This is a genomic window from Sinorhizobium sp. P24N7, assembly GCF_042436655.1.
Taxonomy (GTDB): domain Bacteria; phylum Pseudomonadota; class Alphaproteobacteria; order Rhizobiales; family Rhizobiaceae; genus Sinorhizobium; species Sinorhizobium meliloti_A.
Genome location: NZ_JBHMIW010000020.1, coordinates 1 through 112,617, shown reverse-complemented (window position 1 = coordinate 112,617; position 112,617 = coordinate 1). Strand labels below are relative to the sequence as shown.

At 62.7% G+C, this 112,617-nt stretch carries 105 protein-coding genes (1 of these 105 only partly in view); 54 read left to right on the top strand and 51 right to left on the bottom strand.

The features are described from left to right. The 3 genes from ACFHWW_RS28890 to ACFHWW_RS28880 form a co-directional block, all read right to left on the bottom strand. Positions 1-142: the 5' portion of a hypothetical protein gene (locus ACFHWW_RS28890; RefSeq protein WP_010969047.1), read on the bottom strand. The gene continues 128 nt to the left of window position 1, outside the view; 142 of the gene's 270 nt are visible here — the first part of the coding sequence; it begins with the start codon at positions 140-142; the stop codon falls past the left edge of the window. Between the two features lie 157 nt (positions 143-299). Then, complete coding sequence (locus ACFHWW_RS28885) at positions 300-740, bottom strand: TIGR02301 family protein (RefSeq protein ID WP_379942552.1); 441 nt, start codon at positions 738-740, stop codon at positions 300-302. Continuing rightward, positions 737-1,201 carry an NUDIX hydrolase gene (locus ACFHWW_RS28880; protein WP_379942550.1) on the bottom strand — a complete coding sequence of 155 codons (465 nt, stop codon included), beginning with the start codon at positions 1,199-1,201 and terminating at the stop codon, positions 737-739. The genes ACFHWW_RS28885 and ACFHWW_RS28880 overlap by 4 nt, the downstream gene beginning before the upstream one ends. Between ACFHWW_RS28880 and ACFHWW_RS28875 the strand changes: the two genes are divergently transcribed. Next, complete coding sequence (locus ACFHWW_RS28875) at positions 1,200-2,030, top strand: SOS response-associated peptidase (protein WP_018094629.1); 831 nt, start codon at positions 1,200-1,202, stop codon at positions 2,028-2,030. The two genes, ACFHWW_RS28880 and ACFHWW_RS28875, sit on opposite strands and share 2 nt — an antisense overlap. Before the next feature lie 188 nt (positions 2,031-2,218). Here ACFHWW_RS28875 and ACFHWW_RS28870 read toward each other — a convergent pair whose 3' ends face one another. Beyond that, positions 2,219-2,368 carry a hypothetical protein gene (locus ACFHWW_RS28870; protein WP_080662060.1) on the bottom strand — a complete coding sequence of 50 codons (150 nt, stop codon included), beginning with the start codon at positions 2,366-2,368 and terminating at the stop codon, positions 2,219-2,221. Positions 2,369-2,782: 414 nt separating this feature from the next. On the opposite strand from ACFHWW_RS28870, the gene cysS reads away from it, so the two are divergent. The 7 genes from cysS (at position 2,783) to rarD (ending at position 9,470) form a co-directional block, all read left to right on the top strand. Then, positions 2,783-4,183, top strand: a complete 1,401-nt coding sequence (gene cysS / locus ACFHWW_RS28865) for a cysteine--tRNA ligase (RefSeq protein WP_379942547.1) — start codon at positions 2,783-2,785, stop codon at positions 4,181-4,183. A 49-nt stretch (positions 4,184-4,232) separates the two neighbouring features. Further along, complete coding sequence (locus tag ACFHWW_RS28860; RefSeq protein WP_100672268.1) at positions 4,233-4,715, top strand: GFA family protein; 483 nt, start codon at positions 4,233-4,235, stop codon at positions 4,713-4,715. Then, positions 4,712-5,191, top strand: coding sequence for a GFA family protein (locus ACFHWW_RS28855; protein WP_379942545.1), 480 nt, complete (start codon positions 4,712-4,714; stop codon positions 5,189-5,191). Before ACFHWW_RS28860 ends, ACFHWW_RS28855 begins: the two co-directional genes overlap by 4 nt. After that, complete coding sequence (locus ACFHWW_RS28850; protein WP_379942543.1) at positions 5,188-5,688, top strand: GFA family protein; 501 nt, start codon at positions 5,188-5,190, stop codon at positions 5,686-5,688. Before ACFHWW_RS28855 ends, ACFHWW_RS28850 begins: the two co-directional genes overlap by 4 nt. After that, entirely contained in the window at positions 5,685-6,647 is a 963-nt protein-coding gene (gene pip, locus ACFHWW_RS28845; protein WP_379942541.1) for a prolyl aminopeptidase, read from the top strand. Before ACFHWW_RS28850 ends, pip begins: the two co-directional genes overlap by 4 nt. A 54-nt stretch (positions 6,648-6,701) precedes the next feature. Beyond that, complete coding sequence (cimA, locus tag ACFHWW_RS28840) at positions 6,702-8,318, top strand: citramalate synthase (protein WP_275599997.1); 1,617 nt, start codon at positions 6,702-6,704, stop codon at positions 8,316-8,318. 210 nt (positions 8,319-8,528) lie between these two features. After that, complete coding sequence (gene rarD, locus ACFHWW_RS28835) at positions 8,529-9,470, top strand: EamA family transporter RarD (protein ID WP_275596531.1); 942 nt, start codon at positions 8,529-8,531, stop codon at positions 9,468-9,470. A 128-nt stretch (positions 9,471-9,598) separates the two neighbouring features. Here the strand turns inward: rarD and ACFHWW_RS28830 are convergent, their stop codons facing one another. Beyond that, a complete protein-coding gene (locus ACFHWW_RS28830; protein ID WP_127709433.1) occupies positions 9,599-10,216 on the bottom strand; it encodes a TIGR00730 family Rossman fold protein in 618 nt (205 codons plus the stop codon). Between the two features lie 242 nt (positions 10,217-10,458). Here ACFHWW_RS28830 and ACFHWW_RS28825 point away from each other — a divergent pair, with 242 nt between their 5' ends. The 4 genes from ACFHWW_RS28825 to pssA all read left to right on the top strand — a co-directional run bounded on the left by ACFHWW_RS28825 (position 10,459) and on the right by pssA (position 16,024). Beyond that, positions 10,459-12,168, top strand: a complete 1,710-nt coding sequence (locus ACFHWW_RS28825; RefSeq protein ID WP_379942538.1) for a LysM peptidoglycan-binding domain-containing protein — start codon at positions 10,459-10,461, stop codon at positions 12,166-12,168. A 283-nt stretch (positions 12,169-12,451) separates the two neighbouring features. Continuing rightward, positions 12,452-14,335, top strand: coding sequence for an ABCB family ABC transporter ATP-binding protein/permease (locus tag ACFHWW_RS28820; protein WP_379942536.1), 1,884 nt, complete (start codon positions 12,452-12,454; stop codon positions 14,333-14,335). 105 nt (positions 14,336-14,440) lie between these two features. Next, positions 14,441-15,139, top strand: a complete 699-nt coding sequence (locus tag ACFHWW_RS28815; RefSeq protein ID WP_018094641.1) for a phosphatidylserine decarboxylase — start codon at positions 14,441-14,443, stop codon at positions 15,137-15,139. A gap of 9 nt (positions 15,140-15,148) precedes the next feature. Next, positions 15,149-16,024: a CDP-diacylglycerol--serine O-phosphatidyltransferase gene (gene pssA / locus ACFHWW_RS28810; RefSeq protein ID WP_379942534.1), complete on the top strand. Its 876-nt coding sequence runs from the start codon at positions 15,149-15,151 to the stop codon at positions 16,022-16,024. Between the two features lie 108 nt (positions 16,025-16,132). On the opposite strand, the gene ACFHWW_RS28805 is transcribed toward pssA, so the two are convergent. The 5 genes from ACFHWW_RS28805 to alr all read right to left on the bottom strand — a co-directional run bounded on the left by ACFHWW_RS28805 (position 16,133) and on the right by alr (position 21,862). Next, positions 16,133-16,873 (bottom strand): SDR family NAD(P)-dependent oxidoreductase, encoded by a 741-nt coding sequence (locus ACFHWW_RS28805; RefSeq protein ID WP_100672095.1) that lies wholly within the window; start codon positions 16,871-16,873, stop codon positions 16,133-16,135. Positions 16,874-16,884: 11 nt separating this feature from the next. After that, positions 16,885-18,375 carry an amidophosphoribosyltransferase gene (gene purF, locus ACFHWW_RS28800; RefSeq protein WP_275596526.1) on the bottom strand — a complete coding sequence of 497 codons (1,491 nt, stop codon included), beginning with the start codon at positions 18,373-18,375 and terminating at the stop codon, positions 16,885-16,887. 146 nt (positions 18,376-18,521) lie between these two features. Next, positions 18,522-19,121 carry a CvpA family protein gene (locus ACFHWW_RS28795; RefSeq protein WP_100672096.1) on the bottom strand — a complete coding sequence of 200 codons (600 nt, stop codon included), beginning with the start codon at positions 19,119-19,121 and terminating at the stop codon, positions 18,522-18,524. A 75-nt stretch (positions 19,122-19,196) separates the two neighbouring features. Continuing rightward, complete coding sequence (gene radA / locus ACFHWW_RS28790; RefSeq protein WP_100672097.1) at positions 19,197-20,600, bottom strand: DNA repair protein RadA; 1,404 nt, start codon at positions 20,598-20,600, stop codon at positions 19,197-19,199. Between the two features lie 122 nt (positions 20,601-20,722). Next, a complete protein-coding gene (gene alr / locus ACFHWW_RS28785; protein ID WP_379942530.1) occupies positions 20,723-21,862 on the bottom strand; it encodes an alanine racemase in 1,140 nt (379 codons plus the stop codon). 132 nt (positions 21,863-21,994) lie between these two features. On the opposite strand from alr, the gene ACFHWW_RS28780 reads away from it, so the two are divergent. From ACFHWW_RS28780 to ACFHWW_RS28770, 3 genes are all read left to right on the top strand, one after another. Next, on the top strand, positions 21,995-22,852 hold the full coding sequence (locus ACFHWW_RS28780) for an AraC family ligand binding domain-containing protein (protein WP_379942528.1): 858 nt from the start codon (positions 21,995-21,997) through the stop codon (positions 22,850-22,852). A gap of 181 nt (positions 22,853-23,033) precedes the next feature. After that, entirely contained in the window at positions 23,034-23,687 is a 654-nt protein-coding gene (locus ACFHWW_RS28775; protein WP_379942579.1) for an AzlC family ABC transporter permease, read from the top strand. Next, positions 23,684-23,986, top strand: a complete 303-nt coding sequence (locus tag ACFHWW_RS28770) for an AzlD family protein (protein ID WP_379942526.1) — start codon at positions 23,684-23,686, stop codon at positions 23,984-23,986. The genes ACFHWW_RS28775 and ACFHWW_RS28770 overlap by 4 nt, the downstream gene beginning before the upstream one ends. A 92-nt stretch (positions 23,987-24,078) precedes the next feature. On the opposite strand, the gene ACFHWW_RS28765 is transcribed toward ACFHWW_RS28770, so the two are convergent. Then, positions 24,079-25,578, bottom strand: a complete 1,500-nt coding sequence (locus ACFHWW_RS28765) for a replicative DNA helicase (RefSeq protein ID WP_003531702.1) — start codon at positions 25,576-25,578, stop codon at positions 24,079-24,081. A 322-nt stretch (positions 25,579-25,900) separates the two neighbouring features. Between ACFHWW_RS28765 and ACFHWW_RS28760 the strand changes: the two genes are divergently transcribed. The 3 genes from ACFHWW_RS28760 to ACFHWW_RS28750 are packed head-to-tail and all read left to right on the top strand — an operon-like array spanning position 25,901 to position 29,030. Beyond that, the gene (locus ACFHWW_RS28760; protein WP_100672101.1) at positions 25,901-26,353 is read left to right on the top strand and encodes a MarR family winged helix-turn-helix transcriptional regulator; all 453 of its coding nucleotides are present in this window, start codon (positions 25,901-25,903) and stop codon (positions 26,351-26,353) included. After that, positions 26,350-27,945: an MFS transporter gene (locus ACFHWW_RS28755; RefSeq protein WP_379942524.1), complete on the top strand. Its 1,596-nt coding sequence runs from the start codon at positions 26,350-26,352 to the stop codon at positions 27,943-27,945. The genes ACFHWW_RS28760 and ACFHWW_RS28755 overlap by 4 nt, the downstream gene beginning before the upstream one ends. A 17-nt stretch (positions 27,946-27,962) precedes the next feature. After that, positions 27,963-29,030: an HlyD family secretion protein gene (locus tag ACFHWW_RS28750; RefSeq protein WP_379942522.1), complete on the top strand. Its 1,068-nt coding sequence runs from the start codon at positions 27,963-27,965 to the stop codon at positions 29,028-29,030. Between the two features lie 91 nt (positions 29,031-29,121). On the opposite strand, the gene rplI is transcribed toward ACFHWW_RS28750, so the two are convergent. The 4 genes from rplI to rpsF form a co-directional block, all read right to left on the bottom strand. Further along, the gene (gene rplI, locus ACFHWW_RS28745) at positions 29,122-29,697 is read right to left on the bottom strand and encodes a 50S ribosomal protein L9 (RefSeq protein ID WP_018094655.1); all 576 of its coding nucleotides are present in this window, start codon (positions 29,695-29,697) and stop codon (positions 29,122-29,124) included. A 34-nt stretch (positions 29,698-29,731) separates the two neighbouring features. Next, entirely contained in the window at positions 29,732-30,685 is a 954-nt protein-coding gene (locus ACFHWW_RS28740; RefSeq protein WP_100672104.1) for a DUF2232 domain-containing protein, read from the bottom strand. Between the two features lie 193 nt (positions 30,686-30,878). Further along, positions 30,879-31,127 (bottom strand): 30S ribosomal protein S18, encoded by a 249-nt coding sequence (gene rpsR, locus ACFHWW_RS28735; protein ID WP_003531693.1) that lies wholly within the window; start codon positions 31,125-31,127, stop codon positions 30,879-30,881. A gap of 24 nt (positions 31,128-31,151) precedes the next feature. Beyond that, positions 31,152-31,601 (bottom strand): 30S ribosomal protein S6, encoded by a 450-nt coding sequence (gene rpsF, locus ACFHWW_RS28730; protein ID WP_018094657.1) that lies wholly within the window; start codon positions 31,599-31,601, stop codon positions 31,152-31,154. Between the two features lie 343 nt (positions 31,602-31,944). Here rpsF and ACFHWW_RS28725 point away from each other — a divergent pair, with 343 nt between their 5' ends. After that, positions 31,945-32,277 carry a four-helix bundle copper-binding protein gene (locus tag ACFHWW_RS28725; RefSeq protein WP_100672105.1) on the top strand — a complete coding sequence of 111 codons (333 nt, stop codon included), beginning with the start codon at positions 31,945-31,947 and terminating at the stop codon, positions 32,275-32,277. Positions 32,278-32,303: 26 nt separating this feature from the next. Here the strand turns inward: ACFHWW_RS28725 and ACFHWW_RS28720 are convergent, their stop codons facing one another. Continuing rightward, complete coding sequence (locus ACFHWW_RS28720) at positions 32,304-33,347, bottom strand: aldo/keto reductase (protein WP_379942518.1); 1,044 nt, start codon at positions 33,345-33,347, stop codon at positions 32,304-32,306. A 336-nt stretch (positions 33,348-33,683) separates the two neighbouring features. On the opposite strand from ACFHWW_RS28720, the gene fabD reads away from it, so the two are divergent. The 7 genes from fabD (at position 33,684) to gmk (ending at position 40,856) form a co-directional block, all read left to right on the top strand. Beyond that, complete coding sequence (gene fabD / locus ACFHWW_RS28715) at positions 33,684-34,628, top strand: ACP S-malonyltransferase (protein WP_379942516.1); 945 nt, start codon at positions 33,684-33,686, stop codon at positions 34,626-34,628. A 24-nt stretch (positions 34,629-34,652) separates the two neighbouring features. Further along, positions 34,653-35,390: a 3-oxoacyl-[acyl-carrier-protein] reductase gene (fabG, locus tag ACFHWW_RS28710; protein ID WP_018094661.1), complete on the top strand. Its 738-nt coding sequence runs from the start codon at positions 34,653-34,655 to the stop codon at positions 35,388-35,390. Positions 35,391-35,726: 336 nt separating this feature from the next. After that, positions 35,727-35,963, top strand: coding sequence for an acyl carrier protein (locus tag ACFHWW_RS28705; protein ID WP_003531676.1), 237 nt, complete (start codon positions 35,727-35,729; stop codon positions 35,961-35,963). A gap of 305 nt (positions 35,964-36,268) precedes the next feature. Beyond that, positions 36,269-37,534 carry a beta-ketoacyl-ACP synthase II gene (gene fabF / locus ACFHWW_RS28700; protein ID WP_100672108.1) on the top strand — a complete coding sequence of 422 codons (1,266 nt, stop codon included), beginning with the start codon at positions 36,269-36,271 and terminating at the stop codon, positions 37,532-37,534. 324 nt (positions 37,535-37,858) lie between these two features. Continuing rightward, the gene (mltG, locus tag ACFHWW_RS28695; protein ID WP_100672109.1) at positions 37,859-39,058 is read left to right on the top strand and encodes an endolytic transglycosylase MltG; all 1,200 of its coding nucleotides are present in this window, start codon (positions 37,859-37,861) and stop codon (positions 39,056-39,058) included. A 247-nt stretch (positions 39,059-39,305) separates the two neighbouring features. Beyond that, positions 39,306-40,193 carry a YicC/YloC family endoribonuclease gene (locus ACFHWW_RS28690; RefSeq protein WP_324763168.1) on the top strand — a complete coding sequence of 296 codons (888 nt, stop codon included), beginning with the start codon at positions 39,306-39,308 and terminating at the stop codon, positions 40,191-40,193. Between the two features lie 3 nt (positions 40,194-40,196). Further along, on the top strand, positions 40,197-40,856 hold the full coding sequence (gene gmk, locus ACFHWW_RS28685; RefSeq protein WP_379942511.1) for a guanylate kinase: 660 nt from the start codon (positions 40,197-40,199) through the stop codon (positions 40,854-40,856). 112 nt (positions 40,857-40,968) lie between these two features. Here gmk and rsmA read toward each other — a convergent pair whose 3' ends face one another. From rsmA to lptF, 6 genes are all read right to left on the bottom strand, one after another. Beyond that, a complete protein-coding gene (rsmA, locus tag ACFHWW_RS28680; protein ID WP_379942509.1) occupies positions 40,969-41,793 on the bottom strand; it encodes a 16S rRNA (adenine(1518)-N(6)/adenine(1519)-N(6))-dimethyltransferase RsmA in 825 nt (274 codons plus the stop codon). After that, positions 41,793-42,821, bottom strand: a complete 1,029-nt coding sequence (gene pdxA, locus ACFHWW_RS28675) for a 4-hydroxythreonine-4-phosphate dehydrogenase PdxA (RefSeq protein WP_379942507.1) — start codon at positions 42,819-42,821, stop codon at positions 41,793-41,795. The genes rsmA and pdxA overlap by 1 nt, the downstream gene beginning before the upstream one ends. Before the next feature lie 9 nt (positions 42,822-42,830). Then, on the bottom strand, positions 42,831-43,781 hold the full coding sequence (locus ACFHWW_RS28670) for a peptidylprolyl isomerase (RefSeq protein ID WP_018094668.1): 951 nt from the start codon (positions 43,779-43,781) through the stop codon (positions 42,831-42,833). Between the two features lie 348 nt (positions 43,782-44,129). Then, complete coding sequence (locus ACFHWW_RS28665) at positions 44,130-46,475, bottom strand: LPS-assembly protein LptD (RefSeq protein ID WP_379942505.1); 2,346 nt, start codon at positions 46,473-46,475, stop codon at positions 44,130-44,132. Continuing rightward, the gene (lptG, locus tag ACFHWW_RS28660; RefSeq protein ID WP_018094670.1) at positions 46,475-47,557 is read right to left on the bottom strand and encodes an LPS export ABC transporter permease LptG; all 1,083 of its coding nucleotides are present in this window, start codon (positions 47,555-47,557) and stop codon (positions 46,475-46,477) included. Before lptG ends, ACFHWW_RS28665 begins: the two co-directional genes overlap by 1 nt. Next, positions 47,554-48,726, bottom strand: coding sequence for an LPS export ABC transporter permease LptF (lptF, locus tag ACFHWW_RS28655; RefSeq protein WP_100672115.1), 1,173 nt, complete (start codon positions 48,724-48,726; stop codon positions 47,554-47,556). The genes lptG and lptF overlap by 4 nt, the downstream gene beginning before the upstream one ends. Before the next feature lie 313 nt (positions 48,727-49,039). Between lptF and ACFHWW_RS28650 the strand changes: the two genes are divergently transcribed. Further along, complete coding sequence (locus ACFHWW_RS28650) at positions 49,040-50,533, top strand: leucyl aminopeptidase (RefSeq protein ID WP_379942502.1); 1,494 nt, start codon at positions 49,040-49,042, stop codon at positions 50,531-50,533. 19 nt (positions 50,534-50,552) lie between these two features. After that, a complete protein-coding gene (locus tag ACFHWW_RS28645) occupies positions 50,553-51,002 on the top strand; it encodes a DNA polymerase III subunit chi (protein ID WP_100672117.1) in 450 nt (149 codons plus the stop codon). A 176-nt stretch (positions 51,003-51,178) separates the two neighbouring features. Here the strand turns inward: ACFHWW_RS28645 and ACFHWW_RS28640 are convergent, their stop codons facing one another. Then, on the bottom strand, positions 51,179-52,105 hold the full coding sequence (locus ACFHWW_RS28640) for a Gfo/Idh/MocA family protein (RefSeq protein WP_379942500.1): 927 nt from the start codon (positions 52,103-52,105) through the stop codon (positions 51,179-51,181). A gap of 182 nt (positions 52,106-52,287) precedes the next feature. Between ACFHWW_RS28640 and ACFHWW_RS28635 the strand changes: the two genes are divergently transcribed. Further along, positions 52,288-53,127: a GNAT family N-acetyltransferase gene (locus ACFHWW_RS28635; protein WP_018094676.1), complete on the top strand. Its 840-nt coding sequence runs from the start codon at positions 52,288-52,290 to the stop codon at positions 53,125-53,127. 88 nt (positions 53,128-53,215) lie between these two features. Here ACFHWW_RS28635 and ACFHWW_RS28630 read toward each other — a convergent pair whose 3' ends face one another. Then, positions 53,216-55,105 carry an ABC-F family ATP-binding cassette domain-containing protein gene (locus ACFHWW_RS28630; protein WP_379942498.1) on the bottom strand — a complete coding sequence of 630 codons (1,890 nt, stop codon included), beginning with the start codon at positions 55,103-55,105 and terminating at the stop codon, positions 53,216-53,218. Positions 55,106-55,415: 310 nt separating this feature from the next. Between ACFHWW_RS28630 and ACFHWW_RS28625 the strand changes: the two genes are divergently transcribed. Both ACFHWW_RS28625 and ACFHWW_RS28620 read left to right on the top strand, forming a co-directional pair. After that, the gene (locus tag ACFHWW_RS28625; protein WP_003531620.1) at positions 55,416-55,697 is read left to right on the top strand and encodes a hypothetical protein; all 282 of its coding nucleotides are present in this window, start codon (positions 55,416-55,418) and stop codon (positions 55,695-55,697) included. Positions 55,698-55,930: 233 nt separating this feature from the next. Beyond that, positions 55,931-58,582, top strand: a complete 2,652-nt coding sequence (locus ACFHWW_RS28620) for an AMP-binding protein (protein ID WP_379942496.1) — start codon at positions 55,931-55,933, stop codon at positions 58,580-58,582. On the opposite strand, the gene ACFHWW_RS28615 is transcribed toward ACFHWW_RS28620, so the two are convergent. After that, complete coding sequence (locus ACFHWW_RS28615) at positions 58,523-59,035, bottom strand: DinB family protein (protein WP_338278861.1); 513 nt, start codon at positions 59,033-59,035, stop codon at positions 58,523-58,525. The genes ACFHWW_RS28620 and ACFHWW_RS28615 overlap by 60 nt on opposite strands. A gap of 152 nt (positions 59,036-59,187) precedes the next feature. Between ACFHWW_RS28615 and ACFHWW_RS28610 the strand changes: the two genes are divergently transcribed. After that, positions 59,188-59,877: a glutathione S-transferase family protein gene (locus ACFHWW_RS28610; protein WP_338278863.1), complete on the top strand. Its 690-nt coding sequence runs from the start codon at positions 59,188-59,190 to the stop codon at positions 59,875-59,877. Between the two features lie 102 nt (positions 59,878-59,979). Further along, positions 59,980-60,402: a nucleoside-diphosphate kinase gene (ndk, locus tag ACFHWW_RS28605; RefSeq protein ID WP_003531616.1), complete on the top strand. Its 423-nt coding sequence runs from the start codon at positions 59,980-59,982 to the stop codon at positions 60,400-60,402. Positions 60,403-60,454: 52 nt separating this feature from the next. On the opposite strand, the gene ACFHWW_RS28600 is transcribed toward ndk, so the two are convergent. Together ACFHWW_RS28600 and ACFHWW_RS28595 are read right to left on the bottom strand one after the other, a co-directional pair. Further along, positions 60,455-60,958 carry a hypothetical protein gene (locus ACFHWW_RS28600; protein WP_379942493.1) on the bottom strand — a complete coding sequence of 168 codons (504 nt, stop codon included), beginning with the start codon at positions 60,956-60,958 and terminating at the stop codon, positions 60,455-60,457. Continuing rightward, the gene (locus tag ACFHWW_RS28595; RefSeq protein ID WP_275596506.1) at positions 60,955-61,515 is read right to left on the bottom strand and encodes a CGNR zinc finger domain-containing protein; all 561 of its coding nucleotides are present in this window, start codon (positions 61,513-61,515) and stop codon (positions 60,955-60,957) included. Before ACFHWW_RS28595 ends, ACFHWW_RS28600 begins: the two co-directional genes overlap by 4 nt. Before the next feature lie 68 nt (positions 61,516-61,583). On the opposite strand from ACFHWW_RS28595, the gene ACFHWW_RS28590 reads away from it, so the two are divergent. Continuing rightward, positions 61,584-62,480: a branched-chain amino acid ABC transporter permease gene (locus ACFHWW_RS28590; protein ID WP_379942490.1), complete on the top strand. Its 897-nt coding sequence runs from the start codon at positions 61,584-61,586 to the stop codon at positions 62,478-62,480. A gap of 19 nt (positions 62,481-62,499) precedes the next feature. Here ACFHWW_RS28590 and ACFHWW_RS28585 read toward each other — a convergent pair whose 3' ends face one another. From ACFHWW_RS28585 to ACFHWW_RS28565, 5 genes are all read right to left on the bottom strand, one after another. Further along, positions 62,500-62,967 carry a molybdenum cofactor biosynthesis protein MoaE gene (locus ACFHWW_RS28585; protein ID WP_324763183.1) on the bottom strand — a complete coding sequence of 156 codons (468 nt, stop codon included), beginning with the start codon at positions 62,965-62,967 and terminating at the stop codon, positions 62,500-62,502. A 4-nt stretch (positions 62,968-62,971) separates the two neighbouring features. Further along, complete coding sequence (gene moaD, locus ACFHWW_RS28580) at positions 62,972-63,232, bottom strand: molybdopterin converting factor subunit 1 (RefSeq protein ID WP_379942488.1); 261 nt, start codon at positions 63,230-63,232, stop codon at positions 62,972-62,974. Continuing rightward, positions 63,229-63,816 carry a CDP-diacylglycerol--glycerol-3-phosphate 3-phosphatidyltransferase gene (pgsA, locus tag ACFHWW_RS28575; protein WP_003531610.1) on the bottom strand — a complete coding sequence of 196 codons (588 nt, stop codon included), beginning with the start codon at positions 63,814-63,816 and terminating at the stop codon, positions 63,229-63,231. Before pgsA ends, moaD begins: the two co-directional genes overlap by 4 nt. Before the next feature lie 234 nt (positions 63,817-64,050). Next, complete coding sequence (gene uvrC / locus ACFHWW_RS28570; RefSeq protein ID WP_100672128.1) at positions 64,051-66,075, bottom strand: excinuclease ABC subunit UvrC; 2,025 nt, start codon at positions 66,073-66,075, stop codon at positions 64,051-64,053. Then, entirely contained in the window at positions 66,072-66,836 is a 765-nt protein-coding gene (locus ACFHWW_RS28565; protein ID WP_379942485.1) for an SDR family oxidoreductase, read from the bottom strand. The genes uvrC and ACFHWW_RS28565 overlap by 4 nt, the downstream gene beginning before the upstream one ends. Before the next feature lie 362 nt (positions 66,837-67,198). On the opposite strand from ACFHWW_RS28565, the gene ACFHWW_RS28560 reads away from it, so the two are divergent. After that, on the top strand, positions 67,199-67,837 hold the full coding sequence (locus ACFHWW_RS28560; RefSeq protein ID WP_018094689.1) for an outer membrane protein: 639 nt from the start codon (positions 67,199-67,201) through the stop codon (positions 67,835-67,837). A gap of 164 nt (positions 67,838-68,001) precedes the next feature. On the opposite strand, the gene ACFHWW_RS28555 is transcribed toward ACFHWW_RS28560, so the two are convergent. Genes ACFHWW_RS28555 through ACFHWW_RS28540 form a run of 4 tightly spaced genes read right to left on the bottom strand, consistent with a single transcriptional unit; the run spans position 68,002 to position 70,785 of the window. After that, positions 68,002-68,592, bottom strand: coding sequence for a glutathione S-transferase (locus tag ACFHWW_RS28555; protein ID WP_379942483.1), 591 nt, complete (start codon positions 68,590-68,592; stop codon positions 68,002-68,004). A 14-nt stretch (positions 68,593-68,606) separates the two neighbouring features. Beyond that, complete coding sequence (locus ACFHWW_RS28550) at positions 68,607-69,365, bottom strand: ribonuclease T2 family protein (RefSeq protein ID WP_409349353.1); 759 nt, start codon at positions 69,363-69,365, stop codon at positions 68,607-68,609. Between the two features lie 55 nt (positions 69,366-69,420). Continuing rightward, on the bottom strand, positions 69,421-69,864 hold the full coding sequence (locus ACFHWW_RS28545) for a hypothetical protein (protein ID WP_324763188.1): 444 nt from the start codon (positions 69,862-69,864) through the stop codon (positions 69,421-69,423). Between the two features lie 51 nt (positions 69,865-69,915). After that, positions 69,916-70,785: a 23S rRNA (adenine(2030)-N(6))-methyltransferase RlmJ gene (locus ACFHWW_RS28540; RefSeq protein WP_379942479.1), complete on the bottom strand. Its 870-nt coding sequence runs from the start codon at positions 70,783-70,785 to the stop codon at positions 69,916-69,918. A gap of 68 nt (positions 70,786-70,853) precedes the next feature. On the opposite strand from ACFHWW_RS28540, the gene ACFHWW_RS28535 reads away from it, so the two are divergent. The 4 genes from ACFHWW_RS28535 (at position 70,854) to ACFHWW_RS28520 (ending at position 77,840) form a co-directional block, all read left to right on the top strand. Further along, positions 70,854-72,986 carry a molybdopterin-dependent oxidoreductase gene (locus tag ACFHWW_RS28535; RefSeq protein WP_379942477.1) on the top strand — a complete coding sequence of 711 codons (2,133 nt, stop codon included), beginning with the start codon at positions 70,854-70,856 and terminating at the stop codon, positions 72,984-72,986. A 167-nt stretch (positions 72,987-73,153) separates the two neighbouring features. Continuing rightward, positions 73,154-73,750 carry an NUDIX domain-containing protein gene (locus ACFHWW_RS28530; protein ID WP_018094695.1) on the top strand — a complete coding sequence of 199 codons (597 nt, stop codon included), beginning with the start codon at positions 73,154-73,156 and terminating at the stop codon, positions 73,748-73,750. Between the two features lie 104 nt (positions 73,751-73,854). Then, the gene (gene mprF / locus ACFHWW_RS28525; protein WP_379942475.1) at positions 73,855-76,461 is read left to right on the top strand and encodes a bifunctional lysylphosphatidylglycerol flippase/synthetase MprF; all 2,607 of its coding nucleotides are present in this window, start codon (positions 73,855-73,857) and stop codon (positions 76,459-76,461) included. Continuing rightward, on the top strand, positions 76,458-77,840 hold the full coding sequence (locus ACFHWW_RS28520) for a virulence factor (RefSeq protein ID WP_379942473.1): 1,383 nt from the start codon (positions 76,458-76,460) through the stop codon (positions 77,838-77,840). The genes mprF and ACFHWW_RS28520 overlap by 4 nt, the downstream gene beginning before the upstream one ends. A gap of 10 nt (positions 77,841-77,850) precedes the next feature. Here the strand turns inward: ACFHWW_RS28520 and purN are convergent, their stop codons facing one another. After that, complete coding sequence (gene purN / locus ACFHWW_RS28515) at positions 77,851-78,513, bottom strand: phosphoribosylglycinamide formyltransferase (RefSeq protein WP_275596496.1); 663 nt, start codon at positions 78,511-78,513, stop codon at positions 77,851-77,853. Continuing rightward, the gene (purM, locus tag ACFHWW_RS28510) at positions 78,510-79,580 is read right to left on the bottom strand and encodes a phosphoribosylformylglycinamidine cyclo-ligase (protein WP_379942471.1); all 1,071 of its coding nucleotides are present in this window, start codon (positions 79,578-79,580) and stop codon (positions 78,510-78,512) included. The genes purN and purM overlap by 4 nt, the downstream gene beginning before the upstream one ends. 245 nt (positions 79,581-79,825) lie before the next feature. On the opposite strand from purM, the gene ACFHWW_RS28505 reads away from it, so the two are divergent. The 4 genes from ACFHWW_RS28505 to ppx all read left to right on the top strand — a co-directional run bounded on the left by ACFHWW_RS28505 (position 79,826) and on the right by ppx (position 85,513). Next, the gene (locus ACFHWW_RS28505; RefSeq protein ID WP_033047220.1) at positions 79,826-80,941 is read left to right on the top strand and encodes an AI-2E family transporter; all 1,116 of its coding nucleotides are present in this window, start codon (positions 79,826-79,828) and stop codon (positions 80,939-80,941) included. A 73-nt stretch (positions 80,942-81,014) separates the two neighbouring features. Beyond that, positions 81,015-81,704, top strand: coding sequence for a DnaA regulatory inactivator HdaA (gene hdaA, locus ACFHWW_RS28500; protein ID WP_379942469.1), 690 nt, complete (start codon positions 81,015-81,017; stop codon positions 81,702-81,704). Between the two features lie 63 nt (positions 81,705-81,767). Beyond that, positions 81,768-83,978, top strand: a complete 2,211-nt coding sequence (locus ACFHWW_RS28495) for an RNA degradosome polyphosphate kinase (RefSeq protein ID WP_018094702.1) — start codon at positions 81,768-81,770, stop codon at positions 83,976-83,978. 11 nt (positions 83,979-83,989) lie between these two features. Then, positions 83,990-85,513, top strand: coding sequence for an exopolyphosphatase (ppx, locus tag ACFHWW_RS28490; RefSeq protein ID WP_100672139.1), 1,524 nt, complete (start codon positions 83,990-83,992; stop codon positions 85,511-85,513). A 67-nt stretch (positions 85,514-85,580) separates the two neighbouring features. Here the strand turns inward: ppx and ACFHWW_RS28485 are convergent, their stop codons facing one another. The 5 genes from ACFHWW_RS28485 to ACFHWW_RS28465 form a co-directional block, all read right to left on the bottom strand. After that, positions 85,581-86,939, bottom strand: coding sequence for an esterase-like activity of phytase family protein (locus tag ACFHWW_RS28485; protein ID WP_379942466.1), 1,359 nt, complete (start codon positions 86,937-86,939; stop codon positions 85,581-85,583). 70 nt (positions 86,940-87,009) lie between these two features. Continuing rightward, entirely contained in the window at positions 87,010-88,101 is a 1,092-nt protein-coding gene (cya2, locus tag ACFHWW_RS28480; RefSeq protein WP_379942464.1) for an adenylate cyclase Cya2, read from the bottom strand. A gap of 246 nt (positions 88,102-88,347) precedes the next feature. Then, positions 88,348-89,499 carry a ribonuclease D gene (rnd, locus tag ACFHWW_RS28475; RefSeq protein ID WP_018094706.1) on the bottom strand — a complete coding sequence of 384 codons (1,152 nt, stop codon included), beginning with the start codon at positions 89,497-89,499 and terminating at the stop codon, positions 88,348-88,350. An 81-nt stretch (positions 89,500-89,580) separates the two neighbouring features. Next, complete coding sequence (locus ACFHWW_RS28470; RefSeq protein ID WP_379942462.1) at positions 89,581-91,038, bottom strand: multicopper oxidase family protein; 1,458 nt, start codon at positions 91,036-91,038, stop codon at positions 89,581-89,583. A 133-nt stretch (positions 91,039-91,171) separates the two neighbouring features. Continuing rightward, entirely contained in the window at positions 91,172-92,407 is a 1,236-nt protein-coding gene (locus tag ACFHWW_RS28465) for an MFS transporter (protein WP_379942460.1), read from the bottom strand. Positions 92,408-92,709: 302 nt separating this feature from the next. On the opposite strand from ACFHWW_RS28465, the gene aspS reads away from it, so the two are divergent. Then, positions 92,710-94,497, top strand: coding sequence for an aspartate--tRNA ligase (gene aspS / locus ACFHWW_RS28460; protein WP_379942458.1), 1,788 nt, complete (start codon positions 92,710-92,712; stop codon positions 94,495-94,497). Between the two features lie 174 nt (positions 94,498-94,671). Then, positions 94,672-95,052, top strand: coding sequence for a rhodanese-like domain-containing protein (locus ACFHWW_RS28455; RefSeq protein WP_379942456.1), 381 nt, complete (start codon positions 94,672-94,674; stop codon positions 95,050-95,052). 125 nt (positions 95,053-95,177) lie between these two features. Here the strand turns inward: ACFHWW_RS28455 and groL are convergent, their stop codons facing one another. The 3 genes from groL to ACFHWW_RS28440 all read right to left on the bottom strand — a co-directional run bounded on the left by groL (position 95,178) and on the right by ACFHWW_RS28440 (position 98,521). Beyond that, positions 95,178-96,806 carry a chaperonin GroEL gene (gene groL, locus ACFHWW_RS28450; RefSeq protein WP_100672146.1) on the bottom strand — a complete coding sequence of 543 codons (1,629 nt, stop codon included), beginning with the start codon at positions 96,804-96,806 and terminating at the stop codon, positions 95,178-95,180. Between the two features lie 133 nt (positions 96,807-96,939). Next, complete coding sequence (locus ACFHWW_RS28445; protein ID WP_100672147.1) at positions 96,940-97,158, bottom strand: hypothetical protein; 219 nt, start codon at positions 97,156-97,158, stop codon at positions 96,940-96,942. A 172-nt stretch (positions 97,159-97,330) separates the two neighbouring features. Continuing rightward, positions 97,331-98,521: a hypothetical protein gene (locus ACFHWW_RS28440; RefSeq protein ID WP_100672148.1), complete on the bottom strand. Its 1,191-nt coding sequence runs from the start codon at positions 98,519-98,521 to the stop codon at positions 97,331-97,333. Between the two features lie 183 nt (positions 98,522-98,704). Between ACFHWW_RS28440 and parC the strand changes: the two genes are divergently transcribed. Further along, a complete protein-coding gene (gene parC / locus ACFHWW_RS28435; protein ID WP_100672149.1) occupies positions 98,705-100,981 on the top strand; it encodes a DNA topoisomerase IV subunit A in 2,277 nt (758 codons plus the stop codon). A 159-nt stretch (positions 100,982-101,140) separates the two neighbouring features. Then, complete coding sequence (locus ACFHWW_RS28430; protein WP_100672150.1) at positions 101,141-101,479, top strand: helix-turn-helix transcriptional regulator; 339 nt, start codon at positions 101,141-101,143, stop codon at positions 101,477-101,479. A gap of 83 nt (positions 101,480-101,562) precedes the next feature. Here ACFHWW_RS28430 and ACFHWW_RS28425 read toward each other — a convergent pair whose 3' ends face one another. From ACFHWW_RS28425 to hemB, 4 genes are all read right to left on the bottom strand, one after another. Further along, positions 101,563-102,468 carry a DMT family transporter gene (locus ACFHWW_RS28425; RefSeq protein WP_100672151.1) on the bottom strand — a complete coding sequence of 302 codons (906 nt, stop codon included), beginning with the start codon at positions 102,466-102,468 and terminating at the stop codon, positions 101,563-101,565. A gap of 3 nt (positions 102,469-102,471) precedes the next feature. Next, on the bottom strand, positions 102,472-103,251 hold the full coding sequence (locus tag ACFHWW_RS28420; RefSeq protein WP_100672152.1) for an arginyltransferase: 780 nt from the start codon (positions 103,249-103,251) through the stop codon (positions 102,472-102,474). A 95-nt stretch (positions 103,252-103,346) separates the two neighbouring features. Further along, complete coding sequence (locus ACFHWW_RS28415; RefSeq protein WP_003529322.1) at positions 103,347-103,811, bottom strand: RDD family protein; 465 nt, start codon at positions 103,809-103,811, stop codon at positions 103,347-103,349. An 83-nt stretch (positions 103,812-103,894) separates the two neighbouring features. Beyond that, a complete protein-coding gene (gene hemB, locus ACFHWW_RS28410) occupies positions 103,895-104,908 on the bottom strand; it encodes a porphobilinogen synthase (protein WP_379942452.1) in 1,014 nt (337 codons plus the stop codon). Positions 104,909-105,088: 180 nt separating this feature from the next. Between hemB and ACFHWW_RS28405 the strand changes: the two genes are divergently transcribed. The 7 genes from ACFHWW_RS28405 to ACFHWW_RS28375 all read left to right on the top strand — a co-directional run bounded on the left by ACFHWW_RS28405 (position 105,089) and on the right by ACFHWW_RS28375 (position 111,712). Then, the gene (locus ACFHWW_RS28405; protein ID WP_100672273.1) at positions 105,089-105,526 is read left to right on the top strand and encodes a DUF6163 family protein; all 438 of its coding nucleotides are present in this window, start codon (positions 105,089-105,091) and stop codon (positions 105,524-105,526) included. A gap of 130 nt (positions 105,527-105,656) precedes the next feature. After that, positions 105,657-106,169 (top strand): transcriptional regulator LdtR, encoded by a 513-nt coding sequence (gene ldtR, locus ACFHWW_RS28400; protein WP_018094721.1) that lies wholly within the window; start codon positions 105,657-105,659, stop codon positions 106,167-106,169. Between the two features lie 422 nt (positions 106,170-106,591). Continuing rightward, positions 106,592-107,923: a murein L,D-transpeptidase gene (locus tag ACFHWW_RS28395; protein ID WP_100672155.1), complete on the top strand. Its 1,332-nt coding sequence runs from the start codon at positions 106,592-106,594 to the stop codon at positions 107,921-107,923. 184 nt (positions 107,924-108,107) lie between these two features. Beyond that, positions 108,108-109,403 carry a serine hydroxymethyltransferase gene (gene glyA / locus ACFHWW_RS28390; RefSeq protein WP_018094723.1) on the top strand — a complete coding sequence of 432 codons (1,296 nt, stop codon included), beginning with the start codon at positions 108,108-108,110 and terminating at the stop codon, positions 109,401-109,403. Positions 109,404-109,415: 12 nt separating this feature from the next. Next, entirely contained in the window at positions 109,416-109,889 is a 474-nt protein-coding gene (gene nrdR / locus ACFHWW_RS28385; protein WP_003529310.1) for a transcriptional regulator NrdR, read from the top strand. 17 nt (positions 109,890-109,906) lie between these two features. Further along, the gene (gene ribD / locus ACFHWW_RS28380; RefSeq protein ID WP_379942448.1) at positions 109,907-111,091 is read left to right on the top strand and encodes a bifunctional diaminohydroxyphosphoribosylaminopyrimidine deaminase/5-amino-6-(5-phosphoribosylamino)uracil reductase RibD; all 1,185 of its coding nucleotides are present in this window, start codon (positions 109,907-109,909) and stop codon (positions 111,089-111,091) included. Beyond that, a complete protein-coding gene (locus ACFHWW_RS28375) occupies positions 111,092-111,712 on the top strand; it encodes a riboflavin synthase (RefSeq protein WP_275596482.1) in 621 nt (206 codons plus the stop codon). It abuts the gene before it with no gap. An 85-nt stretch (positions 111,713-111,797) separates the two neighbouring features. Here the strand turns inward: ACFHWW_RS28375 and ACFHWW_RS28370 are convergent, their stop codons facing one another. Then, positions 111,798-112,148, bottom strand: coding sequence for a hypothetical protein (locus tag ACFHWW_RS28370; protein ID WP_018094726.1), 351 nt, complete (start codon positions 112,146-112,148; stop codon positions 111,798-111,800). Between the last annotated feature and the right edge of the window lie 469 nt (positions 112,149-112,617).

Genomic DNA, 112,617 nt, shown 5'->3' with positions numbered 1-112,617 from the left:
CATCGGCGATGATTTCGGGCTCGATGCCGTCGGCCATGCCATCCGCCCAAGCCTCGTTCTGGTGCTCGAGCGCCGCCTGCATCTTCTCGTGGACGATCATGTCGTCGATGTCTGTCAGGCTTGGTTCCATCATTCGTTCCATGCGGCTTCCATTACGTGCACTGGCTAACCTAACGCCTATCCGCTGAACCGCAACTGAACGGGCAGACAGGCCGGCTACTTCTTATCACTCTCTTAACAAACTTAGCAGCCTTTTCCCGAAACGACACGGGGTCAGGGAAAAAGAGGTTAATATCTTCCTAATTTCCAAAGCGGGCGACGATTTCCGAAACGAGTGTTGCACCTTCGGCACGGTAGCGTTCTTCCGCGAGCGTCGCGGGCTCCGTACACCTGGTATAGACCGAGGCGAAGGTCCGATAGCCCCGGTTGAAAGCGGCGGTTATGCGCTCGCGCCGTTTCGGCTCTCCGGCCGCCTCCTTGTCGATCAGTTCCTGCGTGGAGCGGCGCCAGCCGTCCTCGGGCTGGTCGAGACAGAGATTGCGCAGATAATGCACCGAGCCGAGAATTTCGGCGAGGCGGATCAACCGCCGGTCGTAAGGGGTCGGCTTTTCCTCCTGCGCCGGGGAGGGAGCGGCCGCCTGCGGGGCAGGCTGCTTTTCCTGAGCCGCCACGCCCGCGGCGGTCGCAAGGAGAATGCCTGTCAGCAGCAACAGTCTGAACGGGAGCCGTCTATCGGTCATGCGCCCCTCAAATCCGAACTGACGCCGGTCGCCGACTGAGGAATACGCCTTGGCCCGCCGGCAGCCAGCTTTTCCACGCAGTCGCGCACGCTTTCCGGAATGGGCAAGGTCAAAATTTCCTCCGGTGTGAACCAGCCAACGCCGGCGGCATCATCGCAGGCGATCGCGACCAAATCAGGATCGGCTTGGACGGTGAAGACCGAGAGCAGGAAGTGACGCTCCTGCGGGCCTATACCGGGCAGGTCATAGATTTCGAAGAGGACGGGATCGCGGGCGCTGATGCCCGTTTCCTCGGCGAGTTCGCGCAATGCCGTCTGCGCAGGCGTCTCCCCGGGCTCCGCCCTGCCGCCGGGAAACGCGTACATGTCGGCTGACGGCGGATTGGCCCGCCGGACAAGAAGATAGCGGCCGTTCCGTTCGAGAATGGCGGAGGAGGCGCGCTCGGGTTGCTTCGTTATCATGGAATCGAAAATCACCTTGGTCGTTGACCCATACTACGTGAAGTGCCACATCGATGTCATGTGCGGACGTTTTGCGCTTACGGCCACGCCGGAGGAATTGCTGGAACTGTTTGGCCTGCTTGAAGCGGAGGGCTTTCCTGCGCGCTTCAACATCGCGCCGACGCAGCCGATAGTCGTTATCGTGGCCTCCGATCGGCCGGAACCGGGCAGCAACCTGCCGGAACGCAAGGCTGTGCTCGTCCGTTGGGGTTTCACGCCAGGCTGGGTCAAGGACCCGCGCAAGTTTCCTCTGCTCATCAACGCTCGGGCCGAAACCGCGATCGGCAAGGCCGCCTTCCGCGCCGCAATGCGCCATCGCCGCGTGCTGGTGCCGGCGTCCGGTTTTTACGAATGGCGCCGCCCGGTCAAGGGCAGCCGGGAGGCCTCGCAAGCTTTTTGGGTCCGGCCGAAAAAGGGCGGGATCGTGGCCTTTGCCGGGCTCATGGAGACGTGGTCTTCCGCCGACGGTTCGGAGGTCGACACCGCGGCGATCCTCACGACCGATGCGAACGGCGCCGTCAGTCACATCCATGACCGCATGCCGGTCGTGATCCAGCCGGAAGACTTTTCCCGTTGGCTCGATTGCAAGAGCCAGGAACCTCGCGAGGTGGCCGACCTCATGGTGCCGGCGGCGGAGGATTATTTCGAAGCAATCCCCGTTTCGGACAAGGTCAACAAGGTCGCCAACACCGGCCCCGAGCTTCAGGACGAGGTCACGCCCATAGCGCCGATCCCGAAGAGGGGGCGCTCTGACGATCGGGATGATGGCGGGCAGATGTCGCTGTTTTGAGCCAAGGACCGCGCCTCATCCGGCCTGCCGGCCACCTTCTCCCCGCAAGCGGGGCGAAGGGGACGCGCGGCGCCGCTCTGCCCTTAGCCGCTCAAGAGTGAGCGGTGAGGCCAAGGCTTGTCCCTTCTCTCCGTCAAAACGGGGAGAAGGTCGCGGCAGCGGGATGAGGGGCTGCCCCCAGATCGGAACTAAGCCGAACGCTTCGCGATCTTCTTGTCAGCCGGTTTAGCCCTGACTTGCAGCGCGGCTGCGAGGACGGCCTTCAGGCCGAGTGGGCGGTATTTCGTCAGCAGATCGGATGGCGGCGGGTTGCGTTCGGCAATTTTGGCGGCCTTCATTGCATGTCTTCCTTGGTGTTTTCCCTATCGGGAGCATTAGCCTTCGTGAATTTTCAACGAAAACCATGTCCCTGTTGTTCCTCGGGAAACAGGACCTGATGCCGTGCCGGGCTGCATTGGCGAATCTCCTTCCCCTCTGACGATTTCCAGATAAGCTAAATCGTGACAAATCCATGGCTGTCATGGTTGCAGAATGCCGACTTTCGCTTGCACGTGGCTCGCCTCTTGACCGGCGCCGGGTGACGCGCGATAAGGGTCGCCATGAAAACGGTTATCTGCATTATTTGCCGGAAGATTATTCGCTAGCGAACCGCTGGCCTGGCCGTTTTCGTCTCCAAAAATCCAAGATGACAAACGCGCGGGGCCACCCGGCGATTATATTGCGACGGCTGCATGCAGACTTGGAGATCTGGGATGGGCGGAATGCCGATTTTGAAACTGTACAACACGCTGACGCGGGAAAAAGCCGAATTCCGGCCGATCGATCCTCAGAACGTCCGCATGTATGTCTGCGGCCCGACGGTCTACGACTATGCCCATATCGGCAATGCACGGCCGATCATCGTATTCGACGTCCTGTTCCGGCTGCTTCGTCACGTCTATGGCGCGGATCACGTCATTTATGCTCGCAACATCACCGATGTGGACGACAAGATCAACGCGCGGGCATTGCGCGACTATCCCGGGCTGCCGCTGAACGAGGCGATCCGGCATGTGACCGAGAAGACCGAGACGCAGTTCCTCGAAGATGCGGCGGTGCTCGGCTGCCTCGAGCCCACCGTGCAACCGCGCGCGACCGAAAACATCGCCGGGATGATCGAAATTATCGAAAAGCTGATCGCCAAGGGCCATGCCTACGAGGCCGAGGGAGAGGTGCTCTTCGATACACGGTCGATGGACGATTACGGCCAGCTTTCCAAGCGCAATCTCGACGAGCAGCAGGCCGGTGCCCGTGTCGCCGTCGAGGCGCACAAGAAAAACCCGGGCGATTTCGTGCTCTGGAAGCTTTCCGCCGAGCACGAGCCGGGCTGGGACAGCCCCTGGGGCCGCGGGCGGCCGGGCTGGCACATCGAATGCTCGGCGATGAGCGGGCGCTATCTCGGCGACGTGTTCGACATCCACGGCGGCGGCATCGACCTGATCTTCCCGCATCACGAAAACGAGCTCGCCCAGTCCCGTTGTGCCCACGGCACCGAGATGATGGCGAATGTCTGGATGCACAACGGCTTCCTGCAGGTCGAGGGCCGCAAGATGTCGAAGTCCGAGGGCAATTTCATCACTATCTACGAGCTTCTTCACACGGAAAAATTCGGCGGCCGCAAATGGCCCGGCGAGGTCCTTCGGCTGGCGATGCTGATGACCCATTACCGCGAACCGATCGACTTCTCGATCAAGCGGCTGGAGGAGGCCGAGCATCTGCTGTCGAAATGGCCGGTCTACGGCGACGCTGCAGGCGAGGCGGACCCGGCCGTCGTCACCGCCCTCGCCGACGACCTCAACACCGTGGCGGCCATTCAGGCGCTGCATGCATTGGCGCAAAAGGCTTCCGCCGATTCGAGCCATCTCGGGGCCTTCGCCGCGAGCGCGGCGCTTCTCGGGGTGGTGCCGAAGGAGGTCGAACTCGACGAGGCGGTCGTTCACGAGATCGATGGCCGTGTACGTGAGCGTCTGGAGCTTCTGAAGGCCAAGAACTACGCGCAGGCCGACGGCATCCGCGCCGATCTCCTGGCGAGAGGCATCCAGCTCAAGGACGGCAAGGATCCCGAGACCGGCGAAAGAGTGACCACCTGGGAGGTGAAGCGGTCTCAGGTCTAGTTTCAGGATGATGGCGCTGCCGGCACGCCGGAGGAAAGAGGAGGGCGAGATGGCTGACGAGATCCATATGGGCGGATGCCAGTGTGGCGCGGTCCGCTTCCGCGTCGAGGGAAAACTCGGCGATGCTTCCGTCTGCCATTGCCGCATGTGCCAGAAGGCGAGCGGCAATTTCTACCTGCCGCTCGTTTCCGTACGCGGCGCGAAGCTCGTATGGACCCGCGGCGAGCGCAAGCGCTTCCGGTCCTCGAATGTGGTTTGGCGCGGCTTTTGCGGCGACTGCGGAACACCGCTGACCTACGAGGCCCCGGACGGCATGGCGCTCGCGATCGCTGCATTCGACAGGCCGGAAGGCATCGTGCCGACCATCCAATGGGGCGTCGAAGGAAAACTGCCCTATGTCGATCATGTATCCGAGCTGCCCGGCGAAGAGACCATGGCCGACGCCGAGGCTGTCTCCTTTCTTGCCGACCTCGTTTCCTATCAGCACCCCGACCACGACACCGAAACCTGGCCACCGGAGGAAAAAGGATGAGCAATACCGTCAGGACTGGAGGCTGCCAGTGCGGGGCCGTTCGCTTCCGCATCCACGGAGAGCTCGGGCGCCCCTCGATCTGCCATTGCCGCATGTGCCAGAAACAGTTCGGCTCTTTCTTCTCCGCCTTGGTGACGGCGCCGAAGGACGGGGTCGAGTGGACCCGTGACGAGCCGAGCTATTTCCAGTCATCGGTCAATATCGATCGCGGCTTCTGCCCGAAATGCGGTACGCCGATGACCTATCGGCATCCCGGCGGCCTCGAAATCGCCATAGGCGCCTTCGACGACCGCTCCGATCTCGCGCCGAAAATTCAGGTCAATTACCAGTCCCGGCTTCCCTGGGTCGAATCGATCTTCGAGCAGCCGGTTCACCACGATCCCGACTATTATGGGCGTCAGGAGCAGATCATCTCGTTTCAGCATCCGGACCATGAGACGGAGCAGTGGCCTCCGGGCGGAGTCTGGGCACGATGATCGGACGCATCTTCACCGGCGGCTGCCAGTGCGGCGCGGTGCGCTACCGCGCCGAGGGCACGCTGGATGATCCGCATATCTGTCATTGCCGCATGTGCCAGAAGGCGGCGGGCAACTACTTTCTGCCGCTTGCCAATATCGCGCGCGAAGATTTCCGCATCGTGCGCGGCCAGCCCGCCTGGTACCGTTCGTCAGATCTCGTGCGCCGCGGCTTTTGCCGCGATTGCGGGACGCCGCTCTTCTATGACATGCCGGATGCGAGCTTTCTAAACATCGCGCTCGGTTCGCTCGACGATCCGGATGACGTCCAGCCGGTCTACCAGTCCGGCGTCGAGTCGCGGATGTTCTGGTTTTCGCATCTGCCGCAGCTTCCCGAAACAGAGACCGACGACGGCAGCGAAGCGGCCGCCGAGCGCCATCTCATAGTCCTGGAATCCAACCGCCAGCACCCCGATTACGACACGGTGCACTGGCCGCCCGAGGAAGATCTATCGTGAGTTCTCCATTGCGTACCCTCTATCCCGAAATCGAACCCTATGCATCCGGGCACCTCGATGTGGGCGACGGCCATTCGATCTATTGGGAACGGGCGGGCACGCCCGGCGCCAAGCCGGCGGTCTTCCTCCACGGCGGCCCGGGCGGTACGATTTCGCCGAACCACCGCCGGCTCTTCGATCCGTCGCTCTACGATGTGATGCTGTTCGACCAGCGCGGCTGCGGCAGGTCGACGCCGCATGCAGAGATCGAGGCCAACACGACCTGGCACCTCGTGGCCGATATCGAACGGCTGCGGGAATTTTGCGGGGTTGGCAAGTGGCTCGTCTTTGGCGGCTCCTGGGGCTCGACGCTGGCCTTGGCCTATGCCGAGACCTATCCTGAGCGGGTAAGCGAGCTCGTCGTCAGGGGCATTTACACCCTGACCAAGGCCGAGCTCGACTGGTACTATCAGTTCGGCGTCTCGGAAATGTTCCCCGACAAGTGGGAACGCTTCATCGCACCGATCCCGCCGGAAGAACGCCACGAGATGATGCGAGCCTATCACCGCCGCCTGACAAGCGAGGACCGCGCGACGCGGCTTGCCGCGGCCAAGGCGTGGAGTATCTGGGAGGGGGAGACGATCACGCTTCTGCCGGAGCCGGACACCAGCACGCCCTTCGAGGAGGACGAATACGCTCACGCGTTCGCCCGCATCGAAAACCATTTCTTCGTCAATGCCGGCTGGCTGGAAGACGGGCAATTGCTGCGCGATGCCCATAAGCTCCACGGAATTCCGGGCGTGATCGTGCATGGCCGCTACGACATGCCATGCCCGGCAAAATATGCCTGGCAGTTGCATAAGGCCTGGCCGCATGCCGAATTCCACCTCATCGAGGGGGCGGGACATGCCTATTCGGAGCCGGGCATTCTCGACCGGCTCATCCGGGCGACCGATAAATTTGCCGACAAGGCCGAATAGAGCGGGTGCGAAGAACCCGCAATCGATCAGTGATTTGTACGTTGGAACCGAGACATGACCAGGGAACGCATCTATCTCTTCGACACGACGCTTCGGGACGGGCAGCAGACGCCGGGCATCGACTTTTCCGTCGAGGATAAGATCGCGATTGCAGCGCTGCTCGATCAATTCGGCATGGACTATGTCGAGGGCGGATATCCCGGCGCCAATCCCACGGACACGGAGTTCTTCAAGTGCCGGCGCACCGACAAGGCCTCCTTCGTCGCCTTCGGCATGACCAAGCGCGCCGGCGTCTCCGCTTCCAACGACCCGGGACTGAGCGCGCTGCTGAGCGCCAAGAGCGATGCGATCTGTCTTGTCGCCAAGAGCTGGGATTATCATGTCGAGGTGGCGCTCGGCTGCACGAACGAGGAAAATCTCGACAATATCCGCGCATCCGTGAAGGCGGTCGTCGAGTCCGGGCGCGAGGCGATGGTCGATTGCGAGCATTTCTTCGACGGCTACAAGGCGAATCCCGCCTATGCGCTCGCCTGCACGAAAACGGCTTTCGAGGCGGGCGCGCGCTGGGTCGTGCTTTGCGACACCAATGGCGGCACGCAGCCGGGCGAGATCCGCGAGATCGTCTCAGCCGTGATTGCGGCGGGAGTGCCCGGTGCAAATCTCGGCATCCATGCGCATAATGATACGGGGCAGGCGGTGGCCAACTCGCTGGCTGCGGTCGAAGCCGGCGTTCGCCAGATCCAGGGCACGCTCAACGGCATCGGGGAACGCTGCGGCAACGCCAATCTCGTGACTTTGATTGCGACGCTTGCCCTGAAGGAAACCTATTCGAACCGTTTCGAGACGGGAATCGACGCCGAGAGGCTCCAGGAGCTGACCAAGCTCGCCCATGCCTTCGACGAATTGCTCAACCGCTCTCCCGATCACCAGGCTCCTTATGTCGGCGCTTCGGCTTTTGCCACCAAGGCCGGCATTCACGCCTCCGCCTTGCTCAAGGACCCGAGAACCTACGAGCATGTCGCACCGGAAAGCGTCGGCAACCTGCGCAAGGTCATGGTCTCCGATCAAGGAGGCAAGGCCAATTTCATCAATGCCCTCAAGCGGCGCGGCATCACGGTCTCCAAGGACGATCCGCGGCTCGACAAGCTGATCTCGATCGTCAAGGAACGCGAGGCGACGGGCTATGCCTATGAAGGTGCGGATGCGAGCTTCACGCTGCTCGCGAGCCGTATTCTCGGCACCGTGCCCGACTTCTTCCGGGTGGAGAGCTTCCGCGTGATGGTCGAGCGCCGCTTCGACGCGAACGGCAAGCTGAAGACGGTATCGGAGGCCGTGGTCAGGGTGATCGTCGACGGCGAAACGATGATGTCGGTCGCCGAGGGGCACGGCCCGGTCAACGCGCTCGACCTCGCGCTTCGCAAGGATCTCGGCAAGTACCAGTCCGAGATCGCCGATCTGGAGCTTGCCGATTACAAGGTGCGCATCCTCAACGGCGGCACCGAGGCCGTCACCCGCGTTCTGATCGAATCGACGGATCGCTCAGGGGCGCGCTGGTGGACGGTCGGCGTGTCCGACAACATCATCGACGCCTCATTTCAGGCATTGATGGACAGTATCGTCTACAAGCTGCTCAAAAACCGCGATCAGGTCGGATCGATCGCGGCCGAGTAGTTTGGATCACGATGATCGGGTTGCGCGGGATGTCCGGTTCCGTCGCATCAACGCCGTTCATCCATCGGTTCACGGAAATGAATTGGTGCATCACCGTCCATTGGAGTAGGACGCAGGAGGACTGACGGCAATTGCTCCCGAGAGGGTTGGCCGTCGATTGCGACCGGAGCGCTTCCCGCTCGGCTCCGGTGGAATTTCAGGATCAAAATCATGGCCGAGCCGAACGCGAATTTGCCCGCAGAGAATGTCGATTCCCCGAAGGGTTTCGCCTTCGCGCTGGCAGCCTACCTGTTGTGGGGTTTCCTGCCTTTTTTCATGAAGGCGGTGTCGCATATCCCTGCGGCGGAAGTGGTGGCGCATCGTATCGTCTGGTCGGTACCGCTCGCAGGCCTCGTGCTCGTGTGGCTCGGCCGCACGCAGGACGTGAAGGTAGCGCTGCGCTCTCCACGCGTGCTGATGATGGCCACGATCACGGCGGCTCTCATCACGGTCAACTGGGGCATCTATGTCTGGGCGATCGGGGCGGGCCGGGCCATCGAGACGGCGCTCGGCTACTATATCAACCCTCTGTTCTCCATCTTCCTCGGTGCGCTGCTGCTGAAGGAAAGGCCAAATCCGGCGCAGATGGTGGCGATCGGCCTCGCCGCGCTCGCGGTGGGCGTGCTTGCCTTCGACGCGGGCGGTCTTCCCTGGGTTTCGATCGGGCTGTGCTTTTCCTGGGGTTTCTATGCGTTCTTCCGGAAGACGCTGCCGGTCGGGCCGAACCAGGGCTTCTTCCTCGAAGTCTTGCTGCTCAGCATCCCGGCTGCAGGCTACGTCATCTGGCTCGAGGCGACGGGGCAGGGCCACTTCCTCGGCGACGCCAACATGACGGATGTCCTGCTGCTCCTCGCCTGCGGGATCGTCACCGCCGTGCCGCTGATGATCTATGCCAATGGCGCGAAGCTGCTCCGGCTTTCGACGATCGGGATCATGCAATACATCGCTCCGACGATGATCTTCCTTATCGCGGTCTTCGTTTTCCACGAACCCTTTGGAACGGCCAAACTCGTCGCCTTCGCCCTGATCTGGGCCGCGCTCTTCATCTATTCGGGAGCGATGCTTGCGGAGAGCAGGGCGCGGCGCGCGGCTCAACCGACGCCGGCCGAATAATCGGCAGAGTCAGATCACGATGACTTCAGGTCGGATCGACCTAAAGCCATGAACGTGATCGATTCTAAGAACTTAGAGCGGGGATGCGGGCGGAAACCCGCCCACACTTTTCCTCATCCCGATCTGGATCAGAGCCTGGCGATGATCTCGGCTTCGCCTTCGCGCCCGTTGGCGCGGACCGAGGCAAGGATGCCGGGGATGATGTCTTCCGCACGGTCGATCACCAGCGGCTGCACGAGATGCGCGGTGTGAACGAATCCCTGGCCGCGCATGTGGTCGATCAGCTGCAGCATCGGATCCCAGAAGCCGTTGACATTGCCGAAGACCATCGGCTTCCTGTGGCGGCCGAGCTGCGCCCAGGTCATGATTTCGACGATCTCCTCGAGCGTGCCGATCCCGCCCGGAAGGGCGACGAAGGCGTCGGCGCGCTCGAACATCTTGTGCTTGCGCTCATGCATGTCGGCGGTAACGATCAATTCGTTCAGCTGGCCTAGCGAGTGACGCGTCGCTTCCTTGTCCATCAGGAATTCGGGAATGATGCCGGTCACGTGTCCGCCGGACGAAAGCACGCCGCTCGCCACGGCGCCCATGATCCCGCGCGTGCCGCCGCCATAGACGAGGCGCAGGCCATGATCGGCGATCGATTTGCCGAGGGTGCGGCCGGCCTGCATGTGGGCTTCGTCACGCCCGGGCTGAGAACCGCAATAAACGCAAACGGATAGAATCGGCGTGGTTTCCTCGTTCATGGTCCCACCAGAAATTGCAGTGCAGCACGGGTCAAGGAAAATGGACGAAAAATCTCCGGCTGTCGAGCGCCGGAATCATAGTGAGCGCTTGTATAGAACTATAAGAAACGTTAGCAATTTCAGTAATACATTGAAGAATTCGGACAGTGTGCTGCGGTTGCGCTATAATGCACCTGGCGTCGCAGCGCCGGCCGATGGGGCATGCGGGGAGCATCAAGGCGCTCCGCCCTGTGGAGAGTGGCATGATTAAGAATAAGGCCAGCTGGGTGGCGCTTGGCGTCCTGGCAATCGCGACCGCATTGATGATCTTTGTGGTTCAGCCGAATCTGCGTGACAGCGACAAGGGGGCGGTGGCCCAATCGGGCGCAGGCGAGCAGCCCGGCCAAACGGCGGCGGCGACGAAGACCGATCCGTCCGCCCCGCAAGGCAACGCAGCACAACGAGCGACAGCGGCCTCCGGCAGCAATGCGGCCGCCTCCGACCCGGTGGCGAACTGGACGGTTCCGGGGTTTGACGTCCTGCGCGTCGAACCGGACGGCTCGACGGTCGTCGCGGGCAGAGCCCAGCCCGGCACGAAGCTCGAGATCCTGAGCGGCGACACGGTCGTCGGTACCGCCAATGTCGGCGCGGGCGGCGATTTTGCCGCCGTCTTCGACAAGCCGCTCTCGGCAGGCGACCACCAGCTGACGCTCAGAAGCGTCGGCTCAGGCGGACACAGCAAGACGTCGGAGGAGGTTGCGACTGTTTCGGTACCGAAGGATTCGAGCGGGCAGCTGCTGGCGATGGTATCCAAGGCGGGCAAGGCGAGCCGGCTGATCACGACGCCGGAAGCCGAGCCGAAGCCGATGCAGGCAGCCGCCGATCCGGGCACGGTACCGGCTGGCGAGCCCGGCGGCGCTTCCGTTTCTCCCGCCGCACCGGCAACCATTCCCGGGCTGCAGGTGACTGCGGTCGAGATCGAAGGCGGCATGATGTATGTCGCAGGCAACGCCAAGCCCGGTGCCCTTGTCCGCATTTACGCGGACGACGAGCTGCTGGGTGAGGTGAAAGCCGATGACAAGGGACATTTCGTCGTCGACGGTTCGATCGAGCTCTCGGTCGGCAGCCATATCATCCGCGCCGATATGATGAACGAAGATGCGAGCAAGGTGGCGATGCGCGCCTCCGTTCCCTTCGACAGGCCGGCGGGCGCGCAGGTTGCCGCCATCGCCGGTTCGACGCTTGCAGCACCCACGACGGGTCTCGACCGTTTGAAGGCGGAAGCGGGCAAGGCGCTTACCCTTTTGAAAGCGCTTTTTGCCGACGGGAAGCAGCCCTCCGTGGAGCAGCTCGCCGCGGCCCGCTCGGCAACCGAATTCGCCCTCCAGTCGCTGGCCGAATTCAAGCCGGCCGACGGCTCCGATGCCGATCTGGCGGCAGCCGCCGCTGAAGCGTCCAAGGCGGCGACAACGGCGCTGGACGCGCTCAAGGCTGCGCCGCAGGACCCGTCAAGCGTCGCAGCGGCGGTGGAGAAGGTCGATGGTGCTCTTGGGAACGCATTGACGCGCCAGAATGTCGGCACCTCGGTGGCATCCGCCGAACCCTTGGCGGCGCAGGCGAGCGATGCCTCGAAGCAGCCGGAGCCTTCGGCAGCGGGCGAGGCAAATGCAACCGTGGTCGACCAGACGGCGGCGCCGGCTTCGGATGCGGCGAAGGAACAGCCGGCCACCATCGAGCAGGCACCTCTCAAGGAAAGTAAGACGTCGGTGATCATCCGCCGCGGCGATACGCTGTGGCAGATCTCGCGCCGCGTCTACGGTGCCGGTCTGCGCTACACCACCATCTATCTCGCCAACCGCGAACAGATCGAAAATCCGGATCTGATCCGACCGGGCCAGGTTTTCGGGGTTCCGGACGAGATGCTGTCGGAGGAAGAATCGCGGGAAATCCACCGCAAGCATATGCGACACTAGATCACGATGCTTTCAGGTCGGTTCGACCTCAAAGCACTAACGTGATCGTTCCCAAGAGCGGGATGCGGGCGGAAAACCGCACATAGTTTTCCTCATCCCGCTCTAAGTTTGTCTTTTGCCGGCACTTCCATTGCGTTGGCGGGGAGGTGGACCTATCTGTCAGGAAAAGCGGCGTCCTCCAAAAAGGCGCCGCTTTTCATTGAAGCTGGTGCGGGATGAAGGCGCGCGACGTAGCGGTTCGCCCGCGTGTCTTCCTCAATCAAATCATGAAGCGGACTGAGACGTGCCCCAGAAGAAGACGGTTTCCGCCGACAGCGCCAATCCCATCGAAACCATAGCGAATCTGTGGCCATACATGTGGCCGGCGGACCGGATCGATCTGAAGCTGAGGGTCGTCTGGGCGACGGTGATCCTGGTGATCGCCAAGATGGTGCTCATCCTCGTCCCCTATTTCTTCAAATGGGCGACCGATGCGCTCAACAACAAGCCCGACGCACTCGGCTTCCTGCCGCAGTTCCTGACCGGCGCCGTCATGCTGGTACTCGCCTATAATCTCGCGCGTTTGCTGCAGGCGGGCCTGAACCAGCTGCGCGACGCGCTTTTCGCCAGTGTCGGCCAGCATGCCGTCAGGCAGCTTGCCTACAAGACCTTCGTTCACATGCACCAGCTCTCGCTGCGCTTCCATCTCGAGCGGCGCACGGGCGGGCTTTCGCGCATCATCGAACGCGGCACCAAGGGCATCGAGACGATCGTCCGCTTCACGATCCTCAACAGCGTGCCGACACTCATCGAGTTCCTGCTGACGGCGGTGATCTTCTGGTGGGGCTACGGCTTCACCTATCTCCTGGTGACCGCTGTCACGGTATGGCTCTACATCTGGTTCACCGTGCGTGCGAGCGACTGGCGCATCGCCATTCGACGCTCGATGAACGACAGCGACACCGATGCGAACACCAAGGCGATCGATTCGCTCCTGAATTTCGAGACCGTGAAATATTTCGGCAACGAGGAGATGGAGGCGAAGCGGTTCGACAAGTCTATGGAGCGTTACGAGCGGGCCGCGACGCAGGTCTGGACGTCGCTCGGCTGGCTGAACTTCGGCCAGGCGCTGATTTTCGGTGCCGGCACGGCGGTGATGATGACGATATCGGCGCTCGCCGTGCAGCGCGGCGAACAGACCATCGGCGACTTCGTCTTCATCAACGCGATGCTGATCCAGCTCGCGATCCCGCTGAACTTCATCGGTTTCGTCTATCGCGAAATCCGCCAGGGCCTGACCGATATCGAGCACATGTTCGATCTGCTCGACGTTCGGGCGGAGGTCGTCGACCGGCCGAACGCGAAGGAGCTCGAGATCGAAAGAGGCGCAATTTCCTTCAGGAACGTCCAATTCGCCTATGATCCGGCACGGCCGATCCTGAAAGGGATCACCTTCGATGTGCCCGCCGGAAAGACGGTCGCAGTCGTCGGCCCCTCAGGAGCCGGCAAGTCGACATTGTCGCGGCTGCTCTACCGCTTTTACGATGTCCAGGAAGGCTCGATCACCATCGACGGTCAGGACGTGCGTGACGTCACCCAGAAGAGCCTGCGCTCCGTGATCGGCATGGTGCCGCAGGACACTGTTCTTTTCAACGATACGATCGCCTACAATATCCGTTACGGCCGGGTGACGGCGAGCGATGCGGAGGTCGAGGCAGCCGCCGAGGCGGCGCAGATCGCCGATTTCATCCGTGACCTGCCGGAAGGCTTCCGCGCCATGGTGGGCGAGCGCGGCCTGAAACTTTCGGGCGGCGAAAAGCAGCGCGTCGCGATCGCGCGAACCATCCTGAAGGCGCCGCCGATTCTGATCCTCGACGAGGCGACGTCGGCTCTGGACACGAAGACGGAACAGGAAATCCAGGCTGCGCTCGATATCGTGTCGCGCAATCGCACCACGCTCGTCATCGCCCATCGCCTGTCGACGGTCATCAACGCCGACGAGATCATCGTCCTGAAGGACGGCGTCATTGCCGAACGCGGCACCCATGGCGAACTGATCGACCGCTGCGGTCTTTATGCTTCCATGTGGAGCCGCCAGCGCGAGGCAACGCAGGCCGAAGAACAGTTGAAACGCGTGCGTGAGAGCGACGATCTCGGCATCGTCGACCGGGGAATGCCGGCGCTCTGACCGCAATGAGGTTACCGCGAGTCCTCTATCTCCCGGCCTCGACATTGCCGGGCTGTCTGATTCGCGCTAGTTCACGTCGCAAAGCAAATATGGAGAGTAGAGTTCATGAGTTTGATCGACACAGTGCGCAACACGCTCGTACCGGTCCACAGGGAAGGCTACCGCTTCATTGCGATTTTCTTTGTCGTGTCGCTGGCGCTCGGCTTCCTCTGGGAGCCGCTGATGTGGATCGGCTTCGTTCTGACCGCCTGGTGCGCCTATTTCTTCCGCGATCCGGAGCGCATGACGCCGATCGACGACGATCTCGTCATCAGCCCGGCGGACGGCACCGTATCGTCGGTCGCCACCGTGACGCCGCCTGAGGAACTGGGCCTCGGATCGGAGCCGATGCTGCGCATTTCGGTCTTCATGAACGTGTTCAATTGCCACGTGAACCGCGCGCCGATGAGCGGCACGGTACGACGGATCGCCTACCGTGCCGGCAAGTTCGTGAATGCCGAGCTGGACAAGGCAAGTCAGGAAAACGAGCGCAACGGCCTCGTCATCGAAACGAAACACGGCCAGATCGGCGTGGTCCAGATCGCCGGTCTCGTGGCCCGCCGCATCCTCTGCTGGACGCGGGAGAGCGCGTCGCTGGAGGCGGGCGAGCGTTTCGGCCTCATCCGCTTCGGCTCGCGGCTCGACGTGTTCCTGCCTGCCGGTGCGGAACCGCGCGTGACGGTCGGTCAGACGGCCACCGGCGGCGAGACGGTGCTCGCCGAATTCGGATCGGCGAAGGGCCCGGTCATCAGCCGGCGCGCGTGAGGACAGGTCATGGAAGAACCCCGCCACGAACAATCCGCAGGAAGCCCGGAACAGCCCGCCGCTGAGCACGTGGACGCCACCGGCACCCACGACAAGGCCCGCGGGCCCCGGTTGCGGGAGATTCCGCTACGGCTGATGGTCCCGAACATGATCACGGTCCTGGCGATCTGCGCCGGCCTCTCGGGCGTCCGGCTGGCATTCGAGAATCGGTTCGAGCTCGCGGTTGCGATGGTTCTCCTTGCCGCTTTCCTCGATGGCATCGACGGGCGCATCGCGCGTCTTCTAAAGGCGACCTCGAGTTTCGGGGTCCAGATGGACTCGCTTGCCGACATCATCAATTTCGGGGTCGCGCCCGCGCTCGTCCTCTACGTGTTTCTCCTCGATCAGGCGCGTTCCCTCGGCTGGATTGCGGCGCTGATCTACGCCATTGCCGTCGGTCTGAGGCTGGCGCGCTTCAACGTGATGGCGGAGCGCCAGGTCAAGGCATCCTGGCAGTCGGAATATTTCGTCGGTGTTCCGGCGCCGGCCGGTGCGATGCTGGTTTTGCTGCCCGTCTATCTTGGCCTGCTCGGTCTTGCGCCGGAAAGGACGTTTGCGCTGATCGCGTCGGTCTATACGGTCCTTATCGCCTTCCTTATGGTCAGCCGTCTTCCTGTCTGGTCCGGCAAGTCGGAGAACCGCGTCCGCCGGGATCTGGTCCTCCCCGTCATCCTGGTCGTCGTCTTCTACGTGGCGACGCTGATGACCTATACCTGGGAGACGATGGTGGTGACTGCGATGGCCTATCTGGTGAGCCTGCCCTTCGGTGCCCGATCCTGGCAGCGCAAATACGGCGACTGGCCGGGTGGCCACGGGAACGACGGTTTGCCGGGGGACAGCGAATAGCTGATAGGTTTCCGCGCGCGGATGCCCGCCGAGGGCGGAGCATCAGTCGCCAATCACCTTCGCCCCGCTTGCGGGCCGGCAGGCCGGATGCGGGGAAGCGCCGCCGGCCTATTCCGGCATGCGGTAGTCGACGATCTTCTTTTCCCGAACGATAAAGAGCTTTCCCGTCTCGGTCTGCTCGGGGCCGAGCAGCGGCAACAGCGCCTGAGCTACCTCGGAGGGATGCGGAAGGGTCTCGGGATCTTCGCCGGGCACGGCCTGCGCCCGCATGGCGGTGCGCGTGGCGCCCGGATCGACGCTGAGGATGCGCAGCGGCAGGCGCTGCGTCTCGTAGGCCCAGGTGCGTGCCAGCGCCTCGACCGCAGCCTTGGAGGCGGAGTAGGGCCCCCAGAATGGCTTGCACTTGTGCGCCGCGCTCGAGGAGAGGATGAGGGCGCGGCCGGCATCCGAACGGACGAGCAACGGTTCGAGCGAACGGATCAGGCGCCAGGTCGCGGTGACATTGATCGCCATCACCTTTTCGAAGACCTTGGCTTCCACATGGCCGATCGGCGAGATCGTGCCGAGGACGCCCGCATTGGCGACCATGATGTCGAGCTTGCCCCAGCGCTCGTTTATGGCACCGCCGAGCTTGTCGATGGCGGCCATGTCCGACAGATCGAAGGGGACGAGCGTTGCCGAACCGCCGAAAGCCTTGATCGCGTCGTCCAGTTCTTCGAGGCCGCCGAGGGTGCGGGCGCAGGCGACGACGTGGGCGCCGGCCCTGGCGAGTTCAAGAGCAGTGAAATAGCCGATCCCGCGCGATGCGCCGGTGACGACGGCGATCCGGTCTTTCAGATTGGGCGTCATGTTGTTGTTCGTTATCCGTTGCTTGCGAGAACCGAGAGTTTGCGAACGTTGCTCGCTGCCCCCTGGTCGAGAAGGCGGGTCGGGTAGTCTCCGGTGAAATAGTGATCGGTGAACTGCGGCGCCTGTGGGTTGCGCGTCTCGCCGCCGACGGCACGATAAAGCCCGTCGATAGAGAGGAATTCGAGCGAATCGGCGCCGATGAAGCGACACATCGAGGCGAGGTCGGCATGCTGGTTGGCGAGCAGTTTGTCACGGTCCGGCGTATCGATGCCGTAGAAATCCGGGTGGAAGATCATCGGGCTCGCGACGCGCACATGCACCTCGCGCGCGCCTGCGTCACGCATCATCTGGACGATCTTGACCGAAGTGGTGCCACGGACGATGGAATCGTCGACGAGCACGACGCGCTTGCCGGCGATCATCGCCCGGTTCGCAGAATGCTTGAGCTTGACGCCGAAGGCACGGATCTGCTGCGTCGGCTCGATAAAGGTCCGCCCGACATAGTGATTGCGGATGATGCCGAGTTCGAAGGGGATACCGCTTTCCTGCGCGTAGCCGATTGCAGCCGGAGTACCGCCATCCGGAACGGGCACCACGACATCCGCCTCGACGGGGGCTTCGATGGCGAGGTTCTTGCCCATGTTCTTGCGGGCGACATAGACGTTGCGGCCGCCGACGACGGAATCCGGCCGGGCGAAATAGACGTATTCGAAAAGGCAAAGGCGTTCCGGCAGCGGATTCTGCGGCTTGCGGGCATCGATGGTGATCGACCCGTCCGGCTGAATCTCGCAGATGACGATTTCGCCGTTCTCGATATCGCGAACGAACTTGGCGCCGATGATATCCAGCGCGCAGGTCTCCGAGCAGAAGATCGGCTTGCCGTCGAGTTCGCCCATGACGAGCGGGCGAATGCCGTTCGGGTCGCGGGCGGCGATGAGCTTGGTGCGCGTCAGAGCCAGCATCGAATAGCCGCCTTCGACCTGGGCGATCGCGTCGGCGAAACGGTCGCTGGAGGAGACGTGTTTCGACCGCGCGATCAGGTGCAGCACCACTTCGGTGTCGGATGTCGACTGACAGATGGCACCGTCTGCAATGATCTGGCGCCGGAGCGTTAGGCCGTTCGTAAAGTTGCCGTTGTGCGCGATTGCGATTCCGCCTTCCTGCAGCTCGGCAAACAGCGGCTGGACGTTGCGCAGGACCGTCTCACCGGTGGTGGAGTAGCGTACATGGCCGATCGACATCGAACCGGGCAGCTTCGCGAGCGTGGTGGGATCGGTATAGTGGTCGCCGACGAGACCCATCCGGCGCTCCGAATAGAACTGCCGCCCGTCGAAGGTGACGATGCCGGCGGCTTCCTGCCCGCGATGCTGGAGCGCATGCAGGCCGAGCGCCGTCAGCGCGGCGGCGTCCGGATGCCCGAGAATGCCGAAAACGCCGCACTCCTCATGAAGGGTGTCGCCGTCGAGTTCGTCATGAATTTCGCTGGATCTGAGATCGGTCATCGCAATTCGCCTTTGCTACGTGCCGGTGCGCATATCGTGATCGGGCCGCCAGTCTTCAAGCGATCTTACCCGAAAACACTGACAAGCGTCATTCCAAATGGATAAAGCCCGCACAGCGGGCTTTGTCGCAAACTTTCCTGTCGATCTCAGCCGTTCGTCGCCGGCGCTTCCTCGCCGGGCGCCTGTTCCGTCTGAGCCGGCGGCGTCTCGCTTTCGCCTTCGCCGGTCGTATCCTTTCCGCGCAAGCGGTCGAGAATGGTGGCGTCGGCCTCTTCCGGCAGCAGCGCTACCAACTGATTGCCGAGATTGTCGAGCAGCGGCTTCGACTTCGCGTGGGTCACCCAGACAGGCTGCTGCTGCGGCGCCACCAACCAGTTGAAGAACAGCATGGCGACGACGACGAGCAGAATGCCGCGAGCGGCTCCGAACAGGAAGCCGAGCGTGCGGTCGAGCGCGCCGATGCGGCTGTCGATGATGAAGTCGGCCACCCGCATCGTGATGAAGGAGATGATGATCAGTGCGATCAGGAAGATTACGGCCGCCGAGCCGATCATCGCGACCGTTCCGCTGGTCGTGTACTGGCTGGCGTAGGGCAGAAGATGCGGATAGAGGAAATAGGCCGCGGCGGCTGCGCCGACCCAGCTCGCCACCGACAGAACCTCGCGCGAGAAGCCGCGAACCATCGCGAGGATGGCCGAAAACAGCGCGACGCCGAGAACGATACCGTCGAGAATTGTGATGGGCATGTTGTCCTTACTCCGACTTCACCGCCAATCGCCAGGCGGCACATCCTGTTGATGCTCCAGGGCGCGGCTATTCCGTCAGTCCTCGTCATTCGTCTGCTGCAGGGCACGCCGCGATCCCGCGATACGCGCCACCAGATCCGGCAGGCTTTCCATCTCGCTCCAGCGGCCGTTGCCGTTCTTCGGCAACTCGGTCGATGCAGATGGCAGGACGGCCTGGGAGAAACCGAGCTTCTCGGCTTCCTTGAGACGTTGGGCGGTATGCGCAACCGGCCGGACTGCACCCGACAAGCTGACTTCGCCGAAATAGACGCAATCGGCCGGCAGGGCAAGCCCGGCAAGCGACGAAACCAGTGCGGAAGCCACAGCGAGATCGGCCGCCGGTTCGGAAATGCGATAGCCGCCCGCGACATTGAGGTAGACGTCGTGCTGGCCGAGGCGAATGGCGCAATGGGCTTCCAGCACGGCGAGGATCATCGAAAGACGGGCCGAATCCCAGCCGACCACCGCGCGGCGCGGCGTTCCGAGCGATGTCGGCGCGACCAGCGCCTGTACCTCGACAAGCACGGGCCGCGTGCCCTCCATGCCGGCGAAGACCGCGGCACCCGGCGATTTCGCGTTGCGTTCGCCGAGAAACAGCTCCGACGGGTTGGCGACCTCGCGCAGGCCCTTGTCCGACATTTCGAAAACGCCGATCTCGTCGGTCGGTCCGAAGCGGTTCTTCACCGTCCTGAGGATGCGGTAATGATGGCCGCGGTCGCCCTCGAAATAAAGGACGGCATCCACCATGTGCTCGACGACGCGCGGGCCGGCGATCTGGCCCTCCTTCGTCACGTGGCCGACCAGCACGACCGCCGTGCCCGTCTGCTTGGCGAAGCGGATCATCGCCTGCACGCCGGTGCGGACCTGCGTCACCGTGCCCGGTGCGGAGTCGACGATGTCGCTCCAAAGCGTCTGGATCGAATCGATGATGACGAGGTCCGGGCGCTTGCCCTCGGAAAGCGTCGCGAGGATATCTTCGACATTCGTCTCGGCCGCAAGAAGCACGTCGCTGTCGGCGGCGCCAAGCCGCTGAGCACGCAGGCGGACCTGGGCGATCGCTTCTTCGCCCGAGACATAGATCACCCGATGCTTCCGGCGGGCAAGTGCCGCGGCCGCCTGCATCAGTACGGTCGACTTGCCGATGCCCGGATCTCCGCCGACGAGCAGTGCGGATCCGCGAACGAAGCCGCCGCCGGTCACGCGATCGAGTTCCGAAATGCCGGTGTGGATGCGCGGCGCGTCTTCGATCTCTCCGGACAGCGTGGTAAGTGCGACGGGACGCCCCTTCTTCGGCGTGCGCATGGGACCGCCGCCGATCCCCCCCGTCGGGTCATCCTCGATGATCGTGTTCCACTCGCCGCAACCGTCGCACTTGCCCACCCAACGGGAATGGACAGTGCCGCAATTCTGGCAGACGAACTGGGTGCGGGCTTTCGCCATGGATGTCGGCTTTCGGATGTTTGCGGGCGATGGCGGAATTGCCGCCGCCCGAGAATCACTCTTGGCGGTCACATAATGCCGCGAAATCCCGATTGAAAGGACGATATTCCTTTGCGCCTTGTTCAAGCGCCTCCGACATAGGTCCGATGATACCGGCGGCCGAGACTCGTCAGCAGCTCGTAGCCGATGGTGCCGCCGGCGCGCGCGACGTCATCGATGGCGACATTGCGCCCGAAGACCTCGATGTAATCGCCGGCACGCACGGCCGTTTCCGGCAGGTCCGTGACGTCGAACAGGCTCAGATCCATAGTCACCCGCCCGACATGCGGCACCTTCATACCATGCAGGAAACCGAAGGCGCCCGAGGGCATCGCCTGTCTGAGGGTGACGCCGCCGCCCGAAACCGAACGGTGGTAGCCGTCGGCATAACCGATCGCGACCGTCGCAATGCGGCTGTCGCGGCCGAAGCGGACCGAGGCGCCGTAGCTTGCCGTTTCGCCGGATGGAACCGTCCTGACCTGCACGATGCGCGCTTCGGCGGTGACGACCGCTTTCATCGGATTCACGGCGCCATCTACCGCTTCGCCGCCATAGACCGCGATACCGGGCCGGGTGAGATCGAAGTGGTAGTCCGCGCCGAGGAACACGCCGCCGGAATTTGCGAGGCTTGCCGGCACGCCCTCGAAGGCGGCCGTAACCTCGCGGAAACGCTGAAGCTGATAGCGGTTCATCGGGTGTCCAGGATCGTCTGCGCAGGCGAGATGGCTCATGACGAGGACCGGCGAGAAACTCGCAGGCCGCGCAGGGTCGTGGGCGAGGGTAATGGCCTCCTCTGGCGACAGGCCGAGCCGGTTCATGCCCGTGTCGACGTGGAGAACGCAGGGGTGGTCGCCCCGTTCGGAAAGCGCTGCCATGAAGACCGCCAGCTGCTCCTCCGAGTTGATGATCGGCACGAGATCGTTCTCGAAGAAGAGTTCCTCGTTGCCGGGCCACATTCCCGCGAGAATGTAGATTCGTCCATCCGGAACAAGCGGGCGAAGCTCGGCCCCTTCTTCGACACTGGCCACGAAGAAATCGCGCGCGCCGGCGGCATAGAGAGCCGGTGCGGCATGCACGACGCCGAGGCCGTAGGCATCGGCCTTCAGAACGGCGGCGGTGCGGGCTTTTCCGGACCGCTCGTTCATCGCCCGCCAATTGTCGGCAAGCGCGGTGAGGTCGACGGTGAGCCTGCTGGAGGCGGAAAGAAACTCGGGGCTTTGCATACTGGAACTCTGCGTGGGCGATACCCGCAGCAATACATCCAAGTGCTCCGTGCCGCAAACCGCCGACGCAATGCTCCGGTCGAAAGCACTTTTATGCAAGACGAGCCTTTCCTCGCCCGATAAGATCGGCCGATGGAAACGATCTCACAGGAAAAGGCCATCGAGGCCATGCCGCTCGAGGGAGCCGAGCGGACTCGTTTCTGGCGCGACCCCCGCTTCAAGGGCATGGAGTGCCTCAGCGCGACCTTCATCACACACGAATTTGCCCCCCACGCGCACGACACCTTCAGCATAGGTGCGATCGAAGCGGGTTCCCAGATCAGCACGATCAAGGGGGAACGATCGCAGACGGGCCCGGGAGATCTCTATCTCATCAATCCGGATGAAATTCACGACGGGCATCCGGGTCATGAAGGCTACCGCTACCGGATGATCTATCCATCCACAGACCTGCTGGTGGAGATTCTCGAGGATGTGACCGGCCGCTCCTTCAGGGGAACGCCGTCCTTCTCGCGGCTGCTTCTCACCGATAGAGAGCTTGCGATCGGGTTTCATCGTGCGCACCGCGCATTGGAAGGCAAGGTCGGTACGCTAGAAGCGGACGAAAGCATGTTCGGGTTCCTGGCGAGGCTCTTCGAGCGCCACGGCAACGCTATCATCGTCCCTCTGCAGACGCGCGAGAGTTCAGCCGTGCACCGGGCACGCGACTATCTTGTTGAAAACTACACGCACGATATCGGGCTGGAGGAGCTTGCGAAGCTGGCGGGGCTCAGCCGCGCCCATCTGATCCGCGCCTTCCGAAAGGAATTTCACATCACCCCGCATGCTTTTCTCACCGACAAGCGGGTGCGGGAAGCCAAGGCCCTTCTGCGCAAGGGCTGGTCTGCGGCGGACACCGCCTATCACTGCGGCTTTGCCGATCAGGCGCATTTCAGCCGCCATTTCAAGGCTCGAACCGGCGTCACGCCGGGCACCTATCGCTCAGGCTGATCACTTTCGTTCAAGACGGGTGTCTTCTGCCGGGCTACCTGCTGGCGCTCTTCCAGGAAAAGCGCGTAACGGTTTTCCTCCGGGAGTGCGCAATTTCAGAAGATTGGTGTTGCAGGTACGGGAGATCCCTGGCGTGAAAAAGGTGCGGGCAGTCGAGGAATTCTGGGGAGGTTTCAGGGCGATGGCACCGCTTATCGTGGCGGTGATGCCGATCGGGCTCGTCTTCGGGGCCGTCGCCGCAACCAAGGGCCTGTCGACCCTCGAAGTCGTGATGATGAGCGCGCTGGTCTTCGCCGGCGGTTCACAATTCGTCGCGCTCGACATCTGGACTCATCCGGCCTCCTGGGCGGCCCTCGGATTTTCGGCTCTGCTCGTCAATATCCGCCATCTTCTGATGAGCGCATCGATCGGGACGAAGATGCCGGCCTTCTCGGGGCCGGCGAGATATGCCGCGATGCTTCTCCTTGCCGACGAGATATGGGCCATGGCCGAGGTCCGAGCCGGTGAGTCGCGCCTCACGCCCGCCTGGTATGCGGGCCTCGCGGTCCCGTTCTACCTGGTCTGGGTGCTTGCCGGCCTTGCCGGCTCGCTCGCCGGCGCGTTCCTCGGAGACCCGAAAGCGCTCGGTCTCGATTTTGCGTTTCCCGCGGTCTTCATCGTCCTGGTCATGGGTTTCTGGAAGGGACGAGAGACCGGCGCGGTTCTCGCTGCGAGCGGTGCGGCCGCGGTCCTCGCGCAGCAACTCCTCCCCGGAGTCTGGTACATCGCAGCCGGCGCGGGGGCGGGCGTCATCGCGGCGCTCTTCACCGGGGAACGTCAGGAGGCCCGCGCATGACGCTCGATCCGCACACGCTTCTTGCGATCCTCGCGATGGCCGTTGCGACGGTGCTGACCCGGATCGGCGGTCTTGTCCTCATCCGTTTCGTCACGATAGGTCCTAAGCAGAAGCGGGCGCTGGAGGCGATTCCGCCGGCCGTATTGATGGCCGTCATCGCGCCGACGGCGCTGGTCACCGGGCCGGCCGAAACGCTCGCAACCCTCGCGACAGCGCTTGTCGCCACGAGGCTTCCGCTGCTGGCCGCGGTGGCGGCCGGGGTGATCGTCGTGGCGGTTGTGAGGGTGTTCGTAGCGTAGAGAGCCCGTTTTCCGTCCGGAAGTGCGTTGGACCAGAGACTTAGAGCAATTCAGTGTTTCGATGAAACATTGTAATGCTCTCAGTCCGCCCCTCAGTGCTCGTACTGCGTAAACGACGGATCGGCGAGATCCGAGAAGCGCGTGAATTCCGACTGGAAGGCGAGCTTTACGGTGCCGGTCGGTCCGTGGCGCTGCTTGGCGATGATCACGTCGGCCGTGCCCTTCACCTTCTCCATCTGCATCTTCCACTCTTCGTATTTCGGATCGAACTCGTCGCGCGGTTCCATGTTCTTCACGTAATATTCCTCGCGGAACACGAAGAGAACCACGTCGGCGTCCTGTTCGATCGAGCCCGATTCACGCAGGTCGGAGAGCTGCGGCCGCTTGTCCTCGCGGCTTTCCACCGCGCGCGAAAGCTGCGACAACGCGATGATCGGCACGTTGAGTTCCTTGCCGAGCGCCTTGAGGCCGGTGGTTATCTCGGTGATTTCCTGTACGCGATTTTCGCCCGACTTCTTCGAACCGGTCATGAGCTGGATGTAGTCGACCACGAGTACGTCCAGGCCGCGCTGCCGCTTCAATCGGCGCGCACGCGCGGCAAGCTGGGCGATCGAGATACCGCCGGTCTGGTCGATATAAAGCGGCACTTTCTGCATCATCTGCGAGCAGGCGACGAGCTTTTCGAAATCCGCTTCCGAAATGTCACCGCGGCGGATCTTCGAGGAGGAGACTTCGGTCTGCTCGGAGATGATACGGGTAGCGAGCTGTTCGGACGACATTTCGAGCGAATAGAAGCCGACCACGCCGCCGTTCTTGGCCTTGAAGGAGCCGTCGGGCTGTACCTCCGGTTCGTAGGCGGCGGCGATGTTGTATGCGATGTTCGTCGCGAGGGAGGTCTTGCCCATGCCCGGACGGCCGGCGAGGATGATCAGGTCCGAACGCTGCAGTCCGCCCATCTTCCCGTCGAGGGAATGGATGCCGGTGGAAATGCCGGAGAGGTGACCGTCCCGCTCGAACGCCTGTCCGGCCATGTCGATTGCGAGCGCGACCGCGTCGTTGAACGATTGGAAGCCGCCGTCGTAGCGCCCGGTCTCGGCGAGTTCGAACAGGCGCCGTTCGGCATCCTCGATCTGGCTCTGCGGCGGCATGTCGAGCGGTGCGTCATAGGCGATGTTCACCATGTCTTCACCGATGGTGATCAGCGACCGGCGGAGCGCCAGGTCGTAGATCGCGCGACCGTAGTCCTCCGCATTGATGATGGACACGGCTTCGGCGGCGAGGCGCGCGAGATATTGCGCAACCGTCAGGTCGCCGACCTTCTCGTCGGCCTTGAGAAAGGTCTTGACCGTCACCGGGTTGGCAGTCTTGCCCATGCGGATGATTTCGCCGGCGATCTCGAAGATCCTGCGATGCAACGGCTCATACAGGTGTACGGGTTTGAGGAAGTCCGACACCCGGTAGAAGGCGTCGTTATTGACGAGAATGGCGCCGAGCAGGGCCTGTTCCGCTTCCAGATTGTTCGGCGCCTCGCGATAATGCTGTTCTGCCTGATCCTTGGCCAAAGGGGCGAGCTTTCGCGCTGCGTCGTTCATCGTTTTCCGTTTCCGCTTATGATCCCGTGAGGCACCCGGTTTGCTGACTGTTGCCCGTCGCGTCTAGTGCAGGCACGCAACAGTGGCGTGCCATACAACCCCGCCTGTCGCCTTTGCCCGTTGTTCGACTGATCCACAGGGAGGCAAGGGAGAAGTTGTAAAAAAATACATTCTCACGCGACACTGGTTGACGCAGCGGCCATGGGTAAAAACTACCTGATTCGCGTCCCCGCGTCCTCGATGGGCATCTTGAAAAATGCCCATGGCCGGATTAAATAGTGTCCAGATAGTTAGCATGCTAGTAATATGGAAACGATACTAAATGCCGAATCCAAGCGACAATCGTGAACTGTTCGACGCACTTGCGACCGTAAATCGCAAACTGCGGTCGGTGTTCGACGCGCGGGTGAAGGAGCGCGGCCTGACGCTGCCGCGTGCGCGGATGCTGTTCGCGCTCGCCAGGAAAGAAGGTCTCAATCAGCGCGAGTTGGCCGAAGAGCTCGATATCGAGACGCCGACGATCGTTCGCCTTCTCGACGGCATGGAAAAGCAGGGATTTATCGAGCGTCGGGTCGAGCTTTCCGATCGGCGTGCGAAGCAGATCCATATGACGGACATCGGCCGCTCCGTGGCGGATGAGATTCAGAAGCTCGCGAGCGACATCCGCGAGGAGGTCCTGGGCGGGCTGCAGCCACAGGAAATCGCCGTCGCGCTGAAGGTCGTTTGCAAGATCGCGACGAACATCCAATCGATCGGGCGGAGTGGCGACCGATGAATGCCGTTGCCGCTCCCGACTCGATGCGCATCGGTAGATCGGCTCTCTATATCGCCGGCTCCGCTCTCCTCTTTCTGACGCAGGGCCTCGGCCTGAATCTCGCCTCGGCCAATCTTGCGCAGGTCCAGGGGTCGCTTTCGGCCACGTCGGTGGAGGCTGCCTGGCTTGCGGCTGCCTACATGGCGCCCAATGTCAGCCTTTCGGCGGCTCTCGTGAAGATCCGCGCCCAATACGGTCTTCGCCGCTTCGCTGAGATCGGCATAGTCGGCTTCGTCATCGCTTCACTGATGAACGTCTTCGTCTCGGACCTTCATTCGGCGGTCGTCGTCCGCTTCATCAGCGGCATTGCGGCCGCGCCGATGTCGAGCCTCGGCTTTCTCTATATGCTGGAAGCCTTTCCACCGGCGCGCAAGCTGACGGTGGGCCTCGCACTCGCACTGACATGCACGACCTTGGCCGCTCCGATCACGCGGCTGATTTCGCCGCGACTCATCGAGATCGGACAATGGCACGGGCTGTACACGCTCGAGATGGCGCTCGCGCTGATCGCGCTGCCGGTCATCTATCTGCTGCCGCTGACGCCGGTGCCTCATGCCAAAGTCATCCAGCGTACCGACATCCTCAGCTACCTGCTGCTCGCCGTCGGCTTCGGCTGCGTTGCCGTCGTCCTCGTGATGGGGAGGCTCTATTGGTGGTTCGAGGCACCCTGGCTCGGCATACTGCTCGCCTTGTCGGTCGTTACCCTCACGGCCGTCGTCCTGATCGAGCTCAATCGCGAGCAGCCCTTGATCGACATACGCTGGTTGGCCTCGCGCGAGATCGTGCATTTTGCTGCCGTACTGTTGATCTTCCGCCTCGTCGCCTCCGAACAGTCGGCGATCGCCACCAACTTCTACCAATTGCTCGGCCTGCAGTATGACCAGCTCGCGACACTTTACTGGATCATTCTGGCCGCATCGCTCGGGGGCGGTCTGCTCTGTGCGGCGCTGATGAAGCCGGGGCACGCGGACGTCATCCACGTGTTCGCCCTCGGCATGCTCGCTGGCGGCGCCTATATGGACAGCCATGCGACGAGCCTTACGCGTCCGGAACAAATGTATGTGAGCCAGGCGCTGGTCGCCGCCGGCACGGCCCTTTTCCTGCCGCCGGCCATGGCCCGCGGTTTCACGGCGGCACTCGCGAAAGGCCCGAGCTACATCCTGAGCTTCATCGTCGTCTTTCTGTTCACGCAGAGCATCGGCGGCCTGATGGGCTCGGCCGCCTTCGGAACCTTCGTGACACTGCGGGAGAAGTTCCACGCCAACATTCTGGCCGAGCAGATCGTTCTGACCAATCCTCTGGTCGCGCAGCGCATCGGGCAGTTATCGGGCGCCTACGCCAAGGCAATCGGCGACAGGGCGTTGCTGAACGGGGAGGGCGTTGCCCTGCTCGGGCAGACGATCACCCGCGAGGCCAACATCCTCGCCTACAACGATGCCTTCCTGCTGGCGGCGATCATAGCGCTTTTCGCGCTCGCGGTGCTGCTCATCCAAATCGCTGTCAAACGGCTTGCCGGGCGCGATCCCGACACCGTGCCGGCGGCCATATCTTGAACAATGAAGTCGTTACCATGTTGAAAAACTTCCGCTCTCCTACAACGCTCATCGTATTTCTTGCCGGCCTCGCCGGTCTTTCGCTCGTCCTCTACGCCTGGCGTCTGCCGCCTTTCGCGAGCTCCGTCGAAACCACGGAGAACGCCTATGTCCGCGGCTATGTCACGACCATCAGCCCGCAACTTTCCGGCTACGTCGCGGAGGTGCCGGTGCGCGACTACGAGGAGGTGAGGGCTGGTCAGCTCCTCGTCAGGATCGATGACCGGATTTACGTCCAGAAGCTTGCGCAGGCAAAGGCGACGCTTGCGACACAACGGTCGGCACTGGCGAACTCGTTCGAACAGGAGCTATCGGCAAAGGCCGGAATCGCCGCGAGCGAGGCCCAGCTCGACGGGGCCAAAGCGGCTCTGGCAACGGCGAGAGCAACCTGGGACCGCATTCGTCCGCTCGCCGATAAAGGTGTCGCGACGCGGAGCGACGCCGACCAGGCCCGGGCTGCGTTCGAGCAGGCGGACGCGGGCGTCAAACAGGCGATCGCAACTCTCGAGGTTTCGCGCCAGTCGCTTGCGACGACGCTCGGCGCCCGCGCCGGCCTCGAGGGTGCGGTAGCCGGCGCCGAGGCGGCCGTGGAACTCGCCGAGATCGACCTCGACAACACCAGGATCGTTGCGCCGCGTGCCGGCAGGCTCGGCGAGATCGGTGCCCGTGTCGGGCAATATGTCACCGCCGGCACACAGCTGCTCTCGGTCGTGCCGCACGACGTCTGGATCGTCGCCAACTTCAAGGAGACGCAGCTTGACGGGATGCGGGTTGGTCAGCCCGTCACCATTTCGGTAGACGCCCTGAACCGGCAGGTGCTGAGAGGCCACATCGAGCGCTTCTCTCCCGCTGCCGGATCGGAATTCAGCATCATACGGCCCGATAACGCCACCGGCAATTTTACCAAGGTGGCGCAACGTCTCGGCGTGCGCATCGCCGTCGATCCCGAACAGCCAATGGCCGACCGCCTTGCTCCCGGGCTTTCGGTGGTGGTGAGGGTCGACAAGGCGGCCGAACCTCAGGCGGCAATCGCGTCCGCCGGGTAGGGCAATTCCAGGTTCCGCAAGGAATCGCCCGCAAACAAAAAGCCCGGATCCGATCGGATCCGGGCTTCTTTCCTTGAGGTCCGCTCGGGACTTATTCTTCTTCGGACTCGATCTCGGCTTCCGGGTTGAAGAAATCTTCCGGCTTCAGGGCGTCTTCGTCCACGCCGTAGATGGCATCGGCCGAGGTCAGGCTTTCGCCCTTGGCCTGGCGCTCGGCTTCTTCGGCCGAACGGGCGACGTTGATTTCGATCGCCACGTCGACTTCCCCGTGCAGGTGCAGCGTGACCTTGTGCAGGCCGATAGCCTTGATCGGCTGGTTGAGGTCGACCTGGTTCCGGTTGATGTTGAAGCCTTCGGCAGCCAGCGTCTCGACGATGTCGCGGGCGGCAACCGAGCCGTAAAGCTGGCCGGTCTCGCCAGCGGAACGGACGATGATGAAGGACTTGCCGTCAAGCGAATCGGCAACCTTCTGGGCTTCCGACTTACGCTCGAGGTTACGGGCTTCGAGCGTCGAGCGCTCGGATTCGAAACGGGCCTTGTTGGCGGCATTGGCGCGGAGCGCCTTGCCGAGCGGCAGCAGGTAGTTGCGCGCGAAGCCGTCGCGAACCTTCACGGTTTCGCCCATCTGGCCGAGCTTGGCGATGCGTTCGAGGAGAATGACTTCCATTTTGATTTCCTTTCAGTTTTGTTCGTTTCGTTGGTCAGTTTTTTCCCGTGGGCGTGAGTGCGATGGCGCGGCGCGTATCGATCAAGCCGGAAAGGAGGAAGAAGAAAGCCGGAATCGTAAAGACGAACACCGACAGGTATGCGATCCACAGCACGGGAAGCCGCCAGGACTTGCCGCGCGTGCGAAAATGAAAAGAGGCGAAGCCCGACAGCAGGAAGCCGGCGCCGAAGGTACCGCAGACGAGCGCGCCGATCACAGCCGGCGCCCCTCCGAAGAAGGTGAGGGCCAGGCCGCCGAGAAAAACGAAGATGGCGTTGCGGTGCATCCTGAGCGAAGAGGGAACGTCCTCCCGCGGCCGAAGCGCCTTGCCGGACAGCTGCACGATGCGGGTCGCGAGATAGTAGGCGGCGAACAGCATCAATACCCAGATGGCACCCTGCACGAGCGGCAGCGCCAGCGTGAATATCGACTTGAGCTGAGCGATCGCCGCGGCATCCGGATTGTAGAGCGGTTCCTGCGCCTTTATCGCCTCGACCACCATATCGACCATGATGTCGGAGACGCTCGCGTCGTATCCGACGATATAGCCGACGATGATCATGCCGACCGTCACCAGTCCGGCAAGATGCACGAGGATGTCGGAGAGCGGATACCAGGCGAGTGAACCCTCGGGACCGCCGAGTTCGGAAGCCGGGCGCGCAAGATTGGAGAGGTGGCTGAGCCAGCCGGCCGGGACGAGCGTCACGACGACGATCAGCAGTGCGAAATAGGGTGACACGAGTGCCACTGCTGCCCCGCCCGCGACCACGATGGCAGCGATGGCGGCGGCGTTTCCCCAACCGAGACCCGCAATCAGGATCGGCAGCGCGGAGGCGGCGTAGAGAACGATCGCAAGAGACGACTGCGTATTCGCGCCCATCGACAAGAGGGCGGCGGTAATGCCGGCGAGAACGCCGGTCAGCAGCGATGTCCTGTTCCAGTTCTTCACGTTCGCTGTCCTGCTTGAGATGCAGTTAGGGGCGGCCGTCCGGCCATTGCCCCAACATGGGATTTGCGCGCCGTTCCGGCGCGTTTCCGATCCGCGCCCACCGCGGAAGGGAGGGATCGAGGCACACTTGAAAGCGCGCCTCGATCGGAGCTGGTTTCCGTTGAGTCAACCGATCAACGGAGCGCCGGCCGCCTTACGATACGATGTAGGGCAGCAGGCCGAGGAAGCGGGCGCGCTTGATCGCCTGGGCGAGTTCGCGCTGCTTCTTCTGGGAAACGGCCGTGATGCGCGACGGCACGATCTTGCCGCGCTCGGAAATGTAGCGCTGCAGGAGACGGACGTCCTTGTAGTCGATCCGAGGAGCGTTTGCGCCCGAGAAGGGGCAGGTCTTGCGGCGACGGTGGAACGGACGGCGTACCGGAGCGGAAGAAACTTCAGCCATTGTCTTATCTCCTAAAGCTTCTTGTTAAGCGCGGTCTTCGCGCGGGCGGCGCGGACGGTCATCGCGGTCGCCACGGTCCGGACGCGGACCACGGTCGCCAAACCCGCCACGGTCCGGGCGGTCGCCGTCGCGGCGCGGACGATCGTCGCGGTCGCGCTTCTGCATCATCGCGGACGGGCCTTCCTCGTGCTTGCTGACGGCGATCGTCATGTAGCGCAGGATGTCTTCGTTGATGCGCATCTGACGCTCGACTTCGTGCACGGCCGGTGCCGGGGCATCGATGTCCATGAGGACGTAGTGAGCCTTGCGGTTCTTCTTGATGCGGTAGGTGAGGGACTTCAGGCCCCAGTTCTCGACCCGACCGACCTTGCCGCCGTTCGATTCGATGACACCCTTGTACTGCTCGACCAGAGCGTCGACCTGCTGCGGCGTGATGTCCTGCCGAGCGAGGAATACGTGTTCATAAAGAGCCATTGTGGCTTGCCTTTCTTGCGTTAATCAGCCCGGACCTCGGCGGCTAAGCCTCAACGACTGTTCTTAAAGGCCACTAAGAGCCGGCAAGAAAGTGTTGTATCGAGACGGTCGAGAGCGGAGACACGGGAGGCCGGAATGCCTTACATTCCTCGCGGTTTCCGAATGGAAACCGGCCCTCCGTTCAGCCACCAGCCAGAAGACCGGGCGTTTCGAACAGCGCGCTTATACGGGTTTTCACCCGAAATGCAAGCGCTCTCGTCGGATTGGCCCCCCGGCTGCACTCATCCGGAACAAAAGCGCCCTTGCGCTGTTGAGTGGGCTCCCACCCATCCGGGAGAAGAAAATGGCCCCCTTCGATCCGAAGATGCAGGAATGCATCGAGAATTGTCTTGCCTGCTATCGCGTCTGCCTTTCGACGGCGATGACGCATTGCCTGGAGACCGGCGGCGAGCATACCGAGCCGCCGCACTTCCGGTTGATGATGGCCTGCGCGGAAATTTGCAGGGACGCGGCGCATTTCATGCTGCTGGGTACGCCGCACCACAAGCACCTGTGCGGCGAATGTGCCGAGATCTGTGCGGAGTGCGCGGACGACTGCGAGCGCATCGGCGACATGGGCGATTGCGTCGACGCCTGCAGGCGCTGTGCCGAGAGCTGCCGCCAGATGGCGGCATGAAGCCGCCGCTCCGGCGGGAGAGTGTTTCAGATCGGCGCCGGATAGAGCCGGTGCAGCCGCCGGATGCCGTTCATCACGTCCTGGGAGAGAGTGACGTCGGCGGCGCCGAGGTCATTCTTCAGTTGCTCCATGGACGTGGCGCCGATGATGGCCGAGGCCATGAAGGGGCGCGTGAGACAGAAGGCGATCGCCATTTGAGCGGGGTCAAGACCGTGTTCGCGGGCGAGTGCGGCATAGGCGGCGACGGCGGGCTCCTGATGCGGCGTGTAGCGGCCGCCGAGGTCGCCGTTGATCGACAGGCGCGATCCGGCCGGCCTGGCCCCGTCCAGATATTTTCCGCTCAACAGCCCGGCCGCCAGCGGCGAATAGGCGAGCAGGCCGATATCTTCGTGGTGCGACACTTCCGCCAGGTCGAGATCGTAGCTGCGGTAGAGCAGACTGTACTCGTTCTGGATCGTTGCGACGCGCGGGAAGCCGTATCTGTTGGCGAGGTCGATCATCTTCATCGCGCCCCAGGCCGTATCGTTCGAAAGACCGACCGCGCGGATCTTGCCCGCTTTGACGAGTTCGCCGAGCTTGTCCAGAATGGCCTTGAGATCAGCCGCAACCTCCTCCCTGTTCTGGTGGGAAGGATCATAGGACCAGGCGTTTCGGAAGTGGTAATGTCCGCGGTTGGGCCAGTGCAATTGATAAAGGTCGATATAGTCGGTTCTGAGCCGCGCGAGGCTCGCATCGACCGCTTCGCCGATCCCTTGCGGGGTGACCGGGCCGCCATTGCGGATGTAGGCACGGCCGGAGCCGGCGACCTTGGTTGCAACCACCACGTCGTCACGGCGGCCGCGCGCAGCCAGCCAATCGCCGATAATGCGCTCGGTGTTGCCGTAGGTCTCCGCTGAAAGCGGCGTGGTCGGATAGAGTTCGGCCGTATCGATGAAGTTGACGCCATGATCGAAGGCATAGTCGAGCTGTTCATGGGCCTCGGCCGGCGTGTTCTGCGAGCCCCACGTCATCGTTCCGAGACAGATGGACGAAACCTTGATGCCGGTGCGGCCGAGTTTGTTGTAGCGCATGACGTTCCTTGTGGGGCGGGTTAGCGCCCATGGGAGGAAGGCGCTCCGCCTTGGAAATGACGGTTGGCCGCAGCCCGGGAAGTTCCGGAACGGCGCGGCGGCAAAGCGGGGCAAACTTAAGCCTTGATTGGCGAAGATCAAGGGCAAAAGACCGTAACCAACCGGCGAAGCGCGGCTTCCGCGCTTGACTTGCGGTTCAGGAATGTGAATGGAGAGGAAAATGCGGGGCGGCGCCAAAGGTCCGGGCGGTTCATCTGCACCCGCCCGCGCAATTGAAACGGTCACGGTTACTGGCTTGCTCCGAACCAGCCGCGACCCATGGAAGGGGCACTCTTGATGAGCACCGCATTCACGTTCCCCGGTCAGGGCAGCCAGGCCGTCGGCATGGGCAAGGATCTGGCCGAGGCCTTTCCGGAGGCTGCCGCCGTCTTCGCCGAGGTCGACGAGGCGCTCGGCGAAAAGCTTTCCGACATCATGTGGAACGGGCCTGAGGACACGCTGACGCTGACGTCGAATGCGCAACCGGCGCTGATGGCGGTGTCCATGGCGGTCATACGCGTGCTCGAGGCCAAGGGCGTCGATCTCAAGCGCAAGGTTTCCGTCGTTGCGGGCCACTCGCTCGGGGAGTATTCGGCGCTCTGTGCCGCCGGTACCTTCTCGCTCGCCGACACGGCGCGTCTTCTGCGCATTCGCGGCGATGCCATGCAGGCGGCCGTGCCCGTCGGCAAGGGCGCGATGGCGGCGATCATCGGTCTGGAGCATGACGATGTCGAAGCGATCTGCCGCGACGCCGCATCGCTCGGCTCGTGCCAGATCGCCAACGACAACGGCGGCGGCCAGCTGGTGATCTCGGGCGAGAAGCCGGCTGTGGAGAAGGCCGCGGCTCTCGCATCGCAAAGGGGTGCCAAGCGCGCGCTGATGCTGCCCGTGTCCGCCCCCTTCCATTCCGCGTTGATGACGCCGGCCGCAGAAGCCATGCGCAAGGCGCTCGCAACGGTCGAGAAGCGCGATCCCGTGGTGCCGGTCGTCGCGAACGTGCTTGCCGCGCCGGTTAGCGATGCGGGCGATATCGCACGCCTGCTTGTCGAGCAGGTGACCGGGCAGGTGCGCTGGCGCGAGACGGTCGAGTGGTTTGCGGCCCATGACGTGACGACGCTTTACGAGATCGGCTCGGGCAAGGTCCTGACGGGACTTGCCCGGAGGATCGACAAGACCGTCACCGGCATCGCCGTCAATTCGCCCGCCGATATCGATGCGGCGCTTGCCGTCCTCTTGGCCTGAGCGCCCCACTATAAGGAGAAATCCATGTTCGATCTTTCAGGCCGCAAGGCTCTCGTTACCGGCGCTTCCGGTGGTATCGGCGAGGAAATCGCCCGCATGCTGCATGCTCAGGGCGCCGTCGTCGGACTGCATGGTACCCGCGTCGAGAAGCTCGAAGCTCTTGCCAACACCCTCGGCGAACGGGTTCAGATATTCCCGGCAAATCTCTCCGACCGCGCGGAAGTCAAGGCGCTCGGTGAAAAGGCGGAAGCCGATCTCGGCGGCGTCGACATCCTCGTCAACAATGCCGGCATTACCAAGGACGGGCTCTTCGTCCGCATGAGCGACGAAGACTGGGACAACGTCATCGAAGTCAATCTCACGGCCGTCTTCCGGCTGACGCGGGAGCTCACGCATCCGATGATGCGCCGTCGCTTCGGCCGCATCGTGAACATAACTTCGGTGGTCGGCGTCACCGGCAATCCGGGGCAGGCGAATTACTGTGCCTCGAAGGCCGGCATGATCGGCTTCTCCAAGTCGCTTGCACAGGAAATCGCCACCCGCAACGTCACGGTCAACTGCGTCGCGCCGGGCTTCATCGAAAGCGCGATGACCGGCAAGCTGAACGACAAGCAAAAGGAAGGGATCATGTCTGCGATCCCGATGCGGCGGATGGGAAGCGGAGCCGAGGTCGCCTCCGCCGTCGCCTATCTCGCTTCGAACGAAGCGGGATACGTCACCGGTCAGACGATCCACGTCAACGGCGGCATGGCGATGATCTGACGAGGCGATGGAGTGTGCGGTACCTTGGTCTTCGGCCTGTGCCGCGAGCTCCGATCAGCCTCTTCGTTTGTTTGTGCCAAATGCCTGAAAATCAATGTTGACCAAGGGAATATCGGGCATTTTCGCACTTTGCGGCAGGCATAAACCGTGTTAATCGGGCCATGACTGCGCGCAGTCGACCGTTCCGGCCAGGTGTCCGGCAGCTCTTGTTGCCCTAGGTTTCCGCGGTTTCGGTTGGATGGATTGCCCGTTGGACCAACTTGGTCTATCAGGCGTGATAGAGTGCCGGTGCCGGTAACAGCGCCGTAGAGAAACATAAGGTCGAGGAACTCCGACATGAGCGATATCGCAGAACGCGTGAAGAAAATTGTTATTGATCATCTTGGCGTCGACGCCGAAAAGGTCAGCGAAGGCGCAAGCTTTATCGATGACCTCGGCGCGGACTCGCTCGACACCGTCGAACTGGTCATGGCATTCGAAGAAGAATTCGGTGTCGAAATCCCGGACGACGCTGCAGATTCGATCCTCACCGTCGGCGACGCCGTCAAGTTCATCGAGAAAGCCCAGGCCTGACCTTCTGGCTTGAGTTATTGGCGGGCCGCACTCGCGGCCCGTTCAGCCCTGGGGCAGTGGGCTGGCCTGCATTCACTGCGGGTTGCGATCGGTAAAGCGTCCCGCCTTTCCCTCTGGTCGTCACTACTGCATGTCTCCTGATTGGAGTCCGTCCAGGGACCAGAACATGCAAGGAACCATAAGGTCAAAGCGACCTTTGCGCGTCTTCACGACGCTGTAACGAGATTTGCAATGCATGCGCGGGTCGCGATCGTCGCGTGGTCCGGTCCGGCGGTTGAATTGAACAGTCAGGGTGGGTCACGGGTATGAGACGTGTCGTTATCACCGGTACCGGCATGGTATCTCCTCTGGGTTGCGGAACCGAAGTCAGCTGGGCGCGTCTTCTGGCCGGCGACAATGCAGCCCGCAAGGTCACCGAGTTCGAGGTCGAGGACCTTCCCGCCAAGATTGCCTGCCGCATTCCCTTCGGCGATGGCAGCAACGGTACGTTCAATGCCGACGACTGGATGGAGCCCAAGGAACAGCGCAAGGTCGATCCTTTCATCGTCTATGCGATGGCCGCTGCCGATATGGCGCTGGCGGATGCCGGCTGGAAACCCGAAAGCGACGAAGACCAGATTTCGACCGGCGTCCTGATCGGCTCCGGCATCGGCGGGCTGGAAGGTATCGTCGATGCGGGTTACACCCTGCGCGACAAGGGTCCGCGGCGTATTTCCCCGTTCTTCATTCCCGGCCGGCTGATCAATCTCGCAGCCGGTCAGGTTTCCATCCGCCACAAGCTGCGCGGTCCCAACCATTCCGTCGTGACGGCCTGCTCGACCGGCGCGCATGCGATCGGCGACGCCAGCCGGCTGATCGCGCTCGGGGATGCGGACGTGATGGTTGCCGGTGGTACGGAATCTCCGATTTGTCGGATATCGCTCGCAGGCTTCGCCGCCTGCAAGGCGCTCTCGACCCAGCACAACGACAATCCTGAAAAGGCCTCGCGGCCCTATGACGCCGATCGTGACGGCTTCGTCATGGGCGAGGGTGCGGGCGTCGTCGTTCTGGAAGAACTGGAGCACGCAAAGGCGCGCGGTGCCAAGATCTACGCCGAAGTGATCGGATACGGCCTGTCCGGCGACGCCTTCCACATCACCGCTCCGTCCGAAGACGGCGAAGGCGCTTACCGCTGCATGCAGATGGCGTTGAAGCGCGCGGGCGTCACGGCTGCTGACATCGACTATATCAATGCCCACGGAACATCGACGATGGCCGACACGATCGAGCTCGGCGCGGTCGAGCGGCTGGTCGGAGACAGCGCTTCGAGGATCTCCATGTCCTCGACGAAATCGGCCATCGGGCATCTGCTCGGAGCGGCCGGCGCGGTCGAGGCCATCTTCTCGGCGCTCGCAATTCGCGACAATATCGCCCCGCCGACGCTCAATCTCGACAACCCATCCGTCGAGACGAAGATCGATCTGGTGCCGCATGTCGCGCGCAAGCGCGAGATCAATGTGGCCCTGTCGAACTCGTTCGGTTTCGGCGGCACCAACGCGTCGCTGATTCTGCGCCGTTACACCGGCCATTGATCCCTCGAGCGGGCGTCTTGCGAAACGGGTTGCCAAGGTAAGCGGAATTCGGGCAGATCTTCCGATCTGCATCGACCCGCGATCCCGCTTTTTGCCGCAATGCTCGCTACAAGCTGTCGCTGGAGTGGCGACGACTCGGGGCCGCCGCCAAGGGCTATGTTCGCGCAAGCCACATCTGGTAATTGTAGGATATTCATCGCAGGGCAGGCCGCTCTTTCACCGGAGCCGCAGAGGCTGCCGTAACATTCACTGGTCGCCGGTCTAATCCGAAATTCGCACCGGCGGCGGTTTGAAAAGGTTGCGAATTTCGGAATCGGGATAATCGTGAGCGACTCAAACGATAACAGCGCGGTGCAATTCGGCCGCAATGAAACCGGGAGCAACGGGCCGATCATTCCGAAGTCGGCCAACGAAGCGCTGCGTCCCGAAAGAGTTCCCCATCCGCCGAAGCGTTCACGCAAGGCGCGCAGCCAAGTCGTCATCTTTCTCAACTTCGTCATGACTGTGGTCGTCTTCGTGGCACTCGCGGCCGCCGGGGCCGTCTATTATGCCATGCACGAATACGAGAAGCCGGGTCCCTTGGAGGCGAACAAGAACTTCATCGTTCGCAGCGGCGCGGGCATCAGCGAGATTGCCAGCAACCTGGAGCGCAACGAGATCATTACCGACAGCCGCGTATTCCGGTTCGTTTCGGAAGCCTATCTGAGCAATGACACGCTCAAGGCCGGCGAGTATGAAATCAAGGCGCATGCATCGATGCAGGAGATCATGGAGCTTCTGAAATCCGGCAAGTCGATCCTCTACTCCGTCTCGCTGCCCGAGGGTTTGACCGTGAAGCAGATGTTCCACAGGCTTGCCGACGATCCGGTTCTTGTCGGCGATCTGCCGGCGGAGCTGCCGCCCGAAGGCTCCCTGAAGCCGGACACCTACAAGTTCACCCGCGGAACCGACCGTAACGAGATCATCAAGCAGATGACCGCTGCCCAGGAGGCGCTGGTGCAGCAGATCTGGGAGAAGCGGGATCCGGATCTTCCCGTGTCGACCATAGAGGAATTCGTAACTCTTGCGTCGATCGTGGAGAAGGAGACCGGCCGCGCGGACGAGCGACCGCGGGTCGCGTCCGTGTTCATCAATCGCCTGGAAAAGGGCATGAGGCTGCAGTCGGATCCGACCATCATCTACGGCATCTTCGGGGGCGAAGGCAAACCCGCCGACCGGGCGATCCTGAGGTCCGACCTCGACAAGCAGACGCCGTACAACACCTATCTCATCAAAGGTCTGCCGCCGACGCCGATCGCAAATCCGGGCCGGGCGGCGCTCGAAGCCGTCGCCAATCCGTCGCGCACGCCCGAACTCTACTTCGTCGCCGACGGCACCGGTGGACACGTCTTTGCGGAGACGCTCGACGAGCACAATGCCAATGTGCGGCGCTGGCGCAAGATCGAGGCGGAGAGGGCAGCGGAGGCAGCGAAGGCCATCGAGGCGGCACAGGATGCCGTCACGCAGACCGGGACCCAGCAATAATACAGGTCGCCAAAACCGCGCAGCGGTTTGGGATAACGACAATGCACGAAAGCAAAACCTGAAGCGCGCCGCATGAATTAAATGCGGCGCGCTTCAGCCTCATGTGGACGGGCTCGCCGCCGCGCGGATATTCCTTGCGGAGTTCGGCGCTGTCGCCATAGTGCTTCCCTCAACGACAATGTCGTGCCTCCCTCGGAGGTACAGAAATCGTTGTCACTTTAACGAATCACTGCCAACGGAGGAAACGATGCCGCTCCAATCGATGACCGGCTTTGCCAGGAAAGAGGGGAGCACCGGACGGTATCGCTGGGCCTGGGAACTCCGTTCGGTCAACGGCAAAGGTCTCGACATGCGGCTTCGCCTGCCGCCGGGACTGGAACGTATCGAGCCCGACTGCCGGCGTCTCGCCTCGCAGTACTTCTCGCGAGGGAACCTGCAGGTCGGCCTTTCACTGAGCGGTACGGAAGTTTCGGCGGAGGCAGTTCTCAACGAGGAAGCGCTCGCCGCCGTCCTGAAGCTTCGCGAACGATTGGGCGATGTCATCGATCCGGCGCCGCTCAAACTCGATACGCTGCTTTCCATTCGCGGCATCGTCGATTTCCGCGAGCCGGAGGAGAGCGAGAACGAGCGCGCGGAACGCGACGCGGAGATACTCGCCGGCCTGGAAGGCGCGCTCGCCGATCTGCGGACGATGCGGGAAGACGAGGGCAAGGCGCTCGGGCAGGTGCTGCTCGGCCAGGTGGAGCGCATCGAGAAGCTGACCGCGGTAGTCGAAAACGATCCGTCCCGCAGCCCGCAGGCGATCGCCGACAGGCTGGCGCAGCAGGTTTCGGTAATCATGGCTAACGCGTCCGGCATCGACCGCGAAAGGCTGCATGCGGAGGTCGCGCTGCTTGCGACGAAGGCCGATCTTCGGGAGGAACTCGATCGGCTGGGTTCCCATATCGGCGCTGCCCGCGACCTCCTGACAAAGGGCGGGCCGGTCGGACGCAAGCTCGATTTCCTTGCACAGGAATTTAACCGAGAATCGAATACCATCTGTTCGAAATCGAATGCCGCTGCCGTATCTGCCGCCGGTATCGAATTGAAGGTCGTGATCGACCAGTTCCGCGAACAGGTTCAGAATCTGGAGTAGGATATGAAACCGGCGACCGTTTCGCCCATCAAGATCGCTCGCCGCGGGCTGATGCTCGTGATTTCATCGCCCTCAGGTGCGGGGAAGTCTACGATCGCGCGCAATCTGCTCGAAGCCGATCCGGACTTGAGCATTTCAGTGAGCGTGACGACGCGTTCGCGGCGGCCGAGCGAGATCGAGGGGCGGCATTATTTTTTCAAGTCGATCCGAGAGTTCGAGGCACTAAGGGCAACGGACTCGCTGCTCGAATGGGCCGAAGTGCACGGCAATTACTACGGCACGCCGCGTGACGCCGTCGAGAGGGCGATGGGCGAAGGGCGGGACATGCTCTTCGACATCGACTGGCAGGGCGCCCAGCAGCTGCAGGAAAAAATGGCGGGCGACGTGGTATCGATCTTCATCCTGCCGCCGTCCATGGCGGAGCTGCAGTCGCGGCTCCATCGGCGCGCCGAGGATAGTGAAGAGGTCATCGCGACGCGGTTGGCCAATTCGCGCGCCGAAATCGAGCACTGGCGCGAATACGACTACATCGTGGTCAACGACGATCTCGACCGGGCCTTCTCCTCCGTCAGGGCGATCGTCGAAGCCGAGCGCCTTCGCCGCGACCGGCGCCCCGGCCTCTTCGAATTCGTCAACGGACTGCTGACGGAAAATCCACTCTGAGCGCGCCGCTTATCCCTTCGGCCGCCTTGCGGGAATAGGGTGCCGGCAGGCTATGAGGGGAAGACGGCGGGCGACTGCGGGCTCGTTCCTGCGCTGTCGCAAGCGTCCGACTCTACAGACAATTGGCCAGTCGGCAAAATTCTTCCACAGTCAGGGTTTCCGCGCGGCGTTGCGGATCAATGCCCGCCTTTGCAAGCAGCGCCTCGCCACCGAGGGGTTTCAGGCTCTGGCGGAGCATCTTGCGCCGTTGGCCAAAGGCTGCCTGGGTGACCTTCTCCAGTACCGCGGGCGAGCAGGGGATCGGAGCTTCGACAGGCTCGAGATGGACGACCGTCGACGTCACTTTGGGCGGCGGTGTGAAGGCCTGCGGCGGCACGTCGAATGCCAGACGCGCCTTTGTACGCCAGCCGCAGAGGACGCCGAGCCTGCCGTAGTGATCGTCATCGGCGCCGGCGACGATCCTGAGGCCGACCTCGCGCTGGAACATCAGCGTCAGGGATTGCCAGAAGGGCGGCCAGTGCCCCGGCAGCAGCCAATTGACGAGAAGCTGTGTGCCGACGTTGTAGGGTAGATTGGCGATGATGCGCACCGGGCCGTCGGCAAGCGATTCGAAGTCCACCTTCAACGCGTCGCCCTCGATCATGTCGAGCCGCCCCGGATAATGGGCGCCGATCTCGGCGAGTGCCGGCAGGCAGCGCGAATCGCGCTCGATCGCGACGACCTTCTTGGCCCCCAGAGCGAGGATCGCCCGTGTAAGGCCGCCGGGACCCGGACCGACTTCGATCACCGTCACGTCCTCCAGCGGACCGGCGGTGCGCGCGATCTTCTGGGTAAGGTTGAGATCGAGGAGGAAATTCTGGCCGAGCGCCTTCTTCGCGTCGAGACCGTGGCGCTGGATGACGTCGCGTAGCGGCGGCAGACCGTCGAGAGCCGCCATCAGCGCTTCGCCCTGCCGGCGTTGCGGGCAAGTTCTTCTGCAAGCCGCAGTGCCGCAAGAAGGCTTTCCTCGCGCGCGATCCCTTTCCCCGCGAGACTGAAAGCGGTTCCGTGATCCGGAGAGGTTCTGATGAAGGGCAGGCCCAGCGTGACATTGACGCTGTCGTCGAAACCGAGCGCCTTGGCCGGTATCAATGCCTGATCGTGATACATGCAGATGGCGACGTCGTAGCTTTCTCTCGCGCGATCGTGAAACATGGTGTCTGCCGGCAAGGGGCCGACGACGTCCAGCCCCTCGGCGCGCAACCGATCGATGACGGGGCGGATGACGGCATCGTCCTCGCGGCCAAGCGCGCCGCCTTCGCCCGCATGCGGATTGAGACCGGCAATCGCCAGGCGCGGCGCCGGTAGGCCGAAACGGCTCCTCAGGTCGGCCGCGGTGATCGTGCAGGTCTCGTAAATCAAATCCGGCGTCAGCGCTGCTGGAACGTCCTTGAGCGGGATATGGATCGTGACCGGGACCGCGCGCAGCTTCGGCCCGGCGAGCATCATCACCGGCAGGGCGGCAACGCCCGTTGCGCGCGCGGCGAGATCCGCGAGATATTCGGTGTGGCCCGGGAAGCGGAACCCCGCCTCGTAGAGCACTGCCTTGGCAATCGGATTGGTGGCGATGGCGGACGCCTCTCCCGCCAGCACGAGCCGGACGGCGGTGTCGATCGCATCGGTTACGGCGGAAGCATTCGCCGCATCGGGATTACCGGGAACGACGGGGGCAGGGGAGCGGACCGGCCAAACGGGGAGCGCCTGCCGGAAAGCGGCGACGGCCCCGTGACAATCGGTCTCGCATATCGGCACGGTCAGACCCAGGAGCTTGGCACGGGCGGCGAGTACCGCCGGATCGCCCACATAAAGAAACGGCGGTGTCGCCCGATCGGCCCGCTTCGCCCATACGGAGAGGCTGATGTCCGGGCCGATCCCGGCCGGATCGCCCATAGTCAGGGCGACCGGCCCGATGCTCGTCTCGCTCATACCGGCTCGTTACTTGTTGGCGATCTGCGCCTTCGAGCGCAGTTCTTCAAGATATTTGGCGCTGTTCGGGTCTTCCCCCTCGGCCCTCTTCTTACCGAGATCCTCGGCGCGGAAGACGATCTCGGCGGCGGCGTCGTCGTTGACCTGACGCTTCTTGCAGATTGCCAGATATTCGACGCCTTTTTCGGTAACGCGCGTACCCGTCGTCATGCCGTCGCCGGCCTTTTCGACGAGCGGCTTCCAATCTTCGGGCAGCTGCTGTGCCAGAATCCGGCCGAGGCTGCGGATCGAAACGTCGCGATAGTTCGCCGCGAAGGCCTTTGAGGTGTCGCAACCTGGAAACTGCGAGCGCGAGGCATTGGCTTCAGCCTGCCGCTTCGCCGTGATGGCGCCGCGCTTCGATTCGGGAATGACGAAGATGACCTGCTGCAGGAAATATTCCGTCGTGACCGGCTTGTTGCCGCCGCCCTGCATCATGCGCTTGACGAGGTCGCCGCCGGAAAGGCGGCTGGCACTGCCGTAGCGGAAGTTGACGACACGCGGCCAGCTCATCTGGACTGCGATATACTGCTTGAAATGGTCGATGCCGACGCCGGCCTGGTCAAGGATCTTGCCGAGCTGCTCCGGCGAAAGCTTGTTCCCGGCGGCGAAACGCGCGAAGGCGGCATCGACCTCCTCCGTGCTGACGGACTGCTGAACGCGCGCGATCTCGGCGCGCTTCAGTACCTCGTCGACGAGCTGCTGCTTGGCTTCGGCCGCGCCGCCGCTTTGCCGCTGAAGCCGAAGGAAAGCGACCCGCTTGGCTACGTCGCCTGAGGTGATCACGGTGCCGTTGACGACCACCTCGACGGTACTCGCCGCCATTACCGTGGTAGCCGTACCCGCTGCGACACTCAGCGCACCCGCCAGTGCAACCGCCGAAAGCAACCTCACGATCGCGTTTTTCCCGCCCATCATCATTCCCCTGTTCGTTCTGCCTCCCGTTGCCGGCGGCTTCAGTTGCCACACTGCCGACCTTGCTACGGCGAGCTCTGCGCGCTCCGCAAGTCGCGCGGCGTCATAGGTGTCAATGCGAGGGAAATGCATAATACATGCGGCCAAACAATGACAAGACCGCATGATCGATTCACGCCGGAGCGCCGTGCGTTCGAGCGGACGCCGGAAGGACGCTTCAACTTATGAAACCGTCCTTTCCGAAAGTCGATTCCGATCGGGCCAATGCGGCAAGGGTGGAACATGGCCACTTCAGAGCACTTCCAGGAAAAACGTAGAACGGTTTCCGTCCGGAAGTGCGCCGTTTCAAACGCTCTAGAAGTAGTCCAGTTCGTCGAACTTGGTGTCGCCGACATAGACGTCACCGAGCGTGCGGAAGCTGATGCGGGCGCCGATCGACCAATCGTTCGCGAGCGAACTGTCGGTGTCCCGCTCCTGCTTGTAGACGATCGAGAACAGCGTGTCCTGGTCGTCATAGGTGATGCCGAGGCCGTTGCGGGAGACGACGCCCGCGTCGATGTCGTAGGTCACCGCGCCGAAAACCGACCAATATTCGTGGAATCGGTAGGCGGCAGCGGTCTGGATTTCGTCCTGATCGAACGGTGAGCCATAGGTCGGCTGCGCTTCGATCCGCGTATAGGTGAGAGCGGCCTGCCAGTTCAGCCCGAGATAGCCGACCGTTGCATCGGCGCGGCGCAGCGAGAAGTCGCTTTCGTCCAGCCGTCCGGAGAGGCTCGCCATCAGACCGGACGGGGCATCGATACCCAACATGGCGACATAGTCGGAACTGTCGGTTTCGAGGCCCGAATCCGCCCCGACCTTGACGAGATCGTCCGTCGCGAAGGAATTGAGGCCGCCAAGGTGAAACGACTGGCCGGCTATGGCGCGCAGGCCGAAGCCGCTGTCGAAGCTTCCAGTATAGCGCAGGCCGATATTCGCGCGCGTACCGCCCTCGATACGATCGTAACCGGAGAATTTGTCGCGATCGAAGAGGTTGGTCGCATCGAAGACGAAACTCTGCGCGTCTTCGTTCGGCAGTCCGCCCGCATATTGCTCGTCCGGACGCGCATACAGCTGCCCGATCGGCTCGAGAACGTGGGTGCTCGTCTCTCCAGCGAAGAGGATCGGATAGCGCGCCTCGAGACCGGCGGTCAACATTCTACGGGTCTCGGCATCGCTGCTGCTGAAGTTGCCGGTGTAACCGACCGGGTCATCCACATTCATGCCGAGGGCATCGCCGCGTGCCGCGAGCAGCGGTGTCAGCACAAGTCCGCCGGGCGCAATGAAGGTCCGCTTCCATTCGAGTTCGCCGGTGAGCCTGTGCGAGGTACCCTCGAGGCCGCGGAAGCGCTCGACCCCCAGCACGTTTATCCTGTCGAGCCGGTTGCGCTTGATGTTGGTAAGGTTGAAATCGGCGTTGAGTTCGCCGCCCAGGATCGGCTCCGGTGCAGTGTAGGAATAGTCGAGGACCTGCGCGATCGGCTGCTTGTTTTCGTCGAGGCTGTTTGGGTCGGCATCCTGAATGTCGAAATAGAAAGCCCGCAGGTCGAAATAATTGCGTTTTCCAAGGCCCGTGAGATAGGCCTGGTTCACATAGGTCGTGCCGTCGAAGGTCGACAGATCGTAGGTCTTGGCGAAGTTGTTGTCCGACTGGACGAGGACGTTCCAGCCGAAGCTCCAGCGCGGATTGATCTCGAATTTGCCCCGCGAAGCGATCATGCCGCGATTGGTTTCCAGCGCGTCCACGGTCCCAGGTGTGAATTGCTCCCTGTCCAGCTGGCTGATGCCGGCGACGTTCAGCGTGTGCAGGCCGTTGTGGAACTGCTGCCGGAACTCACCTTCCAGGAGAAAACCCTGGCGGGTCAGCCCGGTGCCGGTGATCGTCGCGTCCATGTAGGGCGAGATCGCCCAGTAGTAGGGCACTCCTACGCCGGCGCCGAGCTTTTGCGTGTAGCGGAACTGCGGGAACAGGAAGCCACTCTTGCGCTTGACCGTATGGTCCGGGATTTCCATCACCGGAATGTAGGCGATCGGCTTGCCGAAGAGCTCGAAATAGGCGTGCTCGAGCCGAATGGTACGGGTGCGTCCGTTCTGAATGATTCGCTGGGCCTTGATGTGCCACAGAGAGCGATGTTCCGGCTTGGTGTTGCACGGCGTGCATGCGGTGTAGACAGCCTTGTTGAGGATGAATTCCTCGCCGTTGCGTCTTTCGCCGGTTTCCGCCGCCAGGCGCGTCAGATCCGTCGTTTCGATCCTGAGGGCCTGGACGAAGCCGTTGCCGAAGTCGTCGGTGACGTCCATTCTGTCGGCATAAACGATGTTGCCGCCCGGCTCGATGAGCTGGATGTCGCCGATCGCGAGGATGCGGCCGGATTTCTGGTCGTAATCGACCTGCCGGGCCACCATCTTGTAGCCGCCGTATTCGATCTGCACATTGCCGCGTACGGTCACCTTTTCCGTGTCGCGATTGTAGACGAGCTCATTGGCGGTCAGCAGCAGCTTGGCGTCGGCAGGAATATTCGGCTGCAGTTCGTCGATTCGCGTCCCTGCATCCTGCGCCTTGGCTGGCGCATTCATTCCGATGGCAAGCATATGCAGCGCCACGCCTGCAAGCAGGGCAGCGTTGGTAAGCTTCATGCGTTTGCGGTTGCCTGCCGCCACTAGCCATCCTCCTGATGCAGTAGAATCGTCGAGCCCAGCGCCATTGCTACAACAACCGGCAGCCAGGCTGCAACGAACGGAGGCACAATGCCGCTGCTCCCGAATGCTTTGACAAGCACGGTGACGACATAAAGCACGAAGCCCGACAGGATTCCACCGAGAATCACCGATCGAGATTGGTTGAACCGGCTAAATTTTAACGAGACGCAGGCGGCGATCAGCGTCATGGCGACGAGGAGCAGCGGCAGCGACATGAGAGAGTGAAATTGCGTTTCCAGGCCGTTGGTGGAAAAGCCGAAGGACCGTGCCACTTCGATTTTCCGCGGAAGGTCAAAAAACTGAATAGAATCAGCCTTTGCCAGACGTTCCTGGACGAAATCCGGCTTCAGGTTGGTGCGAAGCTGTGCCGTTTCCATACGACGCGGCAGGCGCCCGACCTCCGTCTCGACGACGCCGTTAAGAAGCCAGTAACCATCTTCGAGTTTCGCCGACTTCGCATCCTGCCGGAGCGTGATTGCGCCCTGTGGATCGAAGTGGATAACGGTCACGTTGATCAGCTCGGTGCCGCCGTTCTGGACGGAGCGTGCGCCGATGATCGTGTCGGTGCCGTCGTAGATCTGCCGGAGCCAGGGAATCGAGTTCGCGGCGGCCGAACGGGTGGAGCCCCACTCCGCCTCCAGCGCTTCCGCCTTCTTGGTTCCCCAGGCGGCAAGCGGGTTGATCACGACCACGGCAAGCACGCCGAAGAGCAGGGCGCCGACGACGAATGGACGCAGGAATTGCCAGACGGAAATGCCCGCCGCCCGGGTTACGACGAGTTCATAGCGCCGGTTAAGGGAGATCAATGCAGCCATCGCCGCGAAAAGCGCGACGAAGGGCACCGTTTGCTGCAGAATCGTCGGAATGCGGAACGCGGTCATCAGCAGCGCGCCCGACACCGTGTAATGTGGCAGGTTCGACATGCGGCTGGTCAGTTCGCTGAAGTCGATGATGAAGATCAGCGCGAAAATGCCGACGAGGAACCAAAACGTGGTGCGTGCATAACGTTTGAAGAAATAACGTCCGAGCGTGTTGAAAATCATGAGGGCTGCTCCCCGTCGGCACCCGCCGGCCGCACGAGCCGTAGCCTGACCATGAGGTCAGTGAGCTTTTCCTGCCAGGTCATGGGGATGTCGAGGCGCCGGTTGCTGGCAAGCTGCTGTATGGCAAGCGCTCCCGTCACCAGCGGGATCAGATACATGAGCGGCACGAACCATACCGAATCTTCGGCGCTGTTGGCCGCGTAGAACGTCATCCACCGGATGACCAGAGCCGCTCCAAGAGCGCTGACCATCGGGTGCACGCGTGCCTCGCGATGCGACCGGGCATCGCTGCTGACGACCAGTGCAATGAGGCCGAAGAGCAGCGGAAAGGTCCATTCGGTGAAGCGCCGGTGCAGCTCCGCCGCAAAGGCGCGCGGAGCTCTCTTGTAGGCTTCGTCGTCGGGATCGGGGTCAAGCAGATAGAAGAGATCGCGGTCCTTGGCGCGGATATTGGCCTCTCCCGCCATCCTGGTCAGGTCGGTCAGATCGAAGGCGTAGGAGTCGAACTTGATGATGGAAACGTCGCCGTCCGGCAGTTTGCGGTGGACCTCTCCGTCCTTCATCACCAGCGCGGAGCGTTCCTCGTCGACGGCTCCTTCGCGCGCATAGTAGACGAGTTCGAAATTCGGATCGCGCGCATCGGCGACGAAGATGCCCTGCAGCACGCCGCCGCTGCGGCGGGCGCCGACCTGAACGTAAAGCCCGTCGGTAATCTTGCGGAATGCGTTCTCCTGGACGACGGAGGCAAGCAGATCCGCATGGGCCGTCGCGATCATCTTGCGTACCGCAACGCGCGAATAAGGCTCGACGAAATTGTCGATGGCGAAGGAGAGGACGCTCAGTCCTGCCGCGAGAAACATCACCGGCCGGATGATGGACATGCGCGAACTGCCGGCGGCACTGAGCACCGTAAGCTCTGAATCGGTGTTCATCGCGCTCAGCGTCTGCGTCACGCCGATCACCAAGGCAAAGGGCAGGATGATCGGCACGACCGACGGCAGAATCAGCGTCGCGAGCTTCAGGAAGGCAATGATCGATTGACCGCTGTCGGTAACGAGGTTGACATTGGTGAGCGCCTGCGTGGTCCACACGATGCCCATCAACGGCAGGAGCGTCGCCAGGAACATGATCGTGGCGCGCCGGAATATGTAGCGTTCGATGAGCTTCATAGCCGTATCCGGTCCAAGGTCCTGCTCAATTTCGTATGCCGTTCGGTTGCGGACGAGCGCGCAATTTCTTGCCGGCCGAGGTGGCCGTCTTCGTCCCCGTGCCGCGAATCGGAGTATGCGACAACAGGGAAAATATAAGCCGAAGAATTTCGGTTAACCGCATGTAAACATGTGCGAGCATCTTGCCAAGCGCCTGAAAAGCGAGAAGGGTGCGCCCCACAGCTTCGATCACCGCCGACGTCGCGAATGTCGGTCACTGTAGCCGTCCGGTAACAGGCCGGGCGCCACCGTCAGAAAGTGCCTGGAGTCCTGCATGCCGATGAAATTCGAGTTTTCTTTCAGCAAATCCCACCGCCCGGCCGGCGGCGTCGCGATACTCCTGCAGGTTGCGGGCGCCAAGGAAGCGGCCGGGGCGGCTGTCGCCGATCCGGAGGGCGTCCTGCCGAAGGCGGCGAAGATCGGGAAGTTCACGGGCAAGGCGCTCTCGACTCTCGACGTCATTGCGCCGCACGGCTCGCCGGCCGATCGGATTGTCCTGCTCGGCCTCGGGGACGCGGGCGGAGTCGGCGATCACGACTGGCTGAAGGCCGGTGGCGCCGCGGCTGCGAAATCGCGGTCTGCCGAAAAGATCACGGTTTTCCTCGATGCGCCGGGGCTCGAAGTCACCGGCAAGGCAGCTGCGGATTTCGCCCTTGGCATGGAAATGAATGCCTACGGCTTCGAGAGCTACAAGACCCGGAAATCGGATGACGAGCCGAAGGCGGCGCAGAAACCGGTCAAGGTCACCATCGTCACCGGCACGGTGATCGCAGCGAAAAAGGCCTTCACGACGGCCCAGGCGGTCGGAGAAGGCGTGTTTCTGGCGCGCGATCTCGTCAACGAGCCCGCCAACGTGCTGGGCCCCGTCGAGTTCGCGGCGCGCGCGAAGGAACTGGAAAAACTCGGCGTGGATGTCGAGATCCTGACCGAGCGGGAGATGAAGAAGCTCGGCATGGGCGCACTCCTCGGCGTGGCGCAAGGCTCGTCCCGTCCACCGCGGCTGGTGGTCATGCAGTGGAAGGGTGGAAGGGCCAAGGAAAAGCCGGTCGCCTTCATCGGCAAGGGGGTCGTCTTCGACACCGGCGGCATTTCGATCAAGCCCGCTTCCGGCATGGAGGAAATGAAGGGCGATATGGGCGGAGCGGCGGCAGTGACCGGCCTCATGCATGTCCTTGCTGCGCGCAAGGCAGCCGTCAATGCCATAGGTATCATCGGGCTCGTGGAGAACATGCCGGACGGAAGTGCCCAGCGGCCGGGCGACATCGTGACGTCCATGTCCGGGCAGACCATCGAGGTGATCAACACCGACGCCGAAGGCAGGCTCGTCCTCGGCGATGCCCTCTGGTACTGCAATGATCGCTTCAAGCCGCAGCTGATGATCGATCTGGCAACGCTGACCGGCGCGATCATGGTAGCGCTCAGCAATCATTACGCGGGGCTGTTTTCGAACGACGACCGGCTGGCGGAGCAGTTGCTCGCCGCCGGTTTGGCGACGCAGGAGCGACTGTGGCGGATGCCGCTCGGCAAGGAATACGACAAGATGATCGACAGCAAGTTCGCCGATATGAAGAACACCGGCGGCCGGCACGGCGGCTCTGTCACCGCGGCGCAGTTCCTGAAACGCTTCGTCAAGGACACCCCCTGGGCGCATCTCGACATCGCCGGCACCGCCATGGGCTCGCCGACCGACGAGATCAATCAGTCATGGGGCTCGGGCTTCGGCGTTCGTCTCCTCGACCAGCTGGTGCGCGCGAACTACGAATCGTGACCGTTGGCCCGAGATCGGAATGACCGAGATCCTTTTTTACCACCTGACGGAATCGAAGCTCGAAGACGCCCTGCCGCCTCTGCTCGACAAGAGCATCGAGCGCGGCTGGCGGGTGGTCGTGCAGACGATCGACGCCGAAAGGCGCGATGCGCTGGATACGCATCTATGGGTCTATCGGGACGACAGCTTCCTGCCGCACGGGACGGACGCCGGCGATTTCGCGGCGGAGCAACCGATTCTCGTCGTTGCCGATGAAGGCAACCGGAACGCCGCGACTGTGCGCTTCGTCGTCGACGGCGCCGAGCCGCCGCCGGTTTCGGAATATGAGCGGGTTGTTTTCATGTTCGACGGCTACGACCAGCAGCAGCTCGAGGCGGCGCGCGATCAGTGGAAGCGGCTAAAGGGCGAGGGGCACAATCTCACCTACTGGCAGCAGAACCGTGACGGAAGATGGGAAAAGAAGGCGTGATCGACGCGAATCAGGCCGGAACCGGTTGCCCCGCATCCGGCCTGCCTTCCACCTTCTCCCCGCAGGCGGTGCGAAAGAGACTCGCGGCAGCGTCGTACTCGTCCCCTCGGGTTTAACCGGGGAGAGGGGCATCAGCGGCGGCGAGGGCGACAGCACCATGTCCGCACACGCCACACTTAGTCGTGGAATGCCTCGACGAATTTGCGGCGGCCGAGCATGAAGGCGTCGGCCACGTGCCGGAGCGGCGCCAGGTCGACATCCGATCTGCCGGCTTTGATGATCTCGGCGAAACGCCGATAGAGCATGGGGTACTCCTGCTCGGGCTCCTCGTGGACGATCTTGCCGTTGATCGCGAGTTTGGCGCCGCCCTCGGAGAGGACCATCTCGCCCGCGTCGGTTTCAGCGACGATGTCCCAGCTCTGCTTGCCTGTCTGGCGCCAATCGAACTCGGCAGCGACATCGAGCTTTTCGGCATCGCTGAAGGCGATCGTGGCGGCGATCGGCGCGTCGCGATTTTCGGGAAATTCGAGTGTCGCGGAGGTGATGAAGACCGGCCGGGGCAGGATGTGGGTCATGATCGAGAGTGCATTGATGCCGGGATCGAAGACGCCCAGACCGCCGGCTGCCCAGATCCACTCCTGGTTCGGATGCCAGTGGCGAACATCTTCCTTCCAGATGATCCGGACGTTGCGTATCGCGGTCGACGCCAGAAACGTCTTTGCCGCCTCCACTGCCGGCGCATAGCGCGAGTGCCAGCTCGCGAAAAGCGAAACGCCTTTTTCGTCCGCCAGCGCCTCCAGGTCCGCGACCTCGCTCAAAGTCGCGCCCGGCGGCTTTTCGAGGAAGACATGCTTGCCGGCGGCAAGTGCGGTACGCGCCGCCTCGTAGCGGTATTGCGGCGGCATGCAGAGCGAAACCGCCTCGACCCCCGGCACGGCCTCGAGCATGGCCTCGATCGACTTGAAATTGTCGATGCCGTCCACCGTTCCATGGCGGCTCGCGGCTGCGATCAGGCGGTAGTCCGCGTTCTTCGCAAGCGCCGGCAGATGTTGATCGCGCACGATCTTGCCGACGCCAACGATGGCAATGTTGATTGGGGACATGGTGTTTTCCGCCCTGATTAGTATGATTTATTCCGCACCCTTTTAGCAGATTGGGAAATGCCGACAAGCCGGCATCCAGTTGCAAAAATTAGCCTAGCCGCTTGGGTGGACAAGATGGAACCCAAATCTATCTTGTCCGTCTTCTTGCCTCTCGAGGGGGGTCTCCGAAGTCAGGATTTCAGATGCCACATATTCGTCTTGCGACACGGGCCGAGCTCGACACGATCATCGACTGGGCCGCCAGGGAGGGATGGAATCCCGGTACTGACGACGGCAATGCTTTCTGGGCCGCCGATCCAGAAGGCTACTGGGTCGCGGTCGAGGAAGAGCGGCTTGCCGCTGCCATTTCGCTCGTGCGCTATGGCAGCGGTTACGCGTTTCTCGGCTTTTTCATCGCCGACGAGGCGTATCGGGGCAGGGGCATCGGCCTCGATCTCTGGAAGTGGGCGATTGCAAGGGCCGAGGGGCGGACCATCGGCCTCGACGGGGTCGTGGGCCAGCAGGGAAACTATCGGAAATCGGGTTTCGGCTGGGCGCACGCGAACATACGCTACGGCGGCGTGGTGAACGTGACCGAGCCGCCCGGCACCGAGCTTGTCGACGTGGCGCCGGTGCATTCGGCGACGCTGATCGATTATGACATGAGGTTCAATCCAACGCGGCGCGAGGCGTTTCTGCGCGAATGGACCAAGCAGTTGCAGACGCGCAGAAGCGTGGTCCTGCTGCGAGACGGCGCCATCACGGGGTACGGAACGATCCGCAAGTGCCGCGAAGGCTACAAGATCGGTCCGCTGCTCGCCGACAGCGAGACCGGTGCGGATCTCCTGTTTCGCAAGCTCGCAACCGGCACCGGCGGGGAACGGATCTATTTGGACGTTCCCGAGCCGAATGCGTCCGCCCGAGCACTTTGCACGCGCTACAACATGAAGCCGGTTTTCGAGACCGCCCGTATGTATCGCGGACCGGCACCGGATCTGCCGCTTGCACGGATTTACGGGATCACGACCTTCGAGCTCGGCTAGAGCGGGATGAGGAAAACTGTGCCATTTCCGCCGATGTCTTTAGGTCGACCCGACCTAAAGACATCGTGATCGAGAGCAGCCGGGCTGATTATCCCGCCATCGCTTCCTCGTATTCCGCCGACAGCTCCAGCCATTGCTCTTCCGCAGCAGCAAGTTTCTCGACGGCATCGGCGCGCTCCTTGGCGCGCTGAGCCGCTTTTGCCGGGGCCTTCTCGTAAAGCGCGGGATCTGCAAGCTCCGTATCAAGGGCCTGAATCACTTTCTCCAGTTTGGCCGTCAAGGACTCGATCTCATTGATCTTTTTCCTGAGCGGTGCCAGTGAGGCTCGCCTGTCCGCATTGGCCTTTCGCTGGTCTGCCTTGGAGAGCGCCTCATCCGATCCGTTCACCCTGGGCTTGTCGTCCCTGGGCTTCGGCCCGCCGACGATCAGCCCGCGATAGTCCTCGAGGTCGCCGTCGTAGTTCGTGACGGTTCCTTCGCGCACCAGCCACAGCCGGTCGGCCGTCGCTTCGATCAGGTGGCGATCATGCGAAATGAGGATGACCGCGCCGGAGAAGTCGTTGAGGGCGGCGATCAGTGCATTGCGGCTGTCGATGTCGAGATGGTTGGTGGGCTCGTCAAGGATAAGCAGACTTGGCGCCTCGAAGGCGGCAAGGCCCATAAGAAGCCGCGCCTTTTCGCCACCGGAGAGATCCTTGGCCGCGGTGTCCATCTTCTCGGTTGCAAGTCCCATCTGCGCCACGCGGGAGCGCACCTTCGCTTCCGGCGCTTCCGGCATGCGGCGGCGGACGTGCTCCACGGCGCTCTGCGTCGGCACGAGGTCGTCGAGCTGGTGCTGGGCGAAGAAGCCCACCTTCAGCCCCGGGGCGATCCGCACCTCGCCGCTTTGCGCGGGGAGGCGTCCGGCGATGAACTTCGCAAAGGTGGATTTGCCGTTGCCGTTGGACCCGAGAAGCGCGATCCGGTCGTCCGCATCGATGCGCAGATTGAGCCTCTTCAGGATAGGCTTGCCCGGTTCGTAGCCGACCGCGCCGCCCTGGATGGCGACGATGGGCGAGGCCACCTGCTTCTCCGGGTCCGGAAAGGTGAAGCCCTGGACATGGTCTTCGATCACGGCTGCAACGGTGCCCATCCGCTCCAATGCCTTGATGCGGCTCTGGGCCTGACGGGCCTTGGAAGCCTTGGCCTTGAAGCGATCGATGAAGCTCTGCAGATGCTTGCGGGCCGCCTCGTTCTTGGCTTTCGCCTTCATCTGCAGTTCGTCCGCTTCCGCCTTTTGCCGCTCGAACTGATCGTAGGAGCCGCGGTAGAAGGTGAGCTTCTTCTGATCGAGGTGAACGATCGCGTTCACCGCGGTGTTCAGGAGGTCGCGATCGTGGCTGATGATGATCACGATGTGCGGATAACGGCGAATATAGTCCTCGAGCCACAGCGTTCCTTCGAGGTCGAGATAGTTGGTCGGCTCGTCGAGGAGCAGCAGATCGGGCTCGGAAAAAAGGACCGCGGCAAGCGCCACGCGCATGCGCCAGCCACCGGAAAAGGAGGAGGCGGGGCGTTTCTGCGCCTCGTGGTCGAAGCCGAGACCGGCGAGAATGCTTGCCGCGCGCGCTTCCGCAGAATGGGCGCCGATGTCGGCGAGCCGCGTCTGGATCTCGGCGATCCTGTGCGGGTCGATCGCCGTCTCCGACTCCGCGATGAGCGCGGTGCGTTCCCTGTCGGCGTTGAGCACGATTTCGATCAGAGGCTCTTCCGTCCCCGGCGCTTCCTGTGCGACCTGCCCGATCCGCGCGTTCTTCGGCAAGAAAACACCGCCGGCTTCCGCCGCAAGCTCGCCGGTGATGACCCGAAACAGTGTGGACTTGCCGGCGCCGTTGCGCCCGACGAGCCCGGCCTTCGTGCCCGCCGGAAGCGTCACGGAAGCGTTGTCGATAAGCAGACGGCCCGCAATGCGGGCGGAGAGGCCGGATATCTGGATCATCCGGGCCTTTTGCCCGGACTTTTTCGGGAAGGCAAGAGGCTCGCGCCACTGCTCTCGCGATCGCTCGGATAAGGATGCCGAAGGCATTTTCAAGTAAGGATTGTTATGGATTCATGGACAACGTGTTCCGATAATCAATACTTCCCATCCTCATCATGAGGCCCCACATCTTCGGACGGAGAGCACGAGAATGCTCTTCTGACCCTTTGATCAGACCGGGCGCCATCGGCGAGGCCACCGCGTCCGGAATGGTGCCGATCAAGGCGGTCGCGACGAAACCTTCGTTCAAGCGAACGACCGATCAGGAGTGATGATCATGAGGAACGCAATCCATACTGCTCTCGCCGCCACCCTCGTTGCCACAGCCGTTCTCGGCGGTGCGTCCGCAGCCTTTGCCGGCGGCAGCTATTATCAGGGTGTCAGCGACAAGCCGCTCTACACCGAACGCGCAGCGCGAGCCGGTGACCAGACGGCCGTTCGCCGTGCTGACGGCTCCCTCGACCGTACGTCCACCGGTTCCGTCGGCTATGCTCCGCAGCCGAAGGTCGTTTCCGGCGGTGAAGGCGAATATTACCAGGGCCTCAGCCGCTAAGGCCACAGCCGACGAGTCACGGAGCGGGCGCGGCCTCCCACGCGCCTGTGGCTCCGCCCGAACGAAAGGCCCGGTTCCCCCGAACCGGGTCTTTCGTGCTCCGGGGTGGCCTTTTCAAACGGCGCACTCCGCGCGCAAAACCGTTTCGCACAACGTCCTCTCTCCGCTTCGCCCTTTATACTTGACGATGGGAGTCAGCAATAATATGCCGCCTTGCTAAAATGGAGGTGGTTTTGGGCGGCTCAGGCGAAGTTTCGGTGTCTCCGTTCGGTGTTGCAAGTCTTGCTGCGCGGGGCGACCGGCCGGCGCTGCTTTTGCGCGGCGGGCGGATCGTGAGTTACAGCGAACTTGCCGAGCGCATCGACCGGCTCGCTTCTCGGTGGCGCGGCGATCGCGGCCTGGTCATAATCGAGGCCGATCTTTCCGAACACGCTATCGTCGCTTATCTCGCAGCACTCGAGGCGGGCCACGCGGTCGCCCTGTGCGGCACCGCTTCCATGGTCAAGGATCGCGACGTCTTCAAACCGGAATATTGCTACCGCCGCTTCGGCGATCGCTGGCGCATGGAGCGGCTGGCGGGAAATGCGATCGCGCCGCATCCCGAACTTGCCGTCCTGCTCTCGACGTCCGGCAGCACCGGGCAGGGAAAATGGGTGCGGCTGTCGCACATGAATATCCAGTCCAATGCGCGATCAATCGCGGAATATCTCGGATTGACGGAAGCGGACCGAGGCTGCCTCATCCTGCCGCTCCACTATTCCTACGGGCTTTCCGTCCTTAACGCCCACCTCGCCGTGGGCGCGAGCGTCTATATGCCGGGCTGTTCCATCCTCGACGAGGGCTTCCTCGATGAACTTGCGCAGAGCGGCAGCTCCAATTTTGCCGGAGTCCCCTATTCCTACGACCTCCTGGAAATGGCGGGATTCCGGGAGCGGGATTTTCCGGCGCTGCGCTTCATGACTGTGGCCGGCGGACGTTTGGCGCCGGAACTCGTTCGCCGCTACAATGAGCATCTCTCCGCGCGCAACGCGTGCTTTTTCGTGATGTACGGCCAGACAGAGGCAACCGCTCGCATGGCCTATATGCCGCCGGACCGCCTCCGGGGCAGGGAAGACCGGATCGGCATCGCCATCCCGGGCGGCAGCCTGACGATAGAGGACGACGGTGGAAGGATAATCTCCAGCGCCCATCAGCCCGGCGAGCTTGTCTATCGCGGGCCGAACGTGATGATGGGCTACGCGTCGTCACGCGCCGATCTCGCGCGGGGGGCCGAGTTGTCGGAATTGCGGACCGGCGATCTGGCCGTAAGAGATGCGGACGGGCTCTTCCGGATCGTCGGACGAACAAAGCGGATATCGAAGATTGCCGGCCTCCGAATAGGTCACGACGGTCTGGAGGCGGCCCTGGAGCGGCACGGCGTCGCCGCGGCCGTGGTCGGCAGCGACACCGAAATTCATGCCTACTATGTGGGAAACCGCGATCCGGATGAAGTTCGCCGCCTGCTCGTCGAGGCGAGCGGCTTGACCTTGATGCATTTAGGGGCTTCCCGCCTCGACAAGTTGCCGAGATTGACATCCGGCAAGATCGATTACCCGGCCCTTCGCAAGCGGCCGGCCGCGGCAACGTGCGGCAGTTCGGAAGAGGGGGACGTCGAGCCGCTTTTTGCCCAGCTCTTCTATCCGAAGAAGGTTCGACGGGAGGACAGCTTTCTGTCGCTTGGTGGCGACTCGCTCCGTTTCGTCCAGCTTTCGATCGGCCTCGAGAGGAGGCTCGGAGAACTGCCGGAGGCCTGGGAAAAGCTCTCGATCGGCGAACTCGCCGCCCTCGGCAGCCGCGATCGAAGGAGCCGCCGAATCGGCGCGGATCTGCTGATCCGGGCGCTGGCGATCCTGCTGGTCGTGGTCCACCACGAGACGCTTTGGCCGATTCCGGGAGGATCGGCTGCCATGGTCATTCTCGCCGGCTTCGGTCTAGCGCGCTTCCAGAGCGGCGCACTGCTCTCCGGCGCGATAGACAAGCTGCTGCGGCCGCTCGTCCAGATTCTCGTCCCTTATTATCTGATCGTGGCGGGCTACACGCTCGCCTGGGGCCAGGTACCCTGGGCGTCGGTCTTTCTCGTCGGGAATTTCGGCTTTGCCGACCCCGGGCGCCACGGCATGGTGCCCTATCTTTACTGGTTCATCGAAGCCTATTGTCAGATGCTGCTGGTGTTTGGCGCTCTGTTTGCCGTTCCGGTCGTCCGGCACGCCGCGGCCAGGAGACCTCTTGCCGTGGGCATGGCGCTGTTCGCCGCGGGTTTCGCTGCGCGGATGGCGTTTCCGCTTCTCGTCGATATCGGCAACCGCCAGATATTCACCCTTCCATGGATCTTCTACATGGCTGTGCTCGGCTGGTGTGCGGCAATGGCCGAAACGTGGAAAGAACGCTCGATGGTAATGCTGGCAGGAACAGGCGTTTTCCTGTTCCTCGGGCTCTACGAGGGCGTCTGGATCGGGACGAAGGTCAAATATCTGCTGCAGATCGCCGTCCTGGCGGCGCTGCTCTTCCTGCCGCGCATTCGCATGCCGCAATGGGGTACGCGGCTGGTCCTGCCGCTTTCCGCAGCGGGCTTTCATATCTACATCCTGCACCGTTTCGTGCCGGAGTTGCTGTTGCTGCCGATCCGGCCTTTGCTCTCGCCGTTGGCGTTTGCCTTCTGCTCTGTCCTGGGGGGCATCGCGCTCGGCATTGCCGCCTGGCTGGGGCAGGGGCGACTTATCGCGTGGCTCGCCGGTGCCCGAGACAGGCGCATCTCGCTTGCCGCGGAGGGCGGCTCCGGCCTCGCGTCACTCGGCCCACTTCTTGCCCTCGGTCCGCAGGAAGAAAACCAGGTCCAGCGTCAGTGAGGGCTGCCTAAGCGCGGTCAAGATCGCATGCGCCTGGCCGCGATGATGGGTCTGATGGTTGAAGAAGTGAGCGAGCGTCCGTGCGAGCCGTTCCGTGACCTCGACCGGATTGGTGAGCGGAGAGTAGGTGAAGTGCCCTGCAAGGCGCGCCTCGTCGAGGCTGTCGACCCAGGCAATGATGCGGTCGTCCTCGGCCGCCCGCGCCGCCGTCAGTCCGGTGAAATCTTCGTGCAGAATGGCGTCAAGCCGCGACGGCGCCTCGCCCTCTTTCGTAAACCGCTTCATCCAGATCCGGTCCGCCGCGAGGATATGGTTCAGCGTCCCGTGCAGCGAGCCGAAGAAGGCTCCCTTGTCCTCGCGGTATTCCGAATCCGGTAGTTCCGAGACGGCAGCGTAGACACGCCGGTTCGCCCAGCGATTGTAGTCGGCAAACATCCGGTAATGGTCGAGCATCGGCAATCTCCTCGTGTGGTCGGCTCCTCGTGTGGTCGGCAACCTATCGCGAATCCGTATCAGGGTGTCGAATGCTACTGATGAAATTAAGTGATTTGATCCGCAAGCGGTGCTCCCCTTATGTGCCTCGGTAGCGAAATACAGGAGCCTGAATGACACGCAAACTCTATGCACTCTCCGGAACCGACAGGAGCCGCCCCTTTTCGCCGCATGTGTGGAAGACGAAGCTATCGCTCGCGCACAAGGGCCTAGCCTTCGACATCGCGCCCGTCGGCTTCACCGAGATTCCGAGGCTGGAGCAGGGGGCGACGAAGATCGTTCCCCTGCTGCGCGACGGGGAGAAACTCGTCAGCGACAGCTTCGATATCGCTCTCTATCTCGAAGAGGCCTATCCCGATCGTCCCCCGCTGTTTTCCGGCGAAGGCGGAAAGGCCATGGCTCGCTTTGTCGAGGGCTGGTCGCAAACGGTTTTGCATCCGGCGATCGGACGTATCGCGATCATGGACATCCATGACAGCCTCGACCCGATCGACCGGGCATATTTCCGGGCGAGCCGCGAGGAGCGCTTCGGAAGGCCGCTGGAGGCGGTTGCCGAGGCCGGGCGCGGAGACCTCGAAACCTTCTCGGCGAAGCTCGAACCGCTCCGCCACATGCTGAAGTTTCAGCCGTTCCTCGGCGGCGACGGGCCGCTCTTTGCCGATTATATCGTCTTCGGCGCGCTGCAATGGGCGCGTATCGCTTCGCCACGCCGCCTGCTTGCCGCAGGCGACGTCGTCACCGACTGGTTCGAGCGCTGCCTCGACCTTCACGACGGCTTGGGCCGCAGCGTGACAGCGGCGTGAAACTGCAGCGCGAGGGGGCGAATCATCGCCGCGCCCCCTTGTTTTGCGCGGAATTGGCGGCTAATGAACCGCCACTTCTCAAGAGCAAGGGAAATTGAGCCAATGGCGATTGAACGTACCTTTTCGATGATCAAGCCGGATGCGACGAAGCGCAACCTGACCGGCGCCATCACCAAGATGCTGGAGGATGCCGGCCTTCGCGTCGTCGCTTCGAAGCGCGTCTGGATGAGCCGTCGCGAAGCCGAAGGCTTCTATGCCGTCCACAAGGAGCGCCCGTTCTTCGGCGAACTCGTCGAATTCATGTCCTCCGGCCCGACCGTGGTTCAGGTTCTCGAAGGCGAAAACGCCATTGCCAAGAACCGTGAAGTCATGGGCGCTACCAACCCGGCTAACGCCGCCGAGGGCACGATCCGCAAGGTCCACGCTCTTTCGATCGGCGAAAATTCGGTTCACGGTTCCGATGCCCCGGAAACGGCTGCCGAGGAAATCGCCTACTGGTTCTCCGGCACCGAGATCGTCGGCTGATCTTTAAAGCAGGGACGTAATTTTCGAGCCGGGGCGGCGACGCTCCGGCTTTTTACGTCGGGCAAGTGGCGGTCTCGAAGCGCGCCGGCGCCTTGCCGTCCTTGAAGACCTCCGGGTTCTTGTCGTAGGCCGGACCTTCGACAAGGGGCTTCGCCGGCATCACGTCCTGATCGATGTCCGAAATGACAGTGGTCTCCAATCTCTGAAGCGATGTCCCGTCCGGCCCTTTGACCTCGATGGTCACGGCATAGGGTCTCTGCTTCTTCACGCAGGCGATGTCCGGACTTTCCAGCACCACCTTGTTCAGCTTCGGGAAAAGCCGCCGTTCAAGGGTCAGCGGATTGCCGCCGGCAGGGTTTTCGAAGGTTGCGACGACAGTGCTCCCATCCGGAACCGGCTCCGTCTTGTTGAGGGTGACCATATAGGTCGCATAGGCCAGCCGATAGTTGAACACGAACATCTTGCCGGTCAGTTCGAGCGGATCCCTGCCGCTTTCGCGTTGACAGCCGGCAGCGACCGCTGCGGCGAGCAGAGCGGATATCATGGCTCTCTTCATGGCTTCGGTTCCTCCCTGCTGCGGCGATAATGACGCCTGGCCTTCGTGCGGTTGCCACAAACCGCCATGTCGCACCACGTCCTGCTTCGGTTGCGGCTGCGGTCGAGAAACAGCCACGCGCAGTTGGGGCAGATTTTGAGGCGTTCCCTCTCCGGTCCGGCAATGAGACCAAGTGCCGAATGCGCCGTGGCCACATCGAGCGGCGTGCCTTTGCCCGTGTCCGCGGGTTGACGCAGGACGGTGGCGATCGCCTCGAGCAGATCGGCCAGGAGGTCGGGCCGATCCTCAGTCCGCACCAGCGCGCGGAAATGGCGATCCGTCGCCTCGCGCAATCCGATGAACGCATTTCGGCGCTCTGATTTTGCCGGGACGAGCGTGCCGAAACGGCTCCGTTCGGCGCCGTAGAGATTTGCGGCCTCGGCGAAGCTGTCGATCGCCGCCGGATCGTCGAAGCGATCGATCCGGCGCTCCGCGTCGAACCGCAGGACCACGGAATTGGCGACGTCCAGTGCGAGCGCGCCGCCGGAGAATCGATGTGCGGTCCAGGTGAAGCTCATGCGAAAAATCCTAACTGGTAAAAGCTATTTTACCAGTTATAGTACGCTTGTCATCACGCGGATGTGCCATGGCCTATTTCCTGCAGCAGATCGCCAACGCCGTGCCCGTGGCCGCGCTTTATGCGGCGCTCGCCTTCGGATACGCCATCGCCTTTGCCGTCACACGCCGGGCGGATCTGACCTATGGCGCACTCTTCGCCTTTGCAGGGCAAATCTTCGTGCTCTTCGCCGATGTCGGCTGGAGCCGGCTGTGGCTGGTGCTGCCGGCGGCGCTCGCGCTGGGGGCGGCAGCGGCGCTCGCATTCGGGCTCGGTGCCGGCCTTGTTGCCGGCCGCTACGTCATGCGGCCCCTGGCTTTTTCTTCCGCCAACGCGGTGGTCGTCGCCTCGCTCGGAAGCCTGCTGGTGTTGATGGAAACAGCCCGGCTCGCCTCCGACACCAGAAGCCTCTGGCTGCCGCCCTTCCTGAACGACGTGGTGGTGTTCTGGCCCAATCCTGCCTTTCCGGTCGCGCTGACGGTCGTACAACTCGTCAACACCGCGCTCATGGTGGCCCTTGTCGCCGGCGGCCAATGGCTGTTGACCCGTTCCTATGCCGGCCGCTACTGGCGCGCCGTCTCCGAGGATCGCAAGGCCGCCGCGCTTTGCGGTATCGATCCCGGCGTGGTCTATGTCGCCGCCTACGGCGTGGCGTCGCTGATCGCTGCGTTCTGCGGGATTCTCGCTGCTTCCTATTACGGCAACATGGATTTCGGCACCGGCCTGACCTTCGGGGTCAAGGTCCTGTTCATCGCGGCCATCGGCGGGCAGGCTTCGCCGCTATTCGCGGCACTGGGCGCAGCCGGCATCGGCCTCATGGAGACCTTGTGGAGCGCCTATGGACCCATCCTCTGGCGGGACTTCGCCATATTCGGCTTTCTGGTGATCGTGCTCGCGATCACGCGCCGGGAAAAAATCATTCCATGAACCGCTAGGCGATGTGAGATCAGCGACGCGTCCAGCGATCGCGCGCCGCGTCGTCCGCATCCTTCGCGCTGACCCAATCGCCTGCGCTGCCGTCGGTGCGATGTTCCTTCTTCCAGAAGGGGGCCGAGGTCTTCAGGAAATCCATGATGAAATTCGCGCCATCGAATGCCGCCTGCCGGTGCGGCGAGGCGGTTACCACCAGGACGATGTTCGCTCCCGGCTCCATGCGGCCGAAGCGATGGATGGCGGTTGCGGCCTGCAGGCCGAAGCGCTCGACCGCTTCCTCGCATATCCGTTCGATCTCCGCCTCCGCCATGCCGGGATAGTGCTCGAGCTCGAGGGCGCCGAGGGCTCCGGCCTCGTCCCGGCACAGCCCCGAAAACGTGACCACCGCACCGATGTCAGTCCGCCCACGGCAAAGCGCCGAGACTTCGGCGGCGATGTCGAAATCGTCGCGCTGGACGCGCACGGTGACCGGGGCAGCCATGATCTCAGCCGCCCGTCATCGGCGGGAAGAGGGCGATCTCGCGGGCGCCGGCGATCGGCTCGCCGTGCTCCACATGTTCCTGGTTGATCGCCGCGCGGATGACGTTCGCGTGCTCGAACACCGCGGCATACTCCTCGCCACGGGTCTTCAGATGGCCAAGCAGATCGGCGATCGTGACGACATCCTCCGGCAGGTCCAGTGTTTCTTCCGGCCTGCCGATGCGTTCGCGAACCCAGGAGAAATAGACGAGGTTTACCGTGCTCATTCGTTGACCACATGTTTCAGGCCGGCGCGGAAATAGTCGTAGCCGGTATAGAGTGTGATGGCCGCGGCGATCCACAGAAGCAGGATACCGGCTTCCGTCACATAGGGCACGATCTTGTCGCCGGCCGGACCGGCGAGCAGGAACGCGATCGCCACCATCTGGATCGTCGTCTTCCATTTGGCAACCCGCGTCACCGGAACGCTGACCTTGAGAGCTGCAAGATATTCGCGCAGACCGGAAACCAGTATCTCGCGGCAGAGGATGATGATGGCAGCCCAGATCGACCAGCCGGCGATCGTCCCGTCGGCGGCCACGAGCAGGAGGATCGAGGCGACCAGCAGCTTGTCCGCGATCGGGTCGAGCATGCGGCCGATATTGGAGGTCTGCTTCCATATGCGGGCGAGATAGCCGTCGAAAAAGTCGGTGATCGAAGCCGCGACAAAGAGAATAAGCGCGGTCCAGCGCGCGAAGTCCGAGCTGTGAAGCCGGCCCTCGATGAAGAAGCAGAAGACGATCAGCGGCACGATCAGGATGCGGAAATAGGTCAGCAGATTCGGGATGCTATAGGCTATGGGCGTTGGCATGGATTCGGTTTCTCTGGACACGACAGTCCTCATTTCCCGCCATCTGGGGTCTCGGCGCGATCGATTCTAGTGGTCGAAGCGGGATGCGGGCGGAAACGCCGAATGCCTTTCCTCATCCCCTCCGGGTTCAGCTGTACAGAATGACTTTGCGACCATAAGGTCAACAGATCATTGCGTGACGCCTGTCATAATTGGCGGATTTCGCCTGAATGCAGGCTGAACCGCGCCGCGCCGTCATTTGGCGGCGTCTTCGTGGAAATGCTCGTAGACGATACGGGCGACCGTTTCGGAAATGCCGTTTACCGACATCAGGTCGTTAATGCCGGCGCGGGAGACTGCCTTGGCGGTGCCGAAATGGGTGAGGAGCGCGCGTTTGCGTGTCGGGCCGATTCCGGCGATCTCGTCGAGCGGATTCTTGACCATTTCCTTTTTCCGGCGAGCCCGATGCGAGCCGATCGCGAAGCGGTGCGCTTCGTCGCGCAGGCGCTGGATGAAATAGAGGACCGGGTCGCGCGGCGGCAGCGTAAAGCTTTCCCGGCCTTCGGCGAAGAAACGCTCGCGGCCGGCGTCGCGGTCGACGCCCTTGGCGACGCCGATCGCCGTCACGCTATCCTCTATGCCGAGTTCCTTGAGAATCGCACGAACCGCCGTCATCTGCCCTTGGCCGCCATCGATCAGGATGACGTCGGGCCACGCGGGGAAACCGGCATCCTCACCCGGCTCTGCGGACCGATCCGGCTTGCCCTCCTCTTTCAGGAGGCGGGAGAAGCGCCGCGTCATGACCTCGCGCATCATGCCGAAATCGTCGCCCGGCGTGATGTCGGTCGATTTGATGTTGAACTTTCGGTACTGGCCTTTGACGAAGCCCTCCGGGCCGGCGACCACCATGCCGCCCACCGCATTGGTGCCCATGATGTGCGAGTTGTCGTAGATCTCGATGCGGCGCGGCACGTAAGGGAGTTGGAAGGTTGCGGCAAAGCCTTCGAGCAGGCGCCCCTGCGAAGCGGTTTCCGCGAGCTTGCGGCCATGCGCCTCGCGGGCGTTTGCGAGCGCATGCTCGACGAGATCCTTCTTCTCTCCGCGCTGCGGCACGAGGATCGAGACCTTGTAGCCGGATTTCTCGCTGAGCGCCTGTGCAAGCAGTTCCTGTTCCTCCACGGGGGCGCAGAGCAGGACCTGCCGCGGACAGGGCTTGTCGTCATAGAACTGTGCAAGAAACGCGCTGAGCACCTCGGCCGGCGGGATCGAAGGGTCGGCTTTCGGAAAATAGGCGCGATTGCCCCAGTTCTGCCCCGTCCGGAAGAAGAACACCTGGATGCAGGAGATGCCGCCTTCGTGATGAATGGCGAAGACGTCCGCTTCCTCGACGCCGGCCGGATTGATGCCCTGGTGGCTCTGGACGTGGCTCAGCGCGGCCAGCCGGTCGCGGTAAAGCGCGGCACGCTCGAAATCGAGGTTTTCCGAAGCCTCGGCCATGGCGGAGGCAATGGTCGCCTTCACCGCCTGGCTCTTGCCGGAGAGAAAGTCCTTGGCTTCGCTGACCAGTTCCGCGTAGTCCGCATCGCTGATCTCGTTCGTGCACGGCGCGGAACAACGCTTGATCTGGTAGAGCAGACAGGGGCGCGTGCGTGTTTCGAAGACACTGTCCGTGCAGGTTCTGAGAAGAAAGGCGCGTTGCAGCGAATTGATCGTGCGTCCGACTGCTCCGGCCGAGGCGAAGGGGCCGAAATAGTCGCCTTTGCGGCTGCGCGCGCCGCGATGCTTGTAGAGCGCCGGCGCACGCGTATCGCCGGTGACGACGATATAGGGGAAGGACTTGTCGTCGCGCAGAAGCACGTTGAAGCGGGGGCGCAGGCGCTTGATGAGGTTCGCTTCGAGCAGCAGCGCCTCGATCTCCGTCCGCGTCGTCACGAATTCCATATGTGCGGTCTCGCGAACCATGCGCGCGATGCGGTTCGAGTGGCCGCGCCCCTGCGCATAGTTGCTCACCCGCTTCTTCAGGCTGCGGGCCTTGCCGACATAGAGCACGTCGCCGGCCTCGTTGAGCATCCGGTAGACGCCGGGCCCGTTCGGCAGGCGCTTGACGAAGGCCTGGATGAGTTCGGCTCCCTTGAGGCCCGCCGCTTCCGGCAGGCTCTCCGCCCATCCTATTGCCGGCGCCGGCCGTTCGGGCTCGGTCACTTCGACCAGATCGTCTTCGTCGTCCGTCTCCGTGGCGTCGTAAAGGATGCCGCCATCGGTGGGCGTCTGCCCGTTCATTCCACTATCTCCCGAATATCCGGCGTCTCCCAGGCAAGGTGCTGGCCGCCGTCGAGTGCAATCATCTGTCCGGTAACCGACGGCGTGTCGAAAAGGAAGCGGATCGCACGTCCGAATTCATCGAGCGCCGGACCGCGCCTGAGGATCAGCGCCTCGACCTGGGCCTCGAAATCACGCGGATCCTGTCGCTCGTTCGGCAGCGTCGGCCCGGGTCCGATGCCGTTGACGCGAATGTCGGGGGCGAGCGCCTGGGCCATCGTCTGAGTTGCCGTCCACAGCGCCGACTTCGACAACATATAGGAATAAAAGCGCGGATTTGGAGACCAGACGCGCTGATCGATCACATTGACGATGAGACCGGAGACGTCGGCCGGCCGCTGCAGGGCAAAATCGCGGGCGAGCAGGGAGGGGGCTTTGACATGCAGCGCGAAGTGCCGCTCCCATACCGCTTCGTCGAACTCGGCGAGGCTGTCCTTGTTGAACACCGAGGCATTGTTGACGAGGAGATCCACCGGACCGAGCAGGGCCGTTGCCTCCGCGATGAGCCCGGAGGCAGCGCCGACTTCGGTAAGATCGGCTCTGAGTGCGACCGCCCTCGCGCCGGTCTTTCCCAGCTTCTCGGCGAGCGCCTCCGCTTCTGCGAACGATCCGTTCGCGTGAATAGCGAGCGCGAAACCGTGCGCCGCCAGATCCTCGACTATTGCCCTGCCGATGCGTCGGGCGCCGCCGGTAACGAGCGCCGCCTTGAGTGTCCTTTTCAACGTTTCGTCCCGTTCTTCGAATCCTGATGCCGAGTGGCAGAAGATATAGACTGGAAACGCTCGCCGAAACTCTCGCCGGAGGATTCATTTCTGAAAAATTAACGCGGAAGCCGTAATTTGCAATAGTTTGTATTGCTATAGTATATCTTTCGTTAATCTTGCATCATGGTTAATAAAACTCCTGTGTCTGCGCTGCAACATCGCTTTTCAGTCGCGTTGCCGCCACTAAAATTTCACATTTTGGCTCTTGAGATTCCTCATTTCCTGATCAATTTCGGGTCAACCGGGCGGGTTAATTACAGATGTCCGGTGTTCCGCCGGGAAACACCTAAAACGGAACGCCGGTTCGAAAGGAGAATAGTATGCGTACGCTCACCACCACCCTCATGGCCTCGGCCATGGCCCTCGTTGCTTTCCAGGCCGCCCACGCCGCTGACGTGGTCGACGAAGTTCCGGCTGCTCCGGCTGCCGAATATACCGAACCGGCGGTGCGCAACTGGTCCGGCGCCTATGTCGGCGGCACCATCGACTGGCACCATGGCGAGGCCGATGCGACCGGCAACAATAAGTCGGTTGGTTTCGGTGGCGGTCTCTATGGCGGCTACAACGTTCAGGACGGCCAGATGGTTTATGGCGGTGAGGCCGACGTAAACTACACCGGCAACGATGCCCGCTCCAGCGGCCGCCGCGTCAAGCAGGGTGTCAACGGCTCGGTCCGCGGTCGCGTCGGTGTCGACCTGAACCCGGTTCTCGTATACGGCACGGCCGGTGTCGCACTCGGCAATGCCAAGCTTTCGACTCCGGCAGGCTCCGACGACAAGACTCTTGTCGGCTGGACCGCAGGTGTCGGCGCCGAAACCTTCGTCACCGACAACATCACCGCGCGTGCCGAATACCGCTACACGGATTACGGCTCCAAGGACTTCCGCGCCGGCGGTTCGACGATCTCGTCCGGCTACGACGAGCACAGCGTCAAACTCGGTATGGGCGTCAAGTTCTGATCCGTCCAACGCGATCGAAAAAAGGCCGGGCTAACCCCGGCCTTTTTTGTTTTGAGCCGCATCCTGCGGCGCGCGCCACGAGTCTCCTTCACCCCGCTTGCGGGGAGTAGGTGGCCGGCAGGCCGGATGAGGGGCGATGCAAGCAAGAGCAAGCTTCGCGATGCTCAAGCCTTGAACTTCGAATAATCCGGGAAGTGCTTCTCGAATTTGGCAGGCCAGTTCTTGAGTTTGGGCCGGCCCTTCTGCCATTCGCCGGCGAAGCGCAGTTCGATGTAGCGCAGCGTGGCGGCGAGTGCGAAATGACCGGCATTGAGCTTCCCTCCGGTCTTGGGCAGGTTTGCTTCGAGGTAGTCGAGGCCCCGTTCCACCTTTTCCCATTGCCGGTCGATCCAGGGCTGGTGCACCTTTTCAGGCGGATGGAAGCGTTTCTCGTAGACGATCGCGAGCAGGCTGTCGCAAAGGCCGTCGCAAAGTGCCTCGAAGATCTCGATCCGGGTACGCTTCTCGTGATTCTTCGGATAGAGCTTGCCCCCGGTTTCGCGATCGATGAAATGCATGATCGCGCGGCTGTCGTAGATTGCCAGGCCGTCGTCAGTGATCAGCGTCGGAATCTTTCCGAGCGGATTGTTGTCGATCAGCTGCGGCGGATTGGCATTGGTTTCCGTGAGAACGCTTTCCGCCGCGATTCCGGCATGATGAGCCGCCATGCGGACCTTGTTCGAATAGGGGGAGGCGGGCGAGTAGAGTATCTTCATGCGATGTCTTTCCATCATGGTGCTGGAGGCAACGAGACGGTGTCTCGTCTGCAGGCCTGTCGGTCGACTTGAGGGCAAGCCATGAATTTCAGTTCCTTGTCGAAGCAGATCCTGATTTCTTCGAGTAACCTTCCTTCGCAGGTAACAGCGATCGACTCGCTCGTCATCCCGGAATTTTTCTTCTCGAAGGCCGCTTCGATCGCCTGGACGGAGAGGTTCTCCGCGCCGTCCGCAGCCGTCAATTCCGAAGGAATGGCGAGCCTCTCATGCGCGGCCCGCGTGACCGCGAAATAATCCCTCTGGCTGAGGCCGGAACAGGTGCCGTGCTTGCGCCACTGGTGGCCGATAAGGCCCATCGAGGGGATGAGATCGAAATATTGCCGTCCGAGTGATTCGGGCACGCGATCCGAGTGCCGCGTCCGGCAATATTCCGGATAGCTGCCTTCGTTCTGCGGCCAGAGCCCGTGTACGATCAGGCCATGCCCGCGGCCGGTTTCGCACTGGTCGGACTTGCCTTTCGGGTCGTTGGCGTCGCACCAGGTCGGCGACCAGGAGAGGGAAAGCACATAGAAGTCGAAACCCGTGCCGACGGGCACAGGCGCCATTGACGCACGTTTCGCCAAATCATTCGAGGCGTTCGGGGCAGTCTGGCTGCCTTCTTCACCGCTACAGCCGAGAAGCGTGCCAAGGACGACGATTGCCGGCAGCAGGCTGAAACGCGTCGCACTCGATCGAGTTCGTGAGATGCGCTTCAGCTTTTCGTACCGATGCATGTCGTTGTCCCAAAACCGCTGCGCACTTTTGGGCGACATGCGTTAGGTGCTGCGATCACCGAAGCGAAGCGCAGTTGGCGCCGTAGACATACCATGGGTCGAGACCCCCGACGCAGAACTCGATATTGGACCCGACGCCGGCAAAGCCCCATGGCCGTTCGATCAGATACCACATCGGGCGCCGAACGCCGTCCGTCGTCACCGCGGTCGCGTAGCAATATTCGCGTTCCACCAGATGGGTGTAATCGCGCGGTTCGAAGCGGCTCTGACCCATTTCGCGGATCTCGGCGATGGCGATGTTGGCGCGCAGATAGTTCGCCGCCTTGTAGTCGAAGCGCCGGGTGATGAAGCCCAGGACGGAGGGGTTGCCGCAAACGCCGACGTCGTAGGTGTGCCGGGCGACGGGAACTTCCGCAAAGTCTGCGGCGACCGCGCTGCTGGCCACGCCGGCAACGAGGGAAAGCGAGGTGAGAAGCATTGCGGCAAGCTTGCAAGTCATGGCTACCTCCCTGAGTCGTCGTAAGAGATTGAAGCCACAGAACCTTATCCGTCAAGGCCCTCGATCGAGCGGCGCCTCGCCGCGCAGCCAGAAGCAACGCCCCGAAGCGAAACGATCCTGGGCGAGTTGTGTCTTCAGATAGGGTAGGAGAATGTCGAGTTCGCCTTTCAACGTGAAGGGCGGGTTGACGATGACGAGGCCGGATCCCGCGAGTCCCGTGGTAACGCGATCGCTGCGCACCGACAGTTCGGCGCAAAGCATTTTCGGGATTTCCAAAGCCTTGAGCGACTCGTGAAAATCCCTGATCGGCGCGCCCTTCTTCAGCGGATACCAGAGACAGTAGATGCCGCCGCTGAAGCGGCGGTACGCCTTGGCCAACCCGTCCACCAGCCGCTCATACTCGCCTTCGGCTTCGAAGGGAGGATCGACGAGAACGAGCCCGCGCTTTTCCTTCGGCGGCAGATGTGCGCCCAGCGCCAGCCAGCCGTCGAGCCGGGTGATGCGGCTCTGGAAATCACCTTCGAAGAGCCGGTGCAGCGCCTCGTGATCCTCCGGATGAAGTTCCATGGCCGACAGCCGGTCCTGCGAGCGAAACAACATGCGAGCGAGCTTCGGCGACCCCGGATAATGCATGAGGCCGTCCTCAGGATTGAGGTCGCGAACGGCGGAAAGATACGGTTCGAGAATGGCGGCGACCGGGGCGGGAAGCTCGGCCTCTATCAGCCTTCCGATGCCCTCGCGCCATTCGCCGGTCTTCTGCGCTTCCTCGCTCGAAAGGTCGTAAACGCCGATCCCCGCATGGGTGTCCAGCACGCGGAAGGCCTTGTCCTTCTGCTTCAGATAGGTGACGAGCCGTGCCAGCACCGCGTGCTTCAGGACATCGGCGAAGTTGCCCGCGTGGTAGATGTGCCGGTAGTTCATAAGCGTTGCCGATGGCCGCGATCAATTGTTTCGATGAATGGCGAATGGGGCTTTGAGCGTCCCTGGCCATGCCATATAGAAAAGCCATGAACGTTGCGACCCCTATCAGACAAGAAAAAACCATCGGCCATTCGGTCTGTCCGCACGACTGTCCCTCGGCTTGCGCTCTGGAGGTCGACCTCACCGCCGAGGGCCGGATCGGCCGCGTACGCGGCGCGGCGGAAAACACCTATACGGCGGGGGTGATCTGCGCCAAGGTCGCCCGCTATGCAGAGCGCATCTATCATCCTGGCCGGCTGATGGTGCCGCAACGCCGGCTCGGTGCGAAGGGCGAGGGGCGTTGGCAGGAGATTTCCTGGGAGACGGCCCTGGACGAGATTGCCAACCAGTTCGTCAAAGCCGAGCAGAGACACGGCTCGGAGGCGGTTTGGCCCTATTTCTATGCCGGCACGATGGGGCAGGTGCAACGCGACTCCATCGAGCGGCTGCGCCACGCCAAGCGCTATTCCGGCTTCTTCGGGTCCATCTGCACCAACATGGCCTGGACCGGCTACACCATGGCGACCGGTACCCTGCGCGGGCCGGACCCAAGAGAGATGGCCAAGTCCGATTGCGTCGTGATCTGGGGCACCAATGCGGTTGCGACGCAGGTCAACGTGATGACCCACGCGGTCAAGGCGCGAAAGGAGCGCGGCGCCAAGATCGTCGTCATCGACGTCTACGACAATCCGACGATCAAGCAGGCCGATATGGGGCTGGTCCTGAAGCCGGGCACCGACGCGGCGCTCGCCTGCGCCGTCATGCACGTCGCCTTCCGCGACGGTCATGCGGACCGCGCCTATATGGCTGAATTCGCCGACGATCCCGCGGGGCTCGAAGCGCATCTGAAGACGCGCGGACCGGAATGGGCTTCCGCGATCACCGGGCTTTCGGTGGAGGAGATCGAAGCTTTCGCGAGACTCGTCGGGACGACGCCGCGGACCTATTTCCGTCTCGGCTACGGCTTCACCCGCCAGCGCAACGGTTCCGTCGCGATCCATGCCGCAGCCTCCGTTGCCACGGTGCTCGGCTCCTGGAAGCACGAGGGCGGCGGTGCCTTCCATTCGAACAACGACATTTTCCGGCTGGACAAGCGCGAGCTCGTCGGCAGCGCCCTTCACGATCCGGATATGCGCATGCTCGACCAGTCGCAGATCGGCCGCGTGCTGACCGGAGACGCCGAGGCGCTTCGCCATCGCGGTCCCGTGACGGCATTGCTCATCCAGAACACCAATCCGGTCAATGTCGCGCCGGAGCAGCGGCTGGTGAAGCGCGGCTTTCTGCGGGACGACGTCTTCGTCGCGGTGCACGAGCAATTCATGACGGACACCGCGCAACTCGCGGATATCGTCCTGCCGGCCACCATGTTCCTCGAGCACGACGACCTTTATCGCGGTGGCGGCCACCAGCATGTTCTGCTCGGGCCGAAAGTCGTCGAGCCGCCGCCGACCGTGCGAACCAATCTTTTCGTCATCGAAGAGCTGGCAAAGCGTCTCGGCGTCGCAGACTGTCCCGGCTTCGGGATGACGGAACGTCAGCATATCGATCGATTGCTCGCCAATTACGGCATCGGCTACGACGAGATGAAGGAACGGAAATGGCTCGATTGCCAGCCGGCTTTCGAGGAGGCGCATTTCCTCAACGGTTTCGCGCATCCGGACGGCAGGTTCCGCTTCAAGGCGGATTGGACCGGTACGCCGGCGCCGAACCGGCCACCGGAGGCGATGGGGGCTCAGGGGCCGCACGGTGAACTCCCCGAGTTCCCAGATCATGTCGACCTCATCGAGGTGGCCGACGAGCGGCATCCGTTCCGGCTGGCGACGTCGCCGGCGCGGTCCTTCCTCAATTCCACCTTTGCCGAAACCCCGTCCTCGATCCAGAAGGAAGGCCGGCCGGAAGTCATGATCCATGCGGAGGATGCGGCCGAACTCGGTATCGCCGAGGGCGACGTCGTCAGGCTTGGCAACGGGCGTGGTGAAATTCGCCTGCACGCGAAGATCGGAGGGGGTGCCCGCCGCGGCGTCGTCATCGCCGAAGGGCTTTGGCCCAATGGCGCCCACTTGGACGGGGAGGGGATCAACGTCTTGACCGGTGCCGATGCCGTGGCGCCCTATGGCGGCGCTGCATTCCACGACAATCGGGTCTGGATGCGTCGGACCTGACCGCCGCTCTCCAGATCACGATGATTTTATGTACCCCCTCATCTGCGGGGCGGGAAGAGTTCTTTCAGCCCAAGGACTTGGTCCGGCTGGATCCTTGTGACGAGCACAGGCGATCGAACAAGCGGCGGCGGGTAGCCCGAATCTCAACAGGCCTCGAAGGATTTCTTATGATCAAAAACGCAGACCCGCGCTTCCGGATCATCGATCGCAAGACGGTCTGGGATGGTTTCATCAATCTCGAGCAGATCACGATCGAGCAGGAAATGTCCGACGGCAGCACCGCGCGCCTCGTGCGTGAAGTCCACGACCACGGTCGCGCCGCAACGATCCTCCTCTTCGATCCGGAGCGGCAGGTGGTGGTTCTCGTCCGCCAGCTGCGCCTGCCGGTTTTCCTGCAGGGGGAAAAGGGATATCTCCTCGAAGCGCCGGCGGGCCTCCTCGACGGCGAAGCGCCGGAAGTCGCCATTTGCCGCGAGGCGATGGAGGAAACCGGCTACCGCATCGAGACGGCTATGCATCTCTTCGATGCCTATATGAGCCCCGGCTCCATTACGGAGCGCACGAGCTTCTTCCTCGGTCTCATCGATATATCGAAGAAGGTCGCGGCGGGCGGCGGGCTTGCGCATGAAGGCGAGGACATCGAGGTGTTGGAAATTTCCTTCGACGAAGCCGTCGCGGGGATTGGCACCGGCGAGATCTGCGACGCGAAAACCATCATGCTTCTGCAGTGGGCTATGCTCAACCGTGCCTCTCTGGCCAAGTAATCGCCTGATACTCTGCAATATTCTACATTACCGATATTTCACTGTTTGATCGCGCTGCGCTGCGGTAAGTCCTTGTCGTCTCCTTCAACGACACGGGCGATCCAATGGCGTCCTCCTCTGAAGAGTTTGAAGAGAAAGACCAGCGGCCGCGGGGCGCATGGATGCTCTTTCTGAAGCGCAACCAGCGCTATCTCTCCGCGCTAGGCACACTCCTCGTGATCGCGTTCTTCGGGGCGGCGATCTTTCACCTGACGGCCGAGGTGCAATATGACGATGTCGTGTCGGCGCTGTCGGATACGAGCCGGCGATCGGTGGCAACGGCGATCCTGTTCACGGGCCTGAGCTTCCTCGCACTCACCTTCTATGACGTCAGCGCGCTCGACTACATCGAACGCAAGCTCCCTTATCCCGCCGTCGCGCTCACCGCCGCCTGCGCCTATGCGGTCGGCAACACGGCGGGCTTCGGTCCGCTGAGCGCCGGCGCAATCCGCTATCGGTCCTATTCGCGCCTTGGACTGGAACCGGAGGAGATCGCCCGTATCATCGCCTTCGTCACGCTCGCCTTCGGATTGGGGCTCGCGGCAGTCACATGCCTGAGCCTGCTTGCCGTTGGCGAATACGTGGCGCCGTTGACCGGGATCGATGCGGCATGGCTGCGGGCAATCGCCGCCTTCGTCCTTGCCGGCTTGCTGGCGGTGCTGGTCGCCGCCCGCAGCGGTCGCGAGGTCCGCATCGGCCGCCTCGTCCTGCGTCTGCCGGACTCACGGACATCTTCGCGCCAGTTCCTCGTGACGGCACTCGATCTCGCTGCGTCGGCGAGCGTCCTCTATGTCCTTTTGCCCGCCGGAACGGTGGGCTGGCCCGCCTTCCTGGCGATCTACGCCGTGGCGGTCGGCCTCGGCGTGCTCAGCCACGTGCCGGCGGGGCTCGGTGTTTTTGAAGCGGTGATCGTTGCGAGCCTGGGCCGCGCAGCCGGCGTCGACGCGGTGCTCGGTGCACTCGTCCTCTACCGCGTCATCTACCACCTGCTGCCCTTGCTCATCGCCATCGTCGTGATGATAGGCATCGAACTCCGCCAGTTGGCGGGCCATCCTGCGGCCTCCAGCCTTCGCCGCGCCGGCGGCCGGATGACGCCGCTTCTGCTTGCCACGCTGGCGCTCGTCCTCGCCCTGATGCTGGTGCTCTCGGGCGTGACGCCGACGCCGGACGAGAATTTGGACTTTCTTGCGAATTACGTGCCCCTTCCGATCATTGAAGGGGCGCATTTCCTGGCGAGCCTGTTGGGGCTGGCGCTGTTCATCGTCGCGCGGGGGCTGGCGCTGCGTCTCGACGGCGCCTGGTGGGCATCGATCGCGATCGCGCTGGCCGCAATCCTGCTTTCCCTGGTGAAGGCGGTGGCGCTCGGGGAAGCCGGCATGCTCGCCTTCCTCCTTGTCGGGCTGCTCGCGAGTCGGCGGCTCTTCAACCGTCCCGCCTCGCTTTTCGGACAGGCGCTGACGCTGCCGTGGCTTACCGCGCTCGGCGTGATCTGTTTCGGCGCATTCGTCGTCCTGCTCTTCGTCTATCGCGACGTCGCATATAGCCATGAGCTCTGGTGGCAGTTCGAATTCTCCGCCGAGGCGCCGCGCGGGCTCCGCGCCCTTCTGGGAGTGACGATCGGCGCAAGTGCTGTAGCGACCTGGAGCCTGATGCGCCCGGCCGCTGCGGCGGTTGCCCCCGCCTGCAGGCAGGAGATGGAACGGGCGATCGCCATCGTCGACGCGCAGGACATGTCCGATGCCAACCTCGTGCGCATGGGCGACAAGAGCATCATGTTCTCCGCCGACGGCCGGGCCTTCATCATGTATGGCCGCTGGGCGCGTTCCTGGATTGCGTTGTTCGATCCGGTCGGGCCCGTGGATGCCTGGCCGGACCTGATCTGGCAGTTCATCGAGGCGGCGCGCTCCAATGGTTGCCGGGCCGTCTTCTACCAGGTCTCGGCCCGCGGGCTTGCCTATTACGCGGATGCGGGCTTGAGAGCCTTCCGCCTCGGCGAACTTGCCGAGGTCGATCTCACGCGCTTCGAGATGAAGGGCGGCAAATGGGCAAACCTGCGTCAGCAGGTGAGCCGTGGCCTTCGCGACGGGCTGGAGTTCTCGGTCGTCGCGCCTGCGGAGGTATCGGCGATCCTTCCGGAGCTCGAGGCGGTTTCCGATGCCTGGCTCGCCCACCACAATGCGCGGGAAAAGGGCTTTTCCCTCGGCGCCTTCGATCCGCGATATCTGACGGCGCAGCCTGTTGCGATCCTCAAATGGCAGGGTCGCATCGTGGCCTTCTCCAATATTCTGATCACCGGCACGAAGGAGGAGGGCTCGGTCGACCTCATGCGTTTCTCGCCCGAGGCGCCGAAAGGGGCGATGGATTTCCTGTTCGCGCAACTGATGGAATATCTGAAGAACGAAGGCTATCGGCGTTTCAATCTCGGAATGGCACCGCTGTCGGGAATGTCGGAGCGGCGGCTGGCGCCCGTATGGGACCGCGCCGGCCGGGCATTTTACGAGCACGGCGAGCGCTTCTACAACTTCAAGGGATTGCGTGCCTTCAAGTCCAAGTTTCACCCGCAGTGGCAACCGCGCTACCTGGTGGCGAGCGGCGGCTTCAACCCGATCCTGGCGCTGATGGATGCGACATTCCTGATCGGCGGCGGTCTGAAGGGAGTGATCGGGAAATGACCCCCATTAAGAGGATATTGAAGCGTGCAGCCGTGGCGGCCCTGATTGCCGGCACTGCATCCCTTCCGTCTTTTGCCGAAGACTCGGCAAAGTTCGACACCGGCATGATCCCCGCACCGCACATCCTGTTCCCGAAAGAGGCGCCTTCCGGCGCCGTGGTGCTGCTTTCGGACGCCGGCGGCTGGACAGAGAGGGAGGATGCCGTGGCCCGAAAGCTTTCGAGCGAGAAAGCGCTCGTCATCGGCATCGACCTCAAGGCCTATCTGGCAGCCCTTGCCAGGGATGACGGGGACTGCGTCTACACGGTTTCGGACATCGAATCCTTGAGTCAGCAGGTACAGCGCGCGGCCGACAGCGGCGCCTATCGGCCGCCGATCGTCGCTGGCGTCGGCGCCGGCGGCGCCATGGCGCTGGCAATCGCCGCACAGTCGCCCGCAGCGACCATCGGCCGGACGCTGGCGGTCGATCCCGAAGAGGGTATCGCCCTGACGAAGCAGCTCTGCACTCCTGCCGAAAAAACTCGAAAAGGCGACCGCATGGTCTACGGCCTGACCGATGGCGCCTTACCCGACCCGGTAACCGTAATCTCTTCGCCGTCTGCGTCGCCCGCCGGGCGCGAGCACGTTGCCGCTCTCGCTGCCAAGCATCCGGACGTCGAAATCCAGGCGAGCGACGAAGACGTTTATGCTGCACTCTCCGGCACGCTCGCCGGGTACATCCAGCAGGAGGACGACGGGAACAACCCGTTCGGGCTCCCCCTGACCGTTCTCGATGCGAAGCCAACGCGCGATACCATGGCGGTGATCTATTCCGGCGACGGCGGCTGGCGCGACATCGACAAGGAGGTCGGCAATGCCCTGCAGCAGCAGGGCGTGCCCGTCGTCGGGGTGGATTCGCTGCGCTATTTCTGGTCGGAGCGCCAGCCGCAGGCGACGGCGGACGATCTCGCCCGTGTCATCACCTATTACGGCAAGCGGTGGAACGTCCGCAACGTAGTGCTGATCGGCTATTCCTTCGGCGCCGACATCCTGCCGCGCACATACAACCTGCTTGCGCCCGCGACCCGCGCACGCATACGGCAGGTCACGCTCATGGCACTGTCGCATCGCGCCGACTACAAGATCTCCGTCCTCGGCTGGCTCGGCGCCGATGGGGAGGGGAATGCCGGCGACCCGGTCGACGACATCAAGACGATCGAGCCGCCACTCGTTCAGTGCATCTACGGCACCGACGAGGAGGACGACGCTTGCCCGGATCTGAAATCCTCCGGTATCGAGGTGGTTCCCATCCAGGGTGGCCATCATTTCGATGGCGATTATGCCGCTTTGACACGACGCGTCCTTGATGCGCTCGACCGGCGGCTGGCGATGGGAAGATGACCCGCTTACGTCAGATGACGGGGGAAATGAGCGTACCGGTTGCCTCGCCCACGGCATGGCTGACCACCCGGCCGGCTTCCATCCGCACCTTGCCTTCAGCCACGAGCCGAAGCGCCATCGGATAGGTCTTATGCTCGACGGTAAGAACGCGGGCGGCGAGGGTATCCGCCGTGTCGCCGGAAACGACCGGTACGGCCGCCTGGGCGACGATCGGCCCGTCGTCCATACCCTCCGTCACGAAGTGCACGGTGCAACCTGCGATCCTCATCCCGGCGTCGATCGCCCTGCGGTGCGTGTGGAGCCCTGGGAAGAGCGGAAGCAGTGACGGGTGGATGTTGAGGATCCGGCCCTCGTAGCGCTGGATGAAGGCCGCAGAAAGAAGGCGCATATAGCCCGCGAGACAGATCACGTCCGGCTGGAGGCGGTCGAGCTCGGCCAGGATTGCTCCCTCGTGCGCTTCCTTGCTGGCAAAATCCTTGCGAACGAAGGCGAAGGTCGGAATGCCGAGCCCGGCCGCCTTGTCGAGGCCACCTGCATCCGCCTTGTCGGCGATCACCGCAATGATCTCGGCCGGAAAATCCGGCGCGGCGGCAGCCTTCGCCAGCGCGATCATGTTGGAGCCGCCGCCGGAAATGAACACGACGACCTTCTTCTTGCCGGTCATCAAGCTCATATGGCGAGATTGCCCTTGTAGATCGTGCCGGGTGTGCCCTCGGCGCGTGCGACCATGCGGCCGAGTGTGAAGACCGTTTCGCCTTCGCCGGCAAGCACGGCCGCAACTTTTTCCGCTTCGCTCGCCGGAACCACGGCGATCATGCCGACGCCGCAATTGAAGGTGCGCAGCATCTCGTTAGCGGCAACGCCGCCGGTCTTTGCGAGCCACGAGAAGACGGCCGGCGGCTTGATCGCGCCGAGGTCGATCTCGGCGGCAAGATGCTTCGGCAGCACCCGCGGAATATTCTCGGGGAAGCCGCCGCCGGTGATGTGGGCCAGTGCCTTGATCGCACCCGTCCCGCGGATCGCCTTCAAGAGCGGTTTCACATAGATGCGCGTCGGAGTCATCAGGAGGTCGGCGAGGGTGCCTTCGCCGAAAGGTGCCGGAGCATCCCAGGCAAGGCCCGAGAGCGAAACGATCTTGCGCACCAGCGAATAGCCGTTCGAGTGCACGCCCGACGAGGCAAGCCCGAGGATGACGTCGCCTTCGGCGATGTCGCCGGCAGGCAAAAGCTGCCCGCGCTCGGCTGCGCCGACGGCAAAGCCGGCAAGATCGTAGTCGCCGCCGGAATACATGCCCGGCATCTCGGCCGTCTCGCCGCCGATCAACGCGCATCCGGCCTCGCGGCAGCCGGCGGCAATTCCCGCGACAATCGCGGCGCCCTGGTCGGGATGGAGCTTGCCGGTCGCGAAGTAGTCGAGGAAGAACAGCGGTTCGGCGCCCTGCACCACGAGATCGTTCACGCACATGGCGACGAGGTCGATGCCGACCGTGTCGTGCTTGTCGGCGTCGATCGCGATCTTGAGCTTCGTGCCGACGCCGTCATTGGCGGCGACGAGGACGGGATCACTGAAACCGGCGGCCTTCAGGTCGAAAAGGCCGCCGAACCCGCCGATCTCGCCATCGGCGCCGGGGCGCCGGGTCGAGCGGACATGCGGCTTGATCTTCTCGACCAGCAGGTTGCCGGCATCGATATCGACACCTGCGTCGCTGTAGGTGAGGCCGTTCTTTCCCGACTGGCTCATGCTCGCTCTCCAAGGCTCGTCGCTGATTGCGGATGCGATTGGCACGGAGAAGCGAGGAGTGCAAGCGCGGAGGCGCGCCCGATCCTGCTTTTTTCGTGAATCTGCCTGTGGTCAGCGCCTTCTGCCGGTCACAAGCCGTTTGTCCCGTGACCGCCGCCGGACTTGACCTTGGCGCGCCCCAAGCCCTATCTCGTGCGAACGAACGACGCGGAAGGTGCGGTGTGCCGCGCGCAACGGGGGCCGTCATGGGCGATCGGGTCAGCAGTATGGGACTTCAGCGCCAGATCTTTTTCTGGCTGCTGGTGCTTGTCGGCTTCATTGCCTTCCTGCTGGTGTTCAGCTCCATCCTTCTGCCCTTTCTCGCCGGCATGGCGCTCGCCTATTTTCTCGATCCTGTAGCCGATCGCCTGGAGCGGCTCGGTCTGAGCCGGCTGATGGCGACGATCGCCATCCTGGTCGCCTTCGTCGTCGTGCTGGCGCTGTCGCTGATGATCATCGTTCCGCTGGTCGTCACGCAGGCTGCCGAATTCATTCAGAAAATGCCGGGTTACATCACCAGGCTTCAGGAGTTCCTGACCGACAGCCAGTCGACGCTGTTGCCGGACTGGCTCGCCGGCCAGATGACGACCATCAAGCAGAACTCGGCCAAGCTTTTGGAGCAAGGCGCAAGCTTCCTCGGCACGCTGTTCCAGCAGATCTGGAACTCCGGCCTGGCACTTCTCAATATCCTGTCCCTATTCGTCATCACCCCTGTCGTCGCCTTCTATCTGCTGCTCGACTGGGACCGGATGGTCGACAGGGTCGACAGCTGGATACCGCGCGATTACGTCGAGGTCGTGCGGCAGATCGCTCGCGACATGAATACGACCATTGCCGGGTTCGTACGCGGCCAGGGCTCTCTCTGCGTGATCCTCGGCCTTTACTACGGGATCGGGCTGAGCATGGTCGGCCTCAATTTCGGCCTCCTGATCGGCCTCTTCGCCGGCATGATCAGTTTCATCCCCTATGTGGGATCGCTGGTCGGTCTCGTGCTTGCGCTCGGCGTCGCGCTCGTTCAGTTCTGGCCGGACTATGTCTGGATCCTTGTGGTTCTCGCCGTTTTCTTCAGCGGCCAGTTTCTCGAAGGCAATATTCTGCAGCCGAAACTGGTCGGCAAAAGCGTCGGGCTGCACCCGGTCTGGCTGATGTTCGCCCTGCTTGCGTTCGGCGCGCTCTTCGGCTTCGTCGGCCTGCTCGTGGCGGTGCCCGCAGCGGCCGCGATCGGTGTGCTTGTCCGCTTCGGCATCCAGCGGTACCTTGATAGCGATCTCTATCACGGGCATAGAACAGCCGTTCACAAGGAGCCGGAGAGCAACGGCTAGAGCACTTCCAGTGCATAGCGGTTTTCCGTGCGGACGTGCGTAGCTGCAAAAGGTGAATGCTCACGGGTAATGCATGAAGAGACATCTGTCCGAACAATTGCCTTTGGTCTTCGGCCATGCGCCCGCAACCGGTCGCGACGACCTGCTCGTCTCGGACCGGTTGAGCGCGGCCATTTCCATCGTCGATCACTGGCCCGTCTGGCCGTCGCCGGTGGTCATCATTTGCGGGCCGGTCGGTTCCGGCAAATCGCATCTTTCGGGCATCTGGCGCGAAAAGGCGAGGGCGGAGCCGATACATCCCTTTGCCGGCTCGAACGCTGCCGATATCGCCGCGGAAAAGCCGGTCCTCTTCGAGGATGCCGACCGCCAGGGCTTCGACGATACGGCTCTCTTCCATGTCATCAACAGCGTGCGACAGAACGGTACGGCGCTTTTGATGACGTCTCGGCTATGGCCGATGTCATGGCCGGTGCGACTTCCTGACCTCAAGTCGCGCCTCAAGGCTGCCACCGTGGTCGAAATCGGCGAGCCCGACGACGAATTGCTCGCGCAGGTGCTCACCAAGCTTTTTGCCGACCGCCAGCTCCTCGTGGACGAGCGCCTGGTCGGCTATGTCGTCGCGCGCATGGAACGCTCGCTGGAGGCGGCGCAGACCATCGTCGAGCGGATAGATCACCTGGCGCTTGCGCGTGGAACGCGGCCGACCCGTGCGCTCGCCGCGGAAGTTCTGGAAGAGCTTGCAAATACAAGCCTCTCCGATTGACTGTCACAGTTCCGTCGTCAAACTGGGGTAGCTCGTCGTTCGGAGTAATGGGGCTTTACAGGCATGGACAGCGCAACGTCTGCAATCACGGAACACGAGGCATCTGCTGAGCAGAAGCGTGAGGCGCCGGCCGAAGCGCTGGACCTTCTCAAGAGCCCCGAGCGCTTCGTCAACCGCGAGTTCTCCTGGCTTCAGTTCAACCGCCGGGTCCTTGAGGAGACGCTGAACACGGCGCACCCCCTTCTGGAGCGCGTCCGTTTTCTGTCGATCTCCGCCGCCAATCTCGATGAATTCTTCATGGTTCGCGTCGCGGGTCTGGAGGGCCAGGTCCGTTCCGGGCTTTCGCTGCGTAGCCCGGACGGCCTGACGCCGGCGGAAACGCTCGAGAGCATTCTGACGGAAGTCGACAATCTGCAGATGGAGCAGCAGGCATCGCTTGCCGTCCTGCAGCAATATCTCGCCAAGGAAGATATCCTCATCGTCCGTCCGGCTTCGCTTTCCGCGCAGGATCGCAGCTGGCTCGCGAACGAATTCGACCAGGCGATCTTCCCCGTGTTGACGCCGCTCTCGATCGATCCGGCGCATCCGTTCCCGTTCATTCCGAATCTCGGCTTCTCCATCGGCCTGCAGCTCGTCAGCAAGACCGGGCGCGACCCGATGACGGCACTGCTGCGCCTGCCGGTGGCGCTCGATCGCTTCATTCGCCTGCCGGATGTCAAGAACGTCATCCGCTACATCACCCTCGAAGATGTCGTCAGCCAGTTCATCGACCGGCTTTTCCCGGGCTACGAGGTGAAAGGGTCGGGCACGTTCCGCATCATTCGAGACAGCGATATCGAAGTCGAGGAGGAAGCCGAAGACCTCGTGCGTCTTTTCGAGACCGCCCTCAAGCGCCGCCGTCGCGGGTCGGTGATCCGCATCGAGACCGATTCGGAGATGCCGGCTTCGCTGCGCCAGTTCGTCGTGCAGGAGCTCGGTGTCCCGGAAAATCGCGTCGCGGTCCTGCCGGGCCTGCTAGCACTGAACACGCTTTCGGAGATCACCAAGGCGCCGCGCGAGGACCTGCGCTTCGAGCCCTACAATCCGCGCTTCCCGGAGCGTGTGCGCGAACATGCGGGCGACTGTCTTGCCGCCATCCGTGAAAAGGACATGGTGGTCCACCACCCCTACGAATCCTTCGATGTCGTCGTGCAGTTCCTGCTGCAGGCTGCGCGCGATCCGGACGTGCTCGCGATCAAGCAGACGCTTTACCGAACCTCGAACGACAGCCCGATCGTGCGCGCGCTGATCGATGCCGCCGAGGCCGGCAAGTCGGTGACGGCGCTTGTCGAGCTCAAGGCGCGGTTCGACGAGGAGGCGAATATCCGCTGGGCGCGCGACCTCGAGCGCGCCGGCGTCCAGGTGGTTTTCGGCTTCATCGAGTTGAAGACCCACGCCAAGATGTCGATGGTCGTGCGCCGTGAGGAGGGCAAGCTCAGGACCTATTGCCATCTCGGCACCGGAAACTACCACCCGGTCACGGCAAAAATCTACACCGACCTGTCGTTCTTCACCTGCAACCCGGTGATCGCCCACGACATGGCGAACATCTTCAACTTCATCACCGGCTACGGCGAGCCGGAAGGGGGAATGAAACTCGCAGTGTCACCGCATACGCTGCGTCCGCGCATCCTCAAGCACATCGAGGAGGAGATCGTCCACGCGCAAGCCGGGCGGCCGGCGTCGATCTGGATGAAGATGAACTCCCTGGTGGACCCGGAAATCATCGATGCGCTCTACAAGGCAAGCTGCGCAGGCGTCGAGATCGATCTCGTCGTGCGCGGCATCTGCTGCCTCAGGCCGCAGGTGCCCGGGCTCTCCGACAACATCCGCGTCAAGTCCATCGTCGGTCGCTTCCTGGAGCATTCAAGAATTTTCTGCTTCGGCAACGGACATGGACTTCCATCGGAGAATGCGCTTGTCTATATCGGCTCGGCGGATATGATGCCGCGCAATCTGGATAGGCGGGTGGAGACGCTCGTTCCTCTCATCAACCGCACTGTGCACGAACAGGTTCTTTCGCAGATCATGCTGGGCAATCTCATCGACAACCAGCAGAGCTACGAGATTCTTCCGGACGGCACGTCGCGCCGCATGGAAGTCGGCAAGGACGCCGAGCCGTTCAACGCTCAGCATTATTTCATGACCAATCCGAGCCTTTCGGGCCGGGGTGAGGCTCTGAAATCCAGTGCACCGAAGCTGATCGCCGGCTGGAAGAGCGGCTGGCACAAGTAAACTGGAATTGCATGGTCGAATCTGAAGCGCAGGGACGTCTGCCCGGCATCCGCCCGGTCTCCGTTGTGGATATCGGCTCCAACTCCATTCGTCTCGTCGTCTATGAAGGGCTGAGCCGTTCGCCGGCAATGCTTTTCAACGAGAAGGTGATGTGCGGCCTCGGCAAGGGCATAGATGCGACCGGCCGCATGGAGGAGGAAAGCGTGGCGAGGGCGCTGAGGGCGCTGCACCGCTTTCGTGCACTCTCCGACCAGGCGCGCGCGACCGAGATGTATGTGATCGCGACCGCTGCGGCGCGGGAGGCCACCAACGGAGCGGCCTTCATCGAAAGGGCGGAAGCCATCCTCGGGCAAAGGGTGAAGATCCTGAGCGGGGAGGAGGAGGCCCATTACTCGGCGATGGGCATCGTCAGCAGCTACTATGAGCCGGATGGCGTCGTCGGCGATCTCGGCGGCGGCTCGCTTGAGCTTGTCGATGTAGACGGCAAGCGGATCGGCAAGGGCATAACGCTGCCTCTGGGCGGCATCCGCCTCTTCGAACATTCGAGCGGCTCGCTCAGCAAGGCGCGGACCTGGGTACGCAAAGTCATGAAAGACGCCGAGGTCCTGAAGAAGGGGACCGGACGCACGTTCTACGCCGTGGGCGGAACCTGGCGAGCCATCGCCAAGCTGCACATGGAGATGCACAACTACCCGCTGCACATGATGCAGGGTTACGAGATCTCCTATGACGAGGCGCTGGCGATCCTTGCCGAAGTGATGGAGCCGAAGAATATCAAGCCCTCCGCCTATGCGACGATTTCCAAGAGCCGCCGGAGCCTGTTGCCTTTCGGTGCGGTGACGATGCATGAGGCAATCTCCATCATGAAGCCCGAGCGCATCTCGTTTTCCGCGCTCGGCGTCCGCGAAGGGTATCTCTTTTCGCTGCTTTCCAGTGAGGAACGCCAGCAGGACCCGCTGCTGACGGCTGCCAACGAACTCGCCATCCTTCGGGCCCGTTCGCCCGAGCATGCGCGAGAGCTCGCCGAATGGACCGGCCGCCTCGTGTCGTTCTTCGGCATCGAAGAAACGGAAGAGGAGAGGCGCTACCGCCAGGCCGCCTGTCTGCTGGCGGATATCAGCTGGCGGGCGCATCCGGACTATCGCGGTCTGCAGGCGCTGAACATCATTGCGCACTCGGCGTTCACCGGCATCACGCATGCGGGACGGGCCTATATCGCGCTCGCGAATTACTACCGCTTCGAGGGGCTTAACGACGACGGCGCCACGAGCCCGCTCGCAGGCATCACGACGCCGCGCCTGCTCGAGCTGGCGAAGCTCCTGGGCGGATTGTTGCGCGTCGCCTATCTCTTTTCGGCCTCCATGCCGGGTGTGGCGCGCCACCTCACGCTCCGGCGATCTTCGAAGCCCGACATCGATCTCGAATTCGTCGTCCCGGCAGCCTATGCCGACTTCGAGGGCGAACGCCTTGACGGCCGGCTCCAGCAACTCGGCAAGCTTACCGGCAAGAAGCTCGCCTTCTCCTTCGAGCGCTGAACCCTTTCCGGCTCGTTCCTGCCACAGCAGGGTGCCGCGCATCTGAGGATGCGCGGCACTGGGGCACTTATTCGGCCTTCAGGAATTCGCCGACTTCGAGCAACACGAATTCACTGTCGTCCGCCCTGTCGAGCGAACGCCCGGCGGAGAATGGCAGGTTGTTGTCGTTGCCGACGATGATATGCGTTTCGTCCACGCGATCGACATTCTCGATGGTGACGAAGGGCATGTCGTAATAGCCTTGGCCGCCGCCCTGGCGCTTGCGGTTGTCGGGATCGGCGATTTTCAGCAGGTCGACATAGCCGATCTTGCGCACGGCCTTGCCGACGTTTTCGTCGTTCATGGCGATCTTGTAGACACGCTTCAGCTTCGATCCGACGGCGAAGCAATCCGGCTGCGGGTTCTTGGGATCCGCGCAGGCCTTGTCGACGGTGCCGGCGCCGTTGTCGCGCTCGATCACCAGCGCGGTCTTCTCGTCGAGCATGTTGAAGTCGCCGATCGCTTCGCCGCCTTCGGCGAGTGGATACAGCCAGCTGCGCCCGGTCCAGGCCTTGCTGCCGGCGTCAAGCTCGACGATCCGCAGCGCCGGCCGGCCCTCCGCCTCTTCCACCGACTCGCTGTCCGCCCAGATCGGGCCTTCGAGCAGTCCGTAGAGCTTCGCGCCGTCCTTCGAAAGTGCCAGCCCTTCGTAACCGCCGGAGCGCTTCAGGTTGAAGTCCGGTGCCTTCTTGGAGGGATCTCCCTGCAGCGTCAGTGCCGGGTTGTCCGGCGAGAGTACGGGCTTGCCGTCGACGACGGTCGCGATGACATCGGTGAGCTTGCCGTCAAGGTCGAACTTCAGGATGTAGGGTCCGAATTCCTCGCCGACCCAGAAGCCGTCGGCCACCGGCTGGATCGATTCGACGTCGAAGTCGCCGCCCGTGAGATAGCGGGTGGCCGAGCCTTCCATGACGATGGGGAAGGGCGCCTTGCGTTCGGGGTCGGACAGGAACAGGGTCTTCAACGCCTCGACCTTGCCGGCGTCCCAGTCGATCTTGAGGTGGTGGAGCATCAGCATTGCGTCGGTCGAGTTGAGCTTGTTGCCGAAGCCGTTGTCCGAAAGGCTCCAGAAAGTGCCGTCCTCCATCGCCTTGATGCCGGAGAAGCCCTGCATCGGCTGGCCGTTGAAGGGCAGCGACAGACCGGTCGGGCGAACGCCATCCTTGCCCGCGACGCTGCCCAGTTCGGCGGCGCGCTTGCGGTCGGCGGTCGAGAACTTGCCCGAGGTCTTGAGGTACTCCGCGGCATCCGCCGGCGCGGCGATAATGGTGTTTGCGGGGAGGATCGCGTGCGCCTCGAGCGTTGCAGGAAAGGCCTTTTCCTCGGCAAGCGCGGCGCTCGACGCCAGAAGGGTTAACGCCATGGCGGCAAGGATGGGTTTCGTCATAAGTTCACCTCGGGTTGGAGTGCAGGTGAACCCGATAGGCGGCTTCGATGACAGCTGTTTGAAGTTTGTCTTACAGCGAGGTGAATGCCCCGACGGACGGACTGCTAACGGGCTTCCCGTCTGGGTCCAGGGCGCCGTCGCCGCTGAGCGGACCGGCCGTGAGCGACAGAACCGCGAGCTTCTGGCCACGACCTTTGACCTCATGCTCGCCGAGATCCTCGGCGCGCACGAAGACGGGCGGGCGCAAGCGCCGCAGCAGATCGGCTGAGATCAAGACCTGACGGTCGAGCGTTCGGCACAGGCCCTCCAGGCGTGCCGTCGTGTTCACGGTGTCGCCGAAATAGGTGATCTTGTGTTTGTCGACGCCGATCTCCGCGGCAACGATCGTGCCGCCATGCAGAGCGGCACGCAGGCGCGGCACCTCGCCGTAGTCTTTTCGCCAGCGACGGGCGTCCGCTTCGATCTGCTCCAGAATGTCGAACACGCAGCGGATGCAGGCTGCATCCGCGACAGCGCGATCGTAAGGCCAGGTGATCACGGCAGCGTCGCCGACATAGTCGTCGATGGATCCGCCATAGCGCAGCACGGGATCAGCCATGGCTGCAAACAGCTTTCCCAAATATTCCTGCATGCGCAGGTCACCGAAGCGCTCGGCAAGCGATGTCGATCCGGCGAGATCGATGAAAAGAAACACACGTTCCTCCTGCACCGGCTTGCGGTATCGCCCAGTCAGGAGGCTCAGGAAAATATCGCGGCCGAGCAATTCGCGCACCCTGAGCACGAATATGATCGGACCGGAGGTCGCAAGCGCGTACACCAGCACATTGAGCGATGGCAGCATCGCGTCCGTCCTGCTTTCACGCATGACGCCGGCGACGTGCAAAAGCAGCCCGGCGGCTGCATATCCGACGTTGACGAATATGAAGTAGACGGCGAGGGACGAGAGAAGAAACGCCGGCGTCGGCGATCCGTGGATCCTCCGGTAAAGGCGCCGGAAGATGATGTGCCGTTCAAAGGCGAGAATCGGCATGCACATGAAGAGCGCATAGGTTGCGCCGATCAGACCGCCGCCGCCGTAGACGACCCACGCATAGGCCATGCCGCTGCCGGCGACGACGAGCAGCAACAGGATGATCTCGAGCGTGGAAAATCTCCAGCGCATGTGACAGCCTCGAAAACGAGAATATACAGCGCCGCACGTGTTATCAGGCACGCAAAGGTCGCTGGAGCAAGTGGAATTGCTACATGTTTTGTCCTCAAAGGACACATGCAGTTGAAGCATGCGGGGCCGGGCGGTCCCGCTCGGCATGTAGAAACGGCTGATCGGCGCCGTTTTGCGGCGATCAGCCGTCGAAACGTCTCGGCTAAGCTCAGATTCGGGCGGAAAATTGTCGTCGAGCGGCGGTTTTCAACCGCCGATTTCCATCGCCTCGACCTTTTTGTCGACAAAGCGCAATGCCACCTCGCCATTGATGAGTTTCAGCGCCGTCATGCCGAAGAGCTCACGCCGCCAGCCTTTGAGGGCGGCGACGTCGGCGCCTTCGCCCTCTGCTGCGATCCTGTCGAGATCGTCGCTGTTGGCGATGATCTTGGCCGCGACTCCCTCCTTTTCGGAGATGAGTTTCAGCAGCACCTTGAGCAGCTCGCTCGCTGCCGCAGCGCCTTCGGGTGCGTGGTTCTGGCGCGGCAGACGAGGCAGCTCGCCCCTCGGGATCGCCAAGGCTTCGCCGACGGCTTCGATGAGGGCCGTCCCCGCGCTCGAGCGCTCCCAGCCCTTGGGAATGGTCCTGAGGCGTCCGAGCGCCTCGGCATCCTTCGGCTGCTGCTGCGCGATCTCATAGATCGCATCATCCTTGATAATTCGCCCGCGCGGTACGTTGCGAGCCCGCGCCTCGCGTTCGCGCCACGCCGCCACCTTCTGCAGGACGGCGAGCTCGATGGGCTTCTTCACCCGCATCTTCAGCCGCTGCCAGGCATTGTCGGGGTGGAGGTCGTAGGTTTCCCGGCTTTCGAGGATCGCCATTTCCTCCGCAAGCCAGGAGGAGCGTCCCTCGCGATCCAGTTCCTTGGTGAGGTACTGGTAGATATCCCTCAGATGCGTCACGTCCGCCAGCGCATAGTCGAGCTGCTTGTCGGTGAGCGGTCTGCGGCTCCAATCGGTGAAACGAGACGACTTGTCGATCTGCTCGTTCTTGATGCGGTTGACAAGTTGATCATAGGAAACGCTGTCACCGAAGCCGCAAACCATCGCGGCCACCTGCGTATCGAAGATCGGATGAGGAATGAGGTTTCCGAGATGATGGATGATCTCGATGTCCTGCCTGGCGGCGTGGAACACCTTCACGACATCCGGGTTGCTCATGAGCGCGAAGAACGGGGCGAGGTCGATTCCGGGCGCCATCGGATCGACGATCACTGCCATATCCGGGCTTGCCATCTGGATGAGGCACAGCACCGGCCAGAACGTGGTTTCGCGCAGGAACTCCGTATCGATCGTAATATAGCTTGAACGGGCCAGCTCTTGGCAGGCGGCCTCAAGATCTGCTGTCGTTTGAATCATCGGGCTTTAATCACTGTGGCAAAAATGCGGCTTTGAGTTTCCCCGTGTACCGTTTCACGGCACCTGTCACAATGGAAATTGTCAGGCGACCCGGAAATAAGCCGACATCCCGGTCTTTTGATGTTCGATGATATGGCAATGGAACACCCAGTCGCCGGGATTGTCCGCGACCAGTGCGAGCTGCGCCTGTTCGTCCGGCAAGAGCAGGATCGTGTCGGTCGGCGGCGGCAACAGGCTCCGCTTGTTCGAGGCGAGAACGCGGAAGCTCAGCCCATGCAGATGGATCGGATGGGCATGCGGTGTGCGGTTGGCGATCTCCAGCACATAGCTTTTCCCGTATTTGAGTTCATCGATCGGGGCGACCGGATCGGGCGTGTCACCGGGCCAAGGTACCTTGTTGATCGCCCAGAAAGTATAACCGAGCGAGCCGCAGATCGAGGCGGCCGGCTCGTGCTCGGCCGTTGCAGTGAGTTCGATCGGAATGCGCCTGGCCGTGGAAATGTCGGCTTCGGCAATGGGGTTTGCGGGCAGGGGTGCGATATCCCGGAGGTCCCGCTTCAGCGAAGTGCCGACTGCCCGGAAGGCTGCGATCGTCCAGGGACTGGAGCCGCGAAAATTGCCAAGTCTTGCCCGTTGGCCCTCGCTTTGCGGCATGCGAAGCGCAAGGTCGACGCGCTGGCCGGGGCCGAGGTCGAGCCGGTCGAGCGCGAAGGGGATTTCGATCGGGTTGCCGTCGAGCGCGATCACCCGGGCCTCAGCGCCTTCGAGCCCGATCGTGTAGATGCGCGTGACGTCGGTTGCGGCGATCCTCACGCGGACGAGCCCGCCGGCGGGAGCGTCGTAGACCGGCTCGCGCTGCCAGTTTGCGGTTCTCACCGTTCCATAGGTCCCGCCGCGCGCTGCATCCCGCGGTTTGAAAGGGGCGATGAACGCGCCGCCGGCGCCGAGCCGCCAGTCCCTGAGGTTGAGAACGATCTCGGAATCGAAGGTCGGGTCCTCCGGGTTCTCGACGACGATCACGCCGGTCAGGCCGCTCCCCATCTGCATCAGCGTGTTGCAGTGCGGGTGGTACCAGAAGGTGCCGGCGTCCGGCGGTGTGAAGAGATAGTCGAACCCGTCGCCGGGATAGACATAGGGCTGCGTCATTTCCGGCACTCCGTCCATCGCATTGGCGATCCTCAGGCCATGCCAATGAACGGTCGTCGGTTCGTCGAGACGGTTGACCAGTCTCGCTGCGAAGGGTTCGCCCTTGCGCATCCTCAAGACGGGCGGCATGGCGGCGGTTGCCGGGTTGCCGGGCTCATGCAGGATGACTCGGGGATCATGCGCGATACCCCGGGGATCATGCGCCGTGACCCGGGGATCATAGGTCATAACCCGGGGGGTGATGCCGCCGGCCGCTATCTGTGCCTCGGTGAACCGCGCCGTCAGGATCTGCGGATCGGGCGCTGCGCCCGCCCGCGCGGCAAGACCGGCGCCGAGCGCGAAGGCGCCGCCAAGTGCGGCTGAACCCTGGAGAAACATTCGGCGATCGAGCATCTGTATCTTGCTTGTCTGTTCCGGAAGAAGGGGCAAAGCCGATCGGCCCCCGAAAAATGATCCGGCCCGTTATTAAACCTGATTTTCAGTTTCAGCAATTCGGCAGCCCGCGCCTCGTTGCGGCCCTATTGGGTCAAGGCTCTTTCCGCGTCTGGCCGCCCGCAAGCTTGTTGAAGAAGGACGATGTGCGCAGAAGGCTGCGAAACGGCATCGACCTTTCCTCGGTTGGAACGGGTTTGCGCGCAGTCATGCGCCGGATCGTATAGGCCATGAAGAGCGCCAGGATTGCTGCCGTATACATGAAGAGCACCGGCGGTTCGAAGATCTCGAGCAGGAAGGATGCGAGGAGCGGCCCGATGATGGCTCCGAGCGACCAGAAGAAGAGCATCCCGGCGGAAACCAGCGCATGCTGGCCTTCGGCCGCATGGTCGTTGGCATGCGCGGAGCAGAGCGAGAAGAGCGGCATCGCGAATGCGCCGAAGGCGAAGATGCCGGCGAAGTTCAACCACTCGTCGTTCCCGGCGATGAAGGCGAGGAAGAGCCCCGCGAGAAGGGAGCCGAAGGTGGCGATCAGGATGATCAGCCTGCGGTCGATCCGGTCGGAGTAATACCCCAGCGGATATTGAAGCACGACGCCGCCGATGATGCCGGCGCTCATGAAGGTCGCGATCGCCGTCACCGAAAGGCCGATCTCCTGCGCATAGATAGGGCCGAGCGAGCGGAACGCGGCATTGGTGAGGCCGACGACGATGCAGCCGATGGTGGCCAGCGGCGAGATGTTCCAGAGCGCCTTCACGTCGAAGCGTATCGCTTCCGGTGCAACCGGGCTCGACCGGTCGGCAAAGGAGATCGGCACGAGCGAAAGCGTCAGCGCCATCGAGATGATGGCGAAAAGCTCGAAGCCGCCGATTCCGATGCCGGGAATTGCATATTGTGCAGCCGTCACCGAGCCGAGATCGACGAGGCGATAGATCGAAAGGGTGCGCGCGCGGTTGCCGTTGGTGACGCTGGCATTCAACCAGCTCTCGACCGTAGCGAAGAGGCTCGCGAAGCAGATGCCGGCGACGAGCCGCATCAGGAACCAGAACCACGGATCGATGACCAGCACCATGGCGATCGCAGCGGCGGAAGCGATGGCTGCCATCGCCGAAAAGGTGCGGATATGGCCGATCGCCCTCAGAATGCGGGTGACGTAGACGCAGCCGATTGCAAAGCCGACATTGTAGCCGGCGCCGATTACGCCGATCAGCGAGGTCGAGAAGCCTTCTTCGAGCGCTCTCAAGGAGATGAACGTGCCCTGCAACCCGTTGCCGCCGATCAGAATGCCTGCGGTGACGAGCAACGGGATGAGCGGGCGAATCTGGGACATGGAACAGAAGGCATCCGATTGCGGCCGCGACTCGCGCGATACGCGACCCTTGCCCCTGTTTAACCGTGGCTGACGCGCGGGAACAGTAGCAATTTGTGACCACCCGTGTCCAAATTTGCGCGCTACCCCTCGCGGCCGTGGTGGACCCGGGCGACTTGCAAGACCGGGCCGGCGCTCCTGCCGCCGGCGCGCCGCGGCCTTGACAAAACCGGCGCATCATGCGCTTTTCCGCCCGACTTTGACCTGCCGCCCTGCGCCGTTCTGCGAGCTGCGCGGCCTTTAAGCAATTCCGGGACTATACGATGCACCGTTACCGCAGCCACACCTGTGCCGCCCTCCGCAAGTCGGATGTCGGCTCCACCGTTCGCCTTTCCGGCTGGGTTCACCGCGTCCGCGATCACGGCGGTGTGCTCTTCATCGACCTGCGCGACCATTATGGCATGACCCAGGTCGTCGCCGATCCGGATTCGCCGGCCTTCAAGACCGCCGAGACCGTGCGCGGCGAATGGGTCATTCGCGTCGACGGTGCCGTCAAGGCGCGCACCGACGATACGGTCAACAAGAACATGCCCACCGGCGAGGTCGAACTCTATGCCCGCGAGATCGAGGTTCTCTCGGCCGCCAAGGAACTGCCGCTGCCGGTGTTCGGCGAGCCGGACTATCCGGAAGACGTGCGCCTGAAATACCGCTTCCTGGATCTCCGCCGCGAGACGCTGCACAAGAACATCGTCAAGCGCACCGAGATCATCGCCGCCATGCGCCGGCGGATGGGCGACATCGGCTTCACCGAATATACGACGCCGATCCTGACGGCCTCTTCGCCGGAAGGTGCGCGTGACTTCCTGGTGCCGAGCCGCATCCACCCTGGCAACTTCTATGCGTTGCCGCAGGCGCCGCAGCAGTACAAGCAGCTTCTGATGGTCGCCGGCTTCGACCGTTACTTTCAGATCGCGCCCTGTTTCCGCGACGAGGATCCGCGCGCCGACCGGCTGCCCGGGGAGTTCTACCAGCTCGACCTCGAAATGAGCTTCGTCGAGCAGGAAGACGTCTGGGACGCCATGGAGCCGATGATCCGGGCGATCTTCTCGGACTTTGCCGGCGGCAAGCCGGTGACCGACAAGTTCCCGCGCATTCCCTACGACACGGCGATCCGCAAATACGGTTCCGACAAGCCGGATCTGCGCAACCCCATCGAGATGCAGGAGGTCACGCAGCATTTCGCCGGATCCGGCTTCAAGGTCTTCGCCAACATGATCGCCTCCAATCCGAAGGTGGAGATCTGGGCCATTCCCGCCAAGACCGGCGGCTCCCGCGCATTCTGCGATCGTATGAACTCCTGGGCCCAGAGCCAGGGTCAGCCGGGTCTCGGCTACATCTTCTGGCGCAAGGAGGGCGAGAAGCTCGAAGGCGCCGGTCCGCTGGCCAAGAATATCGGCGAGGAACGAACCGACGCGATCCGCACGCAGCTCGGCCTCGAAGATGGCGACGCCTGCTTCTTCGTGGCTGGCGAGCCGGCGAAGTTCTACAAATTCGCCGGCGAGGCTCGCACCAGGGCCGGCGAGGAACTGAACCTCGTCGACCGCGATCGCTACGAGCTGTGCTGGATCGTGGACTTCCCGTTCTATGAATGGAACGAGGAGGAAAAGCGTGTCGACTTCGCCCACAACCCCTTCTCGATGCCGCAGGGCGGTCTAACCGCGCTTTCGAGCGACGATCTCCTGTCGATCAAGGCGTTCCAATACGACATGGTCTGCAACGGCTTCGAGATCGCCTCGGGCTCGATCCGTAACCAGTCGCCGGAACTGATGGTCAAGGCTTTCGAGAATGTGGGGCTGAGTCAGGCCGACGTCGAAGAGCGGTTCGGCGGTCTCTACCGTGCGTTCCAGTACGGTGCCCCGCCGCATGGCGGCATGGCCTTCGGCATCGACCGCATCGTCATGCTGCTCGTCGGCGCCAAGAACCTGCGCGAGATTTCGCTGTTCCCCATGAACCAGCAGGCGCAGGATCTGCTGATGGGCGCGCCTTCTCAGGCGACGCCTGCGCAACTCAGGGAACTCTCGATCCGACCGATCCCGCAGAAGAAGGATTGATCTTCTTCGACACCGAACGAACCCGGCGATGATCTCGCCGGGTTTTTTTGATCCGGTTCTTGTTGCGAAGCGCGGGAGGAGTGTGTCCCCGAACACGCTCGGTGACGCTCGCCTTGACAGCGGATGTTTCGAGGCGTTTCCTTTCCGTGCAAACCATCGGTTGGAGGGGGAACAATGATCAAGACCGTCAAGGATCTGCTCGCGGAAGCAAACGGTGCAGTCCCGAAATTGTCTCCCGCCGAGGCGGCCGAGAAGATGCGCGCCGGTGATGTGTTGATCGTGGACGTCCGTGATCCGACAGAAGTCCAGCAAACCGGCAGGATCAAGGGGGCGGTAAACGTCTCGCGGGGCATGCTGGAGTTTCGGGCAGATCCGGAAAGCCAGTACCACAATCCGGTCTTTCAGAAGGACAAGACCATCCTTCTGCATTGTGCCTCCGGCGGCCGTTCCGCTCTTGCGGGCAAGACCCTGCAGGACATGGGATACTCGGCCGTCTACAACATCGGCGGCTTCAAGGATCTGGCCGAGGCGGGCATCGATACAGAACCGGCGTGAACGCGCATATCAAACGGAACTTCGCCCCTCGTCGGCCTCGCAAGTAGGCGAAGGCGTCTCGCGGGGCGCTCCGCCTCCGGCATACGTTGCTGGCGCTCGCCGCCTGCGCCGCCCGCGGACGCTTCTTAAAAGTCCATTCCGCCGCCAGGCGGCATCTGCGGCTGCCCGTCCTTCTGCGGTTTCTCGGCGATCATCGCTTCCGTCGTCACGAGGAGACCGGCGATGGAGGCAGCGTCCTGAAGCGCGGCGCGCACGACCTTCGCCGGATCGATCACGCCCATCTGGAAGAGATCGCCGAATTCTCCGGTCTGTGCGTTCCAGCCAAAAGCGAAATCCTGTTTCTCGCGCAGCTTCCCGACGATAATCGATCCCTCGGCGCCGGCGTTCTCGGCGATCTGACGCACGGGTGCCTCGATTGCGCGGCGGACGATCTCGATGCCCACGCGCTGGTCGTCATTGGCGGTCGCAAGACCGTTGAGCGCACTCACGACCCGCAACAGCGCCACGCCGCCGCCGGGCAAAATGCCTTCCTCGACCGCCGCGCGCGTTGCATGCAGCGCATCGTCGACCCGGTCCTTCTTCTCCTTGACCTCCACTTCGGTCGAGCCGCCGACGCGGATGACGGCGACGCCGCCCGCGAGCTTGGCAAGCCGCTCCTGCAGCTTCTCCCGATCATAGTCCGAAGTCGTGTCCTCGATCTGCGCCTTGATCTGTGCGACGCGGCCGCCGATGTCCTCCTTCGATCCGGCGCCGTCGACGATTGTCGTCGTCTCCTTCTCCACCATGATGCGTTTCGCACGGCCGAGGGTATCCATCGTGGCGTTTTCGAGCTTGATCCCGAGTTCCTCGGAAATCACGGTGCCGCCGGTCAGGATCGCGATATCTTCCAGCATGGACTTGCGACGGTCGCCGAAGCCCGGGGCCTTGACCGCAGCGATCTTCAGGCCGCCGCGAAGCTTGTTGACGACCAGGGTGGCGAGCGCCTCTCCCTCGACATCTTCGGCAATGATCAGGAGCGGCTTGCCGGATTGGACGACGGATTCGAGGATCGGGATCATCGCCTGCAGGTTGGAGAGCTTCTTCTCGTGAAGCAGGATATAGGCGTCTTCCAGCTCCACCCTCATCTTTTCCTGATTGGTGATGAAATAGGGGGACAGATATCCCCGATCGAATTCCATTCCCTCGACGACTTCGAGTTCGATCTCGGCGGTCTTGGCCTCCTCGACGGTGATCACGCCCTCATTGCCGACCTTTTCCATGGCTTCGGCCAGGTAGCGGCCGATCTCGGCATCGCCATTGGCCGAAATCGTCGCCACCTGGGCGATTTCGGCATTTTTGGAGACCTTCCGGGCATTGTTCCTGAGTTCCTTGACGATCGCCTCGACGGCAAGATCGATGCCGCGCTTCAGATCCATCGGGTTCATTCCCGATGCGACGGCCTTGGCGCCCTCCCTGACGATAGCCTGCGCGAGTACGGTGGCCGTGGTGGTGCCGTCACCGGCGATGTCGCTGGTGCGCGACGCCACTTCGCGCAGCATCTGCGCGCCCATGTTCTCGAACTTGTCCTCGAGCTCGATTTCCTTGGCGACCGAAACCCCGTCCTTGGTGATCCGCGGTGCACCGAAGGACCTGTCGATGACGACGTTCCGTCCCTTCGGTCCCAGAGTCACGCGCACCGCGTTGGCCATGATGTCGACCCCGCGCAGCATCCGATCGCGGGCATCGCTGGTGAATTTGACTTCCTTGGCAGCCATTTATGCCTCCCTCCACACGGAATTCCCGAATGTCTTCGTGCTTCTTTCGCGTCCCGCCGGCACGCTCCTCCTGGAGCGCCGCGTGTCGGCGGGGAGCAGGGCATGCCGTGCTTCCCGCCGCTGCCGAGTGCATTCACTCCTCGTCGTCGGCGGGCGTCAGGATATCGATCAGCGCCGCAACGCGGCCGGCCGGAAGGTGGCGGCCTTCGCCGATCAGCGCCTCGTCGTTGTTGACCCATGCTATTGCTTCGGCAAGTTCACTCGCGGTCGCGCCCGTCGCGAGAAGTTCAGCCATCAGCGTTTCGTCGACAGGGCCGAGGATGGCGGTGATATCCGAATGCTTCAGTCCCATGGCGTCCTCCTTCCGCTTGGTCGGTCGGGAATGCGAACTGTCGGCACGCAAAAAATAGATAGGCGATCGCGTGCGAGCATCAAGCATGCATCATATCATCGATCGGGCGGATGAAAAAAACCCCGGCGACAAGGCCGCCGGGGGTCAGCATGTGGCCGCGCCATAAGCGCCATCAGTCGTTTGCCGTCACCTTGACCCCGAGCACGGACGGGACGGTGTTGGGAGCCCCCATTGCAGCACCCATGATCATCGGGAACGGCACGGGCTTTTCCGGCTCCGCGCTGATCGTCAGGCTCTTCGGATTGTCGAGAAAGGCGCTGACGGCGCTGGAGACCTGGTTCTGCAGCTCCGGGATATTGAGCTGCGCCATCATGATCGGCACGAGCCCCTTCAGCGATTGCGCCAGCTGTTCGCCGGTGACGCCCTGCTGGCTGCCGGCGTAGTCGAGCGCCTTTTTCGTGATCGATGCATCGTCGAAGCGGATCGAGGCGCTATTGAAGGTAAGCTGCTGCATCAGGCCGAGCATCGCCAGTGCCATCGCCTGATCGGCTTCCTTCTTGTTCGGGTTGGCCTCAGCCGCTTGGGCTGCCTCCTGCAACGACTTCATGAATTGCAGCGTATAGCCGGACAAGTCCATGGCGATATTCAGCCGGCCGACATTCTTGAAGTCCAGCGCGTATTCGTCGAGGGCAAGGTTGCCGGTTTCCAATTCCCAACTGCCCTTCATCGTGACTCCGCCATCGAGCGTCGTCAGCCCAAGCTTCTCGACCGCTTCCTTGGTCTTGGCATCCTCGATTTGCGACAGATCCGCCTTGATTCCGGCAAGCGTCGCGTCGAAGTCGAAGCCCGCATCGTTTTCCTGCCGCGTCAGATTGGTTTCCGTGCTTTCGGCGGTGAAGACGTTCTTGCCTTTGACGTTTACGGTCATAGGGCCGGTGCCGGCTGTTTCGTAAAGCAGGATGTCATCGATCGTGGTACCGGCCGCGTTGCCCGGAATGGACAGGCCGCCGATAGAGATGTCCTTGACCGAGAAGCTTGAATCCTTGTCACTGACAGCGATATCCGGGAAGGAGACGGTTTCGGCATAGTAGCCGCCGTCCTTTTCCTCGACGCCTTCGAACGTCACCTCGCCTATGTCGATGGACGTGCCGGGCTTTGCCACCACCTGCAGCTTCATGCCGGTGACCGTCACCACGTCGCCGTCGGCCTCCGCCTTGTCGTAGGTCACCGAAGTGCCGTTGGGCGACGTCGCCGCATTGAGCTTTTGCATCATGTCCGCGCCGTCCAGGGCCATGGCCGGTCCGGCGAGGGTAAGGAGGGCGGCGCTGGCCAGCATCAGGCGGACTTTGCGCGTATGTATCATTGGAGTTCCTTGTGAAATTGTTCTGATTGCGTCGATCATGCCGGGACGATACGCAAGCGCCGTTCTGCCGCCAAGTGCAAACTCGTGCGGGGGCGGGCCAGGGATCACCCGCCGGTGACGTTCTCCACAGTGGCATAGCCCGGAATTCTTGCCGTCCCGCGCCTGTTGAGGTAGCAAGGACATATGGGACAAAGCCTTTTGCCGCCGTCTGGCGGGGACGACAACATTCAGCCGGTTGACCTGAAGGCGGCGCTGGAAGAGCGTTATCTGGCCTATGCGCTGTCGACCATCATGCACCGCGCGCTGCCGGACGTTCGCGACGGCCTGAAGCCGGTCCATCGCCGGATCATTCATGCCATGAGCGAGATGGGCCTGCGGCCCAATTCCTCGTTCAAGAAATGCGCCCGCATCGTCGGCGACGTCATCGGTAAGTTCCACCCGCATGGCGACCAGTCGGTCTACGATGCGCTGGTGCGCCTCGCGCAGGACTTCTCCCAGCGCTATCCGGTCGTCGACGGCCAGGGCAACTTCGGCAATATCGACGGCGATAACGCTGCCGCCTACCGTTACACCGAAGCGAAAATGACCGAGGTCGCAGCCCTCCTTCTGGAGGGAATCGACCAGGACGCGGTCGATTTCCGCCCGACCTACAACGAGGAGGACCAGGAGCCGACCGTGCTTCCCGGTGCCTTCCCGAATCTGCTCGCCAACGGCGCGTCCGGTATCGCCGTCGGCATGGCGACCTCCATCCCGCCGCACAATGCGCATGAGCTCTGCGACGCGGCGCTCCATCTCATCAAGCATCCGGATGCGACGGTGGAGGATCTGCTGTTCGATCCGGCCAATCCGCAGCGCGGCGGCATCGAAGGGCCGGATTTCCCGACCGGGGGCGTGATCGTCGAGAGCCGCGCCAGCATGGCCGAGTCCTATCGGACCGGCCGCGGCGGTTTTCGGGTCCGGGCACGCTGGGCGGTAGAGGATCTTGGGCGCGGCGGCTTCCAGATCGTCGTCACCGAAATTCCCTATCAGGTCCAGAAGTCCCGCCTGATCGAAAAGATCGCCGAACTGCTCATCGCACGCAAACTGCCGCTTCTCGAGGACATCAGAGACGAATCGGCAGAGGACGTCCGCGTCGTACTGGTGCCGAAGAGCCGCTCGGTCGATGCCAATATCCTGATGGAATCGCTCTTCAAACTTACCGAACTCGAGAGCCGCATTCCGCTGAACATGAATGTGCTGTCGATGGGCCGCGTACCGCGCGTCATGGCGCTCAACGAGGTGCTCAGCGAATGGCTGGCGCACCGCCGGGAGGTCCTGCAGCGGCGCTCGCGCCACCGGCTCGCCGCAATCGATCGCCGGCTCGAGATTCTCGGCGGCTATCTCATCGCTTATCTCAACATCGACGAGGTCATCCGCATCATCCGCGAGGAGGATGAGCCGAAGGCCGTGATGATCGAGCGCTTCGGGCTCACCGATGTCCAGGCCGAAGCGATCCTCAACATGCGGCTGCGCTCGTTGCGCAAGCTCGAAGAATTCGAGATCCGCACCGAGTTCGACGCGCTGTCGAAAGAGAAGGCGGAAATCGAGGCGTTGCTCGCCTCTGGTGACAAGCAGTGGCAGGCGGTCGCCTGGGAGATCGGCGAGGTCAAGAAGAAATTCGCCAAGGCGACCGAACTCGGCAAGCGCCGCAGCACCTTCGCCGACGCGCCTGACGCGGATGTCGAAGCCATTCAGCAGGCGATGATCGAAAAGGAGCCGATCACCGTCGTCATCTCGGAGAAAGGCTGGATCCGGGCCTTGAAGGGGCACATCGCCGATACGTCTTCGCTCCAGTTCAAGGATGGCGATGGCCTGAAGGTTTCGTTCCCCGCGCAGACGACGGACAAGATCCTCATCTTCACGACGGGCGGGAAGGCCTACACGCTTGGCGGCGACAAGCTGCCCGGCGGGCGGGGCCACGGAGAACCCTTGCGCATCATGGTCGATATGGAGAACGACCAAGACGTGCTGACGGCCTTCGTGCACGATCCGGCACGCAAGCTCATCGTCTCTTCCACGGCCGGCAATGGCTTCGTCGTCACCGAGAGCGATATCGTGGCCAACACGCGCAAGGGCAAGCAGGTGATGAACGTCACCATGCCCGACGAGGCCAAGCTCGTCGTTCCGGTCAAGGGTGATCATCTCGCCGTCGTCGGCGAGAACCGCAAGATGCTCGTCTTCCCGCTGGTCCAGGTTCCCGAGATGGCACGCGGCAAGGGCGTGCGTCTCCAGCGCTACAAGGATGGCGGCGTTTCCGATATCCGTTCTTTCGCAATCGCCGAAGGGCTTAGCTGGGAAGACAGCGCCGGCCGTGTCTTCACCAAGACCAGGGACGAATTGATCGAGTGGATGGGTGATCGCGCCGGTGCCGGGAGGGTCGTCCCGAAGGGCTTCCCACGGAGCGGCAAATTCAGCGGCTAGATCGGTAACACCGGGCTTGCAAGGGCGGAGCGTTCGTGGATCAATGTTGGTGGATAGCCCCGGGCCGGTGTCCTCGCTATCCCGAATGTCGCTGCAATTCCTTGATCTCCTGCATGTCCCCTAGATCGGCTCCGATTCGAGCAACCATGCGGCGGCGAGATGAACGCGATGACCTCGGCTCTTGACGATACATTGCTGGCGCTGGCCGATCCGATGCGCCGCCGCATATTCGAAGTCCTGTTTGCCGGCGAGACGCCTGCGGCGAGTATCGCTGCGGCCATCGGCATCGGGGAGGACGTCCTTTCGGGGCATCTTGCCGTTCTGGAGACAGCCGGGTTGGTTGCCCGGCGGTGGAATGGCGGGAAAGAACTCGTCAAGGCCGATCCTGCGCCGCTCGAGATTGCCGCGGAGTGGATCGACACCAATCGCGAGCTCTGGGCGATGCAGTCGCAGATGCAGGAATCCTCCAGGGATGAAGGGTCGCCCGAACAGCGATAGGAGCCCGAACGGCGACGTAAAGTCGTCGCTTCGCATGCTCGGTGCGAAGCGCCCCTTCTCCGGCAGGCGGATGAGGCGCTATCCTATCCCGCAATTTCCACGCAGGCGATGCGCGCCCTGGCCGCCTTGATCCGCATCTGCCAAAACGAATGGCCGAGCAAAGCGAGAATGAGGATCGTGCCGCCGAGGAGCGTTCGGTTCGTCGGCGTCTCCGCAAAGACGACCCATACCCAGATCGGCGCCAGAATGGTCTCCAGCAGGTAGAACATGCCGACTTCCGGCGCGGAAAGGTAGCGCGGCCCCGTCGCCAGACAGAAGAAGGCAAGCGGGATCATCACCAGTCCGTTGAAGAGGATGTAGGCGGGTTCGGCGATCGTGAGGCCGCCGGACGGCAAAAGCATGAAGCCGGCGATCGCCGGGAAGATCGCCGTCGTCAGCGGCACGAGCGACATGTCGCGGCCGCTGGCGCGGCTGATGGTGATTGCGCTTGCGAGCAGGAAGGCCGAGGATGCCGCCATCGCATCACCGAAGAGATGCCCGCTTTCGAGTCCGTCGCTGACGATCACACCGACGCCGACGAGCATGACCGCCATCGTCAGGAAGGTGGCGTTGGAGGGGCGCTCCCCGAGGAATATCCACGATAGGATCGCCGCGAACATCGAAGTGAACGCCAGTATGAAAACAACGTTCGCGGTCGATGTATTGAATACGGCGAGCAGGAAAGTGAAGGAGTTGATGCCGTAGAAGAGACCGGCGATCAGGCCGGCCTTTCCCGGGATCAGGGCGACACGGCGGCCGAGCAGGCGGTTGATCACCACCCATGTGGCGAGCGCGGCGAGGAAGGTCGAGAGGCTGCGCACGGCAAGGATCGACCAGACCTCGCCATCTGCCGACCGGATCAGCGGAATGTCGAAGGAGAGCGCAAGGCCGCCGAGGCCGGTGATGGCAAGGCCGCGCCGGTGCCGGGCGGCGTCAGTGGATGGGGTCAATTTTCAATCCGTGGCGGGTTTGGTGGAATCGTGCTCGCCAGAATAGCGCTCCCAGCCGCGGGCCATAAGGTGCTCTTGCGGCAAAAACTTTGTCTTATACCCCATTTTACGCGATCCCTTGACCCAATAGCCGAGATAGACATGCGGCAGACCGCGTTCCTTCGCCCGGCGGATATGATCCAGAATCATATAGGTGCCGAGGGAACGCTCGGAGAGAGCCGGATCGAAGAAGGAATAGACCATGGAGAGACCGTCGCTCATCCGGTCTGTGAGCGCCGTGGCGATCAGGGGGCCTCGCGCCTTGTCGTTGATGCCGTCGCCTTCGACCCGCAACCGGTACTCGATGATCTTCGTGTGCACATGGGTATCCTCGACCATCATCGCATAGTCGAGCACCGACATGTCGGACATGCCGCCTTTCTGATGGCGACAGTCGAGATAGCGCCGGAAGAGATTGTACTGCTCGCTCGATGGCTCGGCCGGATATTCCGCGGAGACGATGTCGCCATTGGCCGCAAGCACGCGGCGCATGGATCGCGTCGGCGCGAATTCGTTGGCGAGTATGCGCACGGAAATGCACGCCCGGCAGGTCTCGCAGGCGGGGCGGTAAGCGATGTTCTGCGAGCGGCGGAAGCCGCCCTGCGTCAGCAGGTCGTTGAGCTCCGGCGCCCGCTCTCCCACCATATGCGTGAATACCTTCCGTTCCATCTGGTTCGGCAGATAGGGACAGGCTGCCGGTGCGGTCAGGTAGAATTGAGGAGACGGTGCGGTCTGCGTGTTCATCGAGCGGGCGGATCACTCTTCGTGCGGTTGCTCATCGTAATAGCATGGCCGAAGAATGGAAAACGTCAACACACTCGTTCGGCGTAACAGTCCCGTCAGTACATGTCGCGCCGAACGGCCACGGTGCCGATCAGCAGGTCGTGCAACAGCCGGCCACGGTCGGTGAAGAGGCCGATCAGCAGGATGAGCGGCGTCAACAGCGCATTGGCGATCCAGAATATCGCCAGATGGACGATTGCCGTCAGGAAATCCATTGGTCGACCATCCGTCCGGGCGATCGCCACGCCCATGATCCTCATACCGGGTGATGCCTGCTCGCGGCCGCCGACGGTCAGTCCGAAATAGAGCATCGCCACCAAAGCGAAGAGGACCGGGTAGAGGAGAAAACCGAGGCCGAGCGTCAGTATGCCGAGGAAGAAGACCACGACGGCCGCCGGTATCCACAGCAGCGCGACGATCAGGTAATCGATGATGAAGGCGAATATCCTGCGTGACAATACGCCCTGGTAGGCGCGCCAGTCCTCGCTCGGAAGCCTCAGTTCTTCATTATGCATGCTCATGCGCGTGCCCCAAAATTGCTATCCACCCAAGATATGGGGAGCGAATGCGGTAAAACAATGCACTGGGCGGTCTGCTGCCGGCGTCAGCGTTTCGCAAGAATGCGAGCTACGTCGACGGCAAAGTAGCTGAGGATACCGTCGCAACCGGCACGCTTGAAGGCGAGCAGCGTCTCAAGCATCACCCGCTCCCCGTCGATCCAGCCATTGGCGGCGGCTGCCTTGATCTGCGCGTATTCGCCGGAAACCTGATAGGCGAAGACGGGCAGGCCGAAGGCTTCCTTCATCCGCCAACAGATATCGAGATAGGGCAGGCCGGGCTTCACCATCAGCATGTCCGCGCCTTCCTCCACATCGAGTGCCGCATCGCGGATCGCCTCCGTGCCGTTCGACGGATCGATGTAATAGGTCTTCTTGTCGCCCTTGAGCAGACCGCCCGTGCCGATCGCCTCTCGATAAGGGCCATAGAAGGCGGAGGCGAATTTCGTCGCATAGGACATGATCCCGACATTCTGGTGGCCGGCGGCGTCGAGCGCCTCGCGGATCGCGCCGATCCGCCCGTCCATCATGTCGGACGGCGCGATGATGTCGGAGCCGGCGTCGGCCTGAATGACCGCCGCCCTGGCGATCGCCTCCACCGTCTCGTCGTTGACGATCTCGCCGCCCCGCAGGATGCCGTCGTGCCCGTGGCTGGTGAACGGGTCGAGCGCGACATCGGTGATGATCCCGATGTCGGGTACGGCCTTTTTGATCGCCCGCGTCGCCTGATTGATCAGATTGTCGGCATTGAGGCTGTCGGAACCGGTCTCGTCGCGAAGCGCCATGTCGATATTGGGGAAGGTGGCGATAGCCGGGATGCCGAGGCCGGCCGCCTCCTTCGCCGCTTCGACTGCCTTGTCGACGCTCATGCGGTTGACGCCCGGCATCGCAGCGATCGGCTCGGCGATGCCGCTGCCGGGCACGACGAAGATCGGCCAGATCAGGTCGTCCACCGTCAGTCGGTTCTCCCGGACCAGCCGGCGTGTCCAATCCGCCTTGCGGTTGCGGCGCATGCGGCGGTGTCCGGTGATCCTGTCCACAAGATTTGTCCTGTCGTTCATCGCGCCGCGTCCCTCTTTCCTGATCGTGCGTGAAGGCGGTTTATCACGCGCCTTCAGGGGTTGAAAACCCGCATCGCCAGCCATTGGCCTGCGGCATTTCTTCCGCCCGTCGAGTACATCGCGGCGCATTCCCGTCCTTCGCGCTGGTGGTTCGCAGACGCCCGGCCTATCTTGCCGGCCATGCTTCATGATTCTGTTCACGTGCCGAAACCGTCGCTCACCGAGGTGCTCTTCGCCTGGTTCCTGCGCCTGGTCGGTGCGTCCTGCTTCTGGTTCGCATTGAGCTATTGGGCCATGCTGATCGGCTTTTCCCATAGCGGCGCGGGCCGTTTCGATCTTCTGTCGCCGGAGTGGCGCGCGGCCGCCACGGCACTTGCAGTCGTCTACCCGGTCGCCGCCATTGGGCTCTGGCTTCTGGTCTCCTGGGGGCCGGTCGTCTGGGTGGTTGCCGCCGCGACGGAGATCGTCATGGACAAGTTCTATCCCGGCATCCTCGGCCACCGTCCGTTGCTGATCGTGCTCCACGGATCCGTCGCCGTCACTTTCGTGCTTTTCCGCGCCGCGCTGCTCTATCAGCGGCTGCGCCAGGTACGGAAGGTAAGGGTTGATTCACCCTGAGACAGGCTCGGTCGGCGGTAAGTTCATGTTAAGGCTGCGGTTTAAGTAGAATTTTATACGTATTCGATAGGGTCTCACTCAAGGCGGGAAGACAAAGAGACACCGCCAAACGAAACAGTGAGGCACGAAAATGAACACCAAGATGAAGCCGCAGGTTGTTGCGCCCAGAGACCCGCAGGAAGAAACCATCCGTGGTCTCTACATGGAATCCCTCCACCTCGTCGAGCGCCTGCATCGCCGCCTGCTCGACGTCATCAAGGACGAGTTCGACCGGCAGGGCCGCAGCGACGTCAATGCCGTCCAGGCTCTGCTGCTGTTCAACATCGGCAACTCCGAACTGACCGCCGGCGAACTTCGCTCCCGCGGTTACTATCTGGGCTCGAACGTTTCCTACAACGTCAAGAAACTCGTCGATCTCGGCCTGATCAACCACCAACGCTCGCGTGTCGACCGCCGTTCGGTTCGCATCAGCCTCACGGAAGACGGGCAGGAGATCGCCGAAACCGTCGCCAAGCTTTATGAGCGCCACATCGGTTCGATCCAGAAGGTCGGCGGGATCGGCAGCGACGAGTTCACCCAGATGAATAAGCTCCTGCAGCGTCTCGACCGCTTCTGGAACGATCAAATCCTCTATCGCCTTTAATCGGGCATACCCCTCCAGTCTCAAGGGTCGGGCGCAATCCCTGCGTGTCCGACCTTTGCTGCATTTCACGCCATGGAGTTGCAGCGCCACGCCCCGCCGACGGCGCGGAGACACGAATTGGCCATATTGCTGTGACAGCGACGCTTGGGTGCGGCAGATGCGCAATTGCGTCCATGTGACGGAAGTCGGTTGCGCGGCTCGCCTGCCGGGGCGGCTCTTGTTCGCGGGAACGTGAAGCGATTTGAGGGCCGGGTGGCACGCGGGTTTACCTTTGTTAACCATAGCCGTGCTAATGCATGTCGCCCAGAAGCGCAGATCGGTTTTGGGACGCGACTTGCATGAATGCAAAGACGTAAAGCGCATCGCGTAATGCGCTTTAGGGCTCGGGCAGCGCGCTTCTGGCGCATTGAGACGGTGGGACTATGTCGAAAAAGAACGGAATTGATGCTTTCTCGCGCCGCGCATTTCTGCGCTCGGCCGCAACCTTCGGTGCCGCCGCATGGGCAGGCGCCGCCGGCGCCCAGGATGCGCTGAACGAAATCATCAATTCGCCGCGCCGCGGCTCCTGGGACGACCAGTTCGATGCGAAGGCTTCGCGCACGGCTACTGCGGTCCTCTCCAACACGCCGGTCTTCGGCCCTGAAACGATCGCACATTTGCAGCAGGCGATCTTCGATTATCAGCAGATCGCATCCGCCGGAGGCTGGCCGATGGTCACGCCTGCGAGCACCCAAAGGCTCGAAATCGGCGTTACCGATCCTTCCGTCCAGCAGTTGCGTCAGCGCCTGATGATCTCCGGCGATCTGCCGCAGTCTGCCGGCATTTCCTCTTCCTTCGACTCCTACGTCGACGGCGCGGTCAAGCGCTTCCAGGCGCGCCACGGCCTTCCGGCCGACGGCGTGATCGGCGAATATTCCCTGAAGGCCATGAACGTCGACGCCTCGACCCGGCTCGCCCAGCTCGAAACAAACCTCGTACGGCTCCAGTCGATGTCCGGCGACCTCGGACGGCGCTACGTCATGGTCAACATCCCTGCTGCCTATATCGAAGCAGTGGAGAACGGCCGAGTCGCGTTGCGCCATACGGCCATCGTCGGCAAGATCGACCGCCAGTCGCCGATCCTCAATTCAAAGATCTATGAGGTCATCCTCAACCCCTACTGGACGGCGCCGCGCTCGATCATCCAGAAGGATATCATGCCGCTGATGCGCAAGGATCCGACCTATCTCGAGCGCAACGCGATCCGCCTTCTCGACGGCAACGGCAACGAAGTGTCGCCGGAAACCATCGACTGGCAGGCCGAGAAGGCGCCGAACCTGATGTTCCGCCAGGACCCCGGCAAGATCAACGCGATGTCCTCGACGAAGATCAACTTCCACAACGAGCACGCCGTCTACATGCACGACACGCCACAGCAGGGCCTGTTCAACAAGCTGATGCGCTTCGAATCGTCCGGCTGCGTGCGCGTCCAGAACGTGCGCGACCTCTCCACCTGGCTGCTCAAGGAAACGCCCGGCTGGGCGCGTCAGCAGATCGAGGCGACGATCAAGTCCGGCGTCAACACGCCGATCAAGCTTGCCGAAGAGGTCCCGGTCTACTTCACCTATATAACCGCCTGGTCGGCAAAAGACCGTGTCGTCCAGTTCCGCGACGATATCTACCAGCGCGACGGTGCGGCCGAACTCGCGCTGCAAACGACGACGGGGATCGAGCAATCTGCCGGTCCCATCGACGCAGACGCCCTGCCGCAATAAGCAGAGAAGCCGCATTCCTCATCACAGGCCGCGCGTTCCACGAACGCGCGGCTTTTTCAATTGGAGACGGCTGTGCGAACCCGGCGCGGCGGATGGCGGAAATGACGCAATCCGCATAGCGGATATTGCTCTCCGCGTGCGAGGAAGCTAAAGAACAGCCACCCTTCAGAGGAGCCTCGAGCCGATGCTTTCACAGACCAACGACGCTTTCTTCACCCGCTCTCTCGCCGACAGCGATCCGGAGATCTTCGGTGCGATCGAGAAGGAGCTGGGTCGCCAGCGCCATGAGATCGAGCTGATCGCCTCCGAGAACATCGTTTCACGGGCCGTGCTCGAGGCGCAGGGCTCGATAATGACCAACAAATATGCCGAGGGTTACCCGGGCAAGCGCTATTACGGCGGCTGCCAGTATGTCGATATCGCCGAGGAACTCGCGATCGAGCGTGCCAAGAAGCTCTTCGGCGTCAACTTCGCCAACGTTCAGCCGAATTCGGGCTCGCAGATGAACCAGGCGGTCTTCCTGGCGCTGCTGCAGCCGGGCGACACCTTCATGGGCCTCGACCTCAATTCCGGCGGCCACCTGACGCATGGGTCCCCGGTGAACATGTCGGGCAAATGGTTCAACGTCGTTTCCTACGGCGTGCGTCAAGACGATCACCTTCTCGACATGGACGAGGTGGCCAAGAAGGCGCGCGAGCAAAAGCCGAAGCTGATCATCGCCGGCGGAACGGCCTATTCCCGCATATGGGACTGGAAGCGCTTCCGCGAGATCGCCGACGAGGTGGGCGCGTGGCTGATGGTCGACATGGCGCACATTGCCGGCCTCGTGGCCGGTGGCCAGCATCCGTCGCCTTTCCCGCACTGCCATGTTGCGACGACCACCACGCACAAGTCCCTGCGCGGACCCCGCGGCGGCATGATCCTTACCAATGACGAGGAAATCGCCAAGAAGATCAATTCCGCGGTCTTCCCCGGTCTCCAGGGTGGTCCGCTGATGCACGTGATTGCCGCCAAGGCAGTCGCGCTTGGCGAGGCGCTGCAGCCCTCCTTCAAGGATTATGCGGCCCAGGTCGTCAAGAACGCCCGCACCCTTGCCGAAACCTTGAAGGCCAACGGCCTTGACATTGTCTCGGGCGGTACCGACAACCACCTAATGCTGGTCGACCTGCGCAAGAAGAACGCGACCGGCAAGCGTGCCGAAGCTGCTCTCGGCCGTGCCTACGTCACCTGCAACAAGAACGGCATTCCCTTCGACCCCGAAAAGCCCTTCGTCACCTCCGGCGTGCGCCTCGGTGCACCGGCCGGTACGACGCGCGGCTTCAAGGAGGCGGAGTTCAAGGAGATCGGCGAACTGATCGTCGAGGTGCTCGACGGTCTCAAGGTCGCCAATTCCGACGAGGGCAATGCCGCAGTCGAGGCTGGCGTGCGCGAGAAGGTGATCAAGCTCACCGACCGCTTCCCGATGTACGGCTATATGTGATCGGACGGCTGCATGCGCTGCCCCTATTGCGGTTCCGAAGACAGTCAGGTGAAGGATTCCCGTCCGGCAGAGGACGGGAACGCCATTCGCCGCCGCCGCATCTGCCCGGATTGCGGCGGCCGCTTCACGACCTTCGAGCGGGTGCAGCTGCGTGAGCTGATGATCATCAAGAAGACCGGCCGGAAGGTTCCTTTCGACCGGGATAAGCTGCTGCGCTCCTTCGAGATCGCGCTTCGCAAGCGCCCGGTGGATCGCGACCGGATCGAACGGGCGGTGTCGGGCATCGTCCGCCGGCTCGAAAGCTCGGGCGAAACCGAAATTCCCTCGGAGGAAATCGGCCTTCAGGTGCTCGAGGCGTTGAAGAGCCTCGACGACGTTGCCTTCGTGCGCTACGCGTCTGTCTATCGCGATTTCTCCCATGCGGAAGATTTCGAAAAGGTGATTGCCGAGATAAGCGCCAAGATTGCCCGCGATCCGGGCGAATAGGCCGGAGACCACGGGGTATGGGCGAGCCGACACGTGAAGACGAACGTTTCATGGCGGCGGCGCTGCGGCTAGCAAGACGCAATCTCGGCCTGACTTCCACCAATCCCTCGGTCGGCTGCATCATTGTCAACGAAGGGACGATCGTCGGCCGAGCCGTGACCGCTTCGGGCGGGCGGCCGCATGCGGAAACACAGGCGCTTGCGGAGGCCGGCGAACAGGCGAGGGGAGCGACCGCCTATGTCACTCTCGAACCCTGTTCGCATCATGGCAAGACCCCGCCCTGCGCGGATGCGCTGATCGCTTCGGGGATCGCCCGTGTCGTCGTTTCCATCCTCGATCCCGACGAACGCGTTGCCGGCCGCGGGGTGGTGATGCTGCGCGATGCGGGGATCGCCGTCGACATCGGCACGCTCCATGAAGAGGGCGGGCGCGTGCTCGAGGCCTACCTCATGCGTCAGCGGAAGAAACGTCCGCATGTGACTCTGAAACTTGCGGTTTCCGCCGATGGCATGATCGGCCGGAGAGGCGAGGGGCAGGTGAGGATTTCCGGTGCCGTCGCTCGCGCCCAGGTGCAGATTTTGCGAGCCGAGACGGACGCGATTCTTGTGGGTATCGGTACGGCCGTTGCCGACGATCCGCAACTCACGGTGCGGATCCCGGGACTGGAGGAGCGCTCTCCGATCCGGATCGTGCTCGACCGCCGGCTCGATCTGCCGCTCGACTCGAAATTGGTCCGCACGGCGCGCGACGTTCCGCTGATTGTCGTTGCGGGTGATGCAGGATTCCCTTCTCCCCGCATACGGGGAGAAGGTGCCCGAAGGGCGGATGAGGGGCAGCCAGGCGGCGCGCAGATGCCTCTCTCTGCGCTCGCGGAGAGAGAGGTCGATTACGACGCCAGGCGAGCTGGCCTCGAAGCGGCAGGAGCCGAGCTGCTGAACGCCGATACCATCCCCGACCTCCTGGCCGCACTTGCGTCCCGGGGCATCTCCTCCCTGCTCGTGGAGGGTGGGGCCCGGGCGGCGCGTTCGTTTCTCGATGCGGATCTGGTGGACCGAATCCTGCTCTTCACCTGCCCGCCGGCGATTGGCGAAGGCGGCATTCCGTCCCCATTTCAGAGGACGTCGGTGCCGGAGGGCTTCACACTTCGCCGCACGGCGCGCTACGGCGACGATCTGTTCGAGGATTATGAGAGAGAAAGCTGAATGTTCACAGGCATCATCACCGATATCGGCACGGTCGAGAAAGCTTCACCCCTCAAGGAAGGCATCAAGCTTCGTGTCGCCACCAATTACGACCCTCAGACCATCGATCTGGGCGCCTCCATCGCCCATGCCGGCATCTGCCTGACCGTCACGTCGCTGCCGGAAGCGGGCAGCAACGAGCGCTGGTTCGAGGTCGAGGCATGGGAGGAAGCGCTGAGGCTGACGACGATCGCCGACTGGCGGGAGGGGACGCGCATCAATCTCGAGCGCTCGCTGAAGATCGGCGACGAACTGGGTGGCCACATCGTGTCCGGCCATGTCGACGGCAAGGCGGAGATCCTCGCGGTCGAAGCGGAGGGGGAAGCGGTGCGCTTCCGCCTCAGGGCACCCGAACATCTCGCGAAATTCGTCGCCCCCAAGGGCTCGGTGGCGCTCGACGGAACGTCGCTCACCGTGAACAAGGTGGATGGCGTCGAGTTCGACGTATTGCTGATCCGTCATTCGCTCGAAGTGACGACCTGGGGCGAACGCAAGTCCGGCGATCTCGTCAATTTCGAGGTGGACACGATGGCGCGCTACGCGGCGCGATTGGCCGAATTCCCGGCTCCCAAGGACGAATAACGTCCGGCCGAAAGAAATCGCCCGTCAAAAAAGTCCGCCCCCGAAATGGGGGCGGACGAGTTTGTCGGGCAGCCGGCCGAAAACATCAGCGCAGATAGATCGTCAGTCCGCCATCGGCCGCCTGCGTCGCCGCGGCGACGTTGTCGATTTCGACATTGCGTGCCCTGAGCGAAGCGAGCAGCGGTCTGTTGGCTTCGACGGCGGCTCGCAATGCGGCGCGCTGCCCCGGTGTCGCCTCGTCGACCCGCATACGGGTCTGATTCAGACGGCTCAACGTGTCGACATCGACGACGCGGAAATTGTCGCCCTTGAAGGTGCGCACGGTCTGGTCGATCCGGTCCGGCCAGTTCATTTCGACGCTCGCCGCCTGGGAGATGCCGGCGAAGGTAAGGGCGGAGAGGGTGGCGATGACGGAGATTTTCGCAATGCTGTTCATTGTCATGCTCCTTTGGTTTTGCGGCTGCCCCCGGTGACGATCGGTCCGTAGATCTGCCACGGCCGTTTTGCTTCTCTGAGGCGCAGCCTGCAGGCCAGCACGGGTCGTTTACGGGTGATGTCACCCGCAGCGAAGAAAGCTGGACCGTTTCGACTGGTTGGTACTGCGCCTTGTTCGCGTCCGACTGGGATCTCGCGCCGTGCCAACGGTCATGAAAGTGGACCGGAATGTGGCCGTTTCGGTGGCGTAAACGGCTGAAAATAATTAAGAATTGTTCATCTTCCGCTTCTGCGATCCGCGCGGCGCCGTAGGAAACCTTTCGGAGGACTGGAATCTCTCTCATCCTCATCCCTTATGTGGACGGCTCCCCCTTGCAAGTGTTTTTTGCAGATTTTTTGATCGGATCGCTTGCTTCCATATGTTCGGCCTTTCGGTGTGGCCGCACAGGGCCACTGGCCAAGATGGTTTC

Excerpts from the sequence above, each read along its gene's own strand:
- ldtR (WP_018094721.1), top strand. The coding sequence starts at position 105,657 with ATGAACACCAAGATGAAGCCGCAGGTTGTTGCGCCCAGAGACCCGCAG.
- moaD (WP_379942488.1), bottom strand. The coding sequence starts at position 63,232 with ATGAGCACGGTAAACCTCGTCTATTTCTCCTGGGTTCGCGAACGCATC.
- ACFHWW_RS28765 (WP_003531702.1), bottom strand. The coding sequence starts at position 25,578 with ATGAACGACGCAGCGCGAAAGCTCGCCCCTTTGGCCAAGGATCAGGCA.
- ACFHWW_RS28815 (WP_018094641.1), top strand. The coding sequence starts at position 14,441 with ATGAGTTTGATCGACACAGTGCGCAACACGCTCGTACCGGTCCACAGG.
- gmk (WP_379942511.1), top strand. The coding sequence starts at position 40,197 with ATGAAACCGGCGACCGTTTCGCCCATCAAGATCGCTCGCCGCGGGCTG.
- fabD (WP_379942516.1), top strand. The coding sequence starts at position 33,684 with ATGAGCACCGCATTCACGTTCCCCGGTCAGGGCAGCCAGGCCGTCGGC.
- ACFHWW_RS28370 (WP_018094726.1), bottom strand. The coding sequence starts at position 112,148 with ATGAACAGCATTGCGAAAATCTCCGTCATCGCCACCCTCTCCGCCCTT.
- ACFHWW_RS28775 (WP_379942579.1), top strand. The coding sequence starts at position 23,034 with ATGGCACCGCTTATCGTGGCGGTGATGCCGATCGGGCTCGTCTTCGGG.
- parC (WP_100672149.1), top strand. The coding sequence starts at position 98,705 with ATGGGACAAAGCCTTTTGCCGCCGTCTGGCGGGGACGACAACATTCAG.
- ACFHWW_RS28670 (WP_018094668.1), bottom strand. The coding sequence starts at position 43,781 with ATGATGATGGGCGGGAAAAACGCGATCGTGAGGTTGCTTTCGGCGGTT.
- ACFHWW_RS28795 (WP_100672096.1), bottom strand. The coding sequence starts at position 19,121 with ATGCCCATCACAATTCTCGACGGTATCGTTCTCGGCGTCGCGCTGTTT.
- hdaA (WP_379942469.1), top strand. The coding sequence starts at position 81,015 with ATGAAGAGACATCTGTCCGAACAATTGCCTTTGGTCTTCGGCCATGCG.
- rpsR (WP_003531693.1), bottom strand. The coding sequence starts at position 31,127 with ATGGCTGAAGTTTCTTCCGCTCCGGTACGCCGTCCGTTCCACCGTCGC.
- radA (WP_100672097.1), bottom strand. The coding sequence starts at position 20,600 with ATGGCGAAAGCCCGCACCCAGTTCGTCTGCCAGAATTGCGGCACTGTC.
- ACFHWW_RS28755 (WP_379942524.1), top strand. The coding sequence starts at position 26,350 with ATGAATGCCGTTGCCGCTCCCGACTCGATGCGCATCGGTAGATCGGCT.
- mprF (WP_379942475.1), top strand. The coding sequence starts at position 73,855 with ATGGCGTCCTCCTCTGAAGAGTTTGAAGAGAAAGACCAGCGGCCGCGG.
- purN (WP_275596496.1), bottom strand. The coding sequence starts at position 78,513 with ATGAGCTTGATGACCGGCAAGAAGAAGGTCGTCGTGTTCATTTCCGGC.
- pgsA (WP_003531610.1), bottom strand. The coding sequence starts at position 63,816 with ATGCCAACGCCCATAGCCTATAGCATCCCGAATCTGCTGACCTATTTC.
- ACFHWW_RS28860 (WP_100672268.1), top strand. The coding sequence starts at position 4,233 with ATGGCTGACGAGATCCATATGGGCGGATGCCAGTGTGGCGCGGTCCGC.
- ACFHWW_RS28885 (WP_379942552.1), bottom strand. The coding sequence starts at position 740 with ATGACCGATAGACGGCTCCCGTTCAGACTGTTGCTGCTGACAGGCATT.
- ribD (WP_379942448.1), top strand. The coding sequence starts at position 109,907 with ATGGGCGAGCCGACACGTGAAGACGAACGTTTCATGGCGGCGGCGCTG.
- ACFHWW_RS28760 (WP_100672101.1), top strand. The coding sequence starts at position 25,901 with ATGCCGAATCCAAGCGACAATCGTGAACTGTTCGACGCACTTGCGACC.
- ACFHWW_RS28770 (WP_379942526.1), top strand. The coding sequence starts at position 23,684 with ATGACGCTCGATCCGCACACGCTTCTTGCGATCCTCGCGATGGCCGTT.
- rpsF (WP_018094657.1), bottom strand. The coding sequence starts at position 31,601 with ATGGCTCTTTATGAACACGTATTCCTCGCTCGGCAGGACATCACGCCG.
- ACFHWW_RS28780 (WP_379942528.1), top strand. The coding sequence starts at position 21,995 with ATGGAAACGATCTCACAGGAAAAGGCCATCGAGGCCATGCCGCTCGAG.
- ACFHWW_RS28540 (WP_379942479.1), bottom strand. The coding sequence starts at position 70,785 with ATGAACTACCGGCACATCTACCACGCGGGCAACTTCGCCGATGTCCTG.
- ACFHWW_RS28875 (WP_018094629.1), top strand. The coding sequence starts at position 1,200 with ATGGAATCGAAAATCACCTTGGTCGTTGACCCATACTACGTGAAGTGC.
- cysS (WP_379942547.1), top strand. The coding sequence starts at position 2,783 with ATGGGCGGAATGCCGATTTTGAAACTGTACAACACGCTGACGCGGGAA.
- rsmA (WP_379942509.1), bottom strand. The coding sequence starts at position 41,793 with ATGGCGGCTCTCGACGGTCTGCCGCCGCTACGCGACGTCATCCAGCGC.
- ACFHWW_RS28395 (WP_100672155.1), top strand. The coding sequence starts at position 106,592 with ATGTCGAAAAAGAACGGAATTGATGCTTTCTCGCGCCGCGCATTTCTG.
- ACFHWW_RS28545 (WP_324763188.1), bottom strand. The coding sequence starts at position 69,864 with ATGACTTGCAAGCTTGCCGCAATGCTTCTCACCTCGCTTTCCCTCGTT.
- ACFHWW_RS28495 (WP_018094702.1), top strand. The coding sequence starts at position 81,768 with ATGGACAGCGCAACGTCTGCAATCACGGAACACGAGGCATCTGCTGAG.
- cya2 (WP_379942464.1), bottom strand. The coding sequence starts at position 88,101 with ATGCGCTGGAGATTTTCCACGCTCGAGATCATCCTGTTGCTGCTCGTC.
- ACFHWW_RS28750 (WP_379942522.1), top strand. The coding sequence starts at position 27,963 with ATGTTGAAAAACTTCCGCTCTCCTACAACGCTCATCGTATTTCTTGCC.
- ACFHWW_RS28600 (WP_379942493.1), bottom strand. The coding sequence starts at position 60,958 with ATGAAGAGAGCCATGATATCCGCTCTGCTCGCCGCAGCGGTCGCTGCC.
- pdxA (WP_379942507.1), bottom strand. The coding sequence starts at position 42,821 with ATGAGCGAGACGAGCATCGGGCCGGTCGCCCTGACTATGGGCGATCCG.
- aspS (WP_379942458.1), top strand. The coding sequence starts at position 92,710 with ATGCACCGTTACCGCAGCCACACCTGTGCCGCCCTCCGCAAGTCGGAT.
- ppx (WP_100672139.1), top strand. The coding sequence starts at position 83,990 with ATGGTCGAATCTGAAGCGCAGGGACGTCTGCCCGGCATCCGCCCGGTC.
- ACFHWW_RS28615 (WP_338278861.1), bottom strand. The coding sequence starts at position 59,035 with ATGCTCGACCATTACCGGATGTTTGCCGACTACAATCGCTGGGCGAAC.
- ACFHWW_RS28720 (WP_379942518.1), bottom strand. The coding sequence starts at position 33,347 with ATGCGCTACAACAAACTCGGCCGCACCGGCATCAAGGTTTCGTCCATC.
- ACFHWW_RS28705 (WP_003531676.1), top strand. The coding sequence starts at position 35,727 with ATGAGCGATATCGCAGAACGCGTGAAGAAAATTGTTATTGATCATCTT.
- ACFHWW_RS28645 (WP_100672117.1), top strand. The coding sequence starts at position 50,553 with ATGACCGAGATCCTTTTTTACCACCTGACGGAATCGAAGCTCGAAGAC.
- ACFHWW_RS28420 (WP_100672152.1), bottom strand. The coding sequence starts at position 103,251 with ATGAACACGCAGACCGCACCGTCTCCTCAATTCTACCTGACCGCACCG.
- ACFHWW_RS28595 (WP_275596506.1), bottom strand. The coding sequence starts at position 61,515 with ATGAGCTTCACCTGGACCGCACATCGATTCTCCGGCGGCGCGCTCGCA.
- fabF (WP_100672108.1), top strand. The coding sequence starts at position 36,269 with ATGAGACGTGTCGTTATCACCGGTACCGGCATGGTATCTCCTCTGGGT.
- ACFHWW_RS28530 (WP_018094695.1), top strand. The coding sequence starts at position 73,154 with ATGATCAAAAACGCAGACCCGCGCTTCCGGATCATCGATCGCAAGACG.
- ACFHWW_RS28465 (WP_379942460.1), bottom strand. The coding sequence starts at position 92,407 with ATGTCCCAGATTCGCCCGCTCATCCCGTTGCTCGTCACCGCAGGCATT.
- ACFHWW_RS28805 (WP_100672095.1), bottom strand. The coding sequence starts at position 16,873 with ATGACGCCCAATCTGAAAGACCGGATCGCCGTCGTCACCGGCGCATCG.
- ACFHWW_RS28445 (WP_100672147.1), bottom strand. The coding sequence starts at position 97,158 with ATGGGACTGAAGCATTCGGATATCACCGCCATCCTCGGCCCTGTCGAC.
- lptG (WP_018094670.1), bottom strand. The coding sequence starts at position 47,557 with ATGATTTTCAACACGCTCGGACGTTATTTCTTCAAACGTTATGCACGC.
- ACFHWW_RS28555 (WP_379942483.1), bottom strand. The coding sequence starts at position 68,592 with ATGAAGATACTCTACTCGCCCGCCTCCCCCTATTCGAACAAGGTCCGC.
- ACFHWW_RS28880 (WP_379942550.1), bottom strand. The coding sequence starts at position 1,201 with ATGATAACGAAGCAACCCGAGCGCGCCTCCTCCGCCATTCTCGAACGG.
- pssA (WP_379942534.1), top strand. The coding sequence starts at position 15,149 with ATGGAAGAACCCCGCCACGAACAATCCGCAGGAAGCCCGGAACAGCCC.
- ACFHWW_RS28455 (WP_379942456.1), top strand. The coding sequence starts at position 94,672 with ATGATCAAGACCGTCAAGGATCTGCTCGCGGAAGCAAACGGTGCAGTC.
- ACFHWW_RS28690 (WP_324763168.1), top strand. The coding sequence starts at position 39,306 with ATGCCGCTCCAATCGATGACCGGCTTTGCCAGGAAAGAGGGGAGCACC.
- ACFHWW_RS28855 (WP_379942545.1), top strand. The coding sequence starts at position 4,712 with ATGAGCAATACCGTCAGGACTGGAGGCTGCCAGTGCGGGGCCGTTCGC.
- ACFHWW_RS28505 (WP_033047220.1), top strand. The coding sequence starts at position 79,826 with ATGGGCGATCGGGTCAGCAGTATGGGACTTCAGCGCCAGATCTTTTTC.
- nrdR (WP_003529310.1), top strand. The coding sequence starts at position 109,416 with ATGCGCTGCCCCTATTGCGGTTCCGAAGACAGTCAGGTGAAGGATTCC.
- ACFHWW_RS28590 (WP_379942490.1), top strand. The coding sequence starts at position 61,584 with ATGGCCTATTTCCTGCAGCAGATCGCCAACGCCGTGCCCGTGGCCGCG.
- rarD (WP_275596531.1), top strand. The coding sequence starts at position 8,529 with ATGGCCGAGCCGAACGCGAATTTGCCCGCAGAGAATGTCGATTCCCCG.
- ACFHWW_RS28585 (WP_324763183.1), bottom strand. The coding sequence starts at position 62,967 with ATGGCTGCCCCGGTCACCGTGCGCGTCCAGCGCGACGATTTCGACATC.
- purM (WP_379942471.1), bottom strand. The coding sequence starts at position 79,580 with ATGAGCCAGTCGGGAAAGAACGGCCTCACCTACAGCGACGCAGGTGTC.
- ACFHWW_RS28635 (WP_018094676.1), top strand. The coding sequence starts at position 52,288 with ATGCCACATATTCGTCTTGCGACACGGGCCGAGCTCGACACGATCATC.
- ACFHWW_RS28485 (WP_379942466.1), bottom strand. The coding sequence starts at position 86,939 with ATGACGAAACCCATCCTTGCCGCCATGGCGTTAACCCTTCTGGCGTCG.
- purF (WP_275596526.1), bottom strand. The coding sequence starts at position 18,375 with ATGACCGATCTCAGATCCAGCGAAATTCATGACGAACTCGACGGCGAC.
- ACFHWW_RS28725 (WP_100672105.1), top strand. The coding sequence starts at position 31,945 with ATGGCCCCCTTCGATCCGAAGATGCAGGAATGCATCGAGAATTGTCTT.
- ACFHWW_RS28610 (WP_338278863.1), top strand. The coding sequence starts at position 59,188 with ATGACACGCAAACTCTATGCACTCTCCGGAACCGACAGGAGCCGCCCC.
- rnd (WP_018094706.1), bottom strand. The coding sequence starts at position 89,499 with ATGATTCAAACGACAGCAGATCTTGAGGCCGCCTGCCAAGAGCTGGCC.
- cimA (WP_275599997.1), top strand. The coding sequence starts at position 6,702 with ATGACCAGGGAACGCATCTATCTCTTCGACACGACGCTTCGGGACGGG.
- ACFHWW_RS28470 (WP_379942462.1), bottom strand. The coding sequence starts at position 91,038 with ATGCTCGATCGCCGAATGTTTCTCCAGGGTTCAGCCGCACTTGGCGGC.
- rplI (WP_018094655.1), bottom strand. The coding sequence starts at position 29,697 with ATGGAAGTCATTCTCCTCGAACGCATCGCCAAGCTCGGCCAGATGGGC.
- ACFHWW_RS28640 (WP_379942500.1), bottom strand. The coding sequence starts at position 52,105 with ATGTCCCCAATCAACATTGCCATCGTTGGCGTCGGCAAGATCGTGCGC.
- ACFHWW_RS28405 (WP_100672273.1), top strand. The coding sequence starts at position 105,089 with ATGCTTCATGATTCTGTTCACGTGCCGAAACCGTCGCTCACCGAGGTG.
- ACFHWW_RS28870 (WP_080662060.1), bottom strand. The coding sequence starts at position 2,368 with ATGAAGGCCGCCAAAATTGCCGAACGCAACCCGCCGCCATCCGATCTG.
- alr (WP_379942530.1), bottom strand. The coding sequence starts at position 21,862 with ATGCAAAGCCCCGAGTTTCTTTCCGCCTCCAGCAGGCTCACCGTCGAC.
- ACFHWW_RS28850 (WP_379942543.1), top strand. The coding sequence starts at position 5,188 with ATGATCGGACGCATCTTCACCGGCGGCTGCCAGTGCGGCGCGGTGCGC.
- ACFHWW_RS28625 (WP_003531620.1), top strand. The coding sequence starts at position 55,416 with ATGATCATGAGGAACGCAATCCATACTGCTCTCGCCGCCACCCTCGTT.
- hemB (WP_379942452.1), bottom strand. The coding sequence starts at position 104,908 with ATGAACGACAGGACAAATCTTGTGGACAGGATCACCGGACACCGCCGC.
- ndk (WP_003531616.1), top strand. The coding sequence starts at position 59,980 with ATGGCGATTGAACGTACCTTTTCGATGATCAAGCCGGATGCGACGAAG.
- ACFHWW_RS28430 (WP_100672150.1), top strand. The coding sequence starts at position 101,141 with ATGAACGCGATGACCTCGGCTCTTGACGATACATTGCTGGCGCTGGCC.
- ACFHWW_RS28830 (WP_127709433.1), bottom strand. The coding sequence starts at position 10,216 with ATGAACGAGGAAACCACGCCGATTCTATCCGTTTGCGTTTATTGCGGT.
- lptF (WP_100672115.1), bottom strand. The coding sequence starts at position 48,726 with ATGAAGCTCATCGAACGCTACATATTCCGGCGCGCCACGATCATGTTC.
- ACFHWW_RS28550 (WP_409349353.1), bottom strand. The coding sequence starts at position 69,365 with ATGCATCGGTACGAAAAGCTGAAGCGCATCTCACGAACTCGATCGAGT.
- ACFHWW_RS28560 (WP_018094689.1), top strand. The coding sequence starts at position 67,199 with ATGCGTACGCTCACCACCACCCTCATGGCCTCGGCCATGGCCCTCGTT.
- uvrC (WP_100672128.1), bottom strand. The coding sequence starts at position 66,075 with ATGAACGGGCAGACGCCCACCGATGGCGGCATCCTTTACGACGCCACG.
- ACFHWW_RS28650 (WP_379942502.1), top strand. The coding sequence starts at position 49,040 with ATGCCGATGAAATTCGAGTTTTCTTTCAGCAAATCCCACCGCCCGGCC.
- ACFHWW_RS28415 (WP_003529322.1), bottom strand. The coding sequence starts at position 103,811 with ATGAGCATGCATAATGAAGAACTGAGGCTTCCGAGCGAGGACTGGCGC.
- glyA (WP_018094723.1), top strand. The coding sequence starts at position 108,108 with ATGCTTTCACAGACCAACGACGCTTTCTTCACCCGCTCTCTCGCCGAC.
- groL (WP_100672146.1), bottom strand. The coding sequence starts at position 96,806 with ATGGCTGCCAAGGAAGTCAAATTCACCAGCGATGCCCGCGATCGGATG.
- ACFHWW_RS28630 (WP_379942498.1), bottom strand. The coding sequence starts at position 55,105 with ATGATCCAGATATCCGGCCTCTCCGCCCGCATTGCGGGCCGTCTGCTT.
- ACFHWW_RS28520 (WP_379942473.1), top strand. The coding sequence starts at position 76,458 with ATGACCCCCATTAAGAGGATATTGAAGCGTGCAGCCGTGGCGGCCCTG.
- fabG (WP_018094661.1), top strand. The coding sequence starts at position 34,653 with ATGTTCGATCTTTCAGGCCGCAAGGCTCTCGTTACCGGCGCTTCCGGT.
- ACFHWW_RS28440 (WP_100672148.1), bottom strand. The coding sequence starts at position 98,521 with ATGATACATACGCGCAAAGTCCGCCTGATGCTGGCCAGCGCCGCCCTC.
- ACFHWW_RS28535 (WP_379942477.1), top strand. The coding sequence starts at position 70,854 with ATGCCATATAGAAAAGCCATGAACGTTGCGACCCCTATCAGACAAGAA.
- ACFHWW_RS28825 (WP_379942538.1), top strand. The coding sequence starts at position 10,459 with ATGATTAAGAATAAGGCCAGCTGGGTGGCGCTTGGCGTCCTGGCAATC.
- ACFHWW_RS28375 (WP_275596482.1), top strand. The coding sequence starts at position 111,092 with ATGTTCACAGGCATCATCACCGATATCGGCACGGTCGAGAAAGCTTCA.